At 74.1% G+C, this 113,509-nt stretch carries 103 protein-coding genes, 2 tRNA genes and 2 riboswitches (2 of these 107 cut by a window edge); of the genes, 38 read left to right on the top strand and 67 right to left on the bottom strand.

What is annotated here, in order from left to right:
* A protein-coding gene (locus tag NBH00_RS14465) for a PilZ domain-containing protein (RefSeq protein ID WP_254569300.1) crosses the window boundary here: on the top strand, nt 1–440 show its 3' portion. It extends 181 nt beyond the left edge of the window; the window shows 440 of its 621 coding nt (coding positions 182–621); the start codon falls outside the window, past its left edge; it ends in the stop codon at nt 438–440.
* Nucleotides 441–455: 15 nt separating this feature from the next.
* Here NBH00_RS14465 and NBH00_RS14460 read toward each other — a convergent pair whose 3' ends face one another.
* Nucleotides 456–1,217 (bottom strand): hypothetical protein, encoded by a 762-nt coding sequence (locus NBH00_RS14460; RefSeq protein WP_254569299.1) that lies wholly within the window; start codon nt 1,215–1,217, stop codon nt 456–458.
* Nucleotides 1,218–1,331: 114 nt separating this feature from the next.
* On the opposite strand from NBH00_RS14460, the gene NBH00_RS14455 reads away from it, so the two are divergent.
* Both NBH00_RS14455 and NBH00_RS14450 read left to right on the top strand, forming a co-directional pair.
* A complete protein-coding gene (locus NBH00_RS14455; RefSeq protein WP_254569298.1) occupies nt 1,332–3,869 on the top strand; it encodes a Coagulation factor 5/8 type domain-containing protein in 2,538 nt (845 codons plus the stop codon).
* A 61-nt stretch (nt 3,870–3,930) separates the two neighbouring features.
* On the top strand, nt 3,931–5,316 hold the full coding sequence (locus NBH00_RS14450; RefSeq protein ID WP_254569297.1) for a glycosyltransferase 87 family protein: 1,386 nt from the start codon (nt 3,931–3,933) through the stop codon (nt 5,314–5,316).
* Here NBH00_RS14450 and NBH00_RS14445 read toward each other — a convergent pair.
* From NBH00_RS14445 to NBH00_RS14390, 12 genes are all read right to left on the bottom strand, one after another.
* Nucleotides 5,208–6,296, bottom strand: coding sequence for a M24 family metallopeptidase (locus tag NBH00_RS14445; RefSeq protein ID WP_254569296.1), 1,089 nt, complete (start codon nt 6,294–6,296; stop codon nt 5,208–5,210). The two genes, NBH00_RS14450 and NBH00_RS14445, sit on opposite strands and share 109 nt — an antisense overlap.
* Nucleotides 6,293–6,745: a type II 3-dehydroquinate dehydratase gene (locus NBH00_RS14440; protein ID WP_254569295.1), complete on the bottom strand. Its 453-nt coding sequence runs from the start codon at nt 6,743–6,745 to the stop codon at nt 6,293–6,295. The genes NBH00_RS14445 and NBH00_RS14440 overlap by 4 nt, the downstream gene beginning before the upstream one ends.
* A gap of 28 nt (nt 6,746–6,773) precedes the next feature.
* Nucleotides 6,774–8,303: a bifunctional shikimate kinase/3-dehydroquinate synthase gene (locus NBH00_RS14435; RefSeq protein WP_254569294.1), complete on the bottom strand. Its 1,530-nt coding sequence runs from the start codon at nt 8,301–8,303 to the stop codon at nt 6,774–6,776.
* Between the two features lie 20 nt (nt 8,304–8,323).
* Nucleotides 8,324–9,484 (bottom strand): chorismate synthase, encoded by a 1,161-nt coding sequence (gene aroC, locus NBH00_RS14430; protein ID WP_254569293.1) that lies wholly within the window; start codon nt 9,482–9,484, stop codon nt 8,324–8,326.
* Between the two features lie 66 nt (nt 9,485–9,550).
* Nucleotides 9,551–10,492 (bottom strand): hypothetical protein, encoded by a 942-nt coding sequence (locus NBH00_RS14425; protein WP_254569292.1) that lies wholly within the window; start codon nt 10,490–10,492, stop codon nt 9,551–9,553.
* On the bottom strand, nt 10,489–11,367 hold the full coding sequence (locus NBH00_RS14420) for a hypothetical protein (protein WP_254569291.1): 879 nt from the start codon (nt 11,365–11,367) through the stop codon (nt 10,489–10,491). Before NBH00_RS14420 ends, NBH00_RS14425 begins: the two co-directional genes overlap by 4 nt.
* Nucleotides 11,364–12,131: a hypothetical protein gene (locus NBH00_RS14415; protein WP_254569290.1), complete on the bottom strand. Its 768-nt coding sequence runs from the start codon at nt 12,129–12,131 to the stop codon at nt 11,364–11,366. Before NBH00_RS14415 ends, NBH00_RS14420 begins: the two co-directional genes overlap by 4 nt.
* A complete protein-coding gene (gene pilM / locus NBH00_RS14410; protein ID WP_254569289.1) occupies nt 12,128–13,177 on the bottom strand; it encodes a pilus assembly protein PilM in 1,050 nt (349 codons plus the stop codon). The genes NBH00_RS14415 and pilM overlap by 4 nt, the downstream gene beginning before the upstream one ends.
* A gap of 181 nt (nt 13,178–13,358) precedes the next feature.
* Complete coding sequence (locus NBH00_RS14405; protein WP_254569288.1) at nt 13,359–14,114, bottom strand: prepilin peptidase; 756 nt, start codon at nt 14,112–14,114, stop codon at nt 13,359–13,361.
* A 41-nt stretch (nt 14,115–14,155) separates the two neighbouring features.
* The gene (locus NBH00_RS25270; protein WP_302182635.1) at nt 14,156–14,563 is read right to left on the bottom strand and encodes a type IV pilin protein; all 408 of its coding nucleotides are present in this window, start codon (nt 14,561–14,563) and stop codon (nt 14,156–14,158) included.
* A 175-nt stretch (nt 14,564–14,738) separates the two neighbouring features.
* Entirely contained in the window at nt 14,739–15,179 is a 441-nt protein-coding gene (locus tag NBH00_RS25265) for a type IV pilin protein (protein WP_302182634.1), read from the bottom strand.
* 110 nt (nt 15,180–15,289) lie between these two features.
* A riboswitch (cyclic di-GMP riboswitch) is annotated at nt 15,290–15,371 on the bottom strand.
* A 246-nt stretch (nt 15,372–15,617) separates the two neighbouring features.
* The gene (locus NBH00_RS14390; RefSeq protein WP_254569287.1) at nt 15,618–16,070 is read right to left on the bottom strand and encodes a type IV pilin protein; all 453 of its coding nucleotides are present in this window, start codon (nt 16,068–16,070) and stop codon (nt 15,618–15,620) included.
* 89 nt (nt 16,071–16,159) lie between these two features.
* A riboswitch (cyclic di-GMP riboswitch) is annotated at nt 16,160–16,241 on the bottom strand.
* Nucleotides 16,242–16,620: 379 nt separating this feature from the next.
* On the opposite strand from NBH00_RS14390, the gene NBH00_RS14385 reads away from it, so the two are divergent.
* Genes NBH00_RS14385 through NBH00_RS14355 form a run of 7 tightly spaced genes read left to right on the top strand, consistent with a single transcriptional unit; the run spans nt 16,621 to nt 23,767 of the window.
* The gene (locus NBH00_RS14385) at nt 16,621–17,217 is read left to right on the top strand and encodes a prepilin-type N-terminal cleavage/methylation domain-containing protein (protein ID WP_254569286.1); all 597 of its coding nucleotides are present in this window, start codon (nt 16,621–16,623) and stop codon (nt 17,215–17,217) included.
* Entirely contained in the window at nt 17,214–17,876 is a 663-nt protein-coding gene (locus NBH00_RS14380) for a PulJ/GspJ family protein (RefSeq protein ID WP_302182633.1), read from the top strand. The genes NBH00_RS14385 and NBH00_RS14380 overlap by 4 nt, the downstream gene beginning before the upstream one ends.
* 50 nt (nt 17,877–17,926) lie before the next feature.
* Nucleotides 17,927–19,369: a hypothetical protein gene (locus tag NBH00_RS14375; protein WP_254569285.1), complete on the top strand. Its 1,443-nt coding sequence runs from the start codon at nt 17,927–17,929 to the stop codon at nt 19,367–19,369.
* Nucleotides 19,370–19,393: 24 nt separating this feature from the next.
* The gene (locus NBH00_RS14370) at nt 19,394–20,578 is read left to right on the top strand and encodes an acyltransferase family protein (RefSeq protein ID WP_254569284.1); all 1,185 of its coding nucleotides are present in this window, start codon (nt 19,394–19,396) and stop codon (nt 20,576–20,578) included.
* A 13-nt stretch (nt 20,579–20,591) separates the two neighbouring features.
* The gene (gene gluQRS / locus NBH00_RS14365) at nt 20,592–21,497 is read left to right on the top strand and encodes a tRNA glutamyl-Q(34) synthetase GluQRS (protein ID WP_254569283.1); all 906 of its coding nucleotides are present in this window, start codon (nt 20,592–20,594) and stop codon (nt 21,495–21,497) included.
* A 12-nt stretch (nt 21,498–21,509) separates the two neighbouring features.
* Nucleotides 21,510–22,673, top strand: coding sequence for a ribonuclease D (locus NBH00_RS14360; protein ID WP_254569282.1), 1,164 nt, complete (start codon nt 21,510–21,512; stop codon nt 22,671–22,673).
* A 38-nt stretch (nt 22,674–22,711) separates the two neighbouring features.
* Nucleotides 22,712–23,767: a hypothetical protein gene (locus tag NBH00_RS14355; protein ID WP_254569281.1), complete on the top strand. Its 1,056-nt coding sequence runs from the start codon at nt 22,712–22,714 to the stop codon at nt 23,765–23,767.
* 32 nt (nt 23,768–23,799) lie between these two features.
* Here the strand turns inward: NBH00_RS14355 and NBH00_RS14350 are convergent, their stop codons facing one another.
* Entirely contained in the window at nt 23,800–24,765 is a 966-nt protein-coding gene (locus tag NBH00_RS14350; protein WP_254569280.1) for an SGNH hydrolase domain-containing protein, read from the bottom strand.
* Nucleotides 24,766–24,818: 53 nt separating this feature from the next.
* Between NBH00_RS14350 and NBH00_RS14345 the strand changes: the two genes are divergently transcribed.
* Complete coding sequence (locus NBH00_RS14345) at nt 24,819–25,682, top strand: aldose 1-epimerase (RefSeq protein WP_254569279.1); 864 nt, start codon at nt 24,819–24,821, stop codon at nt 25,680–25,682.
* Between the two features lie 31 nt (nt 25,683–25,713).
* Nucleotides 25,714–26,898 (top strand): hydroxymethylglutaryl-CoA reductase, encoded by a 1,185-nt coding sequence (locus tag NBH00_RS14340; protein ID WP_254569278.1) that lies wholly within the window; start codon nt 25,714–25,716, stop codon nt 26,896–26,898.
* Between the two features lie 20 nt (nt 26,899–26,918).
* On the opposite strand, the gene purU is transcribed toward NBH00_RS14340, so the two are convergent.
* The 18 genes from purU to NBH00_RS14250 form a co-directional block, all read right to left on the bottom strand.
* Nucleotides 26,919–27,776 (bottom strand): formyltetrahydrofolate deformylase, encoded by an 858-nt coding sequence (gene purU / locus NBH00_RS14335; protein WP_254569277.1) that lies wholly within the window; start codon nt 27,774–27,776, stop codon nt 26,919–26,921.
* 143 nt (nt 27,777–27,919) lie between these two features.
* Nucleotides 27,920–29,128: a type II secretion system F family protein gene (locus tag NBH00_RS14330; RefSeq protein WP_254569276.1), complete on the bottom strand. Its 1,209-nt coding sequence runs from the start codon at nt 29,126–29,128 to the stop codon at nt 27,920–27,922.
* Between the two features lie 3 nt (nt 29,129–29,131).
* Nucleotides 29,132–30,235 (bottom strand): type IV pilus twitching motility protein PilT, encoded by a 1,104-nt coding sequence (locus NBH00_RS14325; protein WP_254569275.1) that lies wholly within the window; start codon nt 30,233–30,235, stop codon nt 29,132–29,134.
* A 93-nt stretch (nt 30,236–30,328) separates the two neighbouring features.
* Nucleotides 30,329–32,098 carry a GspE/PulE family protein gene (locus NBH00_RS14320; RefSeq protein ID WP_254569274.1) on the bottom strand — a complete coding sequence of 590 codons (1,770 nt, stop codon included), beginning with the start codon at nt 32,096–32,098 and terminating at the stop codon, nt 30,329–30,331.
* Nucleotides 32,099–32,129: 31 nt separating this feature from the next.
* On the bottom strand, nt 32,130–32,933 hold the full coding sequence (gene aroE, locus NBH00_RS14315) for a shikimate dehydrogenase (RefSeq protein WP_254569273.1): 804 nt from the start codon (nt 32,931–32,933) through the stop codon (nt 32,130–32,132).
* A 9-nt stretch (nt 32,934–32,942) separates the two neighbouring features.
* Nucleotides 32,943–34,751, bottom strand: a complete 1,809-nt coding sequence (mltG, locus tag NBH00_RS14310; protein WP_254569272.1) for an endolytic transglycosylase MltG — start codon at nt 34,749–34,751, stop codon at nt 32,943–32,945.
* Between the two features lie 8 nt (nt 34,752–34,759).
* Complete coding sequence (gene ruvX / locus NBH00_RS14305; RefSeq protein WP_254569271.1) at nt 34,760–35,167, bottom strand: Holliday junction resolvase RuvX; 408 nt, start codon at nt 35,165–35,167, stop codon at nt 34,760–34,762.
* A gap of 5 nt (nt 35,168–35,172) precedes the next feature.
* Nucleotides 35,173–37,764, bottom strand: coding sequence for an alanine--tRNA ligase (gene alaS / locus NBH00_RS14300; RefSeq protein ID WP_254569270.1), 2,592 nt, complete (start codon nt 37,762–37,764; stop codon nt 35,173–35,175).
* A 15-nt stretch (nt 37,765–37,779) separates the two neighbouring features.
* Nucleotides 37,780–39,021, bottom strand: a complete 1,242-nt coding sequence (locus tag NBH00_RS14295) for an MFS transporter (protein ID WP_254569269.1) — start codon at nt 39,019–39,021, stop codon at nt 37,780–37,782.
* Nucleotides 39,018–39,470, bottom strand: a complete 453-nt coding sequence (locus NBH00_RS14290; RefSeq protein WP_254569268.1) for a MarR family transcriptional regulator — start codon at nt 39,468–39,470, stop codon at nt 39,018–39,020. Before NBH00_RS14290 ends, NBH00_RS14295 begins: the two co-directional genes overlap by 4 nt.
* 231 nt (nt 39,471–39,701) lie before the next feature.
* Nucleotides 39,702–41,129 (bottom strand): tRNA 2-thiouridine(34) synthase MnmA, encoded by a 1,428-nt coding sequence (gene mnmA, locus NBH00_RS14285; protein ID WP_254569267.1) that lies wholly within the window; start codon nt 41,127–41,129, stop codon nt 39,702–39,704.
* A gap of 51 nt (nt 41,130–41,180) precedes the next feature.
* Complete coding sequence (locus NBH00_RS14280; RefSeq protein WP_254569266.1) at nt 41,181–41,936, bottom strand: hypothetical protein; 756 nt, start codon at nt 41,934–41,936, stop codon at nt 41,181–41,183.
* Between the two features lie 67 nt (nt 41,937–42,003).
* Nucleotides 42,004–43,794, bottom strand: coding sequence for an aspartate--tRNA ligase (gene aspS / locus NBH00_RS14275; RefSeq protein ID WP_367401333.1), 1,791 nt, complete (start codon nt 43,792–43,794; stop codon nt 42,004–42,006).
* Between the two features lie 79 nt (nt 43,795–43,873).
* On the bottom strand, nt 43,874–45,127 hold the full coding sequence (hisS, locus tag NBH00_RS14270; RefSeq protein ID WP_254569264.1) for a histidine--tRNA ligase: 1,254 nt from the start codon (nt 45,125–45,127) through the stop codon (nt 43,874–43,876).
* Nucleotides 45,124–45,783 (bottom strand): MBL fold metallo-hydrolase, encoded by a 660-nt coding sequence (locus tag NBH00_RS14265; RefSeq protein ID WP_254569263.1) that lies wholly within the window; start codon nt 45,781–45,783, stop codon nt 45,124–45,126. Before NBH00_RS14265 ends, hisS begins: the two co-directional genes overlap by 4 nt.
* Nucleotides 45,783–46,151, bottom strand: coding sequence for a hypothetical protein (locus NBH00_RS14260; protein ID WP_254569262.1), 369 nt, complete (start codon nt 46,149–46,151; stop codon nt 45,783–45,785). Before NBH00_RS14260 ends, NBH00_RS14265 begins: the two co-directional genes overlap by 1 nt.
* 6 nt (nt 46,152–46,157) lie before the next feature.
* Complete coding sequence (locus tag NBH00_RS14255) at nt 46,158–47,045, bottom strand: hypothetical protein (RefSeq protein WP_254569261.1); 888 nt, start codon at nt 47,043–47,045, stop codon at nt 46,158–46,160.
* Between the two features lie 81 nt (nt 47,046–47,126).
* Complete coding sequence (locus NBH00_RS14250) at nt 47,127–48,203, bottom strand: GAF and HD-GYP domain-containing protein (RefSeq protein WP_254569260.1); 1,077 nt, start codon at nt 48,201–48,203, stop codon at nt 47,127–47,129.
* A gap of 78 nt (nt 48,204–48,281) precedes the next feature.
* Between NBH00_RS14250 and NBH00_RS14245 the strand changes: the two genes are divergently transcribed.
* Nucleotides 48,282–48,355, top strand: a tRNA-Met gene (locus NBH00_RS14245).
* A 20-nt stretch (nt 48,356–48,375) separates the two neighbouring features.
* Nucleotides 48,376–48,717 carry a hypothetical protein gene (locus tag NBH00_RS14240; protein ID WP_254569259.1) on the top strand — a complete coding sequence of 114 codons (342 nt, stop codon included), beginning with the start codon at nt 48,376–48,378 and terminating at the stop codon, nt 48,715–48,717.
* Between the two features lie 442 nt (nt 48,718–49,159).
* Here the strand turns inward: NBH00_RS14240 and NBH00_RS14235 are convergent, their stop codons facing one another.
* Nucleotides 49,160–49,843 carry a TetR/AcrR family transcriptional regulator gene (locus NBH00_RS14235; protein WP_254569258.1) on the bottom strand — a complete coding sequence of 228 codons (684 nt, stop codon included), beginning with the start codon at nt 49,841–49,843 and terminating at the stop codon, nt 49,160–49,162.
* Nucleotides 49,844–49,919: 76 nt separating this feature from the next.
* Here NBH00_RS14235 and NBH00_RS14230 point away from each other — a divergent pair, with 76 nt between their 5' ends.
* The 3 genes from NBH00_RS14230 (at nt 49,920) to NBH00_RS14220 (ending at nt 53,091) form a co-directional block, all read left to right on the top strand.
* Nucleotides 49,920–51,023: a ferredoxin reductase gene (locus NBH00_RS14230; RefSeq protein WP_254569257.1), complete on the top strand. Its 1,104-nt coding sequence runs from the start codon at nt 49,920–49,922 to the stop codon at nt 51,021–51,023.
* Between the two features lie 36 nt (nt 51,024–51,059).
* On the top strand, nt 51,060–52,457 hold the full coding sequence (locus tag NBH00_RS14225) for a fatty acid desaturase family protein (protein ID WP_254569256.1): 1,398 nt from the start codon (nt 51,060–51,062) through the stop codon (nt 52,455–52,457).
* A 166-nt stretch (nt 52,458–52,623) separates the two neighbouring features.
* Nucleotides 52,624–53,091: a hypothetical protein gene (locus NBH00_RS14220; protein WP_254569255.1), complete on the top strand. Its 468-nt coding sequence runs from the start codon at nt 52,624–52,626 to the stop codon at nt 53,089–53,091.
* A gap of 100 nt (nt 53,092–53,191) precedes the next feature.
* Here NBH00_RS14220 and NBH00_RS14215 read toward each other — a convergent pair whose 3' ends face one another.
* Nucleotides 53,192–54,667, bottom strand: coding sequence for a phospholipase D-like domain-containing protein (locus NBH00_RS14215; RefSeq protein WP_254569254.1), 1,476 nt, complete (start codon nt 54,665–54,667; stop codon nt 53,192–53,194).
* Nucleotides 54,668–54,731: 64 nt separating this feature from the next.
* Nucleotides 54,732–55,022: a hypothetical protein gene (locus tag NBH00_RS14210; protein ID WP_254569253.1), complete on the bottom strand. Its 291-nt coding sequence runs from the start codon at nt 55,020–55,022 to the stop codon at nt 54,732–54,734.
* Between the two features lie 113 nt (nt 55,023–55,135).
* Here NBH00_RS14210 and NBH00_RS14205 point away from each other — a divergent pair, with 113 nt between their 5' ends.
* Complete coding sequence (locus NBH00_RS14205) at nt 55,136–56,389, top strand: EAL and HDOD domain-containing protein (protein ID WP_254569252.1); 1,254 nt, start codon at nt 55,136–55,138, stop codon at nt 56,387–56,389.
* Between the two features lie 15 nt (nt 56,390–56,404).
* Here the strand turns inward: NBH00_RS14205 and NBH00_RS14200 are convergent, their stop codons facing one another.
* The 3 genes from NBH00_RS14200 to NBH00_RS14190 all read right to left on the bottom strand — a co-directional run bounded on the left by NBH00_RS14200 (nt 56,405) and on the right by NBH00_RS14190 (nt 61,191).
* Entirely contained in the window at nt 56,405–58,471 is a 2,067-nt protein-coding gene (locus NBH00_RS14200; RefSeq protein ID WP_254569251.1) for an acyltransferase family protein, read from the bottom strand.
* A 227-nt stretch (nt 58,472–58,698) separates the two neighbouring features.
* Nucleotides 58,699–60,210: a calcium-binding protein gene (locus tag NBH00_RS14195; RefSeq protein WP_254569250.1), complete on the bottom strand. Its 1,512-nt coding sequence runs from the start codon at nt 60,208–60,210 to the stop codon at nt 58,699–58,701.
* A gap of 42 nt (nt 60,211–60,252) precedes the next feature.
* Nucleotides 60,253–61,191 carry a hypothetical protein gene (locus tag NBH00_RS14190; RefSeq protein WP_254569249.1) on the bottom strand — a complete coding sequence of 313 codons (939 nt, stop codon included), beginning with the start codon at nt 61,189–61,191 and terminating at the stop codon, nt 60,253–60,255.
* Between the two features lie 24 nt (nt 61,192–61,215).
* Here NBH00_RS14190 and NBH00_RS14185 point away from each other — a divergent pair, with 24 nt between their 5' ends.
* Together NBH00_RS14185 and NBH00_RS14180 are read left to right on the top strand one after the other, a co-directional pair.
* Complete coding sequence (locus NBH00_RS14185; protein WP_254569248.1) at nt 61,216–61,446, top strand: hypothetical protein; 231 nt, start codon at nt 61,216–61,218, stop codon at nt 61,444–61,446.
* Between the two features lie 190 nt (nt 61,447–61,636).
* On the top strand, nt 61,637–61,846 hold the full coding sequence (locus tag NBH00_RS14180) for a hypothetical protein (RefSeq protein WP_254569247.1): 210 nt from the start codon (nt 61,637–61,639) through the stop codon (nt 61,844–61,846).
* Between the two features lie 13 nt (nt 61,847–61,859).
* Here NBH00_RS14180 and NBH00_RS14175 read toward each other — a convergent pair whose 3' ends face one another.
* A complete protein-coding gene (locus NBH00_RS14175) occupies nt 61,860–62,051 on the bottom strand; it encodes a hypothetical protein (protein ID WP_254569246.1) in 192 nt (63 codons plus the stop codon).
* Between the two features lie 118 nt (nt 62,052–62,169).
* Between NBH00_RS14175 and NBH00_RS14170 the strand changes: the two genes are divergently transcribed.
* Both NBH00_RS14170 and NBH00_RS14165 read left to right on the top strand, forming a co-directional pair.
* Nucleotides 62,170–63,939, top strand: coding sequence for an ABC transporter ATP-binding protein (locus tag NBH00_RS14170; RefSeq protein WP_254569245.1), 1,770 nt, complete (start codon nt 62,170–62,172; stop codon nt 63,937–63,939).
* A complete protein-coding gene (locus NBH00_RS14165; RefSeq protein ID WP_254569244.1) occupies nt 63,939–65,759 on the top strand; it encodes an ABC transporter ATP-binding protein in 1,821 nt (606 codons plus the stop codon). Before NBH00_RS14170 ends, NBH00_RS14165 begins: the two co-directional genes overlap by 1 nt.
* 77 nt (nt 65,760–65,836) lie before the next feature.
* On the opposite strand, the gene NBH00_RS14160 is transcribed toward NBH00_RS14165, so the two are convergent.
* The 16 genes from NBH00_RS14160 to NBH00_RS14085 all read right to left on the bottom strand — a co-directional run bounded on the left by NBH00_RS14160 (nt 65,837) and on the right by NBH00_RS14085 (nt 78,266).
* Nucleotides 65,837–65,908: transfer RNA gene (locus tag NBH00_RS14160), tRNA-Gln, on the bottom strand.
* Between the two features lie 79 nt (nt 65,909–65,987).
* Entirely contained in the window at nt 65,988–66,950 is a 963-nt protein-coding gene (locus NBH00_RS14155) for a hypothetical protein (RefSeq protein WP_254569243.1), read from the bottom strand.
* Between the two features lie 220 nt (nt 66,951–67,170).
* Nucleotides 67,171–67,839 (bottom strand): potassium channel family protein, encoded by a 669-nt coding sequence (locus tag NBH00_RS14150; RefSeq protein ID WP_254569242.1) that lies wholly within the window; start codon nt 67,837–67,839, stop codon nt 67,171–67,173.
* Nucleotides 67,839–68,267: an NAD-binding protein gene (locus NBH00_RS14145; protein WP_254569241.1), complete on the bottom strand. Its 429-nt coding sequence runs from the start codon at nt 68,265–68,267 to the stop codon at nt 67,839–67,841. The genes NBH00_RS14150 and NBH00_RS14145 overlap by 1 nt, the downstream gene beginning before the upstream one ends.
* 45 nt (nt 68,268–68,312) lie before the next feature.
* The gene (locus NBH00_RS14140) at nt 68,313–70,328 is read right to left on the bottom strand and encodes an amino acid permease (RefSeq protein WP_254569240.1); all 2,016 of its coding nucleotides are present in this window, start codon (nt 70,326–70,328) and stop codon (nt 68,313–68,315) included.
* Nucleotides 70,329–70,330: 2 nt separating this feature from the next.
* Nucleotides 70,331–70,522, bottom strand: a complete 192-nt coding sequence (locus NBH00_RS14135) for a hypothetical protein (RefSeq protein ID WP_254569239.1) — start codon at nt 70,520–70,522, stop codon at nt 70,331–70,333.
* A complete protein-coding gene (locus NBH00_RS14130) occupies nt 70,506–72,464 on the bottom strand; it encodes an amino acid permease (RefSeq protein WP_254569238.1) in 1,959 nt (652 codons plus the stop codon). The genes NBH00_RS14135 and NBH00_RS14130 overlap by 17 nt, the downstream gene beginning before the upstream one ends.
* Nucleotides 72,465–72,573: 109 nt before the next feature.
* A complete protein-coding gene (locus tag NBH00_RS14125; RefSeq protein WP_254569237.1) occupies nt 72,574–73,035 on the bottom strand; it encodes a hypothetical protein in 462 nt (153 codons plus the stop codon).
* Nucleotides 73,032–74,180, bottom strand: coding sequence for a carboxylate-amine ligase (locus NBH00_RS14120; RefSeq protein ID WP_254569236.1), 1,149 nt, complete (start codon nt 74,178–74,180; stop codon nt 73,032–73,034). The genes NBH00_RS14125 and NBH00_RS14120 overlap by 4 nt, the downstream gene beginning before the upstream one ends.
* 11 nt (nt 74,181–74,191) lie before the next feature.
* Nucleotides 74,192–74,854, bottom strand: coding sequence for a redox-sensing transcriptional repressor Rex (locus NBH00_RS14115; protein ID WP_254569235.1), 663 nt, complete (start codon nt 74,852–74,854; stop codon nt 74,192–74,194).
* Entirely contained in the window at nt 74,851–75,126 is a 276-nt protein-coding gene (locus tag NBH00_RS14110) for a glutaredoxin family protein (RefSeq protein ID WP_254569234.1), read from the bottom strand. Before NBH00_RS14110 ends, NBH00_RS14115 begins: the two co-directional genes overlap by 4 nt.
* Nucleotides 75,123–76,127, bottom strand: a complete 1,005-nt coding sequence (tsaD, locus tag NBH00_RS14105; RefSeq protein WP_254569233.1) for a tRNA (adenosine(37)-N6)-threonylcarbamoyltransferase complex transferase subunit TsaD — start codon at nt 76,125–76,127, stop codon at nt 75,123–75,125. Before tsaD ends, NBH00_RS14110 begins: the two co-directional genes overlap by 4 nt.
* Nucleotides 76,124–76,669 carry a ribosomal protein S18-alanine N-acetyltransferase gene (gene rimI, locus NBH00_RS14100; RefSeq protein ID WP_254569232.1) on the bottom strand — a complete coding sequence of 182 codons (546 nt, stop codon included), beginning with the start codon at nt 76,667–76,669 and terminating at the stop codon, nt 76,124–76,126. The genes tsaD and rimI overlap by 4 nt, the downstream gene beginning before the upstream one ends.
* Entirely contained in the window at nt 76,666–77,373 is a 708-nt protein-coding gene (gene tsaB / locus NBH00_RS14095) for a tRNA (adenosine(37)-N6)-threonylcarbamoyltransferase complex dimerization subunit type 1 TsaB (protein ID WP_254569231.1), read from the bottom strand. Before tsaB ends, rimI begins: the two co-directional genes overlap by 4 nt.
* Nucleotides 77,370–77,816 carry a tRNA (adenosine(37)-N6)-threonylcarbamoyltransferase complex ATPase subunit type 1 TsaE gene (gene tsaE, locus NBH00_RS14090; RefSeq protein ID WP_254569230.1) on the bottom strand — a complete coding sequence of 149 codons (447 nt, stop codon included), beginning with the start codon at nt 77,814–77,816 and terminating at the stop codon, nt 77,370–77,372. Before tsaE ends, tsaB begins: the two co-directional genes overlap by 4 nt.
* A 27-nt stretch (nt 77,817–77,843) precedes the next feature.
* Nucleotides 77,844–78,266, bottom strand: coding sequence for a hypothetical protein (locus NBH00_RS14085; RefSeq protein ID WP_254569229.1), 423 nt, complete (start codon nt 78,264–78,266; stop codon nt 77,844–77,846).
* Nucleotides 78,267–78,395: 129 nt separating this feature from the next.
* Here NBH00_RS14085 and NBH00_RS14080 point away from each other — a divergent pair, with 129 nt between their 5' ends.
* Nucleotides 78,396–80,828 (top strand): glycosyltransferase, encoded by a 2,433-nt coding sequence (locus NBH00_RS14080; RefSeq protein WP_254569228.1) that lies wholly within the window; start codon nt 78,396–78,398, stop codon nt 80,826–80,828.
* Entirely contained in the window at nt 80,825–81,559 is a 735-nt protein-coding gene (locus NBH00_RS14075; RefSeq protein ID WP_254569227.1) for a class I SAM-dependent methyltransferase, read from the top strand. The genes NBH00_RS14080 and NBH00_RS14075 overlap by 4 nt, the downstream gene beginning before the upstream one ends.
* Here NBH00_RS14075 and NBH00_RS14070 read toward each other — a convergent pair.
* Entirely contained in the window at nt 81,483–85,907 is a 4,425-nt protein-coding gene (locus tag NBH00_RS14070) for an alpha-(1->3)-arabinofuranosyltransferase domain-containing protein (RefSeq protein ID WP_254569226.1), read from the bottom strand. The two genes, NBH00_RS14075 and NBH00_RS14070, sit on opposite strands and share 77 nt — an antisense overlap.
* Nucleotides 85,908–85,937: 30 nt before the next feature.
* On the opposite strand from NBH00_RS14070, the gene NBH00_RS14065 reads away from it, so the two are divergent.
* Nucleotides 85,938–87,383 (top strand): O-antigen ligase family protein, encoded by a 1,446-nt coding sequence (locus tag NBH00_RS14065; protein ID WP_254569225.1) that lies wholly within the window; start codon nt 85,938–85,940, stop codon nt 87,381–87,383.
* Here NBH00_RS14065 and NBH00_RS14060 read toward each other — a convergent pair.
* A complete protein-coding gene (locus NBH00_RS14060) occupies nt 87,322–88,596 on the bottom strand; it encodes an ArnT family glycosyltransferase (protein ID WP_254569224.1) in 1,275 nt (424 codons plus the stop codon). The two genes, NBH00_RS14065 and NBH00_RS14060, sit on opposite strands and share 62 nt — an antisense overlap.
* A 22-nt stretch (nt 88,597–88,618) precedes the next feature.
* Here NBH00_RS14060 and NBH00_RS14055 point away from each other — a divergent pair, with 22 nt between their 5' ends.
* Entirely contained in the window at nt 88,619–89,833 is a 1,215-nt protein-coding gene (locus NBH00_RS14055; protein WP_254569223.1) for an acyltransferase family protein, read from the top strand.
* Nucleotides 89,830–91,035: an acyltransferase family protein gene (locus NBH00_RS14050; RefSeq protein ID WP_254569222.1), complete on the top strand. Its 1,206-nt coding sequence runs from the start codon at nt 89,830–89,832 to the stop codon at nt 91,033–91,035. Before NBH00_RS14055 ends, NBH00_RS14050 begins: the two co-directional genes overlap by 4 nt.
* Here NBH00_RS14050 and NBH00_RS14045 read toward each other — a convergent pair.
* The 4 genes from NBH00_RS14045 to NBH00_RS14030 are packed head-to-tail and all read right to left on the bottom strand — an operon-like array spanning nt 91,001 to nt 95,036.
* Nucleotides 91,001–91,420: a hypothetical protein gene (locus tag NBH00_RS14045; RefSeq protein ID WP_254569221.1), complete on the bottom strand. Its 420-nt coding sequence runs from the start codon at nt 91,418–91,420 to the stop codon at nt 91,001–91,003. The two genes, NBH00_RS14050 and NBH00_RS14045, sit on opposite strands and share 35 nt — an antisense overlap.
* A gap of 12 nt (nt 91,421–91,432) precedes the next feature.
* Nucleotides 91,433–92,866 carry a hypothetical protein gene (locus NBH00_RS14040; protein ID WP_254569220.1) on the bottom strand — a complete coding sequence of 478 codons (1,434 nt, stop codon included), beginning with the start codon at nt 92,864–92,866 and terminating at the stop codon, nt 91,433–91,435.
* Nucleotides 92,863–93,840 (bottom strand): glycosyltransferase family 2 protein, encoded by a 978-nt coding sequence (locus NBH00_RS14035; protein WP_254569219.1) that lies wholly within the window; start codon nt 93,838–93,840, stop codon nt 92,863–92,865. Before NBH00_RS14035 ends, NBH00_RS14040 begins: the two co-directional genes overlap by 4 nt.
* 11 nt (nt 93,841–93,851) lie before the next feature.
* Nucleotides 93,852–95,036 carry a glycosyltransferase gene (locus NBH00_RS14030; RefSeq protein ID WP_254569218.1) on the bottom strand — a complete coding sequence of 395 codons (1,185 nt, stop codon included), beginning with the start codon at nt 95,034–95,036 and terminating at the stop codon, nt 93,852–93,854.
* A gap of 82 nt (nt 95,037–95,118) precedes the next feature.
* Here NBH00_RS14030 and NBH00_RS14025 point away from each other — a divergent pair, with 82 nt between their 5' ends.
* From NBH00_RS14025 to NBH00_RS14015, 3 genes are read left to right on the top strand one after another with little or no spacing between them, the layout of a single operon-like run.
* Nucleotides 95,119–96,192 (top strand): glycosyltransferase family 4 protein, encoded by a 1,074-nt coding sequence (locus tag NBH00_RS14025; protein ID WP_254569217.1) that lies wholly within the window; start codon nt 95,119–95,121, stop codon nt 96,190–96,192.
* Nucleotides 96,189–97,130 (top strand): glycosyltransferase family 2 protein, encoded by a 942-nt coding sequence (locus tag NBH00_RS14020; RefSeq protein ID WP_254569216.1) that lies wholly within the window; start codon nt 96,189–96,191, stop codon nt 97,128–97,130. Before NBH00_RS14025 ends, NBH00_RS14020 begins: the two co-directional genes overlap by 4 nt.
* Nucleotides 97,131–97,140: 10 nt before the next feature.
* Nucleotides 97,141–98,025: an MYG1 family protein gene (locus NBH00_RS14015; RefSeq protein ID WP_254569215.1), complete on the top strand. Its 885-nt coding sequence runs from the start codon at nt 97,141–97,143 to the stop codon at nt 98,023–98,025.
* A gap of 1 nt (nt 98,026) precedes the next feature.
* On the opposite strand, the gene NBH00_RS14010 is transcribed toward NBH00_RS14015, so the two are convergent.
* Nucleotides 98,027–98,716, bottom strand: coding sequence for a uracil-DNA glycosylase (locus NBH00_RS14010; protein ID WP_254569214.1), 690 nt, complete (start codon nt 98,714–98,716; stop codon nt 98,027–98,029).
* Between the two features lie 192 nt (nt 98,717–98,908).
* On the opposite strand from NBH00_RS14010, the gene NBH00_RS14005 reads away from it, so the two are divergent.
* The 4 genes from NBH00_RS14005 to panB are packed head-to-tail and all read left to right on the top strand — an operon-like array spanning nt 98,909 to nt 101,878.
* Nucleotides 98,909–99,658, top strand: a complete 750-nt coding sequence (locus tag NBH00_RS14005; RefSeq protein WP_254569213.1) for a Rossmann-like and DUF2520 domain-containing protein — start codon at nt 98,909–98,911, stop codon at nt 99,656–99,658.
* 3 nt (nt 99,659–99,661) lie between these two features.
* Nucleotides 99,662–100,534: a pantoate--beta-alanine ligase gene (gene panC / locus NBH00_RS14000; protein WP_254569212.1), complete on the top strand. Its 873-nt coding sequence runs from the start codon at nt 99,662–99,664 to the stop codon at nt 100,532–100,534.
* Between the two features lie 2 nt (nt 100,535–100,536).
* On the top strand, nt 100,537–100,929 hold the full coding sequence (panD, locus tag NBH00_RS13995; protein ID WP_254569211.1) for an aspartate 1-decarboxylase: 393 nt from the start codon (nt 100,537–100,539) through the stop codon (nt 100,927–100,929).
* A 31-nt stretch (nt 100,930–100,960) separates the two neighbouring features.
* Nucleotides 100,961–101,878: a 3-methyl-2-oxobutanoate hydroxymethyltransferase gene (panB, locus tag NBH00_RS13990; protein ID WP_254569210.1), complete on the top strand. Its 918-nt coding sequence runs from the start codon at nt 100,961–100,963 to the stop codon at nt 101,876–101,878.
* Nucleotides 101,879–101,955: 77 nt separating this feature from the next.
* On the opposite strand, the gene NBH00_RS13985 is transcribed toward panB, so the two are convergent.
* Nucleotides 101,956–103,041, bottom strand: coding sequence for an IS630 family transposase (locus tag NBH00_RS13985; RefSeq protein WP_254569016.1), 1,086 nt, complete (start codon nt 103,039–103,041; stop codon nt 101,956–101,958).
* Nucleotides 103,042–103,309: 268 nt separating this feature from the next.
* Nucleotides 103,310–104,932, bottom strand: a complete 1,623-nt coding sequence (locus NBH00_RS13980; protein ID WP_254569209.1) for a coiled-coil domain-containing protein — start codon at nt 104,930–104,932, stop codon at nt 103,310–103,312.
* 174 nt (nt 104,933–105,106) lie between these two features.
* On the opposite strand from NBH00_RS13980, the gene NBH00_RS13975 reads away from it, so the two are divergent.
* The 3 genes from NBH00_RS13975 to NBH00_RS13965 are packed head-to-tail and all read left to right on the top strand — an operon-like array spanning nt 105,107 to nt 107,129.
* On the top strand, nt 105,107–105,733 hold the full coding sequence (locus NBH00_RS13975) for a DUF47 domain-containing protein (RefSeq protein WP_254569208.1): 627 nt from the start codon (nt 105,107–105,109) through the stop codon (nt 105,731–105,733).
* 40 nt (nt 105,734–105,773) lie between these two features.
* A complete protein-coding gene (locus tag NBH00_RS13970) occupies nt 105,774–106,880 on the top strand; it encodes an inorganic phosphate transporter (RefSeq protein WP_254569207.1) in 1,107 nt (368 codons plus the stop codon).
* Between the two features lie 3 nt (nt 106,881–106,883).
* Nucleotides 106,884–107,129: a hypothetical protein gene (locus NBH00_RS13965; RefSeq protein WP_254569206.1), complete on the top strand. Its 246-nt coding sequence runs from the start codon at nt 106,884–106,886 to the stop codon at nt 107,127–107,129.
* A 10-nt stretch (nt 107,130–107,139) separates the two neighbouring features.
* Here NBH00_RS13965 and NBH00_RS13960 read toward each other — a convergent pair whose 3' ends face one another.
* Nucleotides 107,140–107,748, bottom strand: a complete 609-nt coding sequence (locus NBH00_RS13960) for an acyltransferase (protein WP_254569205.1) — start codon at nt 107,746–107,748, stop codon at nt 107,140–107,142.
* Nucleotides 107,749–107,918: 170 nt separating this feature from the next.
* On the opposite strand from NBH00_RS13960, the gene NBH00_RS13955 reads away from it, so the two are divergent.
* Nucleotides 107,919–109,367 carry an RNA polymerase sigma factor gene (locus NBH00_RS13955; protein ID WP_254569204.1) on the top strand — a complete coding sequence of 483 codons (1,449 nt, stop codon included), beginning with the start codon at nt 107,919–107,921 and terminating at the stop codon, nt 109,365–109,367.
* 397 nt (nt 109,368–109,764) lie between these two features.
* On the opposite strand, the gene uvrA is transcribed toward NBH00_RS13955, so the two are convergent.
* Nucleotides 109,765–112,677, bottom strand: a complete 2,913-nt coding sequence (uvrA, locus tag NBH00_RS13950) for an excinuclease ABC subunit UvrA (RefSeq protein WP_254569203.1) — start codon at nt 112,675–112,677, stop codon at nt 109,765–109,767.
* An 89-nt stretch (nt 112,678–112,766) separates the two neighbouring features.
* Nucleotides 112,767–113,509, bottom strand: the 3' portion of a protein-coding gene (locus NBH00_RS13945) for a DivIVA domain-containing protein (RefSeq protein WP_254569202.1). Its footprint extends 259 nt past the window's final position; 743 of the gene's 1,002 nt are visible here — the last part of the coding sequence; its start codon lies off the right edge, out of view; its stop codon occupies nt 112,767–112,769.

Here is a 113,509-nt window from a genome sequence, read left to right as displayed (position 1 = left end):
CGCACGGTGACCACGCGGTCCTGCTCGACGGCGTGCTCGTCCGCGACAGCGCGCGGTGGCTCACGTTCCTCGCCGACGCCCACGGCCACGTGCCGAGCCGGCGCTTCGCCCCCCGGCTCCCGCTCGAGCTCCCCGTCCAGGTCGTCGGGGCCGTCGGCGGCGCCGTCGCCACCACCACGGTCGACGTCTCGGCCACGGGCGCGCTGCTCGCCGCACGGACGCTCGGCGGACCCGGCGACACGCTCCAGCTGCGCCTCGACCTTCCCGGGGACCACCCGTCCGTCATCGCGACGGCCGTCGTCGTCCGGATCACCCCGCGCGGCACCGCCGTGCGCTTCGCGCCGCTCGACGCCGAGAGCACGGCGCTCCTGCGCGACCTCGTGCGGGACGTCCGCCACGCGGTGACGCAGCGCTTCGCCGCGCGGCGCCTCGCGCGCTGACGGCGGGGGTCCGCCTCAGCCGCGCGGCGTGGCGCCGACCGCGGCGAGCAGCGCGTCCCAAGCCGACCCGCGTGCGGCGGCGGCCTCAGGCCCCGCCCCGGCCCCGCGCACCCCGACGCCGGGCGGGACCGGCGCGACGAGCCCGCCGCCGGTGACGTCCGCCTCCGGCGCGGCGACCGGGACGACGAGCGGCGGGCCGCCGGCCGCCGGCAGCGCCGCGAGCAGCACGCCGGCCCGCGCCAGCACGTCGGCGGCGGACCCGTCCTTCGGCCGCGCGGGCGGGGCGACGGCGACGTTCAACACCCCACGCGAGGCGAGCAGGGCGCCGGCGAGCGCGGCGACGGCGACGGCGTCCGGCCCAGAGGTCGCGTCGAGCACGACCGCCGGCCACGGCCCCTCGCCGGCCGGCCGGTTCAGCGTCGCGACGAGCCCGTCCTTCCAGCGGCGCACCTTCACGCCGTCGGCGAGCAGCCGCCGCGTGAGGGTGCGTGAGACGGCACGGCCGTCGGGCAGCTCGACGCGCAGCTCGACCTCGACCGGTCGCAGCGACACGAGCGCGGCGAGGTGCCCGGTGCTCGCCTTCGCGGGCACCCAGGCGCCCGCCAGTGCCTCGGGTGAGGCGGCGACGGCGCGCCAGACCCGGCTGTCGTCGTCGCGGAGCTTCGCCCGCCAGACCGCGTCGGGCTGCGGCCCCGCGCCCCGGAGGCGCGCGCCCGCGAAACCCTCGTCGAGCAGGGCGACCGGGGTGGCGGAGAGCTGCAGGGCGCTGTCGGTCACGGTCCGAGCCTGCCACGTCGGGCCGGTGGCGCGTCGTCCCGCCCGGCCCGTTGCGGGCGTCGACGGATGAACGGCCTTGTTCCTGGACGTGCGTCCCACATAGGCTCGCGCGCCATGTCCGGCCCTTCCCCCGTCCGCCGTCGCTCCCTCCACCGGACGCTCGCCGCGCTGGCGCTCGCCGTGCTGACCGCCGGCGTCGCCGCCGCGCCGGCACCCGCGGCCGCCGCGGCGCTGCCCCCGGGCGCCCGCTACGCCCTCGTCCACGGCTGCTACGCCCTGCAGGCCGCCGACGGCCGGTACGTCGCGAAGGCCGCAGGCAACGGGTACGCGGCGACCGCGACCACCGTCGCCGCCGCCGAGCCGCTGCGGATGCAGGCCACGCGCCTGGGCTCGTACCTGCTCTACGGCAGGGCCGGCGACTTCCTCTCCACGACCGCGAACGCCGTCGTCACGGCCGCGGACGGCGGGCCCGACGGGGACTTCGTCGTCGACACGACGCCCGACCGCGCCGCCTTCACGCTCGTGACCCAGGCCGGCCGGGCCCTCACGACCGACGCGGCCGGGCGCCTCGTCCTGACGGCCGCCGGGTCGGCCGGGCGCTTCACGTTCGCCCCGGCCGACGGCTGCGCGACCTTCCCGGAGGCGGAGCTCGACGCCACCGGCAAGCCCGGCACCGGCAAGACGCCGTACTCGGAGACGCGCGGCCTCATCGACGCGCACATGCACATGATGGCCTACGAGTTCCTCGGCGGGGACATCCACTGCGGCAAGCCGTGGGACCCCTACGGCGTCACCCACGCCCTCCCCACCTGCAGCCGGAACAACCTCGTCAACCAGCAGGGCGAGATCGTCGTCGACAACTTCCTCGCCGGTGAGACGAACCCGGCCCAGCCGCAGGATCCCGTCGGCTGGCCGACCTTCCGCGACTGGCCCGCGCACGAGTCCCTGACCCACGAGCAGAGCTACTACCGCTGGCTCGAGCGCGCGTGGATGGGCGGCCTGCGGGTCTTCGTGAACCTCTTCGTCGAGAACCACGCGCTCTGCTCGCTGTACCCCGTTAAGCACAACAGCTGCAACGAGATGACGAGCGTCCGGCTGCAGGCCAAGCGGCTGCGCCAGCTCGAGGACTACATCGACGCGCAGGAGGGCGGCCCCGGCAAGGGCTGGTTCCGCATCGTGAAGGACCCGTTCCAGGCGCGCCGCGTCATCAACGCGGGCAAGCTCGCGGTCGTCCCGGGGATCGAGGTGTCCAACCTCTTCGACTGCGGCCTGAAGGACGGCTCGCCGACCTGCGACAAGGCCCAGGTCGACGCCGGGCTCGCGGAGGCCTACGACAAGCTCGGCGTCCGCGACATGGAGCTCATCAACAAGTTCAACAACGGGTTCGGCGGGGTCGCGGGCGACAGCGGGACGACCGGCGTCATCGTCAACGCCGGCAACAAGCTCGAGACCGGCCAGTTCTGGGACCTCGAGACGTGCACGGGCGAGCCCGAGGAGGCCGACCGCACCCAGTACACCCTCCCGGGCACGTCGCGCGACCAGCTGCTCGGCTCGGCGCTCGCGATCCTCGCGCCGAACAGCGCGCTGCCGCTCTACCCGCCGGCCCCGCACTGCAACAAGCTCGGCCTCAGCACCCTCGGCGACCACCTCGTCCGCGGCATGATGAAGCGGGGCATGATCGTCGACCCCGACCACCTCGACGTCATCGCCCGCAAGGCGCTGCTGTCGCTCACCGAGTCGCAGGGCTACTCGGGGGTCATCTCGAGCCACAGCTGGTCCACGGCCGACGCCTACCCGCGGATCTACGCGTCCGGCGGCATCGTCACCCCCTATGCCGGCAACACGCAGAGCTTCTGCAAGGCCTACCGACAGATCGCGCCGAAGCGCGACCCGCGGTACCTCTTCGGCTTCGGGTGGGGCGCGGACATGAACGGGTTCGGCGGACAGGGCGGCCCGCGGAACGGCCCCGACCCGGTGACCTACCCGTTCAAGTCCTTCGACGGGCGCGTGACGTTCACGCGTGAGAGGACCGGGGAGCGGACGTTCGACATCAACACCGACGGCGTCGCCCACTACGGCCTGTACCCGGACTGGGTCGAGGACCTCAGGCACGTCTGCGGGCAGCGGATCGTCGACGACATGGCGAAGGGCCCGGAGGCGTACCTGCAGATGTGGGAGCGCGCGGACGGGATCGCGCCGGAGTACCGCGAGCGCCGTGAGGCCCGCCTGCGGTTCGGCCGCGCCGGGCTCGGCCTGACGAAGCTCGCCGTCGCCCCCGAGGAGCTCCTGCGCGGCGGCGGCCAGCCCGCCTCGCGCAAGGGCCGCGTCTGGAGCTACCGCGTCAAGGGTCGTGGCAACGCGAAGGCCCGCGTGCGGGCCGTCTTCACGCCGGGCGAGCGCGTCGGGCTCGTCATCTCGGACGCGTCGCGCCACCGCGTCGCGGGCGTCGGCCGCGGAAGCGCGGCGTCACGGCTGGCCGGCACGGCGACGCGCTTCGGGAGCACGATGCTCATCCGCCGCGCCGGCGCGGGCCGCAGCTACCTCTTCGGCGTGCGCGGTGGCCGGGTGCGCTGGGCGGCCGTCGCGACGGCGGCGGTGACGCGGGATCCGGCGACGGCGCGGCGCTACGTCGCGCTCGCCGGGCTGCGCTAGCCGGGCGCCCGGGATCGGCACGGGGCTACAGGCGAGCCGCGGTTGCGCCGATGCATTCCTCGTGATCCCCCTCACACCCGCCCGTCGCGACGCCGCCCACCCCCGCAGGGGCGGCGTCGCGATGGCGGCACTCCTCGGGGCGGCCGTCCTCGCGCTGATGGCCGCGTCGACGCTGCTCACGGTCGCGTTCACCGACTACGAGGCCGAGGCGCTGCCCGCCGTCTCGCAGCTCACCGCAGGCCATCTCGGCGCGTTCCTCGGCACCCTCCCGGCCTACGGCGGGTCGCTCGTCCTCCGGGCGCCGTTCGCCCTCGCCGCCCACGCGGCGGGCGGCGGCGAGCTCGCCGTCTACCGCGTCCTCGCCCTCCCCTGCCTCGCGGCGGCGCTGCTGCTCGGCGTCCACCTCTTCGCCCGTCTGGCCCCCCGCGACGGGCGGACGGCGCTCGCCCCGTGGCTCGCGCTCGCGGTCGTCGTCGCGAACCCGCTCATTCTCCCGGCCCTCGACACCGGGCACCCCGAGGAGCTGCTCGGCGCCGTGCTGTGCGCCGCCGGCGTCATGGCCGCGTTCGCCGACCGGCCCGTCGCGGCGGGCGTGCTGCTCGGTCTCGCCGGGGCCAACAAGGCCTGGGCGGTCCTCGCCGTCCTTCCCGCCCTCGTCGCGCTCCGCCACGGACGGGTGACGTTCGTCCTCGTGGCGGGTGCCCTCTGCGGCGCCGTCCTGGCGCCGGCGCTCCTGCACGGGACGGCGGCGACCGGGAGCGCGCGGACGTTCGCCGCGCAGGGCTCGCAGATCTTCCAGCCGTGGCAGTGGTCGTGGTTCCTCGGCCACCACGGCGGCGTCGTGCACGGGCTGTACGGCGCGAAGGTCGGCTACCGGACGGGGCCCGGCTGGGTCTTCGCCCTCGGCCACCTCCCGGTGCTCGCCGCACCCCTCGCCGCCGGGGCGCTCGCCGCCGCGAGGCGGATCCGCCGCGATGACACGCTCCTGCTGCTCGCGTTGTGCTTCTTCCTGCGCTGCGTCGTCGATCCGTGGGACACCGCGTACTACCACCTGCCGCTCGTCATGGCGCTCGCCGCGCACGAGGTCGTCGCCCGCCGTCGCGCCCCCGCCGCGACGCTCGCGATGAGCGTCGCGATCTACGCCTCGACGGTCCTCGCCCGCGACCACGTGAGCGCGGACGGCCAGGCCGCCCTGTACCTGCTGTGGTCGCTCCCGTCCGGCGCCGCCCTCGTCGCCGCCGTCTTCGCGCCGGCCCGCTGGGCCGCCTTCAGCGGGCAGCTCGGGGCCCGCGCCGCCGCGGTGCTGCCGTCGCTCGCGGGCGCGCTGGCGCCGGCGGCTCAGCCGACGACCGTGAGCTCCTTGCTCAGCCCGTTGAGCACCTCGTGCCCGCCCTCGGTGACGGCGACGAGGTCCTCGATGCGCACGCCGACGGCGCCCGGGACGTAGATCCCCGGCTCGACGGTCACGACGTGGCCGGGCTCGAGCTCCACCGTGCCGAGCTTCGAGAGCCGCGGCCCCTCGTGGACCTCCATCCCGACGCCGTGACCGAGCCCGTGGCCGAAGTGCTCGGCGTGGCCGGCGCCGTCGATGATGGCCCGGGCGACGGCGTCGACCTCCTGGCCCGTGGGACCCGGGCGGACGGCGGCCAGCGCCTCCTCCTGGGCCTGCAGGACGATGTTGTAGATCTCCTCGGCACGCGGGTCGAGGTCGCCCGTGGCGTACGTGCGGGTGCAGTCCGAGGCGTAGCCGTCGAGCTGCGCGCCCCAGTCGATGACGACGAGCGTGCCGGCGGGGATCGCGACGTCGCGCGGCTCGGCGTGCGGCAGGGCGCCGTGGGCGCCCGCGGCGATGATCGGCGGGAAGGACACGGCCTCGGCGCCCATCCTCCGCATCGTGAACTCGAGTTCGAGGCCGACCTCGCGCTCGGTCCGTCCCACGAGCCCGCGCCCGAGGACCTCCTGCAGCGCCGTGTCGGCGAGCGCGGCGGCCGCCCGCAGGCGCACGAGCTCCGCCTCGTCCTTGATGGCGCGCAGGCCCTCGACGAGGCCGCCCGCCGGGACGAGCTCGATCCCGTCCCCCAGCAGCTCGGCGAGGCGCGCGTGCTCCTTCACGGTGACCGACGCGTCGTCGAAGCCGACGCGGGTGACCGTCTCGCCGATGAGCTGCGGCACGGCGCCCGCGAGGTCGGGGACGATGTGGCGGTCCCAGCCCTCGTCGAGCTGCTCGGCGGACTGGGTCAGGTAGCGGAAGTCCGTGAGGAAGACGCGCAGGCCGCCCGCGCCGATGACGGCCAGGCCGCTGGACCCGGTGAAGCCGGTGAGCCAGCGGAGGTTGACGGAACCGGTGACGAGGAGGGCGTCGGCGCCCGCCTCGCCGAGGAGGTCCGCCACGCGCTGCGCCCGGCTCATGTCGGTCTTGGTGCTCACGAGGCGTCCTCCAGGATGGTTTTGCAGCGGCTGAGGGCCTCACGGTAGCCGTCGGGCCCGAGCCCCTTCACGGTCGCGACGCAGATGTCGCGGATGACCGACACCTTGCGGAAGTCCTCGCGCGCGTCGACGTCGGAGAGGTGGACCTCGACCGCGGGGAGCCCGGTGAGCTCCAGCGCGTCGCGGATCGCCCACGCGTAGTGCGTCCAGGCCCCGGGGTTGATGACGATCGCGTCGGCGATCCCCTCGAGCTGGTGCAGGTGCTCGACGAGCGCGCCCTCGTGGTTCGTCTGGAAGAACGTCACCTGCAGGTCGAGCTCGGTCGCGAATCCCTCGATCGCGTACTCCAGCTCGTCGAAGGTCAGCGTCCCGTAGTGCTCGGGATCACGCCGCCCGAGCTGGTCGAGATTGACCCCGTGGATGACCTGGATGCGGTTGCGTGGGCTCACCCCACGACCCTACGCGGTGCGCGGCCGCTCAGGGCAGCAGCGCCGCGATCGCCCCGCGGACGTCGGCGGGCCCGAGGTGGTGCCCGTGGGTCACCGTCCCGGGCTCGGACACGAGGACGAACGGCGTCGTCTCCCCCACGCGCTTCTTGTCCTTGGCCGTCGCGGCGAGGACGGCGTCGACGTCGATCTGCGGGTCCATCGTCGTTGGCAGGCCGGCGGTCTCGGCCAGTCCGGCGACCTGGTCGCGGAGGTCCGGGAGCCCCGAGAGCTGCAGCGCGGCGAGCAGCCCGAGCGCGACGGCCTCGCCGTGGCGGTACCGGGCGTAGCCGGTGACCGTCTCGATCGCGTGGCCGATCGTGTGCCCGAGGTTGAGGACCTGCCGGCGGCCGCCGTCGCGCTCGTCGGCGGCGACCGTGGCGAGCTTCGTGCGGGCGCACATGAGGATGACGTCGTCGTCGACGGGCAGGCCGCGGCCGACGTGGTCCCACAGGGCGCCGCCGGCGATGAGCGCGGTCTTCACGACCTCCGCGTAGCCGGCCGCGTGCTCCTCGGGCGGGAGCGTCGCGAGCGTGGAGGTGTCGACGACGACGCCCGCGGGCTGGTGGTAGGCGCCGACGTAGTTCTTCGCCTCGGGGAGGTCGACGCCGGTCTTGCCGCCGTAGGCCGAGTCGACCTGGGCGACGACGGTCGTCGGGACCTGCACGACCGGGATGCCACGCTGGAAGGTCGCCGCCGCGAAGCCCGCGAGGTCCCCGACGACCCCGCCGCCGACGGCCACGATGTGGTCCGCGCGGGTCGCACCGACGTCGACGAGGGCGCGCCAGACGCGCTCGGTCGTGGCGAGCGTCTTGGCGCCCTCTCCGGGCGGGATCTCGATGAGCCCCGAGAGCCGCGGCACGTGGCCCGCGTGCAGCTCGCCGACGGTCTGGTCGCTGATCCCGAAGCGCCGGCCGTCGGCCGGCCACGGCAGTCCCTCGTGCCCGAGGAGCCCCCGCCCGACCCACACCGGGTACTCGCCCGTCGCCGCGCTCGCCCACAGCAGCCGCGTGCCGGGCGGCGCGTCGGGGAGCGCCACCATCGCGTCGACGGCGCGGCGCGCGGCACCGAGCCCGGTCCCCGTCGGGAGGACGACGTCGGCCGCCGCGAGGTAGATCGCCTCGCGCTCGCGGTAGAGGGCCACGAAGGCCTCACGGTCGCGCGCGAGCGGGCGACCGCGGCCGTGGGCGCGCTGCCAGGCGACCTCGAGGTCGACGTCGACGAGGACGACGGTGTGGCGGCGGAGCGCCTCCCGGACGCGCTCGCTGCCCAGCGCGCCGCCGCCGAGCGCGATGACGCCGCCGTCGGCGCCGTCGAGGAGCGCGCCGACGAGGTCGGCCTCCTCGCGCCGGAAGGCCGCCTCGCCGTTGGCGACGAAGTAGTCCTCGATCTCCATCCCGAACCGCTCGGTGAGCAGCCGGTCGGAGTCGCGCACCTCGAGGTCGAGGGCATGGGCGATCTCGCGGGCGAGGGTCGTCTTCCCCGCCCCCATGAAGCCGGTGAAGACGATCGCGGGGCGCATGGTGGCGGCGGGCCCCGCGGTCAGGACGTCCAGCCGATGCGCGTGCGGTACGCGTCGAGCGCCCCGCGCACGTCGTCGATGTGGTCGCCGCCGAACTTGTCGATGTACGCGCTCGCCAGGACGTGCGCGACCATCGCCTCGCCGACGACGCCCGCGGCCGGGACCGTGCAGGAGTCGGTGCGCTCGCGGAGCGCCTGCGCCGGCTCGTGGGTCGCGATGTCCACCGACTGCAGGGGCTTCGTGAGCGTCGGCAGCGGCTTCATGGCGCCCCGGACGAGGAGCGGGTCGCCCGTCGTCATGCCGCCCTCGAGGCCGCCGGAGTGGTTCGTGTGGCGGGCGTAGTGCTCGTCCTCGTAGAAGATCTCGTCGTGGGCCTGCGAGCCGGGGCGGCCCGCGACGTCCCACGCGTCGCCGATCGAGACGCCCTTCACGGCCTGGATCGAGCAGATCGCCATCGCCAGGCGCCCGTCCAGGCGCGTCTCCCAGGAGACGTGCGAGCCGAGGCCGGGGACGAGCCCGAAGGCGACGACCTCGAACACGCCGCCGATCGACTCGTTCGCCTTGCGCTGCTGGTTGATGTGGCCGACCATCGCCTTGCTCGCGGCCTTGTCGAGGCAGCGGACCGGGTCCTCGTCGATCGCGTCGAAGTCCCCGAGGGTGAGGGTCGCCGGCTCCGGGGCGTGGACGGAGCCGATCTGCACGACGTGCGAGCGGACCTCGACGCCGAGCGCGCTCAGGAAGGCCTTGCAGAGGGCGCCGCCGGCGACGCGCGCTGCCGTCTCGCGCGCGCTCGCGCGCTCGAGGACGTTGCGGATGTCGGTCTGGTTGTACTTCCAGGCCCCGACGAGGTCGGCGTGGCCGGGACGCGGGAGGTGGACCTCCGGCACGTCGGCCTCGACCGGCCACGGGTTCATCCGCTCCTCCCAGTTCTTGTAGTCGCGGTTGTCGACCCGGAGGGCGATCGCGGAACCGAGCGTGCGGCCGTGACGGACGCCGGAGGTGACCTCGGCGCCGTCCTTCTCGATCTTCATGCGGCCGCCGCGTCCGTGGCCGAGCTGGCGGCGCTGCATGTCGCGGTTGATCGAGTCCCGGTCGAGCTCGAGGCCGGCGGGCAGGCCGTCGACGATGCAGGTGAGGCCGGGGCCGTGCGATTCGCCGGCGGTGATGAGCGTCAGTGCCATGAGGACCGCCCATCCTACGTGGCGACCGGCGGCCCAGGCCGTCCGGTCGCCCGCGTGGCGGATGCCTCAGCGGCCGGAGCCGACGAGCTGCGCCGGGGCGAGCTCGGGCGCCGCGGCGCTGCCGGCAGCGCGGATGCGCCGGGCGGCGGCCGCCTTCGTCGCCTTGCTCACCGGGACGAGCGCGACCCGGTTCAGCACGAGGCGGTAGTGCTTCGCCGTGCCCCTGACCGGCGTCTTGGAGAACAGGATGTTCGCGCCCTGCTTGATCTCGAGGAAGCGGCAGTCCTTCAGCGACGGCCGGCAGACGAGGTCGTTGCCGGACACCGTCACGCGGTCGCCCACGAGGAAGGTCGCCGTCCTGCCGTCGGCGCGGACGCCGAGGAACGCGAGGAGCGGCGCCGACGGGGACGGCACGTAGCTCACGGCCTGGAGGTTGTGGCGCATGCTCTTCTGGCCCGAGCGCTTTAGCGTCAGCGTGAGCGCGTAGACGAACTTCGTCAGCGAGGGCTTCACGGTCGCGGGCGTCGTGACCTTCGGGGTGACCGTCGTCGCGGTGCCGGACGAGCCCGAGCCGGACGAACCCGAGCTCGAGGACGAGGACGATCCCGTGGAGGTCGAGCCGGCGGTCGGCGTCGAGCCGCCGCTCGTCGCCGGCTTCGTCGAGGACGACGTCGCCGCGGTGGCGACGGTCGAGGCCGCACCGGTGGCCGACGTGGCGACCGCGGCCTTCGGCGCCTTCGCGAAGACCAGCGGCTTGAACGGGTCGCGCGAGGCGCCGGCACGGGAGCGGGCGACGTCGGAGGGCGCGCCGGCCACCGTCACCTGCGGCGTGCTCGGGACCAGGGCGGCCTCCTGCTCGCCGGGGAGCGGAGCGGGCGCTGCAGCGGTGTCCGAGGATCCGCCGCCGATGAGGAGCGGGATGGCGACGGCGGCGACGACGAGGGCCGCGGCGACGGGCCAGAGGCGCTTCTCGACGAGGTCGCGCCAGAGGTTCTGGAAGAAGCTCACTTGGTGACTCCTGCAACCGGCGCGGCGGCGGCGACCGGGGTCGCCGTCGTCGTCCCGGAGGTCGACGGGGTGGTGGCGACCGCGCTGACGGCGCCGGGGGTGGACGGGGTGCCGCCGGCCGTGAGGCCCTGGTCGGCCGGGAGGACGAACGCGGTCGCGCTGATCGTCGCCTTCATCGCCGGGAAGCCGGTCAGGCTGATCGCGTCGATCGTCATGAGCCGGCCGTTGACCTTGATGACGCCCTTGCTCGTCTTCGTGTAGGCGGCGATGCGCCGGAGGAGCTTCTCGAGGCGCAGGAACGGCCCGGAGAACTCGAACGAGAACGGCATGGTCGGCAGGCCCGCGGCACCGACCGCCGCACCGGGCGGGAGGCCGGCGAAGGCGGTCTGCGCGGCGGCGACGGGCGTGGTGGCGGCGGGGGCGGCCGGCGTCGCGGCGGGCGTCGTGGTCGTGGCGCCCCCCGTCGTCGTGCTTCCCGTCGACGCCGCGGAGACGGCAGCCGCCTGCGTCGCGACCGGCGCCGCGGGGGCGGCGGCGGGCGCAGCGCCGCCGGTCAGCTTGATCGAGTCGAAGGAGATGTGGCTCTTCGCCGACGAGGTCTGGAGCTGGTAGACGAGCGACGGTACGTCGTCGTCGGTGGGAACGGCCTTGCCGAGCTCGGTGACGACCTTGTAGTCGTCGGCGTACGTCTTCTTCGCCTGCAGGGCCGCGCCGGCCGACTGCTGGGCGGTCTCCAGGCGGGTCTGGACCGCCGACAGCTGGTCCTTGAGGCTCGCGGCGTCGTCGCGCTTCGGCGCGAGGACGAGGAACCAGAAGGCGGCGACCATGGCGAACAGCGCCACGACCATCGCCACCGTGCGATCACGCGTCGTCACTTCGCACCTCCCGTGGTGCTCGGGGTCGTCACCGCGGTGGCGGCGACCGGGGCGGTACCGGCGGCCGCGGGCACCGCCGCGGCGCCCGCGACCGAGGGCTGCGGCTTCGGGTCGAAGAAGATGACCGCGCTGAAGCTCCGCGCGCAGTTGGCGGCACGCTGCGGCTTCCCGCCTGCCGTGGTCCCGCCGGCGGGTGCGGTGCTCGCGCCCTTCACGGACTGCTGGAGCGCGACGCGGCGCACCCCGTCGACCTGCCGGAGGCCCGCCATCATCGGCGGGATCGCGGCCTGGCTCGGGGCGCAGCCCTGCAGCTCGATGGCGGGGACGTCGTACGCCGCGCGGAGGGCGACGCTGCCGCCGCCACCGCCGCCGGCCGCGGTCTGGGTCGAGACCGTGCCGTTCAGCGACGTCAGGGTGATGTTGCGCGGGAGGGTGCGCCCGAGCTCGTGCATCGCGTGGGCCCAGTCGAAGCGGCTCTGCGCGATCGACGTGACCGTCGCGACACGGCTCGCGCGGATGCCGGCGAACTGCGTGTACGGGGCGAGCGCGGCCGCCCGCGCCTCGGTGGCGGCAGCCTGCCGCTCGGCGGTCGTCAGCTCGGCCTTGCGGTCATGGATCGACTTCGTCGTCGTCGCGTACGCCGCGGCCATGCCGACGGTGAGGGTCAGGGCCCCGATGAGGATGTACGCGGCCCCGCCGGTCCGTCCGGCAGCCCCGCCGGCGCCACGGCGCTCCTCGGTCGGGATGAGGTTGACAGCCTTCATGCGACCAGCGCCTCCTCGACGGCGAGGCCGGCGGCGACGGCCAGGCGGCCGGCCTCCAGGCCCGGGGGAACACGGAGATCGCCGGCGTCGACCGGGAGTCCGAGGTCGGCGGCCAGGGCCGCGGCGAAGCCCGGCACGGCGACGGCCGGCCCGGTGAGGACGCAGCGCTGTACGCCGCCGTCGATCCCGTTGCCCTGATGGAAGTCGACCGAGTTGCGCACCTCACCGGCGATGCGGCGGACGCCGTCGATGAGGATCGCGCGGGCGTCCTCGATGATGGCTCCGTCGTCGGCGTAGCCCGTGACGAGCTCGCAGGGCTCCTCGAGCCCGACGTGGGTCAGCCAGCCACCCGCGTGCTCGAGGGTGAGCGCCCGGCGCTCGGCGAGCTCGACGGCGAGGCCGTCCAGGCCACCCCCGATGACGCGCGTGAAGGTGCAGGTCGTCCCCTGGGCGACCGCGAGGTTCGTGACGCCGCCGACCGAGAGGTAGACGACGGTCTCGCCCGGCAGCCCGTGATGGTGCAGGGCACGGACCATGCCGAACGCCGCGAGGTCGATGCCCTCGATCCGGAGACCGGCGCCGCGGACGGCGTCGAGGACGCGGTCGATCATGTCGCGCCGCGCGGCCACGACGGCGACGCGCTGGCGCGGGCCATCGGGCGTGTCGACGATGTCCAGGGGACGGAAGTCGAGGACCGCCGAGTCGAGCGGCATCGGGATCTGGTCCTGGGCCAGGAACCGGACGGCCTGGGCCAGCTGCTTCTCGTCCTTGATGGGCGGCAGCTCGATGACACGCAGCACGATCCGCTGGTTGGCGATGCCGACCCGGACCCGCTTGTCGAGCTCGCGGTGGTCGTCGAAGAGGCTCCTCAGGGCCTGGCTCAGCGCCGCGACGTCCTGCACCTCCCCGTCGCGGATGATGCCGGGCTCGAGCAACGCGTACGCCGCGCTGGAGACGGAGAGTTTGCCGTCGGTCCCGACCGCCGCCGCCGTGATGGCGCTGGGGTCGATCTCGAGGCCGGTGATGTGTGTTGAGCGCTTGGCCATGGGGGTGTGGTCCTGCCTGGGTGTCGGGGGGCGCGAGACGGCCCCACAGCTGACAGATCGGCATCGGCGGCGAGTCCTGCTGCCTTTTCTCCGCCGTACTCCCCCTTTCGTCCAATCGCGGCTCAGGCTTGAGCGCCCGCCGACGAATACGACACGTCACGGGCGCGCGCCCCCGGAACGGTCAGAAGCTGTCGAGGTACGAGTCGACGATGCTGTCCCCGACGAGGAAGCCGATGAGGCCCCCGAGCGCGAGCGACGGGCCGAACGGCACCTTGGTCCTGCGACCCTCCGCGACGCCGACGCGCCCGATCACGACGACCCCGATGACGATGCCGCTGACGAGCCCGATGAAGATGCCCGGGGCGACGGCGCGCCCGAGGTAGATCCCGAGGACGCCGGCGAGCTTGACGTCGCCGAACCCCATCCCGCCGGGCTTGGCGACCGCGGCGATGTAGAAGAAGGCGAACGCGGCCACGCCCGCGATGAGGGCCTCGGGCAGGCGGCTCGTGTCGAGCGCGGCCACCGCCAGCACGCCGGCGACCGCGAACGGGAACGTGAGCTTGTCCGGGATGCGGCGGACGTCGAGGTCGATCATCGTCACGGGGACGAGCAGCGTGACGAGCATGATCCCCAGGACGATCCGGCTGAGGTCGTCCCAGCAGACCGCGACGACAAGGACGTACAGCGCGCCCGTCGCCGCCTCCACGAGCGGGTAGCGGGCGCTGATCGGGGCGCCGCAGCTACGGCACTTCCCGCGCAGCATGAGCCACCCGACGACCGGGACGTTGTCGTACGGCTTGATCGGCGTCTCGCACTTCGGACAGTGCGAGCCCGGGTGCGAGAGCGACTCGCCGCGCGGCAGGCGCCAGATGACGACGTTGAGGAACGATCCGATCGCGAGACCGAAGAGGGCGGCGAAGATCAGCGCGGCGGCCATGATGTCCGACCGTATCGGCCGGGGCCCTCACGTCCTTGACCTCACCAGCTGTTGGCCAGGCAGCCGCCGTGCGAGGACCCGGACGCGTCACATGTCCGCTCGAACCCGGTGCTGCTGCGGATGATGACGAACTGGTTCCCCGTCTTGGACGTCGCGGTGATCTCGTACCCGTCCGCGGTGCTCTGCGCCGAGGCCCCGGCGGCACCGCTCGAGTCCAGCGACGGCATCCCGGTCACGCATGAGGCGTAGGTCGCGGTGATCGTGTAGCACGCCTCGACCTGGGTCACGAGGTTGCGTGCGCGCGACTTCGCCTCGGCGTCCTTCGCCTTGTCCGACTGGCCGAGGTACAGCGGCAGCGCGATCGCGGCGAGGATGCCGATGATCAGGATCACCACGAGGAGCTCAATCAGGGTGAAGCCGTGCTCCGAACGCTGCGGAACGCGGCGCATCACGCCATTCTGCTCGGTCGCCATGCGACGCTTATCGACGTGCGGTGATGGACCTTGAGCCATCGCCGGCTGGTCGGCACACGTTCGGTCCCGCGCGCCGTCGCGCCTTAAACGGCCGAGGCGGGCCCGGGGGCCCGCCTCGTGTGCGGCGTGTGTCAGTGGTGCTGCGGTGCGGCTACCAGGACCCGCCGTTGCAGCTGTCGGTGCCCGTGCAGGTGCGAGCGATGACGCCCGTGGTCGGATCCTTCGTGATCGTGAAGGTGTTCTCGGTGCCGCTGGTCTGCGCCTTGGAGACGGCGACGATGGTGTAGCCGGTCGTCGAGGCGGCGGTGACGCTGACCTGGCCCGGGGCGGTGCCGAGGTCGAGGCCGGTCGGGTTCAGCGCCGTCGAGGACTGGCACTGCGAGTAGTCGCTCGTGGTCGTGTAGCAGGACTCGATCTGCGAGACGAGGTTGCGGGCGTTGGACTTGGCCGAGGAGTCCTTGGCCTTGTCGGACTGACCGAGGAACGAGGGCAGGGCGATCGCGGCGAGGATGCCGATGATCAGGATGACGACCAGGAGCTCGATGAGCGTGAAGCCCTCGTCCTCGTTCTTGTGAAAGACGTTGCGGAGCATGGCGCGAAGCATGTGAGTTGAACCCTCCAAGGGATCGAATGGACCGTTGCCTGGACTGCTGTGAGTCAGCTCCCGCGGTCTGCTTACCGTGGGGGGTCCACTTCAACCCCGGTGGCAACCCGGCCGTCTCGCACCACACGAGACCCGATGGCTTTGCGTCCCGCCCTCACGAGCGGTTTGCCGTTAGCACCTATGGGACCGGCTCATGGGACGTTTCGGGCGCCACGCCCGACCGCTTGAGGGAACACGTCGAAAATCGTGCGGACCTGGACGCTTGTTCTAACGACAAACGCGTTCACGACCCCGTCCGCGTGCTCGGGCTCCCGCGCGGGTTGCGGGCGGGTCCCCTACGACCGGCCCGGACCCAGCCTTAAATGGCCGAGGCGGGCCCGGGGGCCCGCCTCGTGTGCGGCGTGTGTCAGTGGTGCTGCGGTGGGGCTACCAGGACCCGCCGTTGCAGCTGTCGGTGCCCGTGCAGGTGCGAGCGATGACGCCGGTGGTCGGATCCTTCGTGATCGTGAAGGTGTTGTTCGCGCTGCCGGTCTGCGCCTTCGAGGTGGCGAGGATGGTGTAGCCCGTCGTCGAGGCGGCGGTGACGCTGACCTGGCCGGCGCCGGTGCCGAGGTCGAGGCCGGTCGGGTTCAGCGCCGTCGAGGACTGGCACTGCGAGTAGTCGCTCGTGGTCGTGTAGCAGGACTCGATCTGCGAGACGAGGTTGCGGGCGTTGGACTTGGCCGAGGAGTCCTTGGCCTTGTCGGACTGACCGAGGAACGAGGGCAGGGCGATCGCGGCGAGGATGCCGATGATCAGGATGACGACCAGGAGCTCGATGAGCGTGAAGCCCTCATCGTCGTTCTTGTGCAGCAGGCTGCGGATCATGTTGCGAAGCATGCGATGAATCCTCCGAGGATTGCTGTGGACCTATGGCTGGACGAGTCAGCTCCCGCGGTCTGCCTACCGTGGGGGTCCACTTCAACCCCGGTGGCAACCCGGCCGTCTCGCACCACACGAGACCCGATGGCTTTGCGTCCCGCCCTCACGAGCGGTTTGCCGTTAGCACCGTTGGGACCGGCTCACGCCCCCTATCGGGCCCGGCCGCCCCAGGCTTTAGCCAGAACTCCTGACGATGCCGGATCTGGACGGTTGTTCTAGGGGCGGAACCCCATCGTCGCGGCGCCGTGACCGGAGCCGGCGGGGCGCTCAGCCGCGTTCGCGCGCGTGAGTCGCGGCGGCCTGCGCGTCGTGGCCCGGAATCGCCGTCCCGGTGCCTTCGCACCAGGGACACGGCACCTGGTGGGCCTCGCCGCCGAGGTTCGACGTCACGCGCCCCGTCCCTCGACACGGCGAGCACGGCATGGGGTCGGGCGAAGTCTCGTCGGTCACGGTCGGCCCCAGCGTAGCGGTGAGGGACGTTCGTCGGTCACCTGCATCCCCACTACTGATGAGTTCTCCGGCTGCCGATACGACCGTCGTGCTGCATGATCGACACGCGAACGACCGCGGCTTCACGCTCGTCGAGCTGGTGGTCGCCATGGCGCTCGCCTTCGTCGTTCTCGCGGGTTGCTTCTACCTGGCCGGCCAGAGCTTCCAGAACGGGAACGTCGTCGAGAGCACCGCCACGACCACCGATTCGGTACAGCGCGGCATCGACCAGCTCACGCACGACCTCGAGCACGCGACCGCCGCCACGGTGACCGCGACCTCGGCGACGCTCACGGTCCCGGTCACGAGCCCGAACGTCGCCGCCGTGACGCCCGCGCCGACGACAACCGTCACCTGGACCTGCACCGCGTCGGTGTCGTGCACGCGCAGCGTCGGCGGCGGACCCGCCGTGACGGCGATTCCCGGCCTCGTGAGTGCGACGCTGACGCCGACGTATGCGTCGGGGGGGACCGCCACCGGACCCTCGTACGTCAGCGTCTACATCCAGGCGCGCGTGCTGAGCGCGCAGAGCCGCAGCGGTGGGACGACCCCCCGAGGTGTGGGAGGAACGCTGGTGTTCAACGACGGGGCCGCCCTGAGGAACTTCGCGCGATGAGACGGCATGAGACAGACGACCGGGGCTTCACGATGATCGAGGTGATGTTCGCGATGCTGGTCTCGACCCTCACGGTCGTCGCGACGGTGTCGGTCCTGACGCAGGGATCGGGCACCACCCTCTCCAACGTCCGCCAGGTCACGGTGACGCAGCGCCTCCAGGCCGAGATCGAGAAGGTCCGGTCGATCGTCCCGGAGAGTGGATTCGGGGCGGTCGCGCTGAGCAGCGCCCCGACCGGTACCGCGGCGACGCCGCGCGATCCGCGCTACTGGCTGCGTGCGTCGAACACGCAATTCGTGATCGCGAGCAACTACGCGAGCGCGTCGAGCGGCGTTGCCTCCGGCACCCCCGGAGGCGGCGAGACGCTGGTCACCAGCGCGTCCGGGCAGATCGCTCCCGTCACGTCGGGCGTGTCGCTCGGAGGCGGGCAGACGGCGACCATCTATCGATACGTCACGGTCGACTCGCAGACCGTGCTGTGCAGCCCCGCCTGCGCCAACGACAGCCGGCGCGTGACGATCGCGATCGTCCCCGTTCACGCCGACCAGAACGCCACCGATGCGACCGGCCCGTTCTACCTCTCGACGGTGATCACCAACCGCGTGCCGAGCAGCACGGCGACCGGCGGCAACGGCCTGGAACTCGGGGTGAGTCTGTGATGCGACGCCTGTTCCCGTTCCGCGATCGTCCATGCGACGAGGGGTTCGTCATGGTGATCGCGATCATGGTGATGGCCTTCGCCCTGATGATCACCGCGGTCGCCCTCACGCAGTCGCAGGCTTCGCAGAGGATCGACGCCAAGGACATCCGGGTCCAGCGCGCCGAGCAGGCGGCCGACGCCGGGCTCCAGTCCGCCGTCTACGCGCTCAACGCGGGAAACCTCGCGGCGTTGCCCGTCTACGGGGTGGGTGGTCTTCAGCCGCTCGTGAACGCGATCTCCTGTCTGGGCGTCTCGGTGAGCGCTCAGGTCCCGGGCATCGTCTTCGCCGGGCTCTCGCCGACGACGTCGTGCAACGGGGTGACCCCGCCCGGGGCCAGCCCGACGCCCACGTACCGCGACATGGGGAACCACTCGAAGGTCTCCGTGATCGTCACCTCGACGGTCGCGGGCGCATCGACCGGACCGTACGGCGTGGGCTTCCGCGTGGTCGCGGCCGGGGTCGAGGACAACAACACGGCGACGACGGCGGACGACGTGGTTCGCCGGCGTGCCGTCACCCTCGCTCCGATCAGGCCCTTCGGGGCGGTCGAGGGGGTCCACAACGTGACCCTCACCGCTGCCGGGCTCCTGAGTCTTCTGGGCGTCCAGCTCGCCACCCGCACCGTCAACGGCGACATCTTCGCCAACAACGACATCAACATCACTGGCCTGGCGCTGCTCGGACTGAACGTGCTGAATCCGGACAACTCCGTGCTTCGCACCGCCGAGTTGCAGTACGGACACAACTGCTGTGGGTCCGTCCTGGTCCCGGCCGCGAACCTGCAGCCTCAGTCCACCACGACGTTCCTGACGCGGAAGGCGCCATACGTCGATCCCGCCAAGCCCACGTGTCCCGGGACCTGCCCCGCCCAGATCGTCAACAAGGTGCTCACCCTGAGCGGCACGGCGAGCCTGACCCTCGCCGCCGGCGACTACCACCTCTGCGGGGTCGACGTCGCTTCGGGGGCCACGCTGAAGACCGCCGGCGCCACCTCATCCGCCGGGGCGACACGGATCTACGTCGACTCGCCGACGTCGGCCTACTGCTCGGGCACGGGCGGCTCGGGGAACCTCAAGATCAACGGGTCACTGAACCCCGGTGTGAGCGCCAGCCCGACGAACACCCAGCTGTACGTCACCGGCAACGGCACCGCGGGCGGGACCACGGTCGTGGTCGGCAACTCGAGCCTCGCGCTGACGTCGGCCTTCTTCCTCTACGCCCCGATGAGCAACGTGACCGTGAACTACTACGTCTTCACGGGCTCCGTCATCGGCTACGACACGACCATGAACGCCGTCAACCTGACGGGCTCGCTCGCGAGCATGATCACCCAGGATCTCGGCCTCAGCGTGTCGACGCTGAGCAATCAGCTCGGGGTCTTCCAGGATCAGCAGTACGTGAACTGCGCGGGTACCACCGTCGACGTGACCGCCCCGACGAAGGGCTGCTGACCACCCCGTTGCTAGCGTGAGGTCGTGGCACACGCTGCCCCACCTGCGCCCGCTGCGGCTCCGCGGCAGCACGCCCTCGACGGCCTGCGCGCCGTCGCCGCCCTGAGTGTCGTCGGCTACCACGCGTGGCTCTACACGCTCCCGACCGTCAGCTCCGCCGAGCGCGGCGGCACGAGCGACTACGTCTGGCACGAGCTGCGGCTCGGCCTCGTCCTGTTCTTCGTGCTCAGCGGCTTCCTCCTCTACGGGCCGTGGGTGCGGAGCGCCGCGACGGGTGGCCGTGCGCCGTCCGTGCGGGGCTACGCGATCCGGCGGGCGGGCCGGATCCTGCCCGCCTACTGGGTCGCGATCGCCGCGTCGGTCCTGCTTCTCTGGTGGTACGACAGGACGCCCGGCGTCCGCCTCCCCGACGGCGGGAACCTCTGGCTCTTCGCCGTCTTCGGGCAGAACTTCCGGGCCGACACGCTGCTGACGCTCAACCCGCCGAGCTGGACGCTCGCGGTCGAGGCGACGTTCTACCTCGCCCTCCCGCTGCTCGGGCTGCTCGCCCTGCGCGGCCGCCGGGCCGGGGTCGTCCTCGCGCCGGTCCTGTTCCTCCTCGCCGGCGTCGCCTACAACTACGCGATGTCGAGCCGCGGCGGGCTCTCCCCGATCGTCTCCAAGGTCCTCCCCGCCTACACGCCGTACTTCGGGGTCGGGATGCTCGCGGCGGTGCTCGCGTACGGGCGGACGCTCGCGCCGCGCGTCGGGTGGGCCCTCCTCGGCGCGGGCGTCGTGCTCGTCGTCGGCGATGCGCTCTGGGCGGCGGACGCGGCGACCCGCGGCTCCCACGACCAGGCCCTGCGCATCTGGCGCGACCTGCCCGCCGCCACCGGCTTCGCGCTCGTCCTGCTCGCGGTGACGACGGCGGTCCGCGCGCCGCGCCTGCTCACCGCCCGGCCCGTCGTCCGGGTCGGCGAGCTATCGTACGGCATCTACCTGTGGCACGTCCCGCTGCTGCTGTTCCTCCGCGCCCAGGGCGTCCTGCCGCTGTTCACGACCGGCGCGCTCGCGGTCATCCTGCCCCTGACCTTCCTCGTCGCCGCGGCGAGCTGGCGCTTCGTCGAGCAGCCGGCGCAGGCGTGGAGCCGGCGCGTCGCCTCGCGTGGCGCCGGCGCGCGCGACCCGGGGACGGCCGAGGCGGCGCTCGCCGGCGCGGGCGCGGGCTGACCCACCCCGGACCGTGGACGGCCGCTACGCCCCGAGCCCGAGCGGGGACCTGCACCTCGGCAACCTCCGCACCGCCCTCGTCGCCTGGCTGCAGGCGCAGGCGGCCTCCTCGCGCTTCCTCGTCCGCGTGGAGGACCTCGACCGCGGCCGCTCGCGCGAGGCGTTCGTCGCCTCGCAGCTCGGCGATCTCGCCGCCCTCGGCCTCGACCACGACGGCGCGGTCATCCGCCAGAGCGAGCGGACCGCCCGCTACGCGGAGTGCATCGACGGGCTGGCGGCCGACGGCCTGCTCTACGAGTGCTTCTGCACCCGCGCCGAGATCCGCCAGGCCGCCTCGGCGCCGCACGGGGCCGGGCCCGAGGGCGCCTACCCGGGGACGTGCCGCGACCTCGGCGCCGCGGCCCGCGCGGCGCACCTCGCCGCCGGGCGCACGCCGTCGCTGCGCGTGCGGGCGGAGGCCGCGGTGGTGACCGTGCGCGACGCGCTCGCCGGCGAGGTCACCGCCGTCGTCGACGACTTCGTCGTGCGGCGGGCGGACGGTGGGCACGCGTACAACCTCGCGGTCGTCGTCGACGACGCCGACCAGGGCGTCGAGGAGGTCGTCCGCGGCGACGACCTGCTGGAGACGACCCCGCGGCAGGTCTGGCTCGCCCGCCGGCTCGGCCTCACGCCGCCGGCGTCGTACGTGCACGTCCCGCTCGTCGTCGGCGACGACGGGGAGCGACTCGCCAAACGGCACGGCGCGGTGACGATGCGCGACCTCGCCGCGCGCGGCCACGGGCCCGGCGACGTGCTCGCGGTCCTCGCCGGCTCGCTCGGCCTCTCCTCGCTGCCGCGTCCGCTGAGCGCGCCGGCGCTCCTCGACGGCTGGGATCTCGGCCGCCTGCCGACGGCCCCCGTCCGGTTGGCCGTCGGGTAGGGTCGCGGGCGCATGAGTGCCGACACCGCTGCGATCGCCGCTCGGGCCCGGGAGACCGGGCGCCTGGGCATCGACACCGAGTTCATGGGCGAAGGGCGCTACCGGCCGCTGCTCTGCCTCGTGCAGGTGGTCGTCCTCGACGAGCAGGGTGAGTCCGACGTCACCGTCCTGGACCCGCTCGACGGCCCCGGTTTCGACCCCGCGCCCCTCGCTGAGGTGCTCGCCGACCCGGCGGTGGAGATCGTCTTCCACGCCGGCCGCCAGGACGTCGCGATCCTCCGCCGCTGCTGGCAGACGACGGTCACGAACATCTTCGACACCCAGGTCGCCGCGGGCTTCGCCGGCCTGCGCGCGCAGCTCGGCTACGAGCCGCTGCTCAACGAGGTCCTCGGCGTCCGGCTGCAGAAGTCGGCGAGCTTCACGAAATGGGACGCGCGCCCGCTCTCGGAGGAGCAGGTCAGCTACGCGCGGGAGGACGTCCTCCACATCCTCCAGGTCGCCGAGAAGCTCCAGGAGCGCCTCGTCGGCCTCGGGCGCCTGGAGTGGGCGGTCGAGGAGTGCCGCTTCCTGGAGTCGATCAACGACGATCGGGACCTCGACGTCCTGCTCGAGAAGCTGCCGCGCTCGGGCGGCCTGGACCCGAGCGTCCGCGCCGTCGCCCGTGAGCTGCTCGCCTGGCGCGAGGACACCGCGCGCGAGTCCGACCGGCCGGTGTCGGGCGTCCTGCAGGACGCCGCGCTCGTCGAGATCGCCAAGCGCAAGCCGCGGTCGATGGACCGCCTCGCGCAGATCCGCGGCCTCCACGAGGGGACGCTGCGCCGCCGCGGCAAGGCGATCATCGAGGCGGTCGAGCGTGGTCGCGAGCAGCCCGGCATCCCGTCGGAGGTCGAGCGCGGCCCCGCGCCGAGCGCCGACGACGCGCCGCTCATCGCCCTCGGCGAGGCGCTCGTGCGCACGCGGGCGGCGGAGGCCGAGGTCGCGTACGAGCTGCTCGCCGCCCGCGCGGACCTGCAGAAGATCGTCGTCGCCGTCCGCGACGGGACGCCGGACCCGCCCGTCCGGACGCTCGAGGGCTGGCGCCGCGAGGTCGTCGGCGCCGAGCTCCTCGACCTGCTGCGCGGAGGGCGCTCGCTCCGCGTCGGCCCGGGGCGACGGATCGTCGCGTCCGAGGCCTGACCTCAACGCCGCCCGGCTTTCCGCCGATAATCGACCCGATGCGTCGCCTTCCCCTGCTGCTCTGCCTCGCCCTGCTCACGCTGCTCGCGGGCGCCGCCGCCGGCTCGGCCGCCGCGCAGGCCAAGCCCGCCCTCGGCATCGCCGACCAGAAGGCGGCGACGTTCCTCGACCCGCGCCTCGACGAGCTGCACCTGAAGTACGCGCGGGTCTACATGTCGTGGGACGTCCTCACCGACAAGGCCTCGCGTCAGGAGATGGACCTGTGGTTCGCCGGGGCCAAGCTCGCCGGCCTCGACCCGCTCATCACGATCTCGCGGTCCCGGATCCCGAGCCGCATCAGCTACAACCCGTCCCCCGCCCAGCTCGCCGCCGAGCTGCGGAAGTGGCGCAGGCGCTGGCCCGGCCAGGTCCGGACGCTCTCGACGTGGAACGAGGCGAACCTCGGCAAGTCGCCCGAGCTCGTCGCCTCCTGGTGGCTCGCGCTGCGCCGCGCCTGCCCGACCTGCACCGTTCTCGGGGCCGACCTGCTCGACGAGCCGAAGGTCCTCACCTGGGCCGCGCGCTTCGTCGCGGCGGCGGGCCGGCAGCCCGCGATCTGGGGCCTGCACGACTACAACGACGTGAACACGGGCCACACGACGATGACGAGAGCGCTGCTCGCCAACCTGAAGGGCGACTTCTGGCTCACCGAGACCGGCGGCGTCGCCTCCCGCCTGCGCCCGACCTACCGGTTCGCGGGCTGCGGCGTCGCCTTCCAGACGCGGGCGACGCGCTTCCTCCTGAACACGATCGCGAAGCTCTCCCCGCGCATCAGGCGGATCTACATCTTCAACTGGGGCCAGGGCGACACGAGCGCGAGCTTCGACTCCGCGCTCGTCGACGCCGCCGGGCGTGAGCGACCGTCGCTGAACCTCGTGCGCCGGTACCTCGGGCAGCCGGTCGTCACCGATCCCGAGGGCGGTGCGGCGGCCGAGCTGAAGCGCTGCAAGGTCGGCTCGAAGGTCGTCACCGCCCCGGTCCCCCTGCCCCCGCCCGCCCCCGCCGCGAAGGCGAAGGGCCACGGCAAGGCGAAGGGCGAGCACGCGAAGGGCTGACCGCCGGGCGCAGTGCCGTCGGCATCGCCGGGTCAGGCCGGCGGCAGGCCGAGCGCCCAGTAGGCGGCCGCGAGGTACGGGCCGAGCGACGCACTGAAGCTCGTCGTGATGTGGCTCTGATCCTTGTAGACGAGCGCGCCGCCGATGACGGTGTAGCAGCGCGAGTCGTCGCAGAAGTACGGCGTGAGGTCGATGGCCCGGACCCGCGGTGAGGCGAGCGCCGCCGCCGCGTCGGCCGGCGCATCCGGGCGCAGCGCCTGGCTGCGCGGCAGCGCGCAGCGCACGTCCGCCCGGTGGTGGCGTGCCATCGCGTCCTCGATGCAGGGCAGGGTGGTGTCGGTCGCCTGCGGGTTGTCGCGGATGACGACGACGTGCGTGACGGACGCGGGCAGCTGGGCGATCGCCGCCTCGTAGCCGGCGACCGCGCTCGCGTGCGGGTCCAGTCCCCCGGCGGGCACGAAGTCGTACGCCGAGGAGTTGACGAGGAAGACGGTGTGGATCTCGGGGTGGTGCCCGAAGAAGAGGATGACCGCGCGCACCCACTGGTCGCACGCCCGGGCCGCGGCAGGCGAGACGTAGCGGCGGGCGAACGTGAACGGGCAGCTCGAGCGGCGGACGGTGAGGCCGTGCCAGCGCTCAGCGCGGGCGAGGCGGTCGACCGCCCCGCGCCAGGCCGGGGCGTGGCTGTCGCCGAGCAGGCCGACCGTCGCCGTCGCCCTCGTTTTCGGCGTCCCGAAGGCGCAGACGCGGTTCGGCGGCCCCTTCGTGCCGGCCAGCGCGCACGCGGAGCTCGGCTGCAGCAGCGCGTCCTCCGGGGACGGGAAGACGGTGTAGCGCAGCGCCGGATTGCGGCACGGCGCGGGCGTGAGGGCGCGGGCGGCGGCACCGAAGCACGGCTGGGCCGCCGGGCTCGTGCGGGGACTCGCCGCCACGGCCGGCAGGAGCGCGCCGAGCAGCGTCAGGACGAGGATGAGCAGCGGTCCGCGGGCCGTCGTCACCGCGCCCAAGCTAACAGCGGGCGCGCCGCGGCGCTCCTGCGACACTCCCGCGCATGATCGTCCTGCGCGCCGGAGATCTCGCCGCCACGTGGCTGCCCGAGCAGGGGATGGTCGGGGCGTCGCTCACCCATCAGGGCGGTGAGCTGCTCGGCCAGCGCGGCGGCCTCGACGCGTACCTCGCCAAGGGCTCGGCCTTCGGGATCCCGCTGCTGGCCCCGTGGGCGAACCGCCTCGACGGCCTGCGCTACGGGGACGTCGTCATCGACCCCGCCGACGCGAAGCTCGACGGGAACGCGCTGCCGAAGGACGGAGCGCTCGCCGGGCGGACGTGGACGGTCCTCTCCGCGGAGGAGGGCCGGCTGCGGGCCGGGTTCGTCGCGGACGGGCCGGTCCTCGCCGTGTTCCCCTTCCCCCACGCCTGGAGCGTCGACGTGACCCTCGACCCCGAGGGCATGACGGTCGCCACGACGCTGACGGCCACCGGCGAGGTCCTCGTCCCGGTGAGCTTCGGCTGGCACCCGCTCTTCACGCTGCCCGGCGTCGCCCGCGACGACCTCCACGTCACGCTGCCCGTGCGACGGCAGACCGTGCTCGACGCGCGTGGCATCCCGACCGGAGAGGAGCTCGACGCGGAGGCCGTCGACGGCATGCTGCCGGCCGCCACCCTCGACGCGGAGTACACCACCTGGGACGGCGACGTCGTCCTGCGCGGCGGCGGTCGCGAGCTGCGCGTGCAGTTCGGCGGCGAGGACTATCCGGTCGGGCACGCGTGGGCGCCGGAGGGCGAGTCGTTCGTCGCGTGGGAGCCGATGACCGCGCCGACGAACGCGCTCGTCACCGGCGCGGGCCTACGGCACGTCGCCCCCGGCGACGCGTTCACCGCGGTCTTCCGGGTGGCGGTGCGCCGGATCGACTGAACGCCGCCGTCTGCTCGGCTAGCCTCGCGGGATGCACGAGCCGACCCCCCGCGTCCCCGTCCCCCGCGATCGCGACGACGACTACGGGCCGGCCGCCGCCGCGGCCCGCCGCGCCTTCGCGACCGAGCGCTCCGGCACCTCGCTCGACCACGTCGGGAGCTACTCGCTGGACCCGCAGACGCTGCGCGGCAACATCGAGCACTTCATGGGCGTGGCGCAGGTCCCGATCGGGCTCGCCGGGCCGCTGCTCGTCAACGGCGAGCACGCCCAGGGCGAGTTCTACGTCCCGCTCGCGACGGCCGAGGGGACGCTCGTCGCGAGCTACAACCGCGGGATGCGGCTGCTCCACGAGGCGGGCGGCGTGACGACGACGATCATGGCCGACCACATGCAGCGCGCGCCGTCGTTCATCTTCCCGAGCGCGCGTGAGGCCCGCGCGTTCGGCGTCTGGCTCCATGAGCACTTCGGCGAGATCAAGGCTGCGGCGGAGACGACGACGTCGACCGGCAAGCTCCAGGAGATCGAGCAGTACTCCGCGGGCCGGATGCTCTACACGCGCTTCAACTACACGACCGGGGACGCGGCCGGCCAGAACCTCACCGGCAAGGCGACGCAGGCGGCGTGCCGGTGGATCCGTGCGCACAACGACACGATCGAGCACCACTTCCTCGAGTCGAACTTCGCGACCGACAAGAAGAGCAGCCAGATCAACATGCTCCGCACGCGGGGCAAGCGGGTCATCGCGGAGGCGACGATCCCGAACGAGCTCTTCCGCCGGGTCATGCGCTCCGACAGCGCGCTCATGTACCGCGCGCGGCAGGTGTCGAACCTCGGCGGCTTCATGTCCGGGGTGAACAACAACGGCGCCCACTCGGCGAACGGCATCACCGCGCTCTTCATCGCGACCGGGCAGGACGTGGCGAACGTCGCCGAGTCCTCCGCCGCGTTCGTCTACGCCGAGCTGCGCGAGAACGGGGACTACTACTTCTCGATCACGATCCCGTCGCTCATCGTGGCGAGCTACGGCGGCGGGACCGGGCTCTCGACCCAGCGCGAGTGCCTGGAGCTCATGGACTGCTACGGCACCGGCAAGGTCGGCAAGCTCGCGGAGATCATCGCCGCGACGGTGCTCTGCGGGGAGCTGTCGCTCGGGTCGGCGATCGTCGCCGAGGAGTGGGTCGAGGCGCACGACGCCTACGGCCGCAACCGCCCCTGAGCGCGGCCGGGGCGTCGGCGTCAGAAGACGACCGTGCTCCCATGGTGGACGATGACGCGATCGTCGAGGTGCCAGCGGACCGCGCGGCCGAGGACGAGGCGCTCGACGTCGGCGCCGAGGCGGGCGAGCTCGGCGACGTCGGCGCGGTGGTCGATGCGCACGACGTCCTGCTCGATGATCGGGCCGGAGTCCAGCTCCTCGGTGACGTAGTGCGCGGTGGCGCCGACGATCTTCACGCCGCGGTCGAGCGCCTGCTGGTAGGGCGCCGCGCCGACGAAGGCGGGCAGGAACGAGTGGTGGATGTTGATGACCGGCAGGCCCAGGCGCGTGAGGAAGTCCCCGGAGAGGATCTGCATGTAGCGCGCGAGCACGACGAGGTCGCACGTCCCCCGCAGGTGCTCGAGCAGCGCGTCCTCGGCCTGCGGCTTCGTCTCCCGCGTCGCCGGCACGTGGTGGTACGGGATGCCGAGGCGCTCGACGGCCGCGCGGTGGTCGGGGTGGTTCGAGAGCACCTGCACGACGTCGCCGCCGACCTCACCGCGCTCGGCCCGGTAGAGGAGCTCGAAGAGGCAGTGCGGCTCGCGGGAGGCGAGGATCGCGACGCGGCGCGGGTGCGCCTCGGGCGTCAGCCGCCACGCCATCGCGAAGCGGTCGGCCACCTCGGTGCGGAAGCCCTCGCGGAGCGCGGTCAGCCGCCCGGCGAGATCCGGCACGTCGAACGTCATCCGCATGAAGAAGTGGCCGCCGACCGCGCGCGTGCAGTGCTGGTCGGACTCGACGATGTTCGCGCCGCAGGTCGCGAGGAAGCCCGAGACGGCCGCGACGATGCCGGGGCCGTCGGGGCAGTCGATGAGCAGGCGGGCGCGGTCCGCGGACACGGCGCCGACGCTACCAGCGGGCGGACGCGGTGCTCGTCGCGACGACGTCGTGCCGGTCCCCGGAACGACCGCCGGCCGCGCTCCCCAGCGCGACCGGTGGTCACTCCTGTTCCCCTGTTGGCCGCCCCGACGGCCGCCCGCAGTCACTTGATGGCGTCGTACACCTTGAAGAGGGGCAGGTACATCGAGATGACGATGAAGCCGACGATCGAGCCGACGACGACGATCATGACCGGCTCGAGGATCGAGGTGAGCGCCTTGACCGCGGCGTCGACCTGGTCCTCATAGAAGTCCGCGACCTTGGAGAGCATCGTGTCCAGGGCGCCCGTCTCCTCGCCGACGCCGAGCATGTGCGTGACCATGCCCGGGAAGACCGGCGCGTCCTTGAGGGGGCCGCTGATCGTGCCGCCGTTGCGGACGGAGGTGATGACGTCGCCCATCGCCTTCTCGATGACCGTGTTGCCGGCGGTGCGGCCGGTGATCTCGAGGGCGAGCAGGAGCGGGACGCCGGCGCCCATGAGCGCGGAGAGCGTGCGCGACCAGCGGGCGAGGGACACCTTCTGAACGATCGCGCCGATGCCGAAGGGCACCCGCAGCCGGAAGCGGTCCCACTGCCTGCGGCCGGTCTCCGACACCTTCCACTTGCGGAAGCCGAAGTAGAGCGCGGCGACGCCACCGAACAGGAGGTACCAGTATCCGGTGAGGACGTTGGACATCGTCACCGTGACCTGCGTGATTGCCGGCAGTCCGCCGCCGAACTCCTTGAAGACCCCGATGAAGACCGGGATGAGGAAGGCGACGAGGGCGAGGACGACGACGACCGAGAAGCCGATGACGACGAGCGGGTAGGCCATCGCGGACTTCACCTGCCGGCGCAGGGAGTCCTCCTTCTCGAGCTGGTCGGCGACCCGGAGGAGCGCCGCGTCGAGGACGCCGCCCGTCTCCCCCGCCTCCGTCATGGCGATGAACAGCGGGCTGAAGATCTTCGGGTGACGCGCCATCGCCTCCGACAGCGCGAGGCCGGCCTCGACGTCCTTGCGGATCTCGACGATCGTCCTCTGCAGGAGCTCGTTCTCGGTCTGCGCCTCCAGGACGTAGAGCGCCCGGAGGATCGTCATGCCGGAGTCGACCATCGTCGCGAGCTGCCGCGTCATGACGGTGAGCTCGTCGGCCTTGACGCGCTGGAACATCTTGACGTTCAGCTCGCGCGACTTGTGCTTGTCGGCGATGTCGAGCACGATCAGCCCGCGCTGCTTGAGCTGGTCGGAGACCGCCTGCTTGCTCTCGGCCTCGACCTCGCCGCCGGCCTTCGCGCCGGTAAGGTCCATCGCCTTGAAGACGTAGGTCGACATGAGCTAGGCCGCCGCTCCGTAGTTGACGCCACCGCCGAGCGTCGCGGCCCCGAGGATCCGCCGGAGCTCGTCCGGGGTCGAGGACCGCGTCTCCGCGACGCGCTGGGTGATCTTGCCCGCGCGGACGAGCGCCGCGAGCGCCGCGTCCATCGTCTGCATGCCCACGGTCGAGCCCGTCTGCATCGACGACGGGATCTGGTGGGTCTTGCCCTCGCGGATGAGGTTCCGCACCGCGGCGGTGGGGACGAGGATCTCGCAGGCGACCGCGCGCCCGGCGCCGTCCGCCGTCGGGATGAGCGTCTGGGTGATGACGCCCTGCAGGGCTATCGACAGCTGGACGCGGATCTGCTGCTGCTGGTGGGCCGGGAAGACGTCGATGACGCGGTCGATCGTCGACGGGGCGCTCTGCGTGTGGAGCGTCGCGAAGACGAGGTGGCCGGTCTCCGCCGCGGTGAGCGCCGTGGAGATCGTCTCGAGGTCGCGCATCTCGCCGACGAGGATGACGTCGGGGTCCTCGCGCAGGGCGGCCTTCAGGCCGGCGGCGAAGGAGTGGGCGTCCGCCCCGACCTCGCGCTGGTTGACCATGCACTTGCGGTGGCCGTGGAGGAACTCGATGGGGTCCTCGATCGTGAGGATGTGCTCCTCGCGCGTCGCGTTGATCTCGTCGACCATCGCAGCGAGCGTCGTCGACTTGCCCGAGCCCGTCGGGCCCGTCACGAGCACGATGCCGCGGGGCTTGTTGCACATCTCGTGGACGACCGGCGGCAGGCCGAGGTCGTCGATCGGCGTGATCTGCGCGGGGATGAGGCGGAAGGCCGCCCCGAGCGCGCCGCGCTGGAAGTAGGCGTTCACGCGGAAGCGGGCGCGGCCCGGGATCGCGTACGCGAAGTCGAGCTGCCAGTCCGTCTCCAGGCGCTGGCGCTGGTCGTTGTTGAGGATCGCGTAGACGATCTCCCGTGTCTCCGTCGCGTCGAGCACCGGGTACTCGTCCATCGGCGTCAGCCGGCCGCGGACGCGCACCATCGGATGCGAGCCGGCGGTGATGTGGAGGTCGGACGCCCGGCGCTCCAGGACGTCCAGCAGCAGGTCGGCGAAGTCGAAGCGCATCGTGGGGGTTCTATCGGGAACCGGGGCGCGTTCCTTGAGGGGTTTCGGACCGACTGGACGTCCGGTTCCGGGGCCCCGGCGGGACCCACGACGTCAGTACTCCTCGGCGACGCCCGTGCCCGTCACGCGCGCCACTTCGGCGATCGACGTGCGGCCCTGGCGGACCTTCTCGAGGCCGTCCTCGCGGAGGCGGCGCATGCCGGCGCGCATCGCCGCGACGGCGATCTCGTCGGCCGACGCGCGGTTGATGATGAGCTTGCGCATCTCCTCGGTCACGGTCATGACCTCGTACAGGCCGATGCGGCCCTTGTACCCCGAGCCGCCGCAGCGGCTGCAGCCGACGGGCTCGTACGCCTCGATGTCCATGCGGGCGGGGAAGCCGCTGTCGCGCAGGACGTCGGCGCTGAGGATCGTGCGCCGCTTGCAGTGCTGGCAGAGCGTCCGGGCGAGGCGCTGCCCGACGACGCAGTCGATGGCGCTCGCGACGAGGAAGGGCTCGATGCCCATCTCGATGAGGCGCGTGATCGCGGTCGGCGCGTCGTTCGTGTGCAGCGTGGAGAGGACGAGGTGGCCGGTGAGCGCGGCCTCGACGGCGATCTGCGCCGCCTCCCGGTCCCGGACCTCGCCGACCATGATGACGTCGGGGTCGGCGCGCATCATCGAGCGCAGGCCGGTGGCGAACGTCAGCCCGGCGCGGTTGTGCACCTGCAGCTGGGTGATCCCGGCGACCTCGTACTCGACGGGGTCCTCGATCGTGATGATGTTCTTCTCGGGACTGTTCAGCTCCCCGAGCGCGGCGTAGAGCGACGTCGACTTGCCCGAGCCGGTCGGGCCGGTGACGAGGACGGCGCCGTAGGCCTGGTGGAAGGCGCGCTGGAAGCGGACGCGCTCGGGCTCGAGCATGCCGAGCTTGTCGAGCTCCATGACGACCGCGCTCTTGTCGAGGATGCGCATGACCGCGCCCTCGCCGTGCACCGACGGGAGCGTCACGACGCGCAGGTCGATGTGGCGGCCGTCGATCGTCAGGCCGACGCGCCCGTCCTGCGGCAGGCGCTTCTCGGCGATGTCGAGCTCGGCCATGATCTTGATGCGGCTGATGACGCCGGCGACCATGCGGCGCGGCACCGTCGTCGTGTCCTTCAGGACGCCGTCGACGCGGAAGCGGACGCGCATCTGGCCACCCTCGGGCGCCATGTGCACGTCGGACGCCCCCTGCTCGGCGGCCTGGGCGATGATCTGGTTGACGAGCTTGATGACCGGCGCCTCGTCGGCGGACTCGCGCAGGTCGACGATCTCGGCGTCGTCCTCCCCGGCCTCGTCGGTGGCGGCGGCGACGACGTCGTCCAGGCGGGTGAGCCGGCTGACGAGCGCCGCGATGTCCTCACGCGAGGAGACGGCGGGTTTGACGTCGTAGCCCGTCATCAGGGCGATGTCGTCGAGGGCGAGGACGTTCGCCGGGTCGGCCATCGCGATGAGCAGGCCGCGGTCGCCGAGGAAGGCGACCGGGACGGCGTCGTAGCGGCGGGCCGCGGCATTGTTGATGAGGTTCGCCGCGCCCATGTCGACGTTGAACGCCGTCAGGTCGAGGTGGTCGAGGCCGTGACGCTCGGCGACCGCCCGCGACAGCGCGACCTGGTCGATCTCACCGCGCTCGAGGAGCGCGGCCTCCGGCGTGACGCCGCTGGCCCGGGCGGCGTCGATCGCGGACTCCACGCGATCGCGGGGGACGAGGCCGAGCTCGACGATGACGTCCGTGAGGAAGCGGGCGTTGCCGCCGCGCGAGCGCGGGCGGGTGACGCCGTCCCAGGTCTCTGTCCCACCCTCGGGCGTGGCCGCGACGGCGGTGGCGCCGGGACCCGGCACGGGGCGGAGATGTGGAGGTTCTGGGGTCATGTCATCGGGGTGGTGTTCCACGCGCACCGTTTCGCATGGCGTTGACAGGAGCCTGGACACCGGTCCAGGCCTCGAAGCTCAGTGCGCCCTGCTGGACCAGGAACTCCAGCCCGTCGACAACGGCCACTCCGCGGTCCCGAGCCGCGCTGATGAGAGCCGTGTCGCCGTCCCGGTAGACCAGATCGACCAGACACGCGTATGCACCTGTGGCATCGGCGTCGAGCGGCAGTTCCTTGAATGTCGTGGACACATCGGTCAGCCCGACGCTCGTGCAGTTGACGAGGATGTCGGCCGGGTGGGCCGCGGCGACCGCCCGGACGCCGAGCTCGGCGGCCAGCCGCTCCGCCCGCCCGGGGCTGCGGTTCCAGACCGCGACGTCGGCCGCCCCCGCCTCGCGGAGCGCCCACACGACCGCGCGGGCGCTGCCGCCGGCCCCGAGGACGAGCGCAGTGCGCCCCGCCGGCGGGAACGGGAGCGACGCGACGAGGCCCGGTGCGTCGGTGTTGTCGGCGTGGATCGTGCCACCGGAGCGGAAGCTCAGCGTGTTCGCCGCCCCGATCTCGCGGGCGGCGTCCGTCGCGTCGTCGGCGAGGGCGAGCGCCGCCTCCTTGTGCGGGATGGTGACGTTCGCCCCGGCGAAGCCCGCGCCCGGGAGCGCCCGCACCGTCTCGTCGAAGAGCTCCGGCGGGACCGGCAGGCGCTGATAGGTCCAGCCCTCCAGGCCGAGCGCCGCGATGGCGGCGCCGTGCATGGCGGGCGACCGGCTGTGCGCCACCGGCCAGCCGAGCACCCCGAGTCGCGGCACGCGTGCCGCTCAGCAGCTCGACGGGTCCTTGCCGCCGAGCTGGTCGCGCTTCGCGTTGTAGGCGGCGACGTCCTTCTGGAACTGCGCGTCGGTGGAGCTGAAGGCGTGCGCGCCGTGGCCGCACGGCTTCACGACGTAGTAGAGGTACGGGACCTTCGCCGGGCGGGCGGCGGCCTTGAGCGCCGCGAGCCCCGGGTTCGAGATCGGGGTCGGCGGCAGGCCCGTCTGGTTGCGCGTGTTGTACGGGGTCCTGGCGTCGAGCTCGGACTGGCGGATCGGACGGGCGTTCGCGCCGTAGTTCCCGGTCTCGTAGCGGGTCGTCGCGTCGATCTGCAGCGGGATGCCCTGCTTCAGGCGGTTGTAGATGACCGCGGCGATGAGCGGGCGGTCCTTCGCGAGCTGCGCCTCGTTCTCGATGAGCGAGGCGATGATGAGCACGTCGTAGCGCGTGAGCTGCTTCGACTTCGCGTACGCGTAGCTCAGACCGGCCGTCTGGCGCTTGAAGTCCTGCAGCTGGTCCTTCACGAGCGTGCCCGTCGAGGCGGTGGTCCGCAGCTGGTAGGTGTCGGGGAAGAAGAAGCCCTCGAGCGTCTTCACGTTCGCGGGTGCGCCGAGCTGACGGGCGGTGTGCATCGCGCTGACGCTGCGGGTCGCCTTCGTGTAGCTGCCGCGCAGCTGCGCACGGTGGGCGATCGACGCGATCTGCTTGATCGTCAGGCCCTCGGGGATCGCCACGGTGACGGTCGCGGCGGCCTTCGGGACCGCCGTCATCGCGTCGATGGCGTCGCCGTAGCTCATGTCGAGCTTCAGGACGTGGACGCCGGAGCGCAGGCGGTCGCGCTTGCCGGCCAGGCGCGCGCGCAGCGAGAAGATCGTCGCGTTGTCAACGACGCCGGCCTTCACGAGCTGGTCGCCGATCTGCTTGGCGCCGGACCCCTCGGGGACGACGACCTGGACGCGGCCGTGGCCGTCGCCGTGGAACGGCTGCCAGATCTTGTTCGCGCCGTAGGCGGCGACGAGCAGGACGAGGACGAGGAACGCCGGGACGATGCGCCTCATGCCGCGACGTGACCTCGGGGTCCCGCGGGGCGGGGCGCCGAAGCGCGGCGGGCCCTGGGCGCCGGCGGCGCTGGCGAGCGCCGAGGCGGACACGCGCTTGGTGCCGAGCGGCCGGTCGGCGGGATCGTCGGGGCCGAGGACGCGGACGGCGGGGATGTCATCGGTGCTCTCCAGCTCGACGTCGGAACGGGCGGTGACGGGACGGCGGAGCGGCGGGTCGTCCGCGAGGTGGTCGACCCGCGTGGGCTCCGCGTCCTCCCCATCCTGCTCCCAGCTCAGGGCGGGGCGCGGCGGGATGACCGGGCGGGCCGGCGGCTCGAGGACCGGGTCCGGGACGGGCGCGGGGTCCGCGGCGAACGGCTCGTCGCCCGGCGCGTCGAAGAAGTCGTGCGCCGCGGTCGGCGGGTCGTCATGCGGCGACGCGGGCTCCGGGTCGTGCCACTCCGGCTCGGCGGGGGCGGCGGGCTCCGGTTCGTGCCACTCGGGCTCGGCGGGGGCGGCGGGCTCCGGGTGCGCGGCCGCGGGCTCATGCCACTCCGGCTCCGGGTGGACCGGCTCGTCCCAGGCCGGGCCCGGCTCGATCGGCGCGACGGGCGCCCCCGGCTCCACGACCTCGTGCTCGCCGGTGAGCGGCGGCAGGTCGGCGGGCGCGCGGCCCTCGCGGGCGGCCCGGCGCGCCTCGCGCTCGCGACGTGCGGCTTCCCGTGCCTCTGCGCTGCGGGGTTCCCCGCCGCCGCCGCTGCCGCGGCCCTTGCCCAACCGTGGACTCATAACCCGTTGTTTCCGTGCCGGACGAGCCAGTCCTCCAACAGAACCGCCGCCGCGCGCGAGTCCTCGGAGGTCGTGGCGTCCCCGCCGGCGGCCCGCGCCGCGATCGTCGTCGTGAAGCGCTCGTCGTAGAGCTCGACCGGGACCCGCGGGAGCGCCTCCTGCAGCCGGCTCGCGAAGGCGCGCGCCTCGGTCGTCTGCGCGGTGTCGCGGCCGGAGAGGCCGAGCGGCAGCCCGACGACGACGCGCTTGACGCCGCGCTCGCGGACGGTGCCGACGACGCGGGCGAAGCCTTTGCGGCTGTCGGGCCGCAGGACGGGCTCGATCGGCGTCGCGAGCGTGCCGGTGGGGTCGCTGACCGCGCACCCGCACCGCGCACTGCCGTAGTCGAGAGCCAGCACCCGCATGGGGTCTACGCGAGGGCCGCCTGGATCGCGGCGCGGGCGGCGTCGAGCGCGGCCCCGAGCTGCTCGGGGTCGCGGCCGCCGGCCTGCGCCATCGTGTCCTTGCCGCCCCCGCCGCCGCCGACGACCTGCGCGGCGACCTTGACGATCGCGCCCGCCTTCACGCCGCGGGCGATCGCGCCCGGGCCGGCCGCCGCGACGAGCGAGACCTTGCCGTCCGTCGTGGAGCCGAGGACGGCCACGGCCGCCTCGCCGAGGACGTTGCGCACCTTGTCGGTGAGGTCGGCGAGGTCCTTCGGGCCGACGCCGTCGACGCTGCTGGCGAGGACGGCGACGCCGTCGAGGAGCTCGGCCTCGCCGGCGATGCGGTCCACCGCGCCCGCGTCCACGCCGCCCCCGGCCTTCGCCGCGGCCTTCGCCTTCGCCTGCAGCGCGCCGATCGCGTCGACGACGCCCTCGGGCTTCGTGCGCAGGGCGTCGGCCGCCTGCGACAGGGCCGCGTCGTGCTCACGCAGGAGGGCGACCGCGCCGGGGCCGGTGAGGGCCTCGATCCGGCGGACGTTCGCCGCGCTCGAGCCCTCAGCGGTGATCTTCACGACGCCGATCTCGGCGGTGGACCGCACGTGGGTGCCGCCGCAGAGCTCGCGCGAGAAGGACCCGTCCCCCACCTCGACCATGCGGACGACGTCGCCGTACTTCTCGCCGAAGAGCGCCATCGCGCCGAGCGAGCGGGCCTCGTCGAGCGTCGTCTCCATCGCGCGCACCGGGTGGTTCTGCAGGACCCAGGTGTTGATCTGGTCCTCGACCTGCGCGCGCTCGGCCTCGCTGAGGCGCTGGGTGTGGGTGAAGTCGAAGCGGAGCTTGTCCGGGCCGACGTACGAGCCGGCCTGGCGCACGTGGTCGCCGAGCGTCTGGCGCAGCGCGGCGTGGAGCAGATGGGTCGCCGTGTGGTTCGCGGCCGTCGCGTGGCGCGCGGCGCGGTCGACGTGCGCGGTGACGCGCTCGCCCTCGTGCAGCTCGCCCTTGAGGAGCTCGACGACGACGGCCTGGTCCTCGCCGGCGCGCAGGACGTCGGCGACGCGGGCCTCGCAGTCGCCGCCGTCGCAGGCGATCGTGCCGGCGTCCGAGACCTGCCCGCCGCCCTGGGCGTAGAACGGGGACTCGGCGAGCTTCACGAACGTCCGGCCGTCACGCTCGGTGACGGCGGCCACGGTCGTGTGCTGGTCCAGGTGCTCGTAGCCGGTGAAGGTCGTCGGCTTGTTCGAGAGCCCGCGGACGAGGTCGGCGGCGCCGCCGACGCGGCCCTTCGCCCCCGCTCCGCCGGCCGAGCGCAGCCGCTGCTCGTCCATGAGGACCTTGAAGCCCGCCTCGTCGACGGTGACGTCGGCCTCCGCGGCGACCTCGACGGTCATCTCGATGGGGAAGCCGAAGGTGTCGTGGAGCTGGAAGGCGGCCGCGGCGTCGAGGTCGCCCTTCTCCAGGTGCTGCTCGAGGAGGCCGAGGCCCTGCTCGAGCGTGCGGCCGAAGCCCTCCTCCTCCGCGCGCACCCACTTGAGGATGCGCTCCTTCTCGGTGTGCAGCTCCGGGTAGGCGGTCCCCATCGTGTCCAGGACGACGTCGACGTAGCGCGGCAGGAAGCCGTGCGGGGCGCCGATGCGGCGGCCGTGCTGGATCGCGCGCCGCATGAGGCGCCGCAGGACGTAGCCGCGGTCCTCGCTCGACGGGACGACGCCGTCGGCGATGAGGAAGGTCATGCCGCGCGTGTGGTCGGCGAGGATCCGCAGCGAGCGCTCCTCCGGCTCGGCGACGGTCGCGAGCTCGCGCCCGAGGTCCATCAGCGGCACGAACTGGTCGGTGTCGAAGACCGTCTCGACGCCCTGGAGGATGACCGCCATGCGGTTCAGCCCCATGCCGGTGTCGATGTTCTGGTTCGGCAGCGGGGTGAGCGTCTTCTGCTCGTCCTGGTCGAACTGCATGAAGACGAGGTTCCAGAACTCGAGGAAGCGCTCGTTCTCGCCGCCGGGGAGGTCGTCCTCCGCGCCGAACTCCAGGCCGCGGTCGAGGTAGAGCTCGCTGCACGGGCCGCACGGGCCGGTCTCGCCCGACCACCAGAAGTTCTCCGACGCGGGGCACTCGATGATGCGCTCGCGCGGGACGCCGACCGAGAGCCAGGCGTCGATCGCCTCCTGGTCGGCGCCGATGCCCATCGCCGGGTCGCCCTCGAACACGGTCACCCAGACGTCCTCGGGCTTGAACCCGAAGCCGTTGAGGGTCAGGTCCCACGCGAACTCGACGGCGCCCTGCTTGAAGTAGTCGCCGAGCGAGAAGTTGCCGAGCATCTCGAAGAACGTGAGGTGCCGTGCGGTGACGCCGACGTTGTCGATGTCCGGGGTGCGGAAGCACTTCTGGCAGCTCGTCAGGCGCGGGGCCGGCGGCGCCTCCAGGCCCATGAAGTAGGCCTTCAGCGGGTGCATGCCGGCCGTCGTGAGGAGGACCGACGGGTCGAAGGCCGCGGGCACGAGGGACCCCGAGCGCTGGCGCTTGTGCTCGTGGGCCTCGAAGAAGGCCAGGAAGGTCTCGCGGATCTCGTCGGACGTCACGTCCGTGATTGTCGCTCAGGTGGCGACGGGGTGCGTCGCGGCGCGCAGGTGCGCACGCTGGCGTGCGGCCGTCGTCAGCGCGGCGACCCCGGCGCCGGCGGCGGCGACCGCGCCGACGGCGAGGCCGGTACGCGCGCCGAAGTGCTCGCAGACCGCGCCGAGGATCGGGGCGCCGATGGGCGTGGAGCCGAGGAAGACGACGCCGTAGAGCGCCATGACGCGGCCGCGGAGGGCAGGCGGCGCGGCGAGCTGGAGCTGGGCGTTGACGGCGCTCGTGAACGTCACGCTCGCCGCGCCGACGATGACGAGGGCGGCGAGGACGAGGTCGAGCGTCGGGGCGACCGCGGCGAGGCCGAGCGCGCCGCCGAAGACGACCGCGGAGCCGGAGATGAGCGCGGGCGACGTCTGGGCGCGGGCGCCGTTGACGAGGGCGCCGACGATCGCGCCCGCGCCCATCGTCCCCATGAGCAGGGCGTAGGTCGACGCGCCGCCGTGAAAGGTGTACTTCGCGAGCAGCGGCAGGACGGTCTGGAAGTTGTAGGCGAGCATGCTGACGACGGCCATCGTCGCGAGCGGGACCCAGAGGGCCTCGTCGCCGCGGACGACGGTGAGCGCCTCGCGGATCTGGCCCCGGCCGCGGGGTGAGGGGGGCGCGTCGTGCAGCTCCGCCGGATCCATGCGGCTCAGCGCGAGGAGCATCGCGCCGAACGAGAGCGCGTTGAGGAGGAAGCACGTCGCGACGCCACTGAGCGCGATGACGGCGGCGGCCGCGGCGGGTCCGGCGATGCGCGCGGTCTGGACGAGCACGCCGTTGAGCGAGACGGCGTTGACGACGGAGCCCGGGCCGACCATCTCGCTGATGAAGCTCTGGCGGGTCGGGTTGTCGATCGCCGTGACGAGGCCGCGCGTGAGGACGAGCGCGTAGACCATCCACAGCGTCACGACGCCGCTGACGGTGAGGACGAAGAGCGTGAGCGCCGGGAGGATCATGAGCGTCTGGGTCGCGACGAGCACCCGCCGCTTCGGGAAGCGGTCGGCGAGCAGCCCGCCGTACGCACCGAGCAGGAGCATCGGGAGGAACTGCAGCGCCGTCGAGACACCGAGGGCGACGCCCGAGGACGTGAGGCTGAGGACGAGCCAGGCCTCGGCGACCGTCTGCATCCACGAGCCGCTGACCGAGATGACCTGCCCGGTGAAGAACCGGCGGAAGTTCGGGATCCGGAGGGAGGCGACAGAGCGCCTGAGGCCGGCGCTCATCCGCGGCCCTCCTCTTCCAGGATGCGCTCGAGGATCGCCGCGGCGCGGTCGAGCGTCGCCTGGTCCTCCGCGCTGACGTGCTCGAGCGCCCGGGCGAGGTAGGCGGTCTTCCGCTCGCGGGACTCCTGGACGAGCACCCGGCCGGCGTCGCTCGCCGCGACACGGCAGGAGCGGCGGTCGTCCGGGTGGGCCGCGCGGACGAGCAGCCCGTCCTCCTCCAGGCGGGCGATGATCCGCGTCGCCGTCGGTCGCTGCACGCGCTCGCGCTCGGCGAGCTCGGAGGGCGTGAGGGGTCCGTGGCGGTCGATCGTCGCGAGGGCGGCGCCGAGGGACGGCGAGAGCCCCGACTCCGCCCGCTGGCGCAGGCGCCGCGCGAGGCGCGTCGTCGCCAGCCGGACGCGGTCGGCGAGCTCGGTGTGCGTGAGCGGTGGTGGCGGTGCGGTGGACATACGACGACCTTCCGGTGAGGTGCTTAGCGAAGGTAGTTACCTTGCGTAACCACATCGTAGCAACGCCGATCCGGCCCCCGGCGCGGCCGCCGCGCGAAGGTGAATGCAGGTTCCGGGTGCCCACAGCACCGTGAAGCTTCATTCAGCTTCCGTCGCGAAGGTGAATGAAGGTTCCGGGGGCTCACGGCACCGTGAACCTTCGTTCAGCTTCCGATGAGGCCGCGGCCGGCGTCAGCGGCGCGAGATCGTCGCGTGGCCGGCGACGGTGTCGCCGTCCATGAGGACCGCGAGCTGGCCGGGGGCGACGCCGGCGAAGGCGTCGCCGAGCAGCAGCTCTCCCCCGTCCGCGCTGAGCGAGGCCGCGACCGGGGCGGCGTGGGACCGCAGGCGGGCGGCGCGGATCCGCGCGGGCGCGCCGTGGACGACGACGTCCTCGACGGGCAGGCTCCGGACCGCGAGCGCCTCGCGCGGCCCGACCGTGACGGTATTGGCGCGGACGTCCGTCCCGAGGACGTAGAGCGGCTCGCCGGTGCCGCCGGTCGTGACGACGCCACGCCGCTGGCCGACGGTGTAGGCGTGCGCGCCGCGGTGACGCCCGAGGACGGCCCCGGCCCGGTCGACGATGTCCCCCGGGCGCTCACCCAGCCCGCCGTGACGGGCGAGGAAGGCCTCGCGGCCCGTCCCGGCGAGGAAGCAGAGGTCCTGCGAGTCAGGTTTCTGCGCGACGGGCAGCTCGGCGTCGGCCGCGAGCGTGCGGACCGCCGGCTTCGTCAGCTCGCCGAGCGGGAAGCGCAGCCGCGCGATCGACCCCGGGTCCAGGCGGGCGAGCATGTAGCTCTGGTCCTTGTCGACGTCGGCGGCGACGCGGAGCAGCCCGTCCTGTGCCTTGCGGGCGTAGTGGCCGGTCGTCAGCGTCGCGGCGCCGAGACGGTCGGCGTAGTCGAGCATCGCGTCGAGGCGGACGTGGCCGTTGCAGCGCACGCACGGGTTCGGCGTGAGCCCCGCCGCGTGGGCGCCGAGCCACGGGTCGACGACGCCCGCGCGGAACTCGGCCCGCAGGTCGAGGGTGAGGTGCGGCAGGCCCATGCGGTGGGCGACGGACCGGGCGCCGCGCACGGCGTCCGCGGAGCAGCAGCTCTTGGACCCGTCGTGATCCTCGTCCGCCCACAGCTCGAGCGTGACGGTCACGACCTCCGCCCCGCCCTCGGCGGCGAGCAGCGCGGCGACGGCGCTGTCCACCCCGCCGCTCATGGCGACGAGGGTGCGCTCCGCCCCCGCCGGCGCCGGGACCGCCGCCCCCGCCCGCACCGCCGCCCCGAGCGCGCGGTGCAGCGCGTCGGACGCGAGGTCGGCGGCGTGGAGCTTGCCGACGCTGAGGCCGCCGAGCGCGGCCGCGACCTCCCGCGACCCGACACGCGCGGCGTCGAGCACCGGGGCGCCGGACACGAGCTCGACGACCGCCGACCCGGCGGCGATGACGGCGCCGCACCCGGACGCCTCGAAGCCCGCCGCCGTCACGCGGTCCCCCGCGACGGTCAGCGCGATGGTGACGAGGTCACCGCAGGCGGCGCCCCCCGCGGCGCCCGAACAGGCGCCGTCGGGGACGACCCCGCGGCCACGCGGGTAGGTGAGGTGGTCCTCGAAGCGCTCGTCGGCCACCGCCCGAGTGTAGGCGGCGGCGACGCGGTCAGACCGGCCGCTCGGCCGGGCTCAGCCGCTCCGGCGGACGTCGCCGACGAGCTGGTTCAGCTCCGCGACGGTCGTGAACCCGACGATCGTGTGCGCCGCCTTGTCACGGCCGATGACGAGGACGGTCGGGGCCTGCACGACGTGGACGCCGCGGGTGATGGCCTCGTAGTCGCCGACCTTCGCGATCGACACGACGCGAACCTCGACCTTGCCGCCGCGGCGGTCGACGCCCTTCACGGCGCGGCGGACGGCCTTGTCGTCGGTCGCGGTGCGCGACGCGAAGAGGACGACCTCGGTGCGGCCGCGGTCGAGCCCGGCGAGGATCGGGGCCGACGGGTCGCCGCCGATCGCGAGCTTCGGGGTGGCCGGCGTGGCGGCCGCGGGCGTGCCGGCGGCGGCCGACGTCGCGGCCGGCGGAGCGGCAGCGGTCGCGGCGGCGGGCGTGCTCGTCGTGCCCGCGGCGGCGCCGCCGTCGGACGCGGCGGACCCCGTGGCGGCCTTCGCGGCCGCGTCGGTCGCGTTCGCGGAGCTCGCCGACGTCGCGGCCGCGTCCTTCGCCTTGCTGACGGCCCTCGAGAGACCCTTCAGACCCGGGGCGGTCGGGCCGGAGGACGTGCCCGGCGTCGTCGTCGCCGGGGTGGCCCGAGCCACCGCGGCGGGCGTGGCCGCAGGGGGAGCGGAGGAGTTGTCCTTCGGCTTCAGCACCAGGAGATAGAGCGGTGCGAGCAAGACGATCGCGACGAGCGCGATCCGGTACGGAAGGGAAAGCTGTTCCACAGGGGTTGAGTCGGCCAGTCGGCGCTCGGACTTGAGCGCCGAAGGCCGTTCTCATGGACGGCCGGCCCTAGACGGGCGGCGGGACGAGCGACTTCACGCCGAGCTCACGGAGCTGCTGCTCGTCGACCGGCGCGGGCGCACCGGTGAGCGGGTCACCGCCGGACGCCGTCTTCGGGAAGGCGATGACGTCGCGGATCGACTCCTTGCCGGCCAGGATCGCGACGATCCGGTCGATGCCCATGGCGATGCCGCCGTGCGGCGGCGCGCCGTACTTCAGCGCGTCGAGGAGGAAGCCGAAGCGCGCCTCCGCCTCCTCCGCGTCGAGGCCGATCGCGTCGAACACCTGCTGCTGGACCTCGGGGGTGTGGATCCGGATCGAGCCGCCGCCGATCTCGGTCCCGTCGAGGACGAGGTCGTAGGCGCGCGAGCCGACGCTCGCCAGGTCGTCGAACGATCCCGACGGTGCCGTGAACGGGTGGTGGATCGCGGTGAAGCCGCCGTCCCCGGTCGGCTCGAACATCGGCCACTCGACGATCCACAGCGGGTGGTGGACACCCTCGGGGATGAGGTCGAACCGCCCCGCGATCTCCAAGCGCAGCGCGCTGAGCGCCGCCGCGGTCACCGGCTCGGCGTCGGCGACGAAGAGCAGCAGGTCACCCTCGGACGCGTCGAGCGCGGTGTTGACCGCCCCGATCTGCTCCGGCGAGAAGAACTTCGCGAGGTTGCCGACCCACCCGCGCTCGGGGTCGTCCGCGTTCGGCCCGACGACGATCGGGGCGGTCGCCTTGGCGCCGTGCCGCTGGACGACCTCGTTGAGGCCGTCGAGGTCCTTGCGGGACATCTGCCGCGGGCCGGCGTTGAAGGCGCGCACGACGCCGCCGCCGGTGATCGTCTTCTCGAAGATCCCGAATCCCGAGCCGCGCAGCGCCTCGGTGACGTCGCCGATGTGCAGGCCGAAGCGCGTGTCGGGCTTGTCGTTGCCGTAGGTCAGCATCGCCTCGGCGTACGCCATCCGCGGCCACGGCGTCGGCGGCACGCGGAAGTCGGCCGCGGCGAAGACCTCGCTCATGACCTCCTCCATGACGGCGATGACGTCCTCCTCCTCGACGAACGACATCTCGAGGTCGAGCTGGGTGAACTCGGGCTGGCGGAAGCCGCGCAGGTCCTCGTCGCGGAAGCAGCGCGCGATCTGGAAGTAGCGCTCGTACCCGGCCATCATGAGCAGCTGCTTGAACAGCTGCGGGGACTGCGGCAGCGCGTACCAGGACCCCGGCTGCAGGCGCGAGGGGACGAGGAAGTCGCGGGCGCCCTCGGGGGTGGAGCGCGTGAGGATCGGCGTCTCGACCTCGAGGAAGTCCTGGCGGTCGAGGACGTCGCGCATCGTCTTCACGATCCGGTGGCGCAGCGCCATCGTCTGCTGCATGCCGTCCCGGCGCAGGTCGAGCGCACGGTGCGTCAGGCGGAGGGTCTCGTCGACCGCGCTGTCCTCGTTCACCGGGAACGGCGGGGTCTCGGACTCGGCGAGGACGTCCATCGCCGTGACGGACAGCTCGATCGCGCCGGTGGCGAGGTTCGGGTTGACCTGCGCGGGGTCGCGGTCGACGACCGTCCCGACGGCGGAGACGACGTGCTCCGTGCGCAGGCGCTCGGCGGCCGCGAACGCCTCGCCGCTGGAGTCCGGGTGGAAGACGAGCTGCACGAGGCCGGAGCGGTCGCGCAGGTCGATGAAGATGAGGCCGCCGTGGTCGCGCCGGTTGTTCACCCAGCCGCTGACCCGGGCGGTGCTGCCGCTGCGCGACGCGTCGAGGTCACCGCACCACGTGTCGCGGTAGGCGTTCGCGCTGGCGACCTGCTGCATCTTCGTGCTCACGTCTTGACCTTTCGTAGCGCCGCCCGGATGTGTGGACCGCGGGCCGTGCCGGCTCCGCCCTCCGCGCTCATCCCGGGTGACGTCCCTTCAGTGCGCGGGCGATGACCTGGGCGGCGTCCGTCGCCACCGTCTGCTCGCCCGACTCGGTGTCCCGCAACTCGATCGTGCCCGCCGTCTCGTCGACGAGCGCGACGCAGGTCGCCCTCAGCCGCGCGGCCTGCTTCAGCGCGCCCTTCGCGGAGCGCCCGGCGAGCTCCTGCTGCACGGCGAGGCCGGCCTTGCGCGCCTGGGCCGCCAGGGCGAACGCGGTCAGGCCCTCGCCGGCGACGTAGAGGTCGCAGATCGCGACCGGGTGCAGCGACGGCTCGGCGGCGATGAGGATCCGCTCGATGCCCGCCGCCCAGCCGATGCCCGGGGTCGCGGGCCCGCCGAGCTGCTCGGCGAGGCCGTCGTAGCGCCCGCCGCCGCCGACGGCCGCCTGCGCCGCCGCGAGCGCGCCGCTCTCGACCTCGAAGACCGTGCGGGTGTAGTAGTCGAGCCCGCGGACGAGCGTCGGATCGATGACGTACGGGACGTCGGCGGCGTCGAGCCGGGCGCGGACGGCGGCGAAGTGCTCGGCGTCCCCGGCGTCGAGCTCGTCGAGCAGCAGCGGCGCGCCGGCCATGACCTCGCGCGTCCCGGCGTCGTCGGCGTCGAAGGCGCGCAGCGGGTTCAGGTCGATCCGCTCGCGGACCTCCGCGCTCAGCCGCTCCTCGTGGGTGCGCAGGTAGGCGACGAGCCGCTCGCGGTAGGCGGCGCGGGTCTGCGCGGTGCCGAGGGAGCCGAGGCGGACCTTCAGGTCCCCCACCCCGACCTCGGAGAGGATCGCGTGCAGGAGCGTGATGAGCTCGGCGTCGACGGACGGGCCCGACGCGCCGATCGCCTCGGCGCCGACCTGCCAGAACTGCTTGTAGCGCCCGGCCTGCATCCGCTCGTCGCGGAAGAACGACTCCCAGTACCAGAGCTTCACCGGCTGCGGGAGCTTGTGCATCCCGTGCTCGAGGTAGGCGCGCATGACCGGCGCGGTCCCCTCCGGCCGCAGCGTCAGCGAGCGGTCGCCGCGGTCGCGGAAGGTGAACATCTCCTTCTGGACGATGTCCGTCGACGTCCCCACGCCGCGCGAGAAGAGGTCGGTCGCCTCGAAGGTCGGCGTCTCGATGCGCTCGTAGCCCGCGCCCTCGAGGACGCGGCGGGCGACCCGTTCGAGCGCGAGGCGCTCCGGCGCCTGCGCGGGCAGGACGTCCTGCGTGCCCCGCGCGGCCTGCAGCTTCCCGGTGCTCACGTGGTGAGCGACGTGAGGAACGGGTTGCTCGCGCGCTCGCGGCCGAGCGTCGTGAGGCCCATGTGCCCCGGGTGCACGACGCTGTCGTCGGGGTAGCGCTCGAGGAGCATCGCGATCGACTGCAGGAGGACCTCGTGGCTGCCGCCCGGCAGGTCGGTCCGGCCGACGGACTGCTGGAAGAGGACATCGCCGCTGAAGAGCGCGGGTGCCACGTCCGGGCCGTCGCCGGGCTGGGTCATCGCGTAGGTGACGTGCCCGGGGCTGTGGCCGGGCGTGAACGTCACCTCGATGTCGAGGCCTGCGAGGTGGAGCTGCTCGCCGCCCTTCACGAGGACGTCGGCGTCGTAGCTCTCGAAGGGGCCGAAGCCGGCGAACGGCACGTAGTCCATGACGTTCGCGAGGACGTGCTGCTCGAGCTCCGGGCAGTAGACGGGCGCGCCGGTCGCGCGGGCGACGGGGGCCACGGCGCCGAGGTGGTCGAAGTGCGTGTGCGTCAGGAGGATCGCCTCGAGGGTGACCCCGCTCGACTCGATCTCGGCGAGCAGGCGCGGCGCCTCCTCGCCCGGGTCGATGATGACGGCCTTGTCGCCCGTGTCCGCGGCGACGAGGAAGCAGTTCTCCTGCACCGGCCCGACGGTGTACATCCCGACGCGCATCAGTCCTTCGCCTTCCCTGCGGCCTTCTTCTGCCGGCTGCGGTAGAGGAACATGTCCGTGTAGTAGCCGATCGGGATGTACATGACGAAGACGACGGCGCTGATGGCGAGCGCGCCTCCGATCGACTGGTGCAGCAGCGTCGCGGCGAGCGCGGCGAAGATGAGCGTCGCGATCGCGGCCCGGTTCGCCGAGCTGCGCCACGTCGGCGGCTGGTTCAGGCGGTCCAGGCGCGCCGCCTTCACCTTCGCCTTGGCGTCGGCGCTCTTCTCGGCGGCGGAGAGCGGGCGGCCGGTGCGGCCGCGCGTCTCGATCATGCCGGCGGCGTTGCCGCGGTGCTTCGTCTTGCGCTTGCGCTTGGTCTGGGCCATGGACAGCTACAAGCCTACGGCCTCGAGCGCCTCGGCCACGGTGCGGCGATGCCGGACGCGGACGTCGGCCGGGAAGCCGTCGAAGGCGGCGGCGGGCGCGAGCCCGACGAGCTCCGCCTCGGACACCCGCGCGTGGCGGCCGACGGCCGCCACGACCGCGGCCAGCGGGAGGGCGAGATGGTCCTCGACGTTCATCGACACCTGCGCCACGCCGCCGCGGGCCGGGAGCTCCAGCCCGATCGCCCGCAGGCCCGGAAGGCCCTCCTCACCGCCCTCGCGGATGAGCGCGGCGATGCGCCGGGCGTCGACGACCGTCGCGGGCGCGGCGAGCTCGACGTTGAAGGCGACGAGCGGTGGGCGGGCGCCGACGAGGACCGCCCCGGCCGTCGGGTGCAGGCGCTGCGGGCCGAAGTCGGCGCGCAGCTCACCGGACTCCAGGCGTGCCGCGAGGCCGGCCGGCCCGCCGCGACGCAGCTCCGCCCGCCGGCGACCGCCGGCGAGGGCGCCGTAGAGGAGGACGGGCAGCCCGAGCGCGCCGAGGAGCTCGGCGGCGACGAGCGCCTCCGCGCAGGCGGCGCCGCGGCGGGCGGCGTCGAGGTGGACGAGCGGCGCGACGTCGAGCGCGCCGACGTGCGGGTGCGCGCCCGGGTGGTCCCGCACGTCGAGGCGCTCGATCGCGGCGGCCGCCCCGGCGGCGAGGGCCGTCGCGAGGGTCCCGGGCGGGCCGGCGAGCGTGTGGACGGCCCGGTGGTGATCGGGGTCGCGGTGCGTGTCGAGCAGGTGGACGGCGCCCGCGCCGCCCGCGAGGTAGGCGGCGCCGATCGCGTCGATGACGGTGTCGTCCCGGCCCTCGGAGACGTTCGGGATCGCGAGCAGGGTCGTCGGGGCAGCCATCGCGCGCATCTTCGCGCACCGGCGGGTCCGGCCACGGCCGGCAAGCAGACGCGGGCGCACGCGGGCGCGAGCGGCGATGCGTCAGCGGCGGGAGAGGACGGCGAGCAGCGCGGCGGCGGCCGTCGGGCAGAACTGCGTGCCGGCACCGGCGGCGACCTCGGCCCGGGCGGCCTCCTCGCCGAGCGCGGCGCGGTAGGGCCGGTCGCTCGTCATCGCGTGGTAGGCGTCGCAGACGAGGGTGACACGGCTGGCGAGGGGGATCGCGTCCCCGGCCAGGCCGTCGGGGTAGCCGGTGCCGTCCCAGCGCTCGTGCTCGGCGCGGATGGCCGCGGTGAGGCCCGCGAGCTCCGGGATCTGCGCGACGATCGCCGCGCCGGCCGCTGAGTGCGTGCGCATGACGTCCCACTCCGCGTCCGAGAGCGGGCCCGGCTGGCGGAGGATCGCGTCGGGGATCCTGAGCTTGCCGATGTCGTGCAGGAGGGCGACGAGCTCGACCTCGTGGGCCTCGCGATCGTCGCACCCGAGCTCCCGCGCGACGTCCCCCGCGAGATCGACGACCGAGCGCGAGTGGGCCGCGGTGTAGCTGTCGCGCGCCTCGACCGCCGCCAGCAGCGCGCGGACGCCAGCGTTCTCGGTCTGCAGCCGCTGACGTTCCCTCGACGCCCGGTCGGCCTCCATCTGGTCGCCGATGACCCGCGCGAGGACGTGGAGGAACTGCAGGTCCCGCTCGGCGAGGTCCGGCTCGGCGTGGTGGCTCGCGCAGCAGAGCGTCCCGGCGAGGACGCCTCCGGCGCCGCGGATCGGGACCGAGACGTACGCGCCGACCCCCGCGGCCGCGGTCACCGGCATCGCCGCCGCGATCGGCTCCGCCGCCACGTCCGGGATGAGCGGCGGCAGCGCGCCGTCGAGGATGCGCTGGCAGTACGTCTGGTCGAGCGGGAACCGCGAGCCGACACCGACGCCGAACGACTCGGCGTCCCCGTCGACGTGCAGGAGCACCTGCTCGGTCGCGGAGTGCTCGGTGACGTACGACAGCGCCATCCCGAGCAGCTCCCGCGCCGCGGCCAGCGCGCTGCCGACCGACGGCGTCTGCGCGACGTCTCCGAGGCGCTCGAGTCCGGCGGCGGCCTGCGGGGGCGTCGGGCTGGGGACACTCACCGGGCCTACATCGGCGCGGCGGCCGGGATCCTTGAAAGAGCCCCGCGACGGCATCTGGTCTATCCTGCCCGATCCCGGGGCTGGGTAGCTCAGCTGGTTAGAGCGCACGACTCATAATCGTGAGGTCGGGGGTTCGAGTCCCCCCCCAGCTACCTCCGAAAACCTCCTGTTCATGGGGGATTTCGTCGTTCTGGGGCCGGTCGTCGGGCGCCGCGCCAGCGTCGGAATCCGCTGCGTGGGGTGCCGCGTGCGGATGTTGTCCCGCGACAGCTTCCGGCCCGCGATCGTCGTGAACACCGGGTCGTCGACCTCGGTGAACCGCGTCGACAGCTCCCGGGTGATGAGATCGGACCGCAGCACCGGCAACAGCGGCACCCGTCGCACGCCCGCATCCGTCTTCGAGTCGATCACCCGCAACCGGGCCCCGGTGGCCGGTAGGTCGGGATGCGGTGTGCTTAGCCCGCGTTCAGCGCCGTCGGGTTCCATGGGATTCACGTCGTCCGCTTTGCGTTGATGCGAAGCAGTTGCCGCTCACGTAGAGTTCTGACCGGACGATGACTCAAGTGACAGATCGCGCTTGCACGCGGACCGGAACCCTGCGGAGCTGAGCGCGTTATTTCGGGTGCGGGGTCGCCTGATGCCAACGACATCGGCGGCCCCGCTAACCGACCCCCCCGCCACGGTCCCGGCGGCCAGGTTCCTTTCAGACCCGCCGCCTAGAGTTCGAGCAACCCCGCGTCGAAGCATGTAGCGAGGTCGCCCTATGCCAACGACTAGGGCGGCCTCGCTACCTCCTTCGACGACGGTCATCGGCCGGGGAAGTGGCGCGGGGTGAACCCGGCGGTCGACCGGGTGCGGTGCCACGACGGCGTCGACCGGAAGCGCTGGCCCGACCTCACGGTCCGTGGTGACTTGCCGCCGCCCGAGACGCGCCGGGACCGCCGCGTCCCCCCAAGCTACTCGCGGACCCGCAGGGAGACTCCGGCCGACGCCAGCGCGCTGGCGACGCAGGTCGCGACGACGTCGGCGGGGTCGACGGTGAACAGCGCCGGGGCCCCTTCGCCGGTCCGCCGGACGCCCACGGCGATGCGGGCGAGGTGCATCGCGCCGAGCGTCTGGGTCCACAGGATGTTGGCCGTGTACTCGGGATCGTCGACGGCGGTGAACGTCCCGTCGTCGACGCCGGCCCGCAGGGCCTGGGCGAGCGGGTCGATGCAGGCCGCCATGCCCTGCCCGAGGCGCAGCCAGATGGCCTCGGACACGATGTCGTGCAGCGCCTTCGCCGGGCGGTGCATGAGCGAGAGCACGTTGTCCTGGAAGGCGGGGTAGCGCAGGCAGAAGCGGGCGAAGATCTCGATGCGGGCCGCGAGCACGTCGGCAGGCGCCCCCTCCGAACTGGTGGGTGCGTCGCCGAGGAGGCCCTCGAGCTCGTCCAGGTAGTTCGTCACGGTGAGGACGAAGAGCTCCTCCTTGGAGGAGAACTGCCGGTAGATGAGCCCGCGGGCGATGCCGACGGCCCTGGCGATCTCCTCGATCGGTGCGTCCAGCATCCCGCGCTCGTCGAAGAGGGCCCGGGTGGCGGCCACGAGGTCGCGCTCACGCTCGCGGCGCAGGGCCGCCGCCGCTCGGGGAGGACTCACCCGGCCAGGGTAGCGATCCGGTCAGATCGCATGGAACGGATGGTTGACACTCGTTCTCACCGGGGAAGAGGAGCACATGGCTGAGCGCGGAGCCCGTCCCGAAGTCCCGGCTGCGCCGCGCCGCGTGCTGCGCGCGGTGCGCTCGATGTTCACGCCGCTGCTCCCGGACGACTACTTGGAGATGATCAACCCGCTCTGGAACACCCAGGAGCTGCGGGGGCGCGTCGAGCGGGTCGATCACGAGACCGCCGACGCCGCGACGATCCTCATCAAGCCGGGATGGACCTGGCCGGGCCACACCCCGGGTCAGTACCTGCGCATCGGCGTCGTGGTGGACGGCATCCACCACTGGCGCGCCTACTCCCTGACGTCCGACCCCGACCGGCCCGACGGCTGCATCAGCATCACCCCGAAGCTCGTCGACGAGGGCGTCGTCTCCCCCTACCTCGTCCGCGACCTGCGGCCCGGGGCCATCGTCCGCCTCGGCGGCGTGGAGGGCACGTTCGTCCTGCCCGACCCGCTGCCCGCCCGCTCGCTCTTCGTGAGCGCCGGCAGCGGCGTGACGCCCATCATGTCGATGCTCCGCGCGCTCGATCACCGCGACGCGATGCAGGACGTTGTCCTGCTCCACTCCGCCCGGCACGCCGACGACGTCATCTTCGGCGCCGAGCTGCGCGACATGGCCCGTCGTCATCCCGGCCTGCGCCTGCACGAGCAGCACACGCGGGACATGGGCCGCCTGACCCCGGCGGACCTCGGCACGCTGTGCCCGGACTGGCGTGAGCGCGAAGCCTTCATCAGCGGGCCGCGCGAGCTGCTCGACGCGCTCCTAGAGCACTGGGAGGCCGACGGCGGGGACCGCGAGCGCCTGCACATGGAGCGCTTCCAGCCCGTCCTCGCCGACGCGGATGCCGAGCACGGCGACGGCGGGACCATCACCTTCACCAAGAGCGGGATCGAGGCGCGCAGCGACGGCGCGCAGCCGATCCTGGCCGCCGGCGAGGAGGCCGGCGCCACGCTCCCCTACGGCTGCCGGATGGGCATCTGCCACACCTGCGTGGGACGCCTGTGCTCCGGCCGGGTCCGCGACCTGCGCACGGGCGAGGTCCGCGGCCAGGACGACGAGATGATCCGCACCTGCGTCCACGCCCCCGAGGGCCACGTCGAAATTGCGCTGTGAGCCACCGTTGACCACCCCCAGAGGACAAGGATCCCGATGAGCACGACGATGATCGAAAGCCCGCTCGCGCGGCTGACGGACGAGCAGATCGACGAGCTCGGCAAGGAGTTCGACGCGATCCACGACGAGGTCTACGCCGATCTCGGCGCCCGCGACCGCGCCTACATCACGAACATGATCGCGCTGCAGCGGCGGCTGGTCGTCGGGAGCCGGATCGTGCTGTGCGCCTCCCGCTACCGGCCCATGTGGCTGCTGGGCACGTCGATGCTCGGCGCGGCCAAGATCCTGGAGAACATGGAGATCGGCCACAACGTCATGCACGGCCAGTGGGACTGGATGAACGATCCCCAGATCAACTCCTCGACGTGGGACTGGGACTCCGCGTCGACGGCCGAGGCGTGGAAGCACTCCCACAACTACGTCCACCACACGTACACGAACATCCGCGGGAAGGACCACGACCTCGGCTACGAGATCATGCGGATCGACCCCCATCAGCCCTGGAACCCGGTCTACCTCTTCCAGCCCGCCTACAACCTCCTGCTCGCCGCGCTCTTCGAGTGGGGCGTGGCGACGCACGATCTGGACTTCGAGGCGATCCGCAAGGGCGAGAAGTCCAAGGAGCAGGTGCGGCGCGAGGTCAAGGGCATGCTGGGCAAGGCCCGTCTGCAGATCACCAAGGACTACATCGTCTTCCCGCTCGTCAGCGGTCTGGTCGCGACCGCCGTCGAGGCCGCGCTCGCCTCGCGCAACGTCACGGCGAAGCGCAAGCCCAGGACGGCGACGGGCCGCCTGCTTCGCACGCTCGCCAAGGCCAACCCGATGAACGGCAAGGACGACGGGGTCCTCGCCCAGCTCGTCGACCGCCGCTCGTTCCGCGAGCCGTTCCGCACGACCCTCAAGGCCAACGCCACCGCGAACGTCATCCGCAACGTGTGGGCCTACGCGATCATCTTCTGCGGGCACTTCCCCGACCAGACGTACACCTTCAGCCAGGAGGAGACCGACGACGAGAAGCGCGGCGGGTTCTACGTCCGGCAGCTGCTGGGGTCGGCGAACATCGAGGGCTCCCCCTTCTTCCACGTCGCCAGCGGCAACCTCGGCTTCCAGGTCGAGCACCACCTGTACCCGGACATGCCCTCCACGCGATACGCCGAGATCGCCCCGCGCGTGAAGGACATCTGCGAGCGCTACGACCTGCCGTACAACTCGGGGCCGTTCCTCAAGCAGCTCGGCTCCGTGCAGCGGACGATCCTGCGCCTGGCCTTCCCCGGCGGCAAGCCCCGGCCCAAGCCCGGGCCGTACCGCGGCTCCGGCCACCCGGGCGACGCCGGCGCCGCCCCCCGGCGGGGGCCGGTCGCGGCGCCCGGGCCCGACGGGTCGGGCCCGGAGCAGGCCGACGACGGCGTGCGGGTGTCGATGCCGAACGCCTGACGTGGCGACGAGGTGCAGTGCGGCGGGGCCGGCAACCCGGTCGGCCCCGGCCGCGCCGTGCCGGCACGTTTTGCCAAAGCTTTGCCGTCGGCGGCGATCCCGATGGGCCGGAGGCCCGGACAAGGGGGGCAACCCCAGCCGCCCTTCGACCGACAGGACACCACCGATGACGAGCACGACCCAGACACCGCCGGACCTGACCGACACCGTCCGCGACATGGCCGCCCGCGCCACGGTCGCCGTCGGCCTGCTCGGCGTGGGCCTCATCCACGTGATCGACTCCGTCGGGAAGTACACCGAGACCCGGTACCTGTTCTGGATGTACATGGGCCTCATCCTCAGCAGCATCGCCATCGCGGGCGCCCTGCTGTTCACGCGTTCGCGCCTGGCCATGCCGGCCGCGATCGGCCTCGTCGCCAGCGCCCTCGCCGGGTTCATCCTCGACCGCACGACCGGGCTCCCGAACGCCTCGGGCGACATCGGCAACTGGACCGAGCCGATCGGGCTCGCCAACATGTTCGTCGAGGGCGCGATCCTGTTCGTCGCCGTTCCCGCACAGCTGATGGCCGCCCGCGCCGTGACCCACGCCCGTGCCCTGCCGGGCGCCTCGCGCCTCTCCCCCGCTGCCGCCTGACCGGCTGCGCGCGCCGCGACGCGACGTCGGCGTCGCGGCGCGCCGGCCCCTCGAGGTCCCCGAAGATCCGGTCCTCGCTCCCGCGACCGCCGCGCCTCGTTCAGCCGTCGACGACGAGCGCCTGAAGCGGCCCGAGGAGCCGCTCGGCCCGGCGCGAGGCCGACGGCAGCTCCACGAGCCGGTGCGTCACCGGAAGGCCCTCGGCGTGACGGGCACGCTGCTCCGCGGCCGTCGGCCGCCAGACCTCGTCGACGAGGCGGTGCGCGGGGCCGTCCACTTCGTCCACGGACCGCTCCAGGTGCGCCGCCCAGAGCCGGAGGCGGGTCCGGCGCGCCAGATCGGCGTCGCCGATCACGAGGTTGACCTCGGTGTCGTTGAAGAAGGAATGGGCGTTGAGGTTCGCCGACCCGAGCGTCATCCAGCGGTCGTCGACGATCGCGACCTTCGCGTGGACGTAGACCCGGTCGCTGTGGTGCGCGGCGTGCGCGCGGATCGTCGTCGCGAGGAAGCGCCCGTGACCGCGGTCGGCGTCGGCCAGGACGCCGAGCTGCCCGCGGGTGTCGTCCTGGCCCGTGTTCGGCCGGCCCGGGAGGACCGCGACGATGCGGAACTCGTCGCACGGCGGGTCCCGGAGCTTGCCGGCGAGGATCCGGACGATCTCCGGGGACCACAGGAACTGGTTCTCGAGGTAGATCAGGTGCTGCGCCGAGCGCAGCCCGCGCTGGTAGGCCTCGAGGATCCGGAAGTCGCCGCGGGGCACCGCCGGGTAGAGCCCCTCCGGCACGGTGCGGACGACCTGGACCTCGACGCCGCCCGTGGCCGGCGGGTCCGCGGCCGCGGACGGGCGCGGGGGCGGGGACGGCAGCGCCTCGCGGGTGACGGCCTGCCAGCGCTGCGCGAGGTGAGCGGCGACGTCGGCGACCGCCGGTCCGCGGAGCTCGGCGGCGAGGTCGTGCCAGCCCATCCGGCCTCGCGCCGGATGCTCGGGGGTGTCGTACCGGTCCCCGCTGAGATCGGTGAGGTCGATGCCGCCGACGAACGCCACCTCGTCGTCGATCACGACGACCTTCTCGTGATGGCAGTGGAGGGGACGCTCGTGGTCGTCCAGCGCGACCCGCACGGCACTGCCGGCCGACAGCGTGGCCGCGACCTCGCGCACGGCCGCGCGGCGCAGCGCCGAGAGCGGGACCGGGGCGCCGGCCCACAGCAGGACCCGGACGTCCACCCGCCCGCTCGCCTCGGCGAGCAGCTCCCGGAGGACGACCGGCGGCTCGTCGCGGACGAGCTGGAATCCGGGCGTCAGGCACCAGCCGGCCAGCGTCACGCTGCGGCGCGCCCCGGCGATGGCCTCCGCGAGCCTGGCGCCGTAGGCCGCCCCGCCGATCAGGATCTCGACGGCGTTCCCCGCGCGCGGCGCCGGCGTCCCGGCCGCCCACCGCCGTCCGTCGTCGGGCGGGGCGTACCGCGCCTCCTGCCCGAGCTTCCCGAGCCGTCGGGCGTGGTGGCGCTCGGTCGACCGCTCGATGGCGGTGCCGAGGGCCCCGTCGACCCGTCCGGCGAGCCCCGGGGCCTTCACGTCGGCCGGCCCTGCGGGGTGCGGTTCTGCATCAGACGTCCGTTTCGTGCGCGGGATGGGACCGTCAGTCGGGCGGGTCGACCGCGCCGAAGGCGGACGCGGGCAGGACGTACCGCACCGGCGGCCGGCCCTCGGCCGTGACCGCGTCGCCGCCGCGGCGGGTATGGAGCCCGGAGCCGGGCGCGGCGCTCGCGCCGGCCTCCGGCTGCCCGTCGTGCTCGAGGATCCAGGCGACGACGGCCGCGGCGTCGATGTTGCCCTCCGCCATGATCGCCGCGCGCGAGATCACGCGCCCCCCGGACGCGTGGGCGCGCGAGAGACGGTCGACCAGCACCCGGATGTCATCGCGCTCCACGGTGTCGACCCTACTGCGGGACCGCGTGGGCCGCCACGCGGGACGCACAGAGCCGGCGGTGCTGCGCGCGCGCCGGTCCCCAGGTCCGGGGACCGGCGCTGGTCCGTTCGCCGATGTTCGTCAACACACAGACCGGGACTGCCGACGTCACGGACGTGAACGTCGTCGCCGCCGAGTCCGTCGCCTTCCCGAGGGAGCCCATCCACGACGCCGACGGTGCGCTGGCCGGGTACGAGCTGCTCGGCCTGCGGGCGATCGCGGAGGACCGTGGCGGGGACGCGACGGACTCGCAGGTCGCGCTGGCGGCCCTCGCCGACGTCGGCCTCGCGGAGGCCATTGGCGGTGCGCCCGCCTTCCTCAACGTCACCGCGTCGCTGCTCACCCGGGTCGACCCCCTGCCGTTCGGGCCCGACGGGATCGTGCTCGAGCTCGAGCCGCCCGACGGCCCGGTCGCGGATCTCGTCGGCCGCGCCCGGCGCCTGCGCGACCGGGGCTACACGATCGCGCTCGACGCGGGCCTTCGCCTCGACGGCCTCGAGGACCTCGCCGCGGCGGTCCACATCGTGAAGCTCCGCGCCGCTGCGCTCGACGGGCCGCTCGCGCGGCGGGTCGGCGAGCTCGCGCCGGTCGCCCGGATCGCCGCGGTCGGCGTCGACGACCACGCGATCCTCGCCCGCTGCCTCGCGCTCGGCGCGACGCTCGTCCAGGGCGACGTGCACGTCCGGCCGCGACCGCTCGAGGGGCGACCGATCCCGGTGGGGGACCTCTCGCGGCTGCGGGCTGCCGCGACGCTCGGCGGCGACGGGGACGACGTCGACGAGCTCACCGAGGCGATCGCGATGGACGTCGGGCTCAGCGTCCGGCTCCTGCGCTTCCTCAACAGCGCCGCGTTCTCGCTGCGCAGCCCGGTGTCGAGCGTCCGGCAGGCGGTCGTCCTGCTCGGCCCCCGCACCGTGCGCCAGTGGACGCTGATGGTGACGCTCGCCGGGACGCACGCGCCGCGCGGCCCGGTGCTCGTCCGCGCGCTCGCGCGGGCCCGGCTCGCCGAGGCGCTCGCGCGGCGGCTCGGCGCTCCCGGGGTCGACACGTACTTCACCGCCGGGCTCTTCAGCGTCCTCGACGCGCTGCTCGACACCCCGATGCCGGCGCTGCTCGGCGAGCTGCCGCTCGCGGGCGACCTCGAGGCCGCGCTCCTGCACGGGACCGGCGGCAAGGGCCGCGTCCTGACCGTCGTCCGGCTCGCCGAGGCCGGTGACTGGGCCGCGGCGCAGGCGCTCCTGCCCGGCATCCCGCCGGAGACGCTCGCCGCCCTCCACACCGCCTCGCTGCGCTGGGCGGACGCGTCGACCCGTGCGCTCGCCGACTGACCGCCCGCGCCGCGCTCAGCGCCAGGCGGACACGAGGTGCGTGATCTTGCGCTCGAGGTAGGGCCCGAGCGTCGTCGAGAACTCGCGCGTGAGGTGGTGGACGTCCTTGTAGACGAGCACCCCGCCGATGACGACGTCGCAGCGGCGCACGCCGCAGAGATAGTTCGACATGTCGACGACCTGCGCCCGCGGCGGCCCGATCTGCCGCGCGACGCGGGCCGCCGGGTCGTCGTCGATCGCGGTGCGCCGCAGGACCGAGCAGGCCGTGCCCGCCGCCTCGCCGGCGGTGTGGGCGGCGTCCACGCAGTCGAGCGTGTCCGTGTGGACCTTCGGGGTGTCGCGCAGGACGATGACGTGCTTGACGGTCTTCGGGAAGGCGGCCCAGCCGGCGCGGTAGCCGTCGAGCTTCGCCTGCGCGGACGTCTTGCCGCGCGGCACCTCGACCTTGCCGCCGGTGATGTTCGAGACGAAGACCGTGTCGACCTCGGGGTGCTTGGCGAGCATCCCGGGCACCTCGCGGTTCCACTGGATGCAGCGGCTGCGGGTCGGCTCGGGCAGGACGTACACGGCGCGCGAGTAGGGGCAGCCGGTCCGCGTGATCGAGAGACCGTGCCACTTCTCGTCTGCGGCGACGTGCTCGAGCCCGGCGCGCCAGTGCGTCGCGTGGCTGTCGCCGATGAGGGCGAACGTGCGCCGCGCCTCGCTCGGCGGGACGCCGAACTCGCAGACGCTGACGCTCGACACCTTCGTCTTGCGCGTGCAGGCCGGGTTGTCCTCGTTGCGCGCCTCGAGCGGCGACGGCACGACCGTGTGCCGCAGCGCCGGGTTCACGCAGCGGTGGTTCGGGTCGTGCGAGGCGGCGCCGAAGCAGCGCGGATGCTCCTTCACCGTCTTCGCCGTACTGGCCTCGGCGGCCCTGAGCTTCTGCGTGACGTGGTGCGTGCCGGCCTCGGCGACGGCGACGACGGCCGCCGTGGACGCGACGACGAGCGCAAAGGTGAGCACCGGGCGCCCGCGCGTGAGCACTGTGCTGCGCCGCACCGGATCCTCGATGAGGACCTTGCTCGCCCACGCGGCGAGGATGCTCACGGCGAAGATGCCGCCGCGGATCGGGTCCGTCGTGTGGCGGCTCAGGACGTACGGCGCGAGGATGAGCAGCGGCCAGTGCCAGAGGTACAGCGAGTAGCTGACGTCCCCGAGGAACTGGACGACGCGGAGCCGGTAGCCGGCCAGCGGGGAGAGGGCGAAACGCGGTGCGCCGGCCTGGATGACCGCCAGCCCGCCGAGCACGGGCAGCAGCGCCGTGTAGCCCGGGAACGCGGTGCCGTCGTCGTAGAGCAGCGCCGCGGCGGCGATCGCCGCGAGCCCCGCCCAGGCGAGCAGCGCCCGGAGGACGACCATGCCTCGCCCGGTGGTGCCGGCGAGCGCGAGGAGCCCGCCGGCCCCGAACTCCCACGCGCGCGTCGGGGTGATGAAGTACGCCTGCGCCGGGTCCGACGAGGTCAGCAGGATCGACGCGACGAGGCTGCCCGCCGTCACCGCGCCGAGCACGCCCGCGATCCGCAGGTGACGCGGGGCCGCGTCCCCCACCCGGATGCCGCCGCGCCCCCCGAGCGCCGTCGCCAGGAGGATGAGGATCGGCCACGCGATGTAGAACTGCTCCTCGGCCGACAGGGACCAGAAGTGCTGCACGGGCGAGGGCGCGTCGCTCGACGCGAGGTAGTCGACGCTCGTCTGCGCGAGATGCCAGTTCTGCACGTAGAGGGTGCTCGAGCGGATGTCCGCGAGGAACGCCTGCCAGTGGACCTCGGGGACGAAGGCGATCGTCGCCACCGCGCAGAAGATCAGCGTCGTCAGCGACGCCGGGAGCAGGCGCCGGGCCCGGCGCGCCCAGAAGCCCGCGAGCGACAGCGTGCGGTCGCGGTCGACCTCCTTGAGCAGGTGGCTCGTGATGAGGAAGCCCGAGATCGCGAAGAAGACGTCGACGCCGACGTAGCCACCGGGCAGGACCGACGGCCACAGGTGGTAGACGACGACAAGCAGCACGGCGACCGCCCGGAGGGCCTGGATCTCCACCAGCACGGTGGGCGATGCAGCGGGCGGTCGACGGGGAACGGCCGCCGCCGGCGGGTACAGGGTGGGCGGGGTCGGACCACCGTCGGTGGCCGTGCCACCGAGGTGTAGCTCTCGCACGGGGCTCAAGTGTAGAACTGCAGGGGGTCTCGCCGCGCCCGGGCGGGGGCGGCCGCCGGTCGGCACGCGTTCCATCCCAGAGGGAACGGACGCGCGGCCCGATGGTTACCCGGCGCTCAGCCGCCGCCGAGCGAGCGCTTGACCTTCTCGCAGTCCGAGGCGACGGTCACGCGGCGGTTCGCCTGGACCGTGTCGAAGCCCGCACCGCAGTGGACCGTCGTCGCGCGCTTCGTGTACGAGTAGATCGTGTCGTTCCCGGCGCCCGCCCAGACGTCGTTCGGCCCCTTACCGCGCAGGCGGATGGTGTCGTCGCCCGCACCTCCGCGGATCGTGTTGCGCCCGACGCCGCCCTGGAGGTAGTCGTTGCCGTCGCCACCGTCGATGAGGTTGCTGCCCGGGCCGCCGTAGACCGTGTCCGCTCCGCCGCCGCCGAGGAGCGTGTCGCGGGCGGTGCTGGCGTCGTTGTTGAGCATGTCGCCCCAGAGGACGTCGTCGCCGCCCCCGGCGCGGATCGTGTCGGCGCCGTGGCTGCCGAGGAGGTTGTCGTTGCGGTCGGTGCCGGTCGTGCTGCCGCCGCTGCGCGGGGCGATCCACGTGACGCCCGTCGCGGGGTCCTTCGGCGGCGCGGCGGCCGTCGTGATGTGCTCGCAGTTCGTGATGCCGCCGCGCCGCAGCAGCTGCGCGTCCGAGATCCCGCCCGGGGCGTTGCGCCGGTCCATGACGACCGTGTCGTTGCCGGGCCCGCAGTCGACGGACGTCACGCTGTGGCCGTCGTTGATGCGGACGAGGTCGTCGCCCGCCCCGGCGTGGATGACGTCGCCGCCGGAGTCGCTGTAGATCGTGTCGTTGCCGTCGCCGCCGTCGAGGACGTCCGGGCCGCTGCCGCCGTGCAGGACGTCGTCGCCCGCGCCGCCGACGAGCGTGTCGACCGCGGGGCCGCCATAGAGCAGGTCGTTCCCGGCTCCCCCGTCGAGCGTGTCGAGGCCGAAGCCGCCGATGAGGACGTCGTCGCCGGAGCCACCCGCGAGGACGTCCCCGCCGGCGCCGCCGTCGAGCCAGTCGTCGCCGGCGTTGCCGGAGACACGATCGGGCCCGGTGTCGCCGTAGAGCTGGTCGTCGCCGCCGAGGCCCTTGATCGTGTCGCGGCCCCCGAGGCCGTGGATGAGGTCCGCCGTCGCGGCCCCGCGAAGCGTGTCGTGCGGCTGGCCGCCGTCGACGATCCGCAGCGTGTGCGCGACCGGCCGCGGCGCGGCGGGCGGCGTGCCGAGGTCGAGGTCGAGCGTGGGCGAGACGATCGCCGGGAGCGCCGGGAGGACCCGCGTGACCGGGGTCTCGGGGATGGTCGGCGTCTTCGGCACCGGCGCCGGCGCGGGCGCGGGCGCCGGCACGACCGGGGCCGGGACCGGGACCTTCGGGAGCGTCACGGCCGGGACGGTGACCGTCGCCACGGGCGTCGACACGGTCGGCACGGTGACGACGGGCGCAGGGGAGTCCGGGGTGCAGAAGATGAAGAGGACGCAGCCGCGGCTCGACGCGGCCACGTCGGCCCCGCTCGTGGCGGCGCCCGCGGCCAGCCCGGTGAGGGCGAGGCAGGTCGTGGCGAGCAGGGTGGTCGGGCGGCGCCTCACACCCCTGGGTATCGGAGCGCGCCGGGCAACCTTGACGTTCTCTCACGAATCCTGGACGGCCATCGTGGCCGCCCGGACGAGGGCCGCCTCCGCCTTCGCGGTCATCCGGACGAGTCCGTAGGTGTCGAGCGTCGCACGCGGCAGCTCGTCCTCCGTGCGCCCGGCGGCGAGCAGCCGGGCCATGAGCCCGACGATCTCCGCCTCCGGCACCTCGTCGAGGGTGCGGGGCCCGAGCTCGCGCACGCGGACCGGGGGCGTGCCGGCCGGCCGCAGCAGCTCGTCCTCCTCCCCGCCGCAGGCGGCGGCGGGCTCGAGCTCGATGGCGCCGGCCTGGCGGAGGCGGTAGGCGGACCCGGACAGCGGCGCCCGGGCGATCGTCGTCAGGGCCTTGCCGCCCGCGGCCTTGTTGTAGAGGCGGTAGGCCCGCGACGCCAGCACGGGCCCCTCCTTCGCGACGATCTCCAGGAGCACCGGCCCGATGGCCTCACGGCCGGCGGTACGCGGGTCCGGGACCGGCCGCGCCTCCCACGCCGTGTAGCCCGCGAGGGCCACGCCGCCGTCGGTCGCGACCGGCTCGGCGGCGAGCCACTCCTCCAGCGGCCAGCCGGCGATCGCGGTCGACGGGGTCTGCGGATCGGGCAGCGCGACGACCTCCACGAGGCCCCGTTCGGCGATCCGCGCGCGCTGGGCGTCCGCCCCGGGCCCCGCGACGATGACCGCGGCGACGGCCAGACCCGCCGCGCGTGCCCCCTCGACGGTCAGCAGCACGTGGCTCGCGAGGTCAGCGCCCGCCGGGGCCAGGACGCAGACGACCGCCCCGCGGGCGCGCATGAGGTCGCGGGCGACGCCGCCGTCCACGTCGGCGAGCAACCCGGGAGCGGACGTCACGGCGCCCCGGTCGCCGAGCGCGCGCTCGAGTCCGCGGACGAGATCGCGGGCGTCGAGCCCGGCCTGGGTGGACACGACGACGAGCTCCGGCATCGGCAGGCAGGATAATCCGCCGAGATGCGCTCGATCGTCGATTTCTACCGCCGCAACCCCGTCGTCCTCGGGGTCGCTCTCGTCGTCGGCCTCGGCCTGAGCGTCCTCACGGCCGCCGCAGGCAGCGGCGGCATCATCGGGCCGATCGTCCTGGCGCTCGCGGTGGGCGTTCTCGTCGGGCTCGGCGTCGCGTTCACGCGGGCCGGCGACCGCGACGGCGACGGCGACGCCGACGAGCCCGACGTCCGCGACTGACCCGGAGCCCGCACCCGGGGTCTGCGCCCGCTCGGGAGGCCTGACGTGGGTCGTGGCTGCCGTGCTCATCCTCGGCGTCGGGGCAGCCGCGCCGCCGCACCGGGCCGGCTGACCACGACTCGCGCGCGGCTCACGCCCACCTGGACGAATTCCCGATGCGGGCCCGGCCGTCCGGCACCGATGGGTGCGTATGGACCCCGCCCTCGTGAGCTGCACCTCGTGCTCGAGGACCTGGCACAGCCGCACGATGGCCGACGGCCTGCGGGCCATCGGGCGCTGCCCGCGGTGCGGCGGCGATCTCGAGTGGTCGGCGTCGACCGCGGAGGCGGCGAGCGACACGCCGGCGCCCCGGACCGACCAGGCGCCGCACCTCGTGCTCGGCGTCCCCCGCCTCGGCTGACCCGGCGCGCGCCTCAGCCGCGCCCGGCGTCGTCCTCGCCGCGGCGGGCGAACCCCGGGCAGGCCTGGACGGGCAGCCGCGGATACTTCGGGAAGGCCGGATCCTCGCGGTGCTTCAGGCACATCGAGAACTCCGAGCCGCGGCCGCTGCGGATGAGCTTCTGGTGCCGGCAGGCGGCGCACAGGCCGATCGGGACGACGGGCATCGCGCCGCAGGATGACAGCGTGAGCGGGCGCTGAGCCACGCGGGCACCTCCGCCGTACCTCCTGGGGTGTGGCGCCCGGCTGATCGTTGCCGCAGCAACTAGACTGCACCTCTGATTCATGGCGATCTTCTGGCGACTGCTCACCTTCCTGCGCCCCTACCGGGCCGGTGTCGTGTGGTCGCTCCTGCTCGCGACCGCCGCGATGGTCATGACCGTGGCGATCCCGTACCTCACGGGGCGCGCGATCGACCAGGTCCGCTCGGGGCACAAGCACGAGCTCTTCGTCCTCGGGGTGGCCGTCGCCGTCGCGGGCCTGCTCCGCCTCGCGCTGACCGTCGCGCGGCGCCTCGTCGCCGGCCAGGTGTCGCTCGGCGTCGAATACGACCTGCGCGCCCGCCTGTACGGCCACCTGCTCGAGCAGGAGCTCGCATTCTTCGACCGTCAGCAGACCGGCCAGCTCATGTCGCGGGCGACGGTCGACCTCTCCAGCGTCCGCTTCTTCCTCGGCTACGGGCTCGTCTTCCTCATCCAGTCGGCGCTCACGATCCTGCTCGCGTCGGCGGCGATGATCTACGTCGACCCCCTGCTGGCCCTCATGGCGCTCGCGCCCGTCCCCTTCGTCGTGGCGACGGCCACGCGCTTCGGGCGCCGCTCGCGCCCCGCGATGCAGGCGGTGCAGCAGCGCATCGCCGAGGTCTCGGCGGACGTCGAGGAGAACATCTCGGGCGTCCGCGTCGTCAAGGCGTTCGCGGCCGAGGAGCGCCAGCTCGCCCGCTTCACGGGGAGCGTCGACCGGGTCTTCGACCAGGCGATGGTGTCCACGCGGCTGCAGGCGTTCTACAACCCGTTCATCGGCTTCCTCCCCCAGGTCGGCCTGGCCGCGATCCTCTTCTTCGGCGGGCGCCGGGTCATCGACGGGACGCTCACGACCGGCCAGTTCACCGCGTTCTACACGTACCTCCTGATGCTCCTCGGGCCGATGCGGATGCTCGGAATGGGCCTCGGCCTGGCCCAGCGCGCGACCGCCTCCGGGGCCCGGCTCTTCGAGATCCTCGACCGCGACCCCCGCATCGTCGCCCCGGCGCACCCGGTCGCCCTGCCCGCCGGCAACGGTCACATCGAGCTGCACGGGGTGACGCTGCAGTACGAGGGGACGACGACGCCCGCCCTGCGCGAGGTGACCCTCGACGTGCCCGCCGGCCGCACCCTCGCGGTCGTCGGGGCCACCGGCTCCGGCAAGACCGCGCTCGTGCAGCTCATCGGCCGCCTTTACGACGTGACGGCGGGTGAGGTCCTCGTCGACGGCGCGGACGTCCGCGACCTCGATCCCGCCGAGCTCCGCGGCGCGATCGCGATGGTGAACGACGACCCCTTCCTCTTCTCGGCGAGCGTCGCCGAGAACATCGCCTACGCCCACGCCGGGGCGACGATGGACGAGATCCGCCGGGCCGCCGAGCGCGCGCAGGCGGCCGGCTTCATCGAGGCCCTCCCGGACGGGTACGACACCCGGGTCGGGGAGCGCGGGCTGACGCTCTCCGGCGGGCAGCGCCAGCGCATCGCGATCGCCCGGGCCTTCCTCGCGGACCCGCGGGTGCTCATCCTCGACGACGCGACCTCCTCCGTCGACGCCTCCACCGAGCAGGCGATCAAGGCGGCGCTGCGCGAGGTCATGGCGGGGCGCACGACGATCGTCATCGCGCACCGGCTCTCGACGATCGCGCTCGCGGACGAGATCGTCGTGCTCGAGGACGGGGCGGTCGCCGCCCACGGCACGCACGACGAGCTGCTGCACCTCTCGCCGCTCTACCGCGAGATCGTCGAGAAGGGGCTGCCCGACCAGGTCTTCCTCACCCGCAAGCCGGTCGAGCGCGAGGTGGCCGGGCTCTGATGGCCGCCCCCTCCCCCGCCGCGCACGCCCGCCGCGACGAGCTTCGCCGCCGCCTGCGCGGCACGTCCGGCCGCGGCCGCAAGCTCCGCGGGCTCATCATCCTGCTCGCGCCCTACCGCCTGCGCGTGGCGGGGATGTTCCTCGCGCTCGTGCTCGGGACCGCCGCGTCCCTCGCCCCCGCCCCGCTCGCCCAGCGCGCGATCGACGACGGCATCCTCGCGAAGGACGTCCCGACGCTCGACGTCATCGTCGTCGCGTTCGTCGTCAGCGCGCTCGTCGTGTGGGGCGCGACGTGGATCCAGACCTACCTCACCGGCTGGATCGGCCAGCGCGCCCTCCAGGACCTTCGCCTGCAGATCTTCCGCCACCTCCAGGAGCAGCCGGTCGGCTTCTACGAGCGGCGGCCGGCCGGCGTCCTCGTCTCGCGGATGACGAACGACGTCGAGGCGCTCGACTCCCTCGTCACCGACAGCGTCACGACGCTCTTCACCGCGTCGCTGACCCTCATCGGCTCGATCGTCATCCTGCTGAGCTTCGACGTGAAGCTCGCGCTCCTCACGTTCCTCATCTTCCCGGTGATGGCGATCGGCTCGCTCGCCTTCCGGGTCGCGTCCGCGGACGCCTACCGCCGCACCCGCGAGACGATCGGGTCGATCACGGCGTACCTGCAGGAGTCGCTCTCCGGCATCCGCGTCATGACCTCGTTCGCCCAGCACGAGCGCCACCTGTCGGTCTTCGCGAAACGCAACGCCGACAACCGCGCGGCGAACCTCACGACGGTGAAGCTCAACGCGGCGTACTTTCCACTCGTCGAGTTCGTCAGCGCGCTCGCGACGGTCGGCATCCTCGTCTACGGCGGCTACCAGGCGATCGACGGCGAGGTGAGCGTCGGCGTCCTCGTCGGCTTCATCGCGGCGCTCAACGGCTTCTTCGACCCGATCGGGCAGCTCTCGCAGGTCTATACGACCTACCAGTCCGGCATGGCCGCGCTGGACAAGATCTTCGAGCTCCTCGACGAGGAGCCCTCGCTGAGCGATCGGCCCGGCGCGGTCGACCTGCCCACACCGCTGCGCGGCGAGATCCGCTTCGACGACGTCTCCTTCGGCTACCGGACCGAGGACGCCGGCTTCGCGCTCGCCCTCACCGACGTCGATCTCACGATCCCGCCCGGGCAGACCGTCGCGCTCGTCGGCGCGACGGGAGCGGGCAAGTCGACGTTCGCGAAGCTCGTGGCCCGCTTCTACGACCCGACGAGCGGCGCGGTGACGGTCGACGGCGTGGACCTCCGCGACGTCCGCGCGTCCTCCCTGCGCCGCCAGATGGGCATCGTCCCGCAGGAGGCGTTCCTGTTCAGCGGCACGATCCGCGAGAACATCGCCTTCGGGCGCGCCGACGCCACCGACGAGGAGGTCGAGGCCGCCGTCCGCGCGGTCGGCGCCGACGAGTTCGTCGCCCGCTACGACCACGGTCTCGACACGCAGGTCGGCGAGCGGGGCGTCCAGCTCTCGGCCGGGCAGCGCCAGCTCGTCGCCTTCGCCCGCGCGCTCGTCGCCGACCCCCGGATCCTCATCCTCGACGAGGCGACCTCGAACGTCGACCTCCACACCGAGGGGCGCCTCGAGGAGGCGCTGCGCCGGCTGCTCGCCGGCCGCACCGCGATCGTCATCGCGCACCGCCTCTCCACGATCCGCCAGGCCGGGCGCATCATCGTCCTCGACGGCGGCCGCGTCCTCGAGCAGGGCACCCACGACGAGCTGCTCGAGGCGGAGGGGGCCTACTGGCGCCTCTACCGCGACTGGGCGCAGCAGGCCGCGGCGTAGGCGCCATCCCGGGCGCCCGGCCGGCGCATCGGGGCCCGGAACGGCGAAAGCGCCCTGTTACAGGCGCTTTCGCAAGGCTGCGGGACTAGGACTCGAACCTAGAAGACCTGCTCCAGAGGCAGGCATGTTGCCGATTACATCATCCCGCAGCGGGATCCCGGGGCAGCGCCACGGGAGTCCAAGTATAGGCACTTGCCGCCGACGAGGGCGGCTCGCCGGAGCGGCCGGTCAGCCGTGCTTCTCGACCTGGCCGGGTGCGCTGTCGCTCGGCGAACCGGCCGACGAGCCGGCGTTCCCGGTGGCGTGCGGGTCGGCGCTCCCCGCACCGTTGCCCTTGCCGTTCGCGTTGCCGTTGCCGTTGCCGTTCGGAGCGGGCGGGGCGGAGCCGTCGGACGACGCCGTCATGGGAGCGACGCTCTTCTGGCCCGGGCCGTTGCCGTTGCCCTTCCCGGCCGAGGAGTCCGTGGACGACGAGCTGGAGCTCGTGAGCGCCGTCGTCGACGTCGTGCCCTTCGACGACGAGGTGGAGGTCGTGGCCGTCGCGGGGCTGGTCGCCTTCTTGCTGTGCCCGGGACCGGTCGTCGGCGCGCTGCCGGTGGACTCGGAGCCCGACGTCACGGCGACCGCGTCGGTGTGGCCCTTGCCGTTCGGGCTGCTGGAGGGGCCGTTGTCGGTCGAGGGGACGGCCGGCGCGACGGACGCCACCGGGGCCGCGGCGACGGGAGCCGGGGCAGGGGCCACCGGGGCGACGACGGCGACGACGGCGCTCGTGGCGGGCGCGCGGCCGGCGGAGCCCTGGCCGGCGGCGCGTCGGGCGACCCGGCGGACGACCGGGGAGACGGACGTCGTGGAGGTCCGGGGCGCGGGCACGCTCGGCGCGGCGACGCGCGTGGTCGGCGCGAGGAGCGTGACGGCGACGCCGGGCGCCGGCGCCGGCGCCGCGACGACCGAGCGGCCGAGGCGCGTGAGCGGGTTCGCCAGCGGGCCGGCCGACGGTGTGAGCGAGCCGGAGCCGACGTCGATCGGCGAGGCGGCCGGCACCTCGAGCTGACGGACCGACGGGCGGCCGAGCGTCGGCCAGAGGTCGAAGCCGAGCTGCGCGCCCACGATGCCGGTCACCGCGAGCATCAGCGCGATCGAGGCCAGGGCTGCGGCGCCACCGGCCGCGAGGGTGCTGCGAGCGCTCAGCATGATGGACGTAAGACCGGCATCGGCATCCTGCCGATGGCGCTTGACCCCGGGATCCTTCCACGACCTGCTTCCGCGCAGGCTCTGATCAGCCATAGGTAGGAACTCTACCGAGTACTGGGGTCGGCCTGGACGTCTGTTCGGGGAATTCCGCACGGAGGCGCCAGGAAACCTGATCAAACCCTCCCGGGTGTGGCCGCCCGGAGCCGGACGAACGTCCAGGTCAGGCGTCTGACGGGGAGGCGAACTGCGCGGTGATCGCGTCCTCGAGCCCCGGGTCGAGGACGAGGAGGACCTCGTCACCAGCGTTGATCATCGAGTCGGCCTTCGGGACGAAGCCCGCGCCGTCCCGGAGGATCGAGATGATGAGCACGCCCTCGGGGAGCACGACCTGGGAGACCTGGACGCCGGCGGCCGGGGAGCCCTCGGCGACCTCGACCTCGATGATCTCCAGGCGCTCGTCGCGAAGGTCGAGCAGGTGCACGAGCCCGTAGGACGGGACCTCGTGCTCGATGAGCCGCAGGATCAGGTCGGTCGCGCTGACGGTCGGGGCGACGCCGAGGAGCTCGAACCACTCGCGGTTCCGCGGGTTGTTCACGCGGGCGATGATGCGCTCGCAGAGGTACTTCTCCTTCGCCATCTGGCAGATGAGCATGTTGTCCTCGTCGTCGCCCGTGACGGCGATGACAAGGTCGGCGCGCTGGATGCCGGCGCGCTCGAGGACCCACAGCTCGGTGGCGTCCCCGTACTGGACCTGGTGCTCGAGCTCCTGCTCGATCGTCAGGTACCGGTCGCGGGTGGACTCGAGGAGCGTGACCTCGTGGCCCTTGGACAGGAGCTCTCGCGTGAGGTTCCAGCCGACCTTGCCGCCCCCGGCGATGAGGACGTACATCAGGACGCGCCCTCCGCCAGGGCGACCTCGAACTGCTCGATCGCATGCCGGGTCGGCGAGATCGTCCGCAGCCCCTGCTGCTCGTACCACGCGGCCCGCGCGGGGTCCATGACCCGGGCGATGACCTTCTTGATGCCGAACTTCTTCTGGGCGATCTGGGCGAGGATGAGGTTCGTGTTGTCGCCGTGGGTGCAGGCGATGAACATGTCCGCCTGGTCGATGCCCGCCTCGAGGAGCGCCTCGATCTCGATGCCGTGGCCGACGGTGAAGCGACCGCCGGCGTCCTCCCAGGAGGTCGCCTGGCCCGCGTCGAGCCGCTCGTGGGAGAGCGGGTCGTCGTCCAGGACCGAGACGTCGTGGCCGGAGGCGAGGGCGGAGCGCGCGGCGGAGGACCCCACGCGTCCCGCGCCGACGATGAGGACGAACATGCTGCGGGAAGATAGTCCCTGGGCCGCGCCGGCGTCGGTGCGCCGTCAGTCCTCTGCGGGTGCCCGCGAGGAGATCGCGTCGTCGGTCGGCGGCGCGGTGAGGATCACCGGGCAGGTCGCCTTGGCGACGACGTACTTCGTGATCTCCCCCACGAAGTTGTCGCGCGGGCCGCCGCGGCCGCCGAGCCGGGCGCCGCCGCGGATCCGCGAGGGCTCCTCGGCCGCCATGACGATCGCCTCCACCCCGCGCCGCTGGGCCTCCTCGACGATCGCCTGCCCGGCGCGACGCGTCCGGATCGTGGCCGTCGCGACCTCGACCCCGACGTACTCCTCGCCGACGGCCTTCGCGCGGCGCAGCGCCGCCCGGGCCTGGTCGAGCTGGCCGTCGGGCAGGCGCGCATCGATCGGCAGCGACATCGGGACCTCGATGATCCACAGCGCCTCGACGACCGCGCCCTCCTCGTCGTCGAAGTCCTCGTGCTCCTCGCCGGCGAGACGCCCCGCCGTCTGGATGATGTCGTCGTCCAGCGGCGACCCCATCAGCGGCACGAGGATCGAGCCGTAGGAGACCTCCTGCGGCCGCGCGACCTGACGCAGCGCCTGCTCGGGCACGGTGATGCGCTGGAAGACCGACTTCTCCTGGGTCGTCCGGTAGACGACGTAGAGGGCGATCCCGGCCCCCATCCAGCCGAGGCCGACGTAGCGGGCGCCCGAGTGGAAGACGATGACGCTCACCCACGCGAGGACGGCGAGCCCCGCTCCGAGGACGGAGGGCAGCGGCAGGCTGCGGCCCTTGAACGGGACCGAGAACGGCACCGCGTACGGGCGCCGGCGGTCGGGCTCAGTGAACCGCAGCCGGACGACGGAGGCGTGGGCGATGGTCAGCCCGAGGAGCGAGCCGAACGCGTAGATGCCGACGAGCAGGTCGAGGTCGGCCGGGATGACGAGGACGATCGCCATGACGGCGGCGAGGACGATCACGACGTACGGCGTGGAACGCGTCGGATGCAGGCGCCCGACCGCCGACGGGATCTGGCGGTTGAGCGAGAGCGAGTAGCCGAGCCGGGAGAGGCCGAGCATCGCGGAGTTCGCGGCGCCGATGAGCGTGACCGTCGCCGCGGCGGCGAGCGCGTACTTCGCCCCCGACCGCAGCCATTCCTGGTGGAAGGCGTCGGCGATGCCGAGCACCGGGGCGTTCAGGAGGTCGTCGTCGAGCGGCTTCGGCGACCGGACGGCCGGGATCGCCATGACCGCGACCATCGCGATCCCCGTGTAGATGACGACGACGAAGGCCGTCGAGCTCGCCACGAGGCGCTTGAGCCCGGCGCGTCGCACCCCGACCTCGCCGGCCAGGCCCGACGCGGACTCCAGGCCGGTGAGGACGACCGTCGCGACGCCGAGGGCGAAGATCGCGTCCGACCACTTCGGCGTGGAGCCGAGGTGGATGTCGCTCGTCAGCACGTGCCCGTCGAAGAAGATCGCGAGGCCGACGACGACGAGCGCGAGCTGGAGCGCGAGGTCGGCGACGACAATGACGATCAGGCGCCGCGCGCGCGTGCTCTGGAAGCCGCGGATCGTGCCGCCCGCGACGTAGACGATGACCGCGATCGCGGCGGCGATCTCGACCGCCCCGCGCCCGAGCGGCGCCCAGAACGCGGCAGCGTAGTTCGTCGCCGTGAACGCGCAGACGGCGATGAGGATGATGTAGTCGAGCAGCACGGCCCAGCCGGCGATGAACGACCACAGCTCGTTGAACGCGTACCGGGCGAAGACCGTCGAGCCGCCCTTGTCCTGGTGCAGCGACGCGCCCTCGACGTACGTCATCGTCGCGAGGCCGAAGAACCCGCTGGCGATGAGGAAGACGACCGGCGTCAGGCCGAGCGCATGGTCGGCGACGACGCCGAGCGAGAAGTAGATGCCGCTGGCCAGCGCGGTCCAGACGACCGCGAACAGGACGGGTGACCCGACCGTCGTGCGGACCGCGTCGAAGGCCGCCTCGGCGGCGCGCTCGGGCGCGGTCTCCGGCGGGTGCTCCCCGAACCCGTGGTGCTCGCCGCTCACCGTCAGCCGCCCTTCCGGGAGACGTACAGCCGGCCGGCGCCCGAGAGCGCGAAGAGCAGGCCCATGATCGTGCCGATGGCGAGCGGGCCGCCGCCGTGCACGAGCGTCGACACGAGCATCACGACGCCGAGGACGAACATGACGACGGACAGCGCCTGCGTCCCGGACCGGTGGACCTCACGCGGAGCCGGCATGCGTCTCCTTCAGGGCCGCGGTCTGGATCGGGGCGGGCTCGGACTGGATGATGACGCGGCACGGGCGCTTGCCGAGGACGGTCTCGACGGTCTTGCCGAAGACGGTGCCCGCGGCGGTCCGCGGCGGCAGCGGCATGACGATCGCGCGGGCCCGGATCGTCGTCGCGGTGTCGACGATGATCTTGCCCGCCCCGCCGGCCCGGACCTTCACCGTGCGGCCCGTCACCCGCCGCCCGCCCTGCAGGCGTGCCTGCTCGATCATGGCCTGGGCGGCGAGCTCCTGCTCGGGGAGCTCGGCGTCCAGCGGCGAGGACTGCGGGACGGGGATGGTCACGAGGACGTAGATGCCCCGGCGGCGCTGGGCGGCGACCTTGACCGCGGTGGCGAGCGCCCCGGGCGCGTACGGGCGGGAGGAGTCGAGCGCGACGAGCACCGAGTCGTACTCCGCCTCGCGGTCGGTGACCGGGAGCGGGACGGCGATCTTCGTCGTCGTGACGAGGTCGAGGCCCTGCCGGCGGCGGTAGACCGGGTAGATGAGCATCCCGAGGGCGAGCCACGCGACGCCGGCGGCGGCGACGTCGAGGTGCAGGAAGGTCACCACGAGGAACGCGAGGCCGGTGAACGCGCCGCCGAACATCGCGAAACCGGGCAGCGAGCGCCCGCGGAAGGGGATGTTGCCCGGCCCCGTGTAGGGCCGCTCGACGTCCGGCTTGGTCCACCGCAGCCAGACGACCGACATGTGCGCGACCGTGAACGACAGCATCGCGCCGAACGCGTACATGTTGCCGAGGAAGTCGGCCTTGCCCGGGATCATCGCGACGCAGGCGATCGCGCCGAAGAGCAGGATGCCGATCCACGGCGTGCCGTACTTCGGGTGCAGCTGGCGCAGGCGGTCGGGGACCTGGCGGTGCAGGCCCATCGAGTAGACGAGCCGCGAGACGCCGATGATGCCGGCGTTCGTCGCGATGAAGAGGATCGTGGCCGCGAGCAGGCCGACGTAGATCTCGCTCGGCTTCTGCAGGACGCCGAGGTGGATCTGCTTGACGACGCCGAGGATCGGGTCGCCGGCGTAGCCGCCCGCCTTCTCGGTGAGGCCGAGGAGCGTCACGTGGTCGCCGGGCGAGGCCTCCCCCGCCTTCACCGCCTCGCTGTTCGCGGTGGCGGTGAACACCGGCAGCGCGCTGAGCGCGACGGCGGGCAGGAGCGCGTAGATCGCGAAGACGGCGATGACGACGCGGTTGATCGCGGCCGGGATCGTCTTCGTCTCGTCCTTGGCCTCCTCGGCCATGTTCGAGATCGTCTCGATGCCGGTGTAGGCGATCATCCCGACGGGGATCGCGAGGAAGAAGTCCTTCCACGTCGGGGCCACGCCGAGCTGGATGTTGTCCACCAGCGTCGACGGGCTGAAGACGAGGAAGAGGCCGACAACGACGAGCACGAGCTGCGTCATGAAGTCTGTGACGGCGAGCGCGATGTTCACGCCGGCGGACTCCTCGGCCCCGCGGACGTTGACGAACGCGAGCAGCGCGACCGCGCCGATGCCGACGAAGACGTCCGCGGGGCTCGAGCGCAGCGCGTCGATCCCGAGGACGCCGCCGAGGTAGTGCGGCACGAAGAACGCCGAGATGGCGATCGTGATCGTGTAGTTCAGCATCTGCGCCCAGGCGGCGAAGAAGCTCCAGAACTCGTTGAACGCGTGGCGGGCGAAGGACGAGGAGCCGCCCGCCTCCGGGTACATCGCCGTCGCCTCGGCGTAGGTGGCGGCCGTGAGGTAGAAGATGAAGCCGGTGATGACGAACACCACCGGCGTCATGCCGAGCGCGAAGCTCGCGACGAGCCCGAGCGCGTAATAGATCGACGAGCCGACGTTGCCGTAGGCCGTCGAGAAGAGCGCGTTGACCCCCAGCACGCGCTGGAGGCCATGGAGGCGGCGTTCAGCCATGGACGCTGCGGGAGTCTACGTCGCCGGCCACGCCCACGCGCGCGGCGGCGTCGCTACTGCCCGGGCAAAACGTCGCCATGGCCAAGGAGGGCAGCTGACGACTTCGGCGTTATTGCCCAGGGACCCAGAGCTTGCCGGCGCCCGGAGGCGCGAGCGGGGACTCCTTCGGGGCGGGCGGCGGCGGCGCGGCCGGCCCGCCCTCGGGCGCGCCGGGGCCGCCGGCGACCTGGCCGCCGAGCTGCACGTAGGCCATCTGCAGCTGGGAGATCGCGTCCTTCAGCTGCGTCGCGTCGTCGCCGAGGGCGGGCTCGACGAGCGGGAAGAGGCGCATCGCGGCCTCGATCGCGAACCCGAGCTGGTTCAGGTCGCGCTCGTCCTCGGTGCCGGGGACGAGGCCGGCCTTGCGCCCGCCGAGGTTCAGCAGCGACACGACGGTCTGCAGGACGACGTCCTCCACGCGGAGCTGCTTGATCTGCTCCTCGTAGGCGGCGGCGAGCTGCTCCTCCGTCAACGGCGTGCCGTCCTCGTTGAGGGGCATCTCGGGCTGCGGGTTCTGCTCTTGGTCGCTCATGCGGCGGCCTCCTGGGCGTAGGTCTGCTGTGTCTCCTGCACGGTCCGGGCGAAGACCTCCTGCATCGACGCGCCCTCCTGCAGCGAGGCCCGCTGACGCTGGGCGCCGTTCTGCTCGGGCAGGGCGGGCTCGTCGAGGGCGAGCTCGGCGCGGACCGGGGACGTCCAGTGAAGCAGGCCGTCGATCGCCGCCCGGGCCGGGACCTCGCGCAGGGTGCCGAGATCGATGAGGTCGCCGTCGAGGCCGAAGCGGATCGCGCGCCAGAAGTTCTCCTCGAGCAGCCGCCGCGGGTGGTCCGGCAGCGGGACCCCGGCGTCCTCGTCCCGGGCGGCCTGGGCGACGCAGGCGACGATGAGCGCCGCGAGGGCGTCGCTCTCGGCCGCGGTGGACTGCGCGTCGCAGATGCGGACCTCGACGGTGCCGAAGGAGAAGTGCGGCCGCACCGACCACCAGACCTGCGTGTACTCGACGATCGAGTTCGTCGCGAGCAGCAGCTCGATGTAGCGCCGGTACTCGGCCCACGAGCCGTAGAGGTCGGGGATGCCGCAGCGCGGGAACGTCTTCGTGAAGGACTGCGTGCGCGCGGAGTGCAGGCCGCTGTGGCGGGCGTCGAGGAACGGCGAGTTGGCGCTGACGGCGAGCAGCGTCGGCAGGACGCCGCGCAGGCGGTCGCAGACCCGGACGGCGCGGTCGGCCCCGTTCACGCCGACGTGGACGTGGAGGCTGAAGGTGTTGTTGCGGCGCGCGACGTACTGCAGCCCGTCGACGACCCGGCGGTAGTGCTCGGTGTCGATGTTCGGCTGCTCGCGGTAGTCGGCCCACGGATGGGTGCCGGTCGACGCGAGCGCCGCGCGGTGGCGGGCGGCGAGGGCGAACAGGCGCGTGCGGGCCTCGCGCTGGCGGGCGAACGCGTCCGCGAGGTCCTCCCCGCGGCCCGAGCGGATCTCGATCTCGCTCGAGATGAGCTCGCCGGCGACCGACTCGGCGAGGACCGGGTCCTCCTGCGCCGCGGCGTGGAGCGCCTCGTAGCGCGGGACGAGGTCGAGCGTCTCGGGGTCGACGATCGCGAACTCCTCCTCGAGCCCGACCGTGAAGTCGGTCGAGTCCGCGAAGATCTCGTCGACGCCGTCGCAGGTGAACGTCATGGGCGGCGCGCTCAGGTGAGGTAGAAGTAGAGGGCGTAGAGGAGGTCCACGGCCGGGCTGGAGGTGTGGACCGTCACCTCCGGCGGCACCTGCAGCAGCGCCTCCGAGTAGTTGAAGATGATCTTCACGCCCGCGTCGACGAGCACGTCGGCCAGGCCCTGCGCCGCGTTGTTCGGGACGGCGAGGACGCCGACGACGATGTCCTCCTCGTCGACCGCCGCGGCGAGATCGCTGACCGGCCGGACCGTGAGGTGGCCGACGGCGCTCCCGATCTTGTCGGGCGCGCTGTCGAAGATCGCCACGACGCTGAAGCCGTGGTCGGCGAAGATGTCCGAGCTCGCGATGGCGCGGCCGAGGTGCCCCGCGCCGAACAGGGCGATGTTGTGCGGGCCCGCGGTGCGCAGGATCTTGCGGATCTGCGCGACGAGCGCGTCGACGTTGTACCCGACCCCGCGCTTGCCGAACTTGCCGAAGCCGGACAGGTCCCGGCGGATCTGGGTCGAGTTGACCTTCGTCCAGGTCGACAGCTCCTGCGAGCTGACGGTCTCCTTGCCCTCGCGCTTGGCCTGCGTGAGGACCTGGAGGTAGCGCGCCAGGCGCGCGGCCACCCCCATCGACAGCCGCTCTGGGGCCGGGGCTCCGGCCCCCGGGCCTATGAGGTCAGGGACGCTCATCCGAGGGGAGGACTGTAGTCGGTCGCGCCTCCGGACAGCCGCCTGCGGAGGTCGTCCTCGTCGACTAAGAAGTCGTAGAGCTCCTCGCCGTCGAGCGCCAGGACGGGGATCCGCTCCAGATAGGCCTTCAGCAGCGCGTCGTCGGACTCGATGTCGAGCTCCTGCAGGCGGAACGCGTGGTCGGCGCGCACCCGCTCGACGACGGCACGGGCGTCGTCGCAGAGGTGGCAGCCCGGCCGTCCGTAGAGCGTGACGGTGCGCTCGGGTCTCACAGCGCGCGGCGGTCCGTGGCGTAGACGTCGAGCGCCGGGACGTCCGCCGGGTCGGCGGACGGCTGGTGGAGCGCCGCGGCGCCGATCATCGCGGCGTTGTCCGTGCACAGCGCGCGGGCCGGGACGTGGACGACCGACGCGCACGTGCCCAGCCGCTCGCGGAGCGGGCCGTTGGCCGCCACGCCGCCGCCGATCGCGAGCCGGTCGAGCCCGGTCTGCTCCAGCGCGCGCTCGACGCGCCGCGCGAGCTGGTCGACGACGGCCTGCTGGTAGGAGGCCGCGAGGTCGGCCGTCCGCGCGGCGGCGCCCGCGCCGCCTGCGGCGTCGAGGTCCCGGACCGTGTAGAGCAGGGAGGTCTTCAGCCCCGCGAAGCTCATGTCGAGGCCCGGGACACCGTGCGCGAGCGGGAACGCGAACGCCGCCGGGTCGCCGTCCGCCGCGACCCGCTCGATGTGCGGCCCGCCCGGGAACGGGAGGCCGAGCAGGCGCGCGCCCTTGTCGAGGGCCTCCCCCGCCGCGTCGTCGAGCGTCCGGCCGAGGACGGTGAACGAGTGGTGGTCGTCCACGCGGGCGACGAAGCTGTGGCCGCCGCTGGCGACGAGGCACACGAACGGCGGCTCCAGCGGCGGGCCGGCGTCGCCGTGGAGGAAGTTCGCGGCGACGTGGCCCTGGAGGTGGTCCACGGGGATGAGCGGCAGGCCGCGCGCGACGGCGATGGCCTTCGCCGTCGCGAGGCCGACGAGCAGCGCGCCGGTGAGGCCCGGCCCGCGGGTGACGGCCACGGCCTCGATGTCGTCGAGCGTCGCGCCGGCGCGGGCGAGCGCGTCGTCGACGACGAGGTTCATGAGCTCGAGGTGGTGGCGCGACGCGATCTCCGGGACGACGCCGCCGTACGCGTCGTGGACCTCCTGGGAGGAGATGACGTTCGCGAGGACGCGGGCGTCCCGGGTGACGACGGCGGCGCAGGTGTCGTCGCAGCTCGTCTCGAGCGCGAGGATCACGGCCGCGGCACGGAGGTCGTCGGCGGCACCGGCCAGGCGTTCGGGACGTCGTCGAGGCGCCCCTGGAGCGTCGAGGGCGTCCGCCACATGATGAGCGCGTCCTCGCCGTTGTCCTGGTAGTAGCGCCGCCGCATCCCGGCGGTGATGAAGGAGAACCGCTCGTACATCGCGATCGCGCCGGTGTTCGAGGGGCGCACCTCGAGCGTGTACTGCGCGAGCGGGTCGTCGACGCGCTCGATGAGCCCGTCGAGCAGCGTCGTGGCGACGTGCTGCCGGCGCACGTCCGGGTCGACCGAGACGTTCATGACGTGCCAGACGGTGTCGAACCGGCTGCAGATGAGGTAGCCGCAGATGCGCTCGCGCGTGCCGCCCGGCGTCTCGCGGGCCGACCAGGCGGCGAGGCAGATGCCGCTCGGCTTCGAGAGCTCGAGGACGAACATCGCGAGCGACCACGGGGTCGGGAAGGCCCGCCGCTCGATCGCGATGACCTGCGGGAGGTCCGCGTAGGTCAGGCGGCGGATGTCGAGGCCGGGCGGGGTCATGCGCGGGCGGCCGCCTCGCGGTCGGCCGTCCGCACGGCGTCGGGCCGGCGCACGTAGTCGGGCACGAGCGCCTCCCTCGGGGTCTCGGGCGCGTAGCGGGCGAGACGGCAGACGGCGAGGCCGTCGACGTGGTGGCGCGGATCGTCGTCGGCGGGGACGCTCGCGGCGCGCTCGACGTCGGCGCGGTGGCGGACGGCGCCGTCGCCGACCGCGAGCGCCGTCTCGGCGAGCCCGTCGGTCGCCGCCACGAGGGCTGCGAGGGCGTCGGGCGCGACGGCCTGCGGGGCGAGCAGCACCCGCGTCCCGTCCCAGGCGCCGACGAACAGCTCGCCGCGCCGGGCGTCGACGCAGGCGAGGACCGGGCCGTCGTGGCCGGCGCCCTCCGCGAGCGCCTGGAGCGTCGAGACCCCGGCGAGCCCCGCCCCGGACGCCTGCGCGAGCGCGCGCCCGGTCGCCACGCCGATGCGCAGGCCGGTGAACGTCCCCGGGCCGAGCCCGACGGCGATGCGGTCGACCGCGCCCCAGGTGAGGGACGCCTCGTGGAGGACGTCGCCCGCGAGCGCGAGGAGCTGCTCCGCGTGGCCGGGCCGGGCGCCCGGGTCGGGCTCGTGGCGGCGGCGGAGCGCCAGCTCGAGGCCGTCCGTGTCGCTCAGGAGGCCGACGGCGGTGTCGCCGGTCGCGGTGTCGAGCCCGAGGACGATCACGGCTCGATCCTCACGGAGCGGCGCTCGGGACCTGAGTGCCCGAGGTGCACATGGGCGGCGATGCGCACGCCCGCGGGACCCGTGAGCTGCTCGGCGTCCTCGGCGATCTGCGGCCATTCGAGGAAGGCGATCGCGTCCGGGCCGACGTGGTCGGCGAGGAAGGCGGGGTCCTCGTCGTCGAGCGAGGTGAGCCGGTGCAGGTCGAGGTGCGCGACGGGCACGGGACCGGCCTCGTAGCGGCGGGCGATCGTGTACGTCGGGCTCGTCACCGGGCCGTCGTGCCCGAGGGCGCGGACCGCGCCGCGGACGAAGGTCGTCTTCCCGGCCCCCATCTCGCCGTAGAGCAGGACGACGTCACCGGGCCGCAGGCGCGCGGCGAGCTCGGCGCCGAGGGCCTCGGTCGCTGCGGGAGAGGTGCTCTCGTGCGTGGTCCCGGCCGTCACGGTGCCGACAGGCTAGCCCGCGCCGCGTCAGAAGCGCTCGCGCGCGGTCCGCAGGCGCAGCCCGAGGCCGCAGAGGAGCATCCCGAGGCCGATGCCGGCGAGGATCCGCCCGTCGAGGCCGGTGTTCGGCAGCGTGGTGGCCGTGGCCGCCGTCGGGCTCGTCGTCGTGGGCGGGGACCCCGTCGAGGAGCCGGTGCTCGTCGACCGCGGCAGCGACGGCTGCGCCGGGGCGCTCGCGGCCGGCGTGGTGCTCGAGAGCTGCGGGACCGTCGACGGGTTCGGGACGCTCGAGGCCCCGGTGCGCGTCGACGTCGTGGCCGAGCCGCCGAGCGGGTCCTGATACTGCTGGTCGCCGGCGCTCTGGGCCACGGCGCCCGCGGGCAGCCCGAGGCCGGCGGCCCCGACGGCGGCGGCGGCGAGGAGGGCGGGCAGGCGGGACGGCAGGCGCATTCGACGGGGCATTCTATGGGTCCGGCGGACATCCTCCCACCTCGGGGCGCGCGCACGGACGCAGGACGGCGCTGCGCCGGTCGTCCGGACGGGCCCCGCGTCCCGCCCCTGCGGTACCGTCGCAGGCTCGTGACGAGCGGCCAGGCCCCCTCAGCTCCCCGCCACGTCCTGCTCCTCACCGACCGGGACTGGACCCATCCGCAGGGCGGCGGCACCGGCACGAACCTCTTCGGCCAGGTCTCGCGGTGGCTCGCCTGGGGCCACACCGTCACGGTCATCGCCGGGGCCTACGACGGCTGCGAGGCGGTGTCGCGCCCCCACGAGCGCCTGACGATCCACCGCATGGGCACGCGCCTGACCGTCTTCCCGCGCGCGGCGCGCGCCACCCGCAGGGGCGTGGCGGCCGACGCGGACGTCGTGCTGGAGGTCGTCAACGGCATCGCCTTCTTCACGCCGCTCTGGTGGTGGCTGAAGCGCCCGGTCGTCGCGCTCGTCCACCATGTCCACCAGGACCACTACGAGGCCGAGCTCGGGCTCCGCGGGCGGGTCGCCGCGCAGGTCCTCGAGCGGCTGCCGCTGACGGTCCTGTACCGCGGCCGGCCCGTGCTCACGATCTCCGACGCCGCGCGTGACGAGCTCGTGGAGCTCGGGGTCCCCGGCGAGGACATCACCGTCACCTACATGGGCGTCGACCCGTCGGGCGTGCCCGCGGTCCCCCGCTCCCCCACCCCGCGGCTCCTGTACCTCGGGCGGCTGAAGGCCTACAAGCGCATCGAGCACGTGCTCGACGTCCTCGAGCACGTGCCGGACGCGCACCTCGACATCGCCGGGGACGGCGACCATCGCGCGGCGCTGGAGGCGGAGATCGCCGAGCGCGGCCTCGGGCCGCGGGTGACGCTCCACGGGCACGTGAGCGAGGAGCGCAAGCAGCAGCTCTACGACGAGGCGTGGGTGAGCCTCACCGCGTCGAGCGCCGAGGGCTGGTGTCTCACCGTCATGGAGGCGGCGCTCCGCGGAACCCCGAGCGCGGCGCTCCGGGTCGGCGGCCTGCCGGAGTCGATCGCCGACGGGCGTACCGGCGTCCTCGCCGACACGCCCGACGAGCTCGCGGCCGAGGTCGCCGCGCTGTGCGCCGACGACGAGCGGCGTGAGCGCCTCGGGACGGCGGCGCGCGAGCGGGCGGAGGGGTTCTCGTGGGACGTCACGGCGACCGCGAACCTCGCCGTGCTCGGAGCCGCCGCCGACGCCCCGCGCCCGGCGCTGCGCGCGCGCCTGCGGGCGTCCGACACCGGCAAGGCCGGAGCGCTGGCCGGCGCGAGCCTTGCGAACAACGCCATCCAGCTCATCTTCACGATCGCGGTGACCCGGCTGCTCGGGCGCGACGGGTACGGCGCGCTCGCGGCCCTCATCTCCGCGTTCCTCATCCTCCTCGTCGGCGGTCAGTCGCTCCAGGCGGCGGCCGCGCGCGAGGTCGCGCTCGGCCGGCTCGGCGGGCCCGAGGTCCTCGCCGCGACGGTGCGCGACTGGACGCGGACGCTGGCGCGGGCCTTCGTCGTCCTCGCGGCGGTGGGGCTCCTGGTCCGGGTCCCCCTCGCGTCGCTGACGGGGACCCCGGAGCATCCGTGGGCGGCGGCCGCCCTGCCCGTCACCGGGGTGATGTGGCTACTCGTGTCGCTCCAGCGGGGGGTGCTCCAGGGCCTGCACGCCTTCCGGCCGGTCGGCCTGAGCATCGTCGGGGAGGCGGCCGCCCGGCTCGTCCTCGGGCTCGTGCTCGCGGCGACGGCCGGCGTCACCGGCGCGTTCCTCGCGACGGTGCTGACGTTCGCGGTCGTGGCCGCCTGGCTCGACCGGTCGATCGGCGAGCGAATGCTGGCCCACCGCGGCTCGGGCGCCGCGGTGAGCGCGGGGAACGGCCCGGCGCGACGCGGCCTGCGCGGGCTCGTCGGCGGCGGCTGGGTCCCGATCGGCGCCCTGCTGCTGCTCGCCGTGCTGCAGAACGTCGACGTCATCATCGCGCGCCACCAGCTCGGCCACGACCGTGCGGGCTCCTACGCGGTCGCCGCCGTCGCGGCGAAGGCCGTCGTGTGGGTGGCGATCGGCGTCGGGCTGCAGCTGCTCCCGCAGGCGACGGCCCGTGCCGCGGCGGGCCTCGACCCGCGCCCCGTCCTCTACCGCGCGCTCGGGATCCTCGCGGTCGTCGCGACGCCGGCGCTGCTCATCTTCGCGCTCGTCCCCCGCCTGCTGCTGCGGGTGACGTTCGGCCCGGACACCGTCGACGCCGCGCCCGCGCTGCTCGTCCTCGGCCTTGCGATGACGCTCCTCGCCGTCGCGTACCTCACGGTGCAGTTCATGATCGCGCTCGGGGAGGTCCGCTTCCTGTGGGTGCTGGCGGCGGTCGCCGCGGGCGAGATGGTCCTGCTCTTCGCCGGCCGCTTCTCGATCACCGGGTTCGCCGCCGTCGTCGCGGTCATGCAGCTCCTCGCCGCGGGTGCCGTCCTCGTCCTCGCCGCACGGGCCTGGCCCGCCCGGCATGCCACCGCCCCGCCGCCCGCCACCGCATGACCGACCTGCACGCGACGTTCACCGCCCTCGACGGCGTCGAGGGCTGGCTCAGCCCCGAGCAGGTCTCGCGCCTGCACGCCTGCGCCGCCGCGGTCCCCGCCGGCGGGCAGATCGTGGAGATCGGGTCCTTCCGGGGCCGCTCGGCGATCACGATGGCGCGCGCCGCCGCGCCGTCGGTGCGCATCACCTGCATCGACCCGCACGTCGGCTCCGATCGCGGGCCGCAGGAGTTCGAGGCCCAGCCCGAGCTCGGGAGCGCCGACAACGACGCCTTCGTCGCGAACCTCGCGGCCGCCGGGGCCCCGGTCGGCGAGCGCGTCCGTCACGTCCGGGCCTTCTCGGACGCCGCGCTCGGCGACGTGGACGGGCCGATCGACCTGCTCTTCGTCGACGGCGCCCACCGCTACGGCCCCGCCCTCGACGACCTGCGGCGCTGGGGCGACCGGGTCCCGCCGGGCGGGACGATGCTCGTCCACGACAGCTTCGCGTCGGTCGGCGTGACGGCGGCGCTGCTGCGCCACATCGTCCTCCACCCGGGCTGGCGCTACGCCGGGCGTGACCGGTCGCTCGCGCGGTACGTCCGGGTGCGCAACCACCCGGCGTCGGTCGCCGCGCAGTTCGCGCAGCTGCCCTGGTTCGCCCGGAACGTCGTCATCAAGGCGCTGATCCTAACGCGCCTCGCCCCGCTGGCCCGGCCGCTGGGTCACCGGGACGCGACCTGGCCGTACTGAGCGGACCGCCCGGGCGGGCGCCCGCGAGCAGGCGGCCGGCCGCGAGCGCGAGGAGCACGTAGGCGGTGACCGCGACCCAGTGCGCCGCGAGCCGGTCGGTCGCGTAGGTCGTGTCGAACGGCAGGCCGCGGCCGTCGAGCGCGACCTTGGCGGCGTAGATCGCCGGGACGGCGCCGAGCAGGAGCGCGCCCGCCGCGGTGACGAGCGCGCGGACCGTCGCGCCGCGCCAAAGCAGCAGGGCGGCGAGGGGGCCCGCGACCGCGCCCGCGCGCAGGGCGAAGACGAAGCCGACGACGAGCGCGAGCACGACACCGGCGGCGAGGGCCTGCCGCGCGGAGAGCCGGAGCGGCGGCGGCGCGGGGAGGTCGGCGAACGGGGCCGGGGCAGCGGCGGCGCCCGGCCCGTCGGCGCCGCGAGCGCTCGCGGCGGCCTCGCGGCGCCGGCGCGCGAGCACCCCGCGGCCGAGCAGCACGAGCATGAGGGCGCCGCCGAGCCCCGAGAGCCACAGCGCCGCGCGCACCGTCCCCTCCGGGCCGAAGCGCAGGTCGAGCGTGCGGCAGCCGGGCGCGGCGAGCGGCCAGCCGTTCGCGTAGCCCTGGAGCGGGACGGGCGCGCCGAGGTCGCGGCCGTCGCACTCCGCCCGCCACCCGCGGCTGTAGCTCTCGCCGAGGACGAGCCACGACGGCCCTCCCGCGGTGACCCGCAGCCCGCTGAGGCCGCTGCCGTCCGCGTGACCGGCGTCCACGACGTGCCCGCCGGGCCCGGGGATCGTGAGGACGCCGCCGGGCGCCAGGGCGGTGAGGCTCAGCGTGTCGGCGACGAGCGCGCCGGTCGCGCCGGAGACCTCGTGCGGCCCCGCGCCGATCAGGACGGTCCCGCAGCCGTCCAGGCGCACCGGCCGCCCGGCGTCAAGGGCGCGCAGGCTCACGCGGCCGCCGAGGCGCGCCCGCACCGCGCCCGCCGCCGGCCGGGCGCCGGCGCCGCCGACCCACGGGCGGACGATGATGCTCGCCGCGCCACAGCGCAGGGGTACGCGGCCGCTGCGCGGGACCCGCAGCCGCGGGAGCCCGGCCGCCCGCAGCTCGGCGATCCCGACCGCGCGGCGCATCCGGACGCGGGCCGGCACGCCGGGGGCGAACTGCGCCGCGAGCACGTCGAGGCGGAAGGCGCGGCCGCGCACGGCGCGGGGCAGCGTCACGAGGCCGTTGGCGGGTACGGCGAGGGCCGCGCCGCGGCGACCGTCGACGCTCAGGCGCACCCGGGTCGCGCGCCGCACCTGCAGGCCCCGGACAGGGACGACGCGCAGGCGCCGGAGGGTCAGGGGCGCCGGCGTCGTCCAGCGCAGGAACGCGGCGTGGCCCGGGATCCACTGGCCGACCCAGGCCCGGCCCGCCGGGGTCGCGTCCCCGTCGAAGGCCCCGGACGCGCGGTAGCGCGGGAGCCCGTCGAACCGCGCCGAGCCGTCGGCGACGAGGCCGCCGCGCACGCCGGCGAGGCGGTCGAGGGCGGCGTCGGAGGTCCCGACGTCGACCCGGGCCCACGCGCTCACGGCGTACCGCCGGGCGACGGGCGGGGCGATGACGCGGTGCAGCTGCCGCTCGGGGTCGCGGGCGTCCCGCACGAGCCCGGCCTGGGCGGGGCCGGCGAGGCGGCCCTGACGGGCCGGGGCGGCCGCGGTGAGCCGCTCCAGGAGATAGGTCAGCGGGCTCGCGGCGAGGTCGGCGGGCCGCAGGTCGCGCTCGAGGACGTCGGGGACGCGGAGCGCCTCACGGACGCGGACGCCGGGGATCTGCAGCTCGCGGATGCCGCCGAGCCCGGCGGAGGCGTGGCGGGGCCGCCGGACCCCGGTGATCGCGACCTGGACGACCGTGGCGCGCTTCAGCCCGACCGCGAGGGTGTTCCAGCCCCGGTGGACGGCGAAGCGGCGGCCGTTGACGGCCACCGCGGTGACCACCCCGCGGCTGTCGCTCGCCGGCCACAGCCGCAGCCGCGGGACGTCGAGCCGTCGGCCGAGGTCGACGGTGAGGACGGCCCGGCCGGGATCGAGGAAGCGGTCGGCGAGCCACGACGTCGACGGGTCCCCGTCCATCGCGGCGGCCGGCCGGTGCTCGGGGAACTGCGTCACCTGCGGGGAGAACGGCGCCGAGATGTCCCGCACGCCCGCGAGCACCTGCACCGTCTGCGCGTCGGCCGCCGGACGGCGCCCGAGCGCGGCCTCGTACGGGTCCAGGAGCGTCCCGTCCCGGCTCACGCTGCGCCCCGCGCGCAGGACCTGGCCGGTGCCGCCGCGCAGCCGCGAGGAGACGAAGGCCTGGCGGCGGTCCCCGTCGGCGACGACGACCGGCGCCCCGCCGCGGGCGGCGGCGCGGGCCTGCGCGACCGAGAGGTCGGCCCCGGCGCGGTAGGGACGGTCGGGCTCCAGGCGGCCGAAGGCGGCGAGGTTCGTCAGCGCGCGGGCGCCCCCGTCGAAGAGCGTCACCGGCCCACGGGGGATGACGCGGACGATGCCGCCGGTCCGGACCGGGACGTCGCGCAGCAGCGGGACGCGGCGCGCCGGGGCAATCCGCCCCGCCGCCATCCGCGCGAGCGTCGTCTCCGCCCCGATCGCGCGGCCGCCGCGCAGCGCCGGCTCGCTCGCGAGCGTGTCGGCGGTCTCCAGCGGCCCGAGCTCCCCGCTGCGGCTGCGGTCCCCGTCCGCGGCGACGACGACGTCCCCGACGCCGAGGAGGTCGAGCAGCGACGGGAGCTGGCCGGGCAGGACGCGCTCCTGGCTCACGAGGTCGTCGACCGCCCACTGCAGCTCGACGGCGCGGCGGTCACCGTAGGGGACGATGTTGCGCGTCGCGACGGGGTGGTCGGTGAGCGACGGGAGGATCGCGTCGATCGTCTGGCCCCAGCGGTAGCTCGCGAAGAGCTGACCGGGCAGGACGAGCGCGCGGCTCGTCGGCGGTCGGGTGCCGAGGCGGGCCGCGAGGGCGTGCCAGCGGGCCGGGACCTCGATGTGCAGCTGCTCGTCGGGGGCGGCGCCGCGGACGAGCGGCCAGGCGGCGACGGCGACGAGCACGGCGGCGAGCGCCGGCACCGCGAGGCGGACGGGACGCCGGCGGGCGCGCAGCCACGTCCACGCGGCGCCCGCCGCGAGCCCGCCGAGCCCGGCGAGCCCGAGCGTCAGCAGAGGCCCGGCCTTGTACGTCGTGCGCAGGACCCGGACGACCGCGAGGTGGTTGTAGGTGAAGGTGGACGCGCGGCGCAGCGGCGTCCCCTCCGGCCAGCCGACGCCCATGACGAGCAGCCCCGTGAGGACGAGCAGCAGGAGGAACGGGGCGTAGCGCGCCCGGTGCGTCCAGCGCAGGCCGCCGAGCGCCAGCGCCGGCACCGCGAGCCCGGCGAGGACGACCGGCAGCGCCGTGAGCAGGACGCCGCCGTGCGTCGCGTACGGGCGCAGCACGCCGCCGGACCCGACCCCGACGTAGCTCGTCCAGAAGCCCATCCCGCGGAGGGACTCGGTGAGCGACGTCGTCGACCAGATCGTCCCCGGCTGCTCGGTGAACGGGAGGAAGTCCAGGCCGTAGCGGGCGTGGACGGCGAGCGGGACGACCCACCACGCGTTCGCGACCGCGATGCACGGCACGAGGCGCGTGAGCCACGGCCGCAGCGCCGCGCGGTCCACCCCGCCCCACGCGAGCTCGTAGCCGACGAGCAGCAGCGGCCCGACGAGGACCCAGCCGATGACCGCCGCGTTCACCCCGCCGCCGGCGCAGGCGAGGAGGAGCGCGCCGACGGCGGGCCAGCACCAGCCGCGGGGGTCGCGGAGCCCGCGGTGGACGGCGAGCAGCATCCACGGCAGCGCGGCGTACGTGAGCAGCGAGATCGACGTGCGGTCCATGAGCACCGCGACGTACGGGCAGAGGACGTACAGGACGGCGGCCGTCGCGGGGACGGCGACGGCCGCGCGCGGCAGGGCGGCGAGCGTCCGCAGCAGCGTGGCGACGCCGAGCGCCGCGAGCGCGAGCAGCGTCCCGAGCCACAGCCGGTGGACGACCCAGACGGGCAGCCCGAGCGTGTCCCCGAGCGCGAACCACGGCGCCATCGGGAAGGCGTAGCCGTTGTACTGCCCGCCCCACACGTGCCCGAGGTCGCCGGTCGGAGACCACACCCGCAGGACGTCGGTGAGGAAGCGGTGCGGCGCGACGTAGAGCGCGAGCTTCGTGTCGGCGATCGTCTCGCCCCAGCGCTGGCCGAACGCCACGGCGTACGCGAGCACCACGAGCGCGAGGCTCAGCGCGCGATCGGGGCGGGGCGGGTGGAAGCGGCCGCGCGGGGTGCGCGGGTGGGTCGGTGCAGCCATGCGGTGCGGGCAGAGTACGCTGGCCCGCCGATGCGCCTGCTGCCCCCTCGAGTGCTGCTGCTGACCGGGCCGGTGGCGCTGGCGTTCTTCTCGGGCGGCTACGACGACCGGCCGCGCCTCGTCGCGCTCGCCGCCGCGGCCGTGGCGCTGGCCGCGCTGGCCGTCCTGACGCCGTCGACGCGGGCGCTCCCGCTGCTGCCCTCGGGCTGGGGGCCGCGGACCGCGCTCGGCGGCCTGATCGGCCTCGCGGCCTGGGTCGCGCTGAGCCACCGCTGGTCCCCGGTGAAGGACGCGGCGGCCGACGACGCCGAGCGGGTCACCCTCTACGCGACCGCCCTCGTCTGCGCCGCGCTCGCCTGGCGCGAGCGCGCCGCCGCCCGCTGGGTCGAGCTCGCGGGCGCCGCCGGCGCCTTCGCCGCGATCGGCTACGGGCTGCTCGGGCGGCTGCTCCCCGGCGTCGTCCGCGAGCACGCGTCCGTGAGCGCCGGCGGCCGCCTCGAGCAGCCGCTCACGTACTGGAACGCCGAGGGCGCCCTCGCGGCCGTCGGCTTCGTCCTCTGCGCGCGCATCACCGGGGACCGCAGCCGTCCCGTCGCCGTCCGCGCCCTCGCCGCGGCCGCCGCCGTCCCGCTCGCCGCGGGCACGTACCTGAGCTTCTCCCGCGGCGCGCTCGTCGCGCTCGCGGCGGGCGTCGTCGTGCTGCTCGTCCTCGCACCGACCTGGACGCAGCTGCGGGCGATCGCGATCTGCGCCGAGGCGGGCGCGGGCGGGACGCTCGCCGCCGTCGTGTTCCCCGGGGTGCGCGAGCTGTCGGGGTCGCTCGGGCACCGTGAGCTCGAGGGCGCGATCGCGCTCGCCGGCCTTCTGCTCATGATGGGGGGCGCCGCGGCGCTGCTCGCGTGGGCGGCGTCCGCGGAGGCGGCCGGCCGCACCCGCATGGGCCGCCTGCCGCTGCCCGGCTGGGCGCCGTACGCCGCCACGGCGATCGTCGTCGCGCTCGTCGCGGTGCCGGTGGCCGTCGCCCGCAGCAGCGACGGCCCGAGCCCGTCCTTCGGGGCGACGTCCGCGCGCCTGACGTCCGCGAGCTCGAACCGCTACGACTACTGGAAGGTCGCGGCGCGGGCCTTCGAGCACCACCCGGTCCGCGGCCTCGGCAGCGGTGGCTTCCGCACGGCGTGGCTGCGCGAGCGGCCGATCGGCGAGCGCGTGCGCGACGCCCACTCGCTCGAGCTCGAGACGCTCGCCGAGCTCGGGCTCGTCGGCGCGCTGCTGCTCGCGTGCCTGGCGGGCGGGATCGGCTGGTGCGCGCGGATCGTCCAGCGCGAGGACCCGGCGCTCGCGGCGGGCGCCGCCGCGGCACTCGTCGTCTTCGGCGTCCACAGCGCGGTGGACTGGGACTGGGAGATGCCCGCCGTCACGCTTCCGGTGCTGGCGCTGGCGGGGATGCTCGTCGCGCAGTCCGCCCACCACGAGTGAGCAGCGGGCCGGCCGCCGCGGTCAGCGCGACAGCCGCGAGGACGACGACCGACGGCTCCGCGGCGAAGCGGAAGCGCGTCGACCCGTAGACCGTCGCCCCGACGAACAGCACCATCGCGACCGGGGCGAGGACCGCGCCGAGGCCGGGCGTCCGCCGGCGGCGCAGGACGAGCGCGCCCGCCAGCGCGAGCGGCGCCAGGAGCCACCACGCGAGCAGCCCGGCCTTGCTCGCCCGCGACCCGCGACCCTCGGTGGCGTTGAAGAAGACGCCCTGCGTCCACGGGCGGTACACGTCGAGCAGGCGCCCGAGGCGCGCGGCGACGACGAGCGGGACGCGGCCCGCGTGGTGCCGGGCGTACGTGAGCCCCCGCTTGCGGTAGGCCACCGACTGCTGCGCCTCGTCCCCCGGCGGCCGCTTGCCGTAGCAGGCGAAGACCCACGAGCCGATGAGCGGCCCGTAGTACGTCGGCCCGCAGTTGGAGCCGACCCACACGCCGTCCCCGTTCGTCGAGATGAGGACGCGGGCGTGGAAGGTCTCGGCGTTGCGGATCGCCCACGGGGCGAGGACGACCGCGAAGGCCGCGAGGCCGACGGCGAGGTGGCGCGCGAACGCGCGGCGGTTCCCCGCGGTCGCGACCCAGCACACGGGCGCGAGGAGGACGACGAGCAGCGCCAGCGCCTCGCCGCGGGTGAGCGCCGCAAGGGCGATGACCGCGCCAAGGACGGCGGCGCGCCGCGGCGTCGGGGCGTCCCGCAGCGCGAGCGCGGCGAGCAGGGCCCCGACGAGCATCACGCCGTACGTCGTCTCGCTCATGAGCGCCGTGTCGGGCATCCACAGCATCGGGTAGCCGGCGGCGAGGACCCCCGCGACGAGCCCGGCCCTCTCCCCCGCCAGCCGCCGCCCGACGAGCGCGCAGCCGACGACCGTCAGCGTCCCGACCGCGCCCTGGAACATCCGCTGGGCGGTGAAGCCGTCGAACCCGAGGAGGTTCGCGAGCGCGATCACGACGATGTGCGCGGGCGGGTGCTCGGCGGTCGGGACGTCCTCGTAGACGCGGCGGAAGCCCCCGCCGTGGGCGAGCGTGTGGCCCTCGACGTGGAAGGTCAGCGCGTCGCCGCCGACCGGGTGGTGGCGGTTGAGGTAGGCGGCCAGGAGCCGGATCGCCAGCCCGAGGAGGGCGACGCCGGCCAGCCGGAGGCGGAAGTCCCGCATCCCGCGAGCGTATGCTGCGGCGGTGACGACGCGCGCCGTGGCGGCGAGCACGAGAGTGCGCTTCCCCTACTTCGACGCGCTGCGGGCGATCGCCGCGCTGTCGGTCCTCGTGACCCATGCGTCGGGGCTGACGGCGTTCAACTCCGGCAATCCGCTCGGCGCGATCACCGCCCGGCTGAACGTCGGCGTCGCGGTCTTCTTCGTCCTCTCCGGCTTCCTGCTCTACCGCCCGTTCGTCGCCGCCCGCCTCGGCGGCCGCCCGGCGCCGTCGATCCTCGGCTACGCCCGCCGCCGGGCGCTGCGGATCGTGCCCGCGTACTGGCTGGCGCTCACGTCGCTCGCGATCGTCGTCCCGCGGTTCGTCCACGGGCCGTTCACGAGCGACTGGTGGGCGTACTACGGGTTCGTGAGCAACTGGAACCCGATCTGGGTCGTGACGGGGATCGCGCCCGCGTGGAGCCTCTGCGTCGAGATGGCGTTCTACGTCGCGCTGCCGTTCATCGCGCTCGCGGCGGCGCGGGGGCTGCACGGGCGCACCCGCGAGCGCCAGGTCAAGCTCGAGCTCGTCGCCCTCGCGGCGTCCGCCGCCGTCGCGCTCGCCGGCCGGGCACTCGTCTTCCACAACGACCCGTCGACGCTCTTCCCCGTCTCGCTGCCGGGCAACTGGACGTGGTTCACCGGCGGCATGGGGCTCGCGGTGCTGAGCGTCGGCTACGCGGGGGTCCCGACCGTCGCCCTCCCCCGCCCGCTGCGCTTCGTCGCCGAGCACCCGGGCTGGACGTGGGGCGCGGCCGGCGCGGTGATGCTCTTCATGGCCTCGCCGCTCGTCGGCCTGCCGCGGACGTTCGACTACCGGTACTCGAACGCCGCCTTCCAGGCCGAGCACCTCCTCTACGTCACGTTCGCGGTGCTGCTCGTCGCGCCCGCGGTCTTCATGGGCGACGGGCGGGGCTGGCCGCACCGGCTGCTCGCCCGGCGGGAGCTGAACCTCCTCGGGACCGTCTCCTACGGGATCTTCCTCTACCACCTGCCCCTCATGGCCCGGTTCCAGCACGTGGCGGACCGCCCCGGCGGCTTCCTGTGGCTCACGCTCCTGACGTTCGTCGTGGCGACCGCCGCGGCGACGGCGAGCTACGTCCTCGTCGAGCGCCCGCTGCTGCGCTTCAAGGACGGGTGGCGCAGCGGGCTCGGCCGTCCCGCCGCGCCGGGGGCCGTGGCCACCGACCCCGCGCGATGACCCTGCCGACCCCGGCGGGCCAGGCCGACCACGCCCGCTTCCCCCACGTCGACGCGCTCCGGGCGCTCGCGGCGCTCAGTGTGCTCGTCTTCCACGCGAGCGTCTACAGCGGGCTCTCGACGAACGGGGCCGTCGGCGCCGTCACGGCGCGGCTGGACCTCGGCGTCACGCTCTTCTTCCTCATCTCGGGGTTCCTCCTCTACCGCCCGTACGTCGCGGCGCGCTGCGGCGGGCCGGCGGCGCTGCCCCTCGGGGAGTTCTACCGGCGGCGGCTGCTGCGGATCGTGCCCGCGTACTGGGTCGCGCTGCTCGCGCTCGCCGCGTGGCCCGGGCTCGGCGGCGGGGTGACGAGCCTCCCCGGCGGCCTGCGGTACTTCCTCTTCGCGCAGAACCTCTCGCTGGACACCGTGCTGCAGGGCATCGGGCCCGCCTGGACGCTGTGCGTCGAGATGAGCTTCTACGCGACGCTGCCGCTGTACGCGGCGCTCGCGGGCCGCTGGCTCTCGGGCCGCGCGCCGGCGGCCCAGGCGCGGCGTGAGCTGTGGCTCCTGGCCGGCCTGGCGGTCGTGTCGGTCGGGCTGCGCGAGCTGCAGCACGCCGTCCTCGACACCGGGCGCGGGCCGGTGCTCGCGTTCCTGCTGCCCTCCTTCCTGCTGTGGTTCGGGCTCGGGATGGGGCTCGCCGTCCTCAGCGCCACCCGGGCGGCGCCGCGGCTGCACGCCGCCGTCGCCCGCCGCCCGGGGACCTGCTGGCTGCTCGCGGCCGCGCTGCTCGCCCTCGCCGCCTTCGGCATGGACCTCCCGCGCGGCTTCCTCGGCGCCTACACGGACCTCAGCTGGGCCGGGGAGCACGTCGTCTACGCGCTCATCGCGCTGTGCCTGCTCGCCCCGGCGACGCTCGGGACGGGCGGCGGCGGCGCGCTGCGACGCGTGCTCGCCTGGCGTCCGCTCGCCCTCGTCGGCCTCGTCTCCTACGGGATCTACCTCTATCACCTGCCGCTGCTCATCGAGTTCGGGCGGCGCGGCTGGCCGCACCGGGTGGCGCCCTTCGCCCCGACGCTCGGGTCGGCGGTGCTGACGTTCGCGGCGGCGGGCGCGTGCGCGACGGTGAGCTACCTCGTCGTCGAGCGGCCGTTCCTCGCCCGTAAGCGGCGGGCGCGGGCGGCGGTCAGTCCAGCGGTATCGCCCGTCCCCGCGGATTGAGGCGCTGCGCGGTCGCCACGGCGCGGCGGGCCTCGGCGGGGTCGGTCCGGCGGACGGCGAGGGCGAGGGCGTCCCAGGCGAGGAAGTTCTGCGGCTCGCGGCGGATCGCCTCGCGGGCCAGCCGCTCGGCCGCGGCGGTCCGGCCGCCGATGGCGAGCGCGGCGCCGGCCTGGGCGAGGTCGTCGCCGCCGCGGCAGTCGTGCTCGAGGCGGCGGACGAGCCGGTCGTCCCCGGCCGCGATCGCCCCGGCGGTGCCGTGCGCCGGGCGCAGGGCGTCGTGCCCGGCGGCGCTGCACCCGTCGTCACGGCCGATGCGGCCGACCGCGAGGACGACGAGCAGGACGGCGACGGCGGCGAGCCCGAGGCGGAGAGGAAGCGCACTCACGTCCCGCGCACGCTACCGGCGGACGAGCAGGACGTAGGGACCGGCGCGCAGGACCGGGCGGTAGCGCCGGGCGATCCAGCGGTCGAGCAGCCGTGCCCCGTGCTCGCGACCCGACGCGTTCGGCTCCCGCAGCCGGGCCGCGGGCGCCGTCCAGCGGACGACCCGGGTGCCGGGGGCGGCCCGCAGGTCGCCGATCATCTCCCGCTGGACCTTCGCCGTCGTCACGACGCCGGGCTGCATGACGTCGTAGCGGGTCGGGTTGCGCCGGCCGGTGATGACGTTCAGGAGCGGGTCGCCGACCCGGACGCGGTCAGTCCGCGGCGGGAGGACGAGGAGCGGGCCCGGCGTCGCGAGGGCCGCGCGCAGGCGCCGGAGCGCCGCCGCGTCCGCCGGCGTCGTGCGGACGCCGTCCCCCGCCGGACCGGGGACGGCGGCGAGCGGCCCGGGGTGGCGCCACCGCCCGGCCTGCCGGTCGAGGCCGTGCAGGGCGATGAGCGCGAGGAGCGCCGCGGCGACGAGCGACCCGGCGCGGCCCGGCGCGCGGGCACCGGCCACGCCGAGCCCGACGGCGACGAGCACGCCGAGCGGGACGAGGTGGAACTCGTCGGCACGCGCGAGCAGGTACCCGACCGACGCGAGCAGCGGGACGAGGAGCCACGCGGGCCCGCGCCGCAGCGCCGCCCAGAGGACGGCCGCGGCGACGAGGATGACGGCGATGTGGCCCTCGAGGAGCTTGTTCGGGTCCAGGCCGTCGTGATACGGCGGCGGGAACGGGAGGCGCTGGTCGGACTGCTTGCCGAGGAAGCCGACGACCTGACCGGCGACGTCGCCCGGGGCGGCGACGACGAACGGCAGCCACCCGAGGCCGAAGACCGCGGCCGCCCCGATCGGGGCGCGCCGCGCGGCGCCGAGCGAGCGGCCCGCCCGCCAGAAGACGGCGACGGCGAACGCGACGCCGAGCTCCGGCCGGAAGAGGCCGGCGGCGCCGGCGAGGGCACCCGCGAGCGCGGGGTGGGTCCGGGCGGCCCAGAGCGCGGCCAGGCCGAGCGCGAGCGCCGGGACCGTCGGCGACGGCAGCAGCGGCCAGGCGAGCGCGCCGGCGCTCGCCGCCCACGCGCCGAGCGCCCACGCCTCGGCGTGCGGTGCCCCCTCGGCCTCGTCGCGGACGAGCCGGTAGGCGAGCCAGGCGGCGACGGCTCCGACGAGGACGCGCACGATCCGCCAGGCGAGCAGCGACGGGCCGAGGACCGCCGTCAGGCCGCCGAGGACGTAGGGCTGCGCGGGCCCGTAGTTGCACCAGAAGTCCCGGTAGGGAAGCTGCCCGTCCGCGATCCGCTGCCCCCACGCGAGCATCAGCCCCTCGTCGTGCGGGGCGACGCCGTCGCGCAGGGCGACCGCCGCGAGCGCCGCCGCGAGGACGAGCAGCGCGACGTCCCGCGGCTTCACGCCGCCCCGCGCGGGTGTCCGCCCGCGGCCGGTCCGCGCCACGGGCGGTCGGCGACGACGGAGGCGACGTCGGCGACGGCACGCGCCCGCAGCCCACGCCGCTCCCGCCACGCGGCCGGCGCCGCCGCGAGGCCGGCCGCGACGCCGCGCAGGTGGGCGGCGAGCGGGCGCGGCCCGCGACGGGCGGCGGCGACGAGCCAGGAGCACTGCCGGTAGAGGACCGGGACGGCCCACCGCCACGGGAAGAAGCGCGCGACGAGGACGAGCGTGTTACGGGCGATGAGCGCGCCGACCGGGGCGCCGAGCCACGCCTGCGACCCACCGCCGGCGTGACGCGCGACCGCGCCGGGCTCGTACCACCCGGTCCACCCCGCCAGCCCGAGCCGCAGCGCGAGGTCGACGTCCTCGAGGTAGGCGCCGTAGCGCTCGTCCAGCCCGCCGGCCGCGTCGAGCGCGCTCCGCCGGTACAGCGCCGCGGCCGCACACGGCCCGAAGACGGGCCCCGGCGTGTCGAAGCGGCCGTCGTCGCGGTGCCCGCGCCCGCGCTGCTCGCAGACGCCGTCGCGGCGCAGGATGTCCCCCGCGTCGTCGACGACCCCGGGGTCCGCGAGCGTCACGAGCTTGCCCGCCACGGCTCCGCGGGCCGGGTCGGCGTCGAGCGCGGCGCGCATCGCCGCGTGCCACCCGGGGTCGAGCTCGACGTCGGTGTTCAGCAGGGCGACGGCGTCCACCGCGGGCGACACCACCGCGAGGCCCGCGTTGACGGCGGCGGCGAAACGCCGCTGGGCGGGCAGCGCGACCACCCGCACGTGCGACGCGTGGGCGGCGAGCCAGGCGAGCGACTCGTCGTCGGACGCGTCGTCGACGACGATGACCTCCGCGAACGGGGTCGTCTGGGCGGCGACCGACGCGAGCAGCCCCGGCAGCCAGCTCGCGCCGTTGCGGTTCGGGACGACGGCGGCGGTCGCGGGCATCGGCGGGCGGGCTAGGCCGAGGCGCCGCGGCCCCGCGCCAGGCGGGTGGCGCGACGGCGGTGGTGCAGCGGGCCGCGCGGGCGGTCGCTCGCGCCCTGCAGCGTCTCCTCGACGGCGCGGTCTATCGCGGCGAGGAACCGCGGGGTGCCGAAGCGCGCGGCGCTCTCCAGGCAGGCGGCCGGGTCGACGGCGAGCGCGTCGAACCCGAGCACCGCGGCGGCGAGCGCCTCGGGGTCCGGGGTCTCGTAGAAGCAGCCGGACACCCCCTCGACGACGGTGTCGCGCACGCCGCCGTCGCGCAGCGCGATGACCGGGCGCCCGGCCGCCTGCGCCTCGACGGCGGCGATCCCGAACTCCTCGGTCGCGGTCACGACGAGGGCGCGGGCGCGGGCCAGCCGCTGCGCGACCTCGGCGTCGGTCAGATGCCCGGCGAACGTCACCGTCGGGCCGGCGAGCCGCTGCAGCCGCCGGCGGTCGGGCCCCTTGCCGATGATCGTCAGCGGCAGGCCGAGCCGCGTGAAGGCCGTCACGGCGATGTCGATCCGCTTGTGCGGCATGAGCTCGGAGAGCACGACGTACTCCTCCCCGACCTCCGCGGACGGCACGAAGCGCGCGAGGTCGACCGGCGGGGCGAGGACGGCGGCCTCCCGGCCGAGGAACCGCCGGATGCGCTTCGCCGTCGTCGGGGAGTTCGCGAGGTAGCGGTCGACGCGCGCGGCCGCCACGGTGTCCCAGGTGCGCCAGTGCGAGAGCACCGCCCCGAGCACCGGCCGCAGCGGGGCCGGCGTCCGGGCGAGCGTCTCCTCGCGGGCGTTCCACGCGTACCGGAAGGGGTTGTGGCAGTAGCAGACGTGGACCGCGTCCTCGTCGGCGATCGCGCCGTGCGCCCACGCGCTGGAGCTCGAGATGACGACGTCGTAGCCGCGGAGGTCGAGCGTCTCGATCGCGGCCGGGTAGAGCGGCAGCAGCGCCCGGAACGTCCGCGCCGTCGGACGGAGCCGCTGGAGGAACGTCGTGTGGACGCGGCGCCCCGCGAAGCGGTGCTCGGAGCCGACCGGATCGTGGATCGCCGTGAAGATGTCGGCGTCCGGGTAGTGCTCGGCCAGCGCGAGGAAGACGCGTTCGGCGCCGCGCACGTCGAGCAGGAAATCGTGGACCAGGGCGACCCGCCGGTCTGCGTGAGAACCGTCGTCCATGGCGCGATCCTATGCGGCGGGCGGGACATCCGTGTGGCCCGGGCGTTCGCCCGGCCGCCGCGGCGGGCGGTAGGTTCGGGGGGTGAGGGTCGCCGTCGACGCGCGCGCCGCGGGGTCGGGCCGCGGGGTGGCGCGCTACCTGGAGCGGACGCTGCAGGCCGCCGCGGGCCTGCCCGGCACCACCTGGGCGGCGGTCCTGCCCCGTGGTTCGGCGTTCGCGGGCACACCGCCCGCGGGGGTCGAGGAGCGTCCGTCGCCCCGCTCCTCACGCGTCCTCTTCGGCCTCGCCGCGACGACCGGGCGTCCCCGCCTCGAGCGTCTCGCGGGCGGCGCGGACGTCGTCTGGCTGCCGGCCCCCGCCCCGGTCGCGGTCGGCGCGGGCGTCCCGCTCGTCCTCACCGTCCACGACCTCTCGTTCGTGCAGCGCCCGGGTGACTTCACCCCCTACGAGCGGCTGTGGCACCGCGCGATGCGGATCGACCGGCTGCTCGGGCGGGCGGCCGCGATCGTCTGCGTGTCGGACGCCGTCGCCGGGGAGGTGCGCGCCCGCCGTCCCGACCTCGCGCCGAGGGTCCGGGTCATCGCGCCCGGCGTCGACCCGGCGCCCGCCGGCCCGCCCGCGCCGCTCCCGCCCGGCCTGCCGCCGCGCTTCCTCCTCTACGTCGGCGCGCTGGAGCCGCGGAAGGCGCCGGGCGTCCTGGCCGACGCGTACGCGGCCGCGCGGGCCCGCGGGCTCGACGCGGGCCTCGTGGTGGCGGGCGAGGGGCGCGAGGCACCGCGGCTGCACGGCCCCGGGGTGCACCACCTCGGCCGGGTGGACGACGCCACCCTCCACGCGCTCTACGGCGCCGCGCTCGCCGTCGTCCTGCCCTCGTACCTGGAGGGCTTCGGCCTGCCGCCGCTGGAGGCCGCCGCGCACGGGACCCCGGCGATCGTGTCGGACCTGCCGGTCTTCCGCGCGACGATCGGGGCGGGCGCGCTGCGTGTGCCGCCGGGGGACGCGGACGCGCTCGCCGCGGCGCTGCTCGAGGTCGGTGGTGACGCGGCCCTGCGCACGCGCCTCGCGACGGCCGGGCGGGCGGCGATCGCCCCGCTGAGCTGGGAGGCCTCGGCCGCCGCCCTCACCGAGGTCCTGACGCGGGCGGCGCGCTCGTGACGCCGCCCTTCTCGGTCGTGGTCGTGCTCCACGACTCCGCGGCGGAGCTGCGGCTGCTCGTCGAGTCGCTCGCCCGCCACGCCCCCGAGGCGGAGCTCATCGTCGTCGACAGCGGCTCGCGGTCGGACGAGGGCGCGCGGGTCGCGGAGGCGGCGGGGGCCCAGGTCGTGCGCCGCCCGGACAACCCGGGCTTCGGCGCGGCGAACGACGACGGCGTCGCCCTCGCGAGCGCGGGCGTCACCGTGCTCGTGAACCCCGACGTCATCGTCCACGACGGGGCGCTGCAGGCGCTGGCCGCGGCAGCGCGTGAGCGGGACGCGCTGCACGTCCCCCGGCTCGTCGGTGGGGACGGCGCCGTGCAGCGATCGGCCCATCCGCGCCCCGGGACGCTCCGTGAGCTCCTGCCCGCTCTCGTCCATCCCGCGGTGCTGCCCGGCCCGCTGCGCGAGCACGCCGACCCGTGGCGCGCCCAGGGCACCGAGCCGGTCGAGGTCGGCTGGGCGATCGCCGCCTGCGTCGCCGCGCGCACCGCGACCCTCCGCGAGCTCGGGCCCTTCGACCCGGACGCCTGGCTCTTCTACGAGGACCTCGACCTCTGCCTGCGCGCCGCCGACAGCGGCCGCCCGACCCTGCTGCACCCGGGGCTCGCCGTCACCCACACGGGCGGCCACAGCACCGGCCCGGCCCTCGGCGGCGCGACGCTCCTGCAGGCCGAGCGCCGCCGCGAGGTCGTCCGGGCCCGGCTCGGGCGTCGCGCCCTGCTCCTCGACGACGCCGCGCAGGGCCTGACGTTCGCGACGCGGGCGGGCGCGCGCCTGCTCCTGCGCCGCGACGCCCGCCGCGAGCTCAGCCAGCTGCGGGCACTGCGCGCGGCGCGGGCGAATCACGCGGACGGCGCCGCCGCCGGCGGGACCGGCCCGGACGCATCCCGCCGGTAGGTTGCGGCGCATGAAGGTCGCCACGCACCCCGGGAACTTCCACGCCGACGACGTCTTCGCGCTCGCCGTCCTCGGCCTCGCCGCCGGGCCCGTCCAGGTCGTCCGCACGCGCGACGAGGCCGCGCAGGCGGCGGCCGACGTCCGCGTCGACGTCGGCGGCCGCTCGGATCCGGCCACCGGCGACTACGACCACCACCAGCGCGGTGGCGCGGGCGCCCGCCCGAACGGCATCCGCTTCGCGAGCTTCGGCCTCGTGTGGCGCGAGTTCGGTGCGCAGCTCGCCGGGAGCGCGGAGGCGGCGGCCTCGATCGACGAGCGCCTCGTCCAGGGGGTCGATGCGAACGACACCGGCCAGACGATCTCCGAGTCGCTCGTCGAGGGGGTCCGGCCGATGGCGGTCAGCGGCCTGATCGCCGCGATGAACCCGGTGTGGGACGAGGCGCTCACCCCCGAGCAGGAGGACGCCCGCTTCGCCGAGGCCGTCGCGTTCGCGACGGGGATCCTCGAGCGTGAGCTCGCCGGGGCCGCCGCGTACGCCCGGGCCCGGGCGCTCGTCGACGCCGCCCTCGCCCGCGCCGAGGACCCGCGGATCGTCGAGCTCGACCGCAACATGCCGTGGCGCGAGGCCGTCATCACCGGCGCGCCCGAGGCGCTGTACGTCATCTACCCGAAGTCCGACGGCTGGGGGATCCAGGCGGTGCCCGAGGCGCTCGGCGCGTTCGACAACCGCCGCGACCTGCCCGCCGCGTGGGCCGGCCTCACCGGCGACGAGCTCGCGGAGGTCACCGGCGTCCCCGACGCCGTGTTCGCCCACACCTCCCGCTTCTACGCCTCCGCCGGCTCCCGGGAGGGCATCCTCGCCCTCGCCCGCCTGGCGCTGACCGGCCCCGCCTGACTCAGAACAGGCCGAGCTGCTCGTGGCCGGGGTCGGCCTCGGGCTTGGGTTCGGCTCCGGTCTCGGATTCGGCCCCCGCCCCCGCCGGCCGCTCCGGCGCGCCGAGCGCCAGCAGCGCCGGGATGCCCGCCACGTCCTCCCGCAGCTGCGCGACCGTCTCCGGCGTGTAGAGCGCCGCCGCCGGGTGCAGCAACGGGAGCAGACGGACCGCCCGGGTGCCGAGGGTCCGGACCTCTGCCACCCCCCGGACCGCCGTGACCGCCGTGCGGTCCCCGCGGAGGGCCCGCGTCGCGAAGGTCCCGAGCGGGCAGACGACGACCGGGGCCAGCAGCGCGAGCTGCTCGTCGAGGTACTCGCGACAGCGCTCGATCTCCGCGCGCTGCGGGCTGCGGTTCTCGGGCGGCCGGCAACGGACGATCGTCACGATCGCCACGTCGGCCCGCGACCGTCCGATCCCGGCGAGCAGCTCGTCGAGGAGCGCCCCTGCGGCCCCGGTCAGGGGATCGCCCTCGCGGTCCTCGGCGGCGCCGGGCGCCTCGCCGACGAAGACGAGGTCGGCGTCCGCCGGCCCGCTGCCGAACACGACCTGGGTGCGGGCCCGGACGAGCTCCGGGCAGCGCGTGCAGGCGGACACCCGCGCGCGGAGCGCCTCGAGCGCCGGCTCACGCGCGGCAGGGGTCGTCGCGGACACCGTCGCAGCGTACCCGCGAAACCTCCCCCGTTCCGCCGGACACATCCCCCCGAACGAGGTGTTGCGTTCGGCCCGGGGCGGAGTATCTTCCAGTGACGAGGCCGTCACCTTCACCGGGCCGGACCTCGAACCCCTGCCGCCTCACCGAACTCCCCGTCGCGCCGGCATCCGCTCAGGAGCTGGACCGAAACCATGACCGCCCCCACTGTCCCGGGCTGCGCCATCGTCGGCGCCGGCCGACTCGGCACCGCGCTCGGCGCGGCACTCCGCGCTGCGGGCGTGACGGTCGACGGCCCCCACGGCCGCGGCTACGACGGTGCCGGCCACGACGTCGTCGTCCTCTGCGTGCCCGACGCGCAGATCGCCGCGGCGGCGGCCGCGATCGTCCCCCGCGACGGGCGCCTGGTCGGCCACACCTCCGGCGCCACGCCCCTCGGCGTGCTCGCCCCGCACGAGGCGTTCGGCCTGCACCCGCTCATGACGGTGACCCACGGGACGGCGTCCTTCAGCGGCTGCGGCTGTGCCACCGCGGGGACGACGGAGCGCGCGCGCAGCGCCGCCCACGCCCTCGCCGCCGCCCTCGCGATGGTCCCCGCCGACATCGCCGACCAGGACCGCGCCGCCTACCACGCCGCCGCCGCGATCGCCTCGAACTTCCTCGTCACCCTCGAGGACGCCGCCGAGCAGCTGCTCGCCACGACCGGCGCCTCCCGCGACCTCCTCCTCCCCCTCGTCCGCGCGACGGTCGAGAACTGGGGCGCCGCCGGCGCCGAGCGTGCCCTGACGGGCCCGATCGCCCGCGGCGACGAGGGGACCGTCGCCCGCCATCGCGCGGCGATCGCCGACCGCACCCCGGAGCTCCTGGGCCTGTTCGACGTCCTCGCCGGGCACACCCGGGCGCTCGCGTCCCGCGCCGCCGCGACCCCGGCCGGAGTGGCCTGAGCGATGCGCACGCTGCGGACCGTCCCCGAGCTGCGGACCGCCGTGCGCGCCGCGCGCCGTCAGGCCCCGCACGCGGTCATCGGCCTCGTCCCGACGATGGGCGCCCTCCACGACGGGCACCTGCAGCTCATCCGGCAGGCCCGCCTGGAGTGCGAGCTCGTCGTCGTCTCCCTGTTCGTCAACCCCACGCAGTTCGACGCGGCGGCCGACCTCGCCGCCTACCCGCGCGACGAGCAGGCCGACGCCGGCGTCGCCTCCGAGGCGGGCGCCGACTTCCTCTTCGCCCCGCGCGCGGAGACCGTCTACCCCGACGGCTTCTCGACGAGCGTGCAGCTCTCGGGGCCGCTCGTCGAGTCGCTCGAGGGCGCCCACCGCGGGCCCGGCCACTTCAGCGGCGTCACGACCGTCGTGACGAAGCTCTTCAACATGGTGCAGCCGGACGTCGCCTACTTCGGGCAGAAGGACGCCCAGCAGGTGCTCGTCATCCGCAAGCTCGTCGCCGACCTCGACCTGCCCGTGCGCATCGAGGCCGTGCCGACCGTCCGCGAGCCCGACGGCCTCGCGCGCAGCTCGCGCAACGTGCACCTGAGCGGCACCGACCGCACGAAGGCCCTGGCGCTGCGCGCCGGCCTCGCCGCGGCCGAGCACGCGTTCGCCGCCGGCGAGCGCGACGCCACCACCGTTCAGGCCGCCGCCGTGGCGGCCATGACCGATCTCGGGGTCACGCCGGAGTACCTGGCGCTCGTGGACCCCCAGACCCTCGCCCCCGTGACGGAGATCGCCGACGGCACGCTCGTCGCCGTCGCCGCCCCGGTCGGGACGACCCGCCTCATCGACAACACCATCCTCGGTTCCAACCCCAACGGGAGACGCTGAACATGCAGCGCACGATGCTGAAGTCCAAGATCCACCGCGCGACGGTCACCGACTGTGACCTCCACTACGTAGGGTCGATCACCATCGATCCCGACCTCCTGGAGGCCGCGGACATCCTCGAGCACGAGCAGGTCGCCATCGTCGACGTCGACAACGGGCAGCGCTTCGAGACCTACACGATCGCCGGCGAACGCGGCTCGGGCTGCATGAAGGTCAACGGTGCCGCCGCCCGCCTCGTGCACCACGGCGACACGATCATCGTCATCTCCTACGGCCAGTACGACCGGCAGGCCATGGAGACGTACGAGCCCCGCGTGGTGCACGTCGAGAAGAAGACGAACCGCATCATCACCGTGGACGACGCGGTGGCCACCCTCCTCTCCGAGCCGCGTTAGCGCTCACCCCTCCCACGTCAGGAGCCTTCTGATGTCCGCCATGCCCGCCCACATGCAGCTGCCGCAGGACGCCTCGCGCCTGCCGGTGACGCTCCCCAGCCTGCTCGAGAAGCAGCGCCTCGGCGAGCCGATCGTCATGGTCACCGCCTACGACTACCCGAGCGCCCGCGCCGCGGACCGGGCCGGCGTCGACCTCGTCCTCGTCGGCGACTCCGGGGCGATGACCGTCCTCGGGTACGAGTCGACCGTCGCCGTGACGCTCGACGAGCTCCTCGTGCTCGCCCGGGCGACCCGCCGCGGTCTGCAGACGCCGTTCCTCGTCGGCGACCTGCCCTTCGGCAGCTACGAGGTGTCGGACGAGCAGGCCGTCCAGACCGCCTTCCGCTTCGTCAAAGAGGCCGGCTGCGACGCGGTGAAGCTCGAAGGCGGCGGCGAGACGTCGGTCACGCGCGCCCGCGCCATCGTCAAGGCGGGCATCCCGGTCATGGGCCACGTCGGCCTGACCCCGCAGACGGCGACCGCGCTCGGCGGGTACAAGGCGCAGGGCAAGAGCGCCGGCGACGCCGTGAAGATCGCCCGCGAGGCCATCGCCCTCCAGGAGGCCGGCTGCTTCTCGATCGTCTTCGAGGCCATCCCGTCCGCGGTCACCGAGGCGATCATGCCCCGCATGGAGATCCCGGTCATCGGCATCGGCGCCGGCCCGGCCACCGACGGCCAGGTGCTCGTCTTCCACGACCTCCTCGGCATCCGCGAGGGCCGCGGCGCGAAGTTCGTCCAGCGCTACGGGGATCTGCTCGACGAGATGGCCGCGGGCGTCGCCGCCTACGCGGACGACGTGCGCACGCACCGCTACCCCGGTCCGGAGCACGGCTACGCGATCGAGGTGTCCGAGCTTGCGGAGTTCCGGGCGGTCTTCGGCGACACCGGCGTCGAGGGTGCTCCCGTCTAGCGCCCAGGTACCCGGCCCGGACTCCGAGCGGAGTTCCGGGCGGTCTTCGGCGACACCGGCGTCGAGGGTGCTCCCGTCTAGTGTTCTGATCGGTTAGTTTCGTTGCAGCGGATGGCGATGGATTCGAGGATCTCGTCGCTGCTCTTGGTCCAGGTGAACGGTTTGGGGTCCTCGTTCCAGGTCGCGACCCAGTTGGTGATGTCCATGTTCAGCTTGCGAACTGAGCGATGAGCTGAGCGCTGCAGCAGCTTGCGGGTCAGCTCGGCAAACCAGCGCTCGACGAGGTTGATCCAGCTGCTGCTGGTCGGGGTGAAGTGCAGCACGAACCGGGGGTGCGCTTTGAGCCAGCGCTGGATTGCCGGGGTCTTGTGCGTGCTGCTGTTGTCGAGGACCAGGTGCACGTCCAGGTCGGCCGGGACGGCCTTGTCGATGCGCTGAAGGAACTTCTTGAACTCGACGGCGCGGTGGCGCTGGTGCAGTGCGCTGATGACCTGCCCGCTTCTCACGTCCAGCGCGGCGTAGAGGCTTGAGGTCCCGAAGCGCTTGTAGTCGTGGGTCACGCGCTCAGGGGTCCCGGGGCGCATCGGCAGGATCGGGGCGGTGCGGTCCAGTGCCTGGATCTGGGACTTCTCATCAACGCACAGCACGACAGCTCTTTCGGGCGGGTTGAGGTAGAGGCCGACGACGTCGTGGACCTTGTCGACGAACAACGGATCCTTGGACAGCTTCCACTTCTCCTGGCGGTGCGGCTGCAACCCGTACGCGTGCCAGATCCGCAGGACCGCGTTCTGCGTCAGGCCGGCCTCCTTGGCCATCGACCGCGTCGACCAGTGCGTGGCGTCCTTGGGCGTGGACTCCAAAGTCTTGACCACCACCGCCTCCACATCCTCATCGGTGATCGTCCGCGGGCGCCCCGGACGCGGCTCATCCAGCAGCCCGTCCACGCGCCGCTCGACAAACCTGTTGCGCCACCGCGTGACCGTCGGCCGGCTCACACGCAACCGCTGCGCGATCTCCGTGTTCGTCCGCCCGGCCGCCGCCTCCAACACGATCTGTGAGCGCTGCGCCAACCCCCGGGCGCTCTTGCGGCGCCGCGCGAAGCCCTCCAGAACGGCGCGCTCCTGGTCGGTCAACACGATCTCACGGGCGGCAGCGATAGGCATGAAGTATCCATGCCCCCGCTGCAACAGAACTAATCAATCAGGACACTAGCGCCCAGTTGCCCGGCCCGGACTCCGAGCGGAGTTCCGGGCGGTCTTCGGCGACACCGGCGTCGAGGGTGCTCCCGTCTAGCGCCCAGGTACCCGGCCCGGACTCCGGGCGGTGTTCGGCGACATCGGCGTCGAAGGCGCGCCCGTCTGACCCGGGCTGCGGAACCTGAATGAAGGTTCAGGGGGCTCCTGACCCACGGAACCTTCGTTCACCTTTCCGTCAGCGCTTCCTCGGCTGCTCGTCGTCCGTCTCGCCCATGAGGCGGACGACCTGCGCGGCGATCGCCGTCGCGCTGGCCTGGAGGTCCGGGTTCTCCGCGCGGTGGCGGGCCTGGACCGACTGCAGCGACGTGCGCTCGGTGATCTGCCGCTGGGCCTGGGTGACGTCGGTCTCCAGGCGCCGGCCGAGGTCGCGGACACGGTCGCTCAGCGCCTTGACGACCTTGGCGAGCTCGGCCGAGTCGGCGGCCGCGGTGTCCGCCTCGGCACGCGCGAGGGACAGCAGCGCGGCGGCCTGCTCGCGGGCGGTGCGGATCTGCTCGCGCACCTCGGCGCGGGCCGCAGCGAGCTCGTTCTCGGCCTGACGGCGCAGGTCCCCGCCGTCGCGGCGCCCCTCCTCGACGAGCCGGGCCGCCTCGACGCTCGCGTCGTCGAGCCTGCGCTGGACTTCGGCGAGCGCCTCGGCCTCGCGCTGCGCGAGCCGGGCCTCGACTTCTTTGTCGACGGCCTGGCGCGACTTCTCGATCTCCTCGCGGGCGGCCGCCTGCTCGGCGTCGATCTCGGCCCGCAGCGCCTCCGCCGCCGCGGCCGTCTGGGCCTCGAGGTCCGCGCGCTCGCGCTCCAGGCGCTCGTCGGCCTGCTGCTGGATGGCGGCGCGGTCCCGCGCGAAGCGCTCCTGCAGCTCGTGACGCTGCGCGTCGAGCTCGGCCTTCAGGTCCGCGCGCTCGCGCGCGGCGGCGGACTCGAGCTCGGAGCGCAGCCGCTCGATCTCGGCGCGATGCTCCTCGACGGTCTCGACGGCGCGCGCCTGGGCCTCGTCGGCGGCGGTCGACGCCTCGGTCCTCGCCTCGGCGACAGCACGGTCGGCCTCCTCGCGCGCGTCGGCGACGGCGCGGTCCGCCTCGGCGCGGACCTCGGCGAGGACCCGTTCGGAGCGGGCCTCCGCGTCGGCGCGGAGGGCGGCGGTCTCGGCGCGGGCGCCGTCGGCGTCGGCCGCGGCGGCGATCGCCTGCTCGCGGGCCGCGTCGGCCTCGGCACGCAGCGCGTCCGCCTGCTCGTGGGCGGCGGCGACCTCGGCGCGGAGCGCGTCGGTCTGGCGGCGGAGGGCCTCGGCCTCCCGGCGGGCGGCCTCGGCCTCGGCACGGGCGGCGCGGGTCTCGGCGTGGGCCGCGGCGACCTGCGCGCGGACGGCCTCGAGCTCGCTGCGGTCCCGGTCGGCGGTGCGGCGCGCCTCCTCCGCCTCCTCGGCGCGGCGGGTCGCCTCCTCCTCGGCGGCGACGCGCTCGGCGGCGGCACGGGCAGCCTCGGCCTCGGCGGCCTCGCGGGCCTCCGCGACGCGGGCGGCCTCCGCCTCGGCGGCGCGGGCGGCGCCCTCCACGTCGTCGGTGCGGGCGGGCGGCGTGGCGGGGGTGGCGGGCTCAGCAGCGGACGGGGGCGGCGCCGGCTTCGCGACCGGGGCCGCGGCCGCCGCCGCCGCGGGGGCCGCGCCGCGCCCGGAGGACATGTCGCTCACGAACGGACGGTGCTCGACGGTGAGCTCCCACCCGCGGGCGCCGCCCGGGAGCACGATCTGGCGCTCGGAGACGACCTCGACGCGCCCGAAGCGCACGGTGAGATTCGCCATCAGGGCCCCCCTGTCGGGCCCGGTGACGGTGACGGTGGAGGCCTTCGCGTTCACAGACGCCAGACCGTACCGGCATCACGCCCACCGCGGTGGGACGAGGGTTGCGGTCCCGATGGCTCCGCGCGCACCCGTCACACGGCTTTCACCTGACGTTCACAGTAGGCTGGCCGCGCCATGGCACGCCTCTCCCAGGTCTTCGCCCCCAAGGACCGCGAGTTCTTCGATCTCTTCGAGGAGGCCGCGGGGAACGCGGTGCGCGGGGCCGACCTCCTCGATCAGATGCTCCGCACCTGGCCCGACAACCCGGACCTCGCCCGCGAGATCCTCATCGTCGAGCAGGAGGGCGACCGCATCACGCACGACATCATCAAGCGGCTGAACAACACGTTCGTGACGCCGATCGAGCGTGAGGACATCCTCGAGCTGACGAGCTCCCTCGACGACATCATCGACTTCACCGAGGAAGTCTCCGACTACATGGGCCTCTACAAGATCGAGGCCCCGATGGAGCAGTCGCAGCGGATGGCCCACATCCTGCTGCAGGCGACGCGGCAGATCGCCGAGGCGATGCCGCGGATGCGGGACTTCCGCGACATCAGCCACTACACCGTCGAGGTCAACCGCCTCGAGAACGACGGCGACCGCCTCTGCCGCGAGGCCATCGCCTCGCTCTTCGACACCGGGATCGACCCGATGGTCGTGATCCGGTGGAAGGACATCTTCGAGCGTCTCGAGGACGCGATCGACGCCACCGAGCACGTCGCGAACGTCCTCGAGGCGATCGTCATCAAGAACCGCTGACCTCGCGCCGACCGGCTGTCCCCCCTCCCCGGCCCCGCCCGTGCACTCGGACATCATCCTCGTCATCGTCGTCGTCACCGCCCTCGGGTTCGACTTCACGAACGGCTTCCACGACACCGCGAACGTCGTCGCCACCGGCATCTCGACGCGCGCGCTCCCGCCGAAGCTCGCCGTCACGCTCGCCGCGATCCTGAACTTCGTCGGCGCGTTCCTCTCCCTGAAGGTCGCCGCGACCGTCGGCAAGGACATCGTCGACTCCGGCTCGATCACGATGACGATCGTCTTCGCCGGCCTCATCGGAGCGATCGCCTGGAACCTCATCACGTGGTATTTCGGGCTTCCGTCGAGCTCGTCGCACGCGCTCATCGGCGGGCTCGTCGGCGCGTCGTTCGTCGCCCACGGCGCGGATTCGATCCTCGGCGAGGGCCTGCTGAGCAAGGTCGTCATCCCGGCGCTGATCGCCCCGGTGCTCGCGTTCCTCGTCGCCGGGCTGTCGATCCTCATCACCTACCGGGTCGTCGGGCGGCTCAGGCCGGGCCCCGTCAACCGCGGCTTCCGGCTCGGCCAGTGGGCCTCCAGCGGACTGCTCGCCCTCTCCCACGGGACGAACGACGCGCAGAAGACGATGGGCATCATCACGCTCGCGCTCGTCGCCCACGGCTCGATCGACCCGAACCACTTCCACGTGCCCACCTGGGTCGTCGTCTCGTCGGCCAGCGCCATCGCGCTCGGGACCTACTCGGGCGGCTGGCGCATCATCCGGACGATGGGGAGCCGCATCATCAAGATGGACCCCGCGCAGGGCTTCGCCGCCCAGGGCGCCGGCGCCGCCTCGATCCTCGCCGCCTCGCACGCGGGCTTCCCGCTCTCCACGACGCACGTCATCTCCGGCGCCGTCATGGGGTCGGGCGCGGCGAAGCGGCTCAGCGCGGTGCGCTGGGGCGTGGCGGGCAACATGATGGTCGCGTGGCTGCTCACCATCCCGGCCGCGGCGATCATCGGCGGCGCGGTCTACGGCGTCACGTCGATCTTCGGCGACGGCGCAGCCGGGCCGCTCGTCGTGTCCGTCGCCTCGCTCGTGCTCCTCGCGAGCCTGTTCGCGCGCCGTGCCCGTCGCGGCTCGATCCTCACGGCGGCGGAGGGCTGACCCGTGTTCGTGCTCGCGAAGCTCATCGACACCGAGGCGCTGTGGCAGACGATCTGGTCCGGCGCTCTCGCCGGCATCGGGGTCAGCGTCGTCTTCGCCCTCACGATCCTCGGCGCGACCCGCTCCACGGACATGCGCCAGGCGGACCGGCCCGCCGCGGCCACCGCCTACGCGGTCCTCGCCGCGGTCTCGTCGCTCGCCTTCCTGGCGATCATCGCCTACGGCGTGACGATCATCACGACGAAGTAGGCATCCGCGGTCACCCCGCCGTGAGCGGGGCCTCGGACTCGGGGTAGGTGATCGTCTTCAGCACCTTCGCCGGCGCGCCCGCCGCGATCGAGAACGGCGGGATGTCGGTCGTGACCACCGAGTTCGATCCGATCACCGACCGCTGCCCGATCGTCACCCCGCTCGTGACGACGACGTTCGCCCCGCACCAGACGTTGTCGCCGATCCGCGTCGGCCCCTTGGTCGTGAAGCCCTGCCACGGGACGGGCACGGCCGGATCGTCGAAGCGATGGTTGCCGTCGGTGACGAAGCAGCCGTTCGCGAACATGCAGTGGCGGCCGATCTCCACGAGCTCGACGGCGGCGACCTGCACGCCGAGGTTGAGGAACGACCCCTCGCCGATACGGATCCGTCCCGGGTCGGGGCAGGTGAGCCACACGCCGGGCTCGAGCATGACCTGCGGGCCGAGCTCCAGCCGCCCCGCGCGGAGCGCCTCGAGGACGTTGCCGTGCACCGGCCAGCGTGTGAACGCCTCGCGCCGGGCGAACTCCCAGTGGATCTGCGCGCGCGCCCACGGCAGCGAGGAGCGCTGGTACCAGCGCCATTTCTGGAGCCACAGCCGGGCCTGTGCGGCGGTCATCGCCGAAGGCTCGCAGACCGCCCGGGAGATCGGCACCGCGACCGTGTGATCTTTCCCGCGCCCGCGTGTCTCAGGGATCGGGCCCGGTCAGGCCCCGACTACGACCAATGTCCCATGGGCCGGGGCTGGCGCCCCGGCCGCTGTACGGTCATCCTCGACACGTCCTTCCGATGCAGCCCCGCCTTCTCAAAGAGCCCATCCGCCTCGCCGGTCAGCCGCTGCTCCGCCTGCAGTCCGACGAGCGTCTCGTCCGCCTCGTCCAGGACGGCCACGGACCGGCGTTCGGCACGCTCGTCGATCGCTACCGACCGGCCCTGCTCCGGTACTGCACGAGGCTCGTCGGCGAGCAGCGCGCGGAGGACGCCGTCCAGCAGACCTTCGTCAACGCCCACCGCGCCCTGACCGAGCACGACGTCACGACGACCGACCTGCGCGCCTGGCTCTACCGCATCGCCCACAACGCCGCCGTGAACCTGCTCCGTGGTGAACGCGAGGGCTGGTCGCTCGACGACCCGGCGGCCGCGGGCGCGACGCTCAGCCGCGGCAGCGACGACGTCGCCGACACCGTCGAGCGCCGCGAGCACCTCGAGCGCACGCTCGCCGCGATCTCCGCGCTCCCGGCCGCCCAGCGCGACGCGCTCGTCCTCCGCGAGCTCGAGGGGCGCTCCCACGCCGAGATCGCCGGCGCCCTCGGGGTGACGGCGGGGGCCGCCCGCCAGCACCTCATGCGGGCCCGGGCGGCCGTGCGCGCCGCGGCCGCGGCCGCCACGCCCTATCCGCTGCTCACCCGGATCGCCGAGGCCATGAGCGCCGGGCCCGCCGGGGAGCGCACCGCCGCGGCCGCCGGGGCCGGGCTCGGCGCCGGTCTCGCGAAGCTCTCGGCCGGCCTGCTCGCCGGCGGCGCCCTCGCCGGCGGCGCGGCGGTCGGCACCGGCGTCGTGCCGTCCCCCCTGCACCACCGTCACCACGCGCCGGCGCGGGTCCAGGGCGCCGCGCCCGCCCCTCCGGCGGTCGCCACGGACGCGGCGAGCGCGCCCGCGCCCGCGCCCGCGACCCCCGTGCCGGTCGCGCTCACCGCGAAGGCCCCGGCGCCGCACGGCTCGTCGTCCTCCCACCGCCGCGGCGGCGGTCGGGGCGGCCGTCACCGCTCCGGCGACGACAGCGGCGACGGCCGCACCCCGTCGCACTCGTCCTCAGCGGGCTCGTCCGGATCCGGCGAGGACCGCACCTCGGGCGGGGGCGGCGCCTCGCACGGCGGGGCCGGGCGCGACGACGGCGGGTCGCACCACTCGGGTTCGACCTCTTCCTCCGGCGGGTCCTCGGGCTCCTCGGACGATCGCGGATCGGAGGGCTCCGGCACGCCGTCGGGTGGCTCCGGCTCCTCGTCCGAGGGTTCGGGCGACACCGCCACGACGGCCACGACCTCCGGCGCCCCGTCGACCTCGGGCGGCTCCGGCTCCGGCTCGTCGGACGCCTTCGAGGAGTCCCCTTCCGGCAGCACCACGACCGTCCCCCTCACCACCTCGGCGTCAGGCACCTCGGGGTCCGCGTCGGCCGCCGCGTCGGGGTCGGGCACGTCCGGCGGCTCAGGCTCGTCGGACGACGGTCTCGATCCCTGAGGCCCGCCCCGCCCCCGTCCCCCGGCCTCCCGGGCGCGGTATAGGTCGAAAACAGACCCACCTGGACGGATAGCCTATGGGGTGAAGACCCCAGGTGGCCGACGATGTCCGTGTCCACTGAGGACGGTCCGGGCGAGACATCCGGATCAGCGACTTCGTCCCCGCCTCGGCGGGGGCGCCGACCGTGTTCGCTCTCGGGGTGGGAGCGAACCGACCCCCCGGCCACGCCTTCGGGCCCGGCCGGACCGGACGGCGGTTGCGTGGGCCCGTACGGCATCCCGTGGCCGTACGGAGCCCACGTGGCCCCTCCGCGACGTCTCACCGTGTCCGGCGTGGACCCCGCCGGGCGCCGCGGTGTCGCGGCCGCGGCGCACCGAGACGAACGGCCCTCCCCGCGCTACGCGGCGGCCTTCGCCTTGCGGGCCGGCGGCTTCGGCATCCGGCGGCTGGCCTTCACCTCGGCGGGGACGACGAGATCGCGCAGGAACTGCCCCGTGTAGGACGCGGCGACCGCGGCGACCTCCTCGGGCGTGCCCTGGGCGACGACGGTGCCGCCCTCCTCCCCGCCCTCGGGACCCATGTCGACGAGCCGGTCGGCGGTCTTGATGACGTCGAGGTTGTGCTCGATGACGACCACCGAGTTGCCCTGGTCGACGAGGCGGTGCAGGACGACGAGCAGCCGCTGGACGTCCGCGAAGTGCAGGCCCGTGGTCGGCTCGTCGAGGATGTAGAGCGTCCGGCCGGTCGCGACCTTCGACAGCTCCGTCGCGAGCTTCACGCGCTGGGCCTCGCCGCCGGACAGCGTCGTGGCGGGCTGCCCGAGCCGGATGTAGCCGAGGCCGACGTCGTTCAGCGTCTCCAGGCGGCGGCGGATCTTCGGGATGTTCTCGAAGAAGACGACGGCCTCCTCGACGGGCATCGCGAGGACGTCGGCGATCGACTTCCCCTTGAAGCGGATGTCGAGCGTCTCCTTGTTGTACCGCTTGCCGTGGCACTGCTCGCAGGGGACGTAGACGTCCGGCAGGAAGTGCATCTCGATCTTGATCTGCCCGTCGCCCTTGCAGACCTCGCAGCGCCCGCCCTTGACGTTGAACGAGAAGCGGCCGGCCTTGTAGCCGCGGGCCCGCGACTCCTGTGTCTTGGAGTAGATGTCGCGGATGACGTCGAACAGGCCCGTGTACGTCGCCGGGTTGGAGCGCGGGGTGCGCCCGATCGGCGACTGGTCGATCGCGATGATCTTGTCGACGGCGTCGAGACCGAGGACGGCCGTGTGCGCGCCCGCCCGCTGGCGGGCCCGGTGCAGCTTGTTCGCGACGGCTTTGTAGAGGACCTCGTTGACGAGCGTCGACTTGCCCGAGCCCGACACGCCCGTCACGCAGGTGAGCGTCCCGAGCGGCACGCGCACGTCGACGCCCTTGAGGTTGTGCTGCTTCGCGCCGCGGATCTCGAGGTGGCCGCTCGGCTTGCGGCGCTTCTCCGGCACCGGGATGACCGACGTGCCCGCGAGGTGCTGCCCGGTGAGCGACGCCTTCACGAGCGCGATCTCGTCGGCCGTGCCCTCGGCGACGACGTGGCCGCCGTGCTCGCCCGCGCCCGGCCCCATGTCGACGATGTGGTCGGCGGCGCGCATCGTCTGCTCGTCGTGCTCGACGACGAGGACGGTGTTGCCGAGGTCGCGCAGCCGCTCGAGCGTCCTGATGAGCTTCGTGTTGTCCCGCTGGTGCAGGCCGATCGACGGTTCGTCGAGCACGTAGAGGACGCCGACGAGCGCGGAGCCGATCTGCGTCGCCAGGCGGATGCGCTGCGCCTCGCCGCCGGACAGCGTCGCCGCCGCACGGTCCATCGAGAGATACCCGATGCCGACGTTCTCCAGGAACCGCAGGCGCTCCTCGATCTCGCGGACGATGAGCCGCGCGATGTGGCGCTCGGTCTCGGTGAGCTGGACCTCGTCGAGCCACGTCATCGCCCGCCGCACGGAGAGCGAGCAGAACTCGTGGATCGCCGTCCCGCCGACGAGCACCGACCGCGACTCCGGCCGCAGGCGCGAGCCCTTGCACGCGGGGCACGGCACGACGGCCATGAACTCCTCGATCCGCTCGCGGATCTGCTCGGAGTCGGTCTCCCGGTAGCGCCGCTCGAGGTTCGGCATGACGCCCTCGAAGCGCGCGTTGTAGGACCGTGTGCGCCCGTAGCGGTTCTTGTACGTCACGGGGACGCGATCGTCGCCGAGCCCGAAGAGGTAGAGGTCCTGCTCCGCCTGGGGCAGGCTCTGGAACGGGACGGTGCGGTCGATCCCGTAGGCGTCCGAGATCGCCTCGCCGATCTGGTCGTAGTACTGCGAGCTCGAGTTCGCCCACGGCGTGATGGCGCCCTCGTCGAGGGACAGCGACGGGTCCGGCACGACGAGCCCCGGGTCGATCTCCATCATCGAGCCGAGGCCGGTGCAGCGGTCGCAGGCGCCGTGCGGCGAGTTGAAGGAGAAGATCCGCGGCTCGAGCTCGGGCATCGAGGTGCCGCAGTTCAGGCAGGCGAACTTCTCGCTGAAGGTGAGGACCTCGCCGGCCGTCCCCGCGGGCGCGTCGCGTCCGGGCAGGATCTCGACCTCGATGATGCCGTCCGCGAGGGCGATGGCGGTCTCGATCGAGTCGGCGAGCCGCTTGCGGACCTCGCCGCGCATGACGAGGCGGTCGACGACGAGCGAGATGTCGTGCTTGAACTTCTTGTCGAGGACGATCTCCTCCTCGAGGCCGCGCAGCTCGCCGTCGACCTTCGCACGGGCGTACCCGTCGGCGCGGAGGTCGGCGAGGAGCTTGCCGTACTCGCCCTTGCGGCCCCGGACGATCGGCGCCATGACCATGAAGCGCGAGCCCTCCGGCAGCTCCATGACCTGGTCGATGATCTGCTCGACCGACTGGCCCGCGATCGGCGCGCCGCACTTGTAGCAGTGCGGGTGGCCGATCCGCGACCACAGCAGGCGCAGGTAGTCGTAGATCTCCGTGACGGTGCCGACGGTCGAGCGCGGGTTCTTCGACGTCGTCTTCTGGTCGATGGAGATCGCGGGCGAGAGCCCCTCGATCGAGTCGACGTCCGGCTTGTCCATCTGCCCGAGGAACTGGCGCGCGTAGGCGCTGAGCGACTCGACGTACCGGCGCTGCCCCTCGGCGTAGATCGTGTCGAAGGCGAGCGACGACTTCCCCGACCCCGAGAGGCCGGTGATCACCGTGAGCGCGTCACGGGGCAGCGTCAGGGACACGTCCTTGAGGTTGTGCTCCCGGGCGCCCGAGACGACGATGCTGTTGGCCTTCGACATGAAGACATAATCCTAGCCGCCCGAACAGACGTTCCCCTGCCTGCATGCTGACCGGAACCCCGCAATCTGCGGGGTTCCGGCCGACCGTCTCACCCCTCGACGGTCGCGAACGCCTCGGCGACCAGCGCCGCCCGGTCCGGGAGGTCGAAGTTGTCGCGCAGGTAGGCGTCGGTCTCCTCGCGGCTCGCGCCGTTGAGGGCCATGTTCAGCGCGATGAGGCGGGCACCGTCGACGTCCGCCTCCCCGCCCGTGCCGGCGTCGGCCGCGGGCTCCGCGGCGGGCGCCGCGTCGGCGTACGGCTCGTCGAGGACGGACCCCGTGCGCTCCTCGCGCGGCGGGACCGGCTCGGTCGGGGTGAAGAGACCCGGCGGGATGATCGGGGCCTCCACGTGCGGGGACGGGTCCGGGGCCTCCTCCGGGATCGGCGGCAGCGACCGGACGGGCTCCTCGGCGGCCGGCTCCGGCGGCGCCGGCCTGGGCTCGGGCGGGGTGGCCTTCGGAGCGGCGGCCTTCGGAGCGGCGGCCCGCGGGGCCTCCGCCGCGGCGGGCGGCGCGGTGGCGCCGGCCGCGTCGTACAGCTCGCCGAGGTTCCCCTGCAGCAGCGAGAGGTCGGCCCCGAGGCGGTTGGCCCCGGTGCGCAGGCTCTCGACCAGGGCGGTGATCTCGCTCTCCATCGCGTCGACCCGCTGCAGCATGAGCGACGTGGCCTCGCCGACGGCGCCGACGTGGTCCTCGCTGCGGTCGACGGCGTCGTCGCGGGTGGCGCGCGCGGCGGCCTCGGCCTCGCGGCGGATGCGGTCGGCCTCGGCGTGGGCCCCGGCCTCGATCCCGG

The organism is Paraconexibacter antarcticus, from assembly GCF_024220175.1.
Lineage (GTDB): Bacteria > Actinomycetota > Thermoleophilia > Solirubrobacterales > Solirubrobacteraceae > Paraconexibacter > Paraconexibacter antarcticus.
Note: the sequence above shows the minus strand (reverse complement) of the source record. Positions and strands in the feature narration are given on the sequence as shown.

Bases quoted from the DNA above. Each gene is read 5' to 3' on its own strand.
- NBH00_RS14390 (WP_254569287.1), bottom strand. From the start codon at position 16,070: ATGCTTCGCAACATGATCCGCAGCCTGCTGCACAAGAACGACGATGAG.
- NBH00_RS13975 (WP_254569208.1), top strand. From the start codon at position 105,107: ATGGCACGCCTCTCCCAGGTCTTCGCCCCCAAGGACCGCGAGTTCTTC.
- NBH00_RS13985 (WP_254569016.1), bottom strand. From the start codon at position 103,041: ATGCCTATCGCTGCCGCCCGTGAGATCGTGTTGACCGACCAGGAGCGC.
- NBH00_RS14120 (WP_254569236.1), bottom strand. From the start codon at position 74,180: ATGACGTTCACCTGCGACGGCGTCGACGAGATCTTCGCGGACTCGACC.
- NBH00_RS14380 (WP_302182633.1), top strand. From the start codon at position 17,214: ATGAGACGGCATGAGACAGACGACCGGGGCTTCACGATGATCGAGGTG.
- NBH00_RS14435 (WP_254569294.1), bottom strand. From the start codon at position 8,303: ATGCGCCCCGCGATCGTCTTCACCGGCTTCATGGGGGCGGGGAAGACG.
- NBH00_RS14230 (WP_254569257.1), top strand. From the start codon at position 49,920: ATGGCTGAGCGCGGAGCCCGTCCCGAAGTCCCGGCTGCGCCGCGCCGC.
- NBH00_RS14225 (WP_254569256.1), top strand. From the start codon at position 51,060: ATGAGCACGACGATGATCGAAAGCCCGCTCGCGCGGCTGACGGACGAG.
- NBH00_RS14085 (WP_254569229.1), bottom strand. From the start codon at position 78,266: ATGCGCCTGCCGTCCCGCCTGCCCGCCCTCCTCGCCGCCGCCGCCGTC.
- panD (WP_254569211.1), top strand. From the start codon at position 100,537: ATGCAGCGCACGATGCTGAAGTCCAAGATCCACCGCGCGACGGTCACC.
- NBH00_RS14130 (WP_254569238.1), bottom strand. From the start codon at position 72,464: ATGGCTGAACGCCGCCTCCATGGCCTCCAGCGCGTGCTGGGGGTCAAC.
- NBH00_RS14360 (WP_254569282.1), top strand. From the start codon at position 21,510: ATGAGTGCCGACACCGCTGCGATCGCCGCTCGGGCCCGGGAGACCGGG.
- NBH00_RS14265 (WP_254569263.1), bottom strand. From the start codon at position 45,783: ATGCGCGTCGGGATGTACACCGTCGGGCCGGTGCAGGAGAACTGCTTC.
- panC (WP_254569212.1), top strand. From the start codon at position 99,662: ATGCGCACGCTGCGGACCGTCCCCGAGCTGCGGACCGCCGTGCGCGCC.
- NBH00_RS14385 (WP_254569286.1), top strand. From the start codon at position 16,621: ATGAGTTCTCCGGCTGCCGATACGACCGTCGTGCTGCATGATCGACAC.
- NBH00_RS14295 (WP_254569269.1), bottom strand. From the start codon at position 39,021: ATGAGCGCCGGCCTCAGGCGCTCTGTCGCCTCCCTCCGGATCCCGAAC.
- NBH00_RS14070 (WP_254569226.1), bottom strand. From the start codon at position 85,907: ATGGCTGCACCGACCCACCCGCGCACCCCGCGCGGCCGCTTCCACCCG.
- NBH00_RS14345 (WP_254569279.1), top strand. From the start codon at position 24,819: ATGATCGTCCTGCGCGCCGGAGATCTCGCCGCCACGTGGCTGCCCGAG.
- NBH00_RS14030 (WP_254569218.1), bottom strand. From the start codon at position 95,036: ATGGACGACGGTTCTCACGCAGACCGGCGGGTCGCCCTGGTCCACGAT.
- NBH00_RS14170 (WP_254569245.1), top strand. From the start codon at position 62,170: ATGGCGATCTTCTGGCGACTGCTCACCTTCCTGCGCCCCTACCGGGCC.
- NBH00_RS13960 (WP_254569205.1), bottom strand. From the start codon at position 107,748: ATGACCGCCGCACAGGCCCGGCTGTGGCTCCAGAAATGGCGCTGGTAC.
- NBH00_RS14220 (WP_254569255.1), top strand. From the start codon at position 52,624: ATGACGAGCACGACCCAGACACCGCCGGACCTGACCGACACCGTCCGC.
- NBH00_RS14115 (WP_254569235.1), bottom strand. From the start codon at position 74,854: ATGAGCGTCCCTGACCTCATAGGCCCGGGGGCCGGAGCCCCGGCCCCA.
- NBH00_RS14185 (WP_254569248.1), top strand. From the start codon at position 61,216: ATGCGCTCGATCGTCGATTTCTACCGCCGCAACCCCGTCGTCCTCGGG.
- NBH00_RS14290 (WP_254569268.1), bottom strand. From the start codon at position 39,470: ATGTCCACCGCACCGCCACCACCGCTCACGCACACCGAGCTCGCCGAC.
- NBH00_RS14325 (WP_254569275.1), bottom strand. From the start codon at position 30,235: ATGCGCTTCGACTTCGCCGACCTGCTGCTGGACGTCCTGGAGCGCCGG.
- NBH00_RS14125 (WP_254569237.1), bottom strand. From the start codon at position 73,035: ATGAGCGACCAAGAGCAGAACCCGCAGCCCGAGATGCCCCTCAACGAG.
- NBH00_RS14190 (WP_254569249.1), bottom strand. From the start codon at position 61,191: ATGCCGGAGCTCGTCGTCGTGTCCACCCAGGCCGGGCTCGACGCCCGC.
- NBH00_RS14240 (WP_254569259.1), top strand. From the start codon at position 48,376: ATGGGGGATTTCGTCGTTCTGGGGCCGGTCGTCGGGCGCCGCGCCAGC.
- NBH00_RS14005 (WP_254569213.1), top strand. From the start codon at position 98,909: ATGACCGCCCCCACTGTCCCGGGCTGCGCCATCGTCGGCGCCGGCCGA.
- NBH00_RS14175 (WP_254569246.1), bottom strand. From the start codon at position 62,051: ATGCCCGTCGTCCCGATCGGCCTGTGCGCCGCCTGCCGGCACCAGAAG.
- NBH00_RS14060 (WP_254569224.1), bottom strand. From the start codon at position 88,596: ATGCGGGACTTCCGCCTCCGGCTGGCCGGCGTCGCCCTCCTCGGGCTG.
- NBH00_RS14330 (WP_254569276.1), bottom strand. From the start codon at position 29,128: ATGTCGACCTACGTCTTCAAGGCGATGGACCTTACCGGCGCGAAGGCC.
- NBH00_RS14035 (WP_254569219.1), bottom strand. From the start codon at position 93,840: ATGCCCGCGACCGCCGCCGTCGTCCCGAACCGCAACGGCGCGAGCTGG.
- uvrA (WP_254569203.1), bottom strand. From the start codon at position 112,677: ATGTCGAAGGCCAACAGCATCGTCGTCTCGGGCGCCCGGGAGCACAAC.
- NBH00_RS14405 (WP_254569288.1), bottom strand. From the start codon at position 14,114: ATGGCCGCCGCGCTGATCTTCGCCGCCCTCTTCGGTCTCGCGATCGGA.
- NBH00_RS14255 (WP_254569261.1), bottom strand. From the start codon at position 47,045: ATGGCTGCCCCGACGACCCTGCTCGCGATCCCGAACGTCTCCGAGGGC.
- NBH00_RS13980 (WP_254569209.1), bottom strand. From the start codon at position 104,932: ATGGCGAATCTCACCGTGCGCTTCGGGCGCGTCGAGGTCGTCTCCGAG.
- NBH00_RS14415 (WP_254569290.1), bottom strand. From the start codon at position 12,131: ATGAAGGCTGTCAACCTCATCCCGACCGAGGAGCGCCGTGGCGCCGGC.
- NBH00_RS14205 (WP_254569252.1), top strand. From the start codon at position 55,136: ATGTTCGTCAACACACAGACCGGGACTGCCGACGTCACGGACGTGAAC.
- NBH00_RS14155 (WP_254569243.1), bottom strand. From the start codon at position 66,950: ATGCTGAGCGCTCGCAGCACCCTCGCGGCCGGTGGCGCCGCAGCCCTG.
- aspS (WP_367401333.1), bottom strand. From the start codon at position 43,794: ATGCAGCAGGTCGCCAGCGCGAACGCCTACCGCGACACGTGGTGCGGT.
- NBH00_RS14165 (WP_254569244.1), top strand. From the start codon at position 63,939: ATGGCCGCCCCCTCCCCCGCCGCGCACGCCCGCCGCGACGAGCTTCGC.
- NBH00_RS14180 (WP_254569247.1), top strand. From the start codon at position 61,637: ATGGACCCCGCCCTCGTGAGCTGCACCTCGTGCTCGAGGACCTGGCAC.
- NBH00_RS14260 (WP_254569262.1), bottom strand. From the start codon at position 46,151: ATGGCCCAGACCAAGCGCAAGCGCAAGACGAAGCACCGCGGCAACGCC.
- NBH00_RS14340 (WP_254569278.1), top strand. From the start codon at position 25,714: ATGCACGAGCCGACCCCCCGCGTCCCCGTCCCCCGCGATCGCGACGAC.
- NBH00_RS14015 (WP_254569215.1), top strand. From the start codon at position 97,141: ATGAAGGTCGCCACGCACCCCGGGAACTTCCACGCCGACGACGTCTTC.
- NBH00_RS14375 (WP_254569285.1), top strand. From the start codon at position 17,927: ATGGTGATCGCGATCATGGTGATGGCCTTCGCCCTGATGATCACCGCG.
- ruvX (WP_254569271.1), bottom strand. From the start codon at position 35,167: ATGCGGGTGCTGGCTCTCGACTACGGCAGTGCGCGGTGCGGGTGCGCG.
- NBH00_RS14050 (WP_254569222.1), top strand. From the start codon at position 89,830: ATGACCCTGCCGACCCCGGCGGGCCAGGCCGACCACGCCCGCTTCCCC.
- NBH00_RS14065 (WP_254569225.1), top strand. From the start codon at position 85,938: ATGCGCCTGCTGCCCCCTCGAGTGCTGCTGCTGACCGGGCCGGTGGCG.
- NBH00_RS14150 (WP_254569242.1), bottom strand. From the start codon at position 67,839: ATGTACGTCCTCATCGCCGGGGGCGGCAAGGTCGGCTGGAACCTCACG.
- pilM (WP_254569289.1), bottom strand. From the start codon at position 13,177: ATGGCCAAGCGCTCAACACACATCACCGGCCTCGAGATCGACCCCAGC.
- NBH00_RS14135 (WP_254569239.1), bottom strand. From the start codon at position 70,522: ATGCCGGCTCCGCGTGAGGTCCACCGGTCCGGGACGCAGGCGCTGTCC.
- rimI (WP_254569232.1), bottom strand. From the start codon at position 76,669: ATGACCCCGCCCGGCCTCGACATCCGCCGCCTGACCTACGCGGACCTC.
- NBH00_RS14075 (WP_254569227.1), top strand. From the start codon at position 80,825: ATGACCGACCTGCACGCGACGTTCACCGCCCTCGACGGCGTCGAGGGC.
- NBH00_RS25270 (WP_302182635.1), bottom strand. From the start codon at position 14,563: ATGCGCCGCGTTCCGCAGCGTTCGGAGCACGGCTTCACCCTGATTGAG.
- NBH00_RS14455 (WP_254569298.1), top strand. From the start codon at position 1,332: ATGTCCGGCCCTTCCCCCGTCCGCCGTCGCTCCCTCCACCGGACGCTC.
- panB (WP_254569210.1), top strand. From the start codon at position 100,961: ATGTCCGCCATGCCCGCCCACATGCAGCTGCCGCAGGACGCCTCGCGC.
- NBH00_RS14145 (WP_254569241.1), bottom strand. From the start codon at position 68,267: ATGTTCGTCCTCATCGTCGGCGCGGGACGCGTGGGGTCCTCCGCCGCG.
- NBH00_RS14355 (WP_254569281.1), top strand. From the start codon at position 22,712: ATGCGTCGCCTTCCCCTGCTGCTCTGCCTCGCCCTGCTCACGCTGCTC.
- aroC (WP_254569293.1), bottom strand. From the start codon at position 9,484: ATGGCACTGACGCTCATCACCGCCGGCGAATCGCACGGCCCCGGCCTC.
- NBH00_RS25265 (WP_302182634.1), bottom strand. From the start codon at position 15,179: ATGCTCCGCAACGTCTTTCACAAGAACGAGGACGAGGGCTTCACGCTC.
- NBH00_RS13955 (WP_254569204.1), top strand. From the start codon at position 107,919: ATGCAGCCCCGCCTTCTCAAAGAGCCCATCCGCCTCGCCGGTCAGCCG.